Genomic DNA, 109,694 nt, shown 5'->3' on the forward strand with positions numbered 1-109,694 from the left:
TGGCCTACCTTGACGATGAAGCCGATCGCGACATTGCATATGACCCGGAGCCGATAGGACGATACAACGTGGCGCCCGGTACCAAAGTGCTGTTGCTGAATGAACGCGACGAGCAGCTGCACCTAGATCCGGTTTTCTGGGGCTACGCACCTAGATGGTGGGACAAATCGCCATTGATTAACGCGCGTGTAGAAACCGCAGCCACCAGCAGAATGTTCAAGCCTCTATGGCAGCATGGCCGGGCGATCTGTTTTGCGGATGGGTGGTTCGAATGGAAGAAGGAAGGTGACAAAAAACAGCCCTACTTCATCCACCGTGCTGACGGTCAACCGATATTCATGGCAGCCATTGGCAGCACGCCCTTCGAACGTGGCGATGATGCAGAAGGTTTCCTGTTAGTGACGTCTGCGGCCGACAAAGGTCTGGTCGACATTCACGACCGCCGGCCATTGGTTTTGTCACCGGAAGCCGCCCGGGAGTGGATGCGCCAGGATATAGGCGGGAAGGAAGCGGCAGAGATAGCAGCCGACGGCGCTGTTCCAGCCGACAAATTTATCTGGCACGCTGTGACGCGCGCCGTGGGCAACGTGAAAAATCAGGGACCGGAGCTAATCAAGGCGACACAATAAAAGGTAAGAGGCCAGGCACGTCCTAAATGAGCGAGGAGCGGACATTTTATTAGGCATCTATACGCTCTCTGCCTCAGGTGTTCCCTGATGGAATACCAACTTCCATTGCCCGTTCTCAGAGAGAACCCAGCATGAAGAACGTAGGGATGCACGATTACCATCCGGATTAATAGTTCTGTAGTGCAATATTGCGAAATTATCTTCAACGCTGATAAGCCGAAAATCACTACTAAGGATAGCCGGAACACTATCTTCACCCGAAAGCGCTTCAATAGTCTGTGCACGATCAACTAATACGCCTGAGCGTGTTATTTCGCTGAATCCTTCATGGAGTACCTGTTCAAGCCATTTTCGATCTTTCCGCCGGCTGCCATGAAGAGAACATTCGAGTCTTTTTAACGTATCCAGGAGCATCGTGTTTGTCCTCATCACACTCGAACATCGACACTTAAAGCAATAATCGATGGAATGCAATGTCCGCTTCTGGCACACAGCAGATGCCTATTTTGACGCGAATGCTTTGCCCTTACCTCGCCAACAACCTAATTGTTTGCTCCGCAACTATGGTTTTTATTAGAATTCTCGCCTCTAAATAAATTGTAATATATTGATTTTATTAGATGTTTGTCAGATTCTATATGTTCAGCTCGATTTACGTACTCTAATGTTTCCAATGCCAAGGAATTTGCGGCTTCAGCAAACATCCCAGGCCACCCCGTACTCAGCATGGCCAGTCCTTTGAGGACTCTTATCTGAATCTCCCTCATACTGGCACCATCGCGCGCGACTGGAGAGAAAAAGTCCTCTAGCAGATCGATATTCTGAAGTGGTGAAACATGTACCGAAGGATATTTCACCTCTATTTCATCAGATTTATTCTGCGCGTAAGCGGAAAGTATACGAACACCTCTCCCAATGACATCAATTGCGGTTCCAGGATCATTCACTGCCGGTGAAAGGGCCCGGCAGGCTATTTCGGCCATGACGCTAAGGCAAAATCGCGGATCCTGAGCGAATGAACGTACATCCGAGACAATAATCGTCTCAAGTAAATCGGTGCTGATTGATGAGTCCTGGCACTGACTCAGGTACAAAACTGGCATGGACGGATGTATGAAACTGCCTGGCTGCGCCACAAGGTATACATGACGAGGATCATTGGTCAGTAGCTTGCTCAGTTTCACCATATCAATATATTCAACATAGCCAATCTTCTTCGGATAAACTGCAATCGTTCCTTTCGGCTGTTCATGGCTCTCAAGCCATGGATATCCGCCGAGAAAGGGATTTCTTGCTCTCGCAATAAATGTTTCGATGGCCGCCTGTTCTACTTTTGCCGTTGTCTCACCTACCCTCCCAAGAGAGGTCAAATGTTGTATCCAGCGAAGCAATGTTATGAGGATTAGGGCAATGACAATCAATGTGACAATGAATAAAATGACCCTCCCCCTTTCTCCATAGGCTCCCATATTGAGGGCAATAATCCCTACCAGACTGAAGAGAAAAGAACCGATGAAGGTGGCCAATACATTTTGTGTGGTTACGTCTTCAACAACTAAACGCGTTGCTCTGGGAGTCACATTAGTAGTTGCTGAACCGTAGGCTGTGACCATGATACTCAGCGAAAATGTTGTCACTGCTAGCATACTTGATGCCAGTATGTTCAGAATGTTATCGACTGCTTCAGCACCAACCTTCACTGAAACCGACTCAGGGATCAATGATTTGAAAAGAATAGATACTAGGGCCGTTATTATCGCTACAATTGCGAATAATGTTGCCCTGAACCATAGTTTTTTGAATGTCTGCTTCAGAACCCATTGCCAGCGAGATATCATTCTGTATTCCCTCGTATTGCGGCCGGGATAAATAATTGCCGCCCCCAGGACGGCATATTGCTATTAACGAACCAAGTGCAGGAAGTGCAGGTGTTTTTCGTACTGGTCCAGTATGTCATTAATTAACTGTTCCTGATTCCAGCCCATCACATCATAATTTTGGCCGCCTTCTTTGAGATAAACCTCAGCGCGATAATATCGATGTTGCTCTGCCTGCTGCTCATCATTGTCCATCGCAGCCAGAGCGAAGGTCGGCGAGTTATACCCGCGAAGCCTTACTTCGTAAATAAAATTCAGCTCATTGCCCAAATCGACTTCAAGGCGAATACGATCGTCGGCAGCGTCATTGATGTGACTAATCGTTCCCTGCTTGTTCAGTTCTTCCTGAACCAGCGTCATGGCTGGCTGGATAACGTCGTCCATAAAGCGTTTCACGAGAGAACGTTTCGGCAGATAAGCAATATTACGTAACCTTCTCTGCCAGGGAATGGGGTTACGTGCAGCCGTAGGAGCAATAGTCGCCATGCTCAGGCTTTCACGCTTGGTCAAATCCCGACGCAGTGCTTTTAACAGTCCGTATATGGATATTAATAAGATCACTGAGAAGGGCAATGCACTCGCTATTGTCACCGTTTGCAGCGCGCTTAGCCCACCCGCAATCAGAAGTGCGATTGCAACAATCCCCATGAGTGAGGCCCAGAAGATTCGCTGCCAGACGGGTGTGTTAGCTACCCCACCAGATGCCAGGGTATCCACAACCATTGCCCCGGAATCAGCAGACGTTACAAAGAAGACGATGACCATCGCCATTGCAATGAATGACAGAACGGAAGAGAACGGGAAATGCTCCAGGAAATTAAACAGTGCCAGCGCGACATCCTGCTGAACGGTATTTGCGAGATCGGTCGCCCCCTGATTCATAATGAGATAGATTGCGCTGTTACCAAACACCGTCATCCACATGAGCGTAAAGCCGGCGGGAACAAACAGCACGCCGGTGACAAATTCACGAATGGTTCGGCCACGCGAGACCCGTGCGATGAACATCCCCACAAACGGCGACCATGAAAGCCACCATCCCCAATACAATAATGTCCAGCCCCCCAGCCAGTTGCTCGACTTAGGTTCATACGCGTAAAGGTTGAAGGTTTTACTCACCAGTTCCGAAAGATAACCGCCCGTATTTTCCACGAATGACTTCAGCAGAAGCACGGTTGGTCCCAGACACAGGACCAGCGCCAGCAGCAACACCGCCAGGCCCAGGTTGAGTTCTGAAAGAATACGTATTCCCTTGTCCAGGCCGGACACCACCGAAATCGTCGCTAATCCCGTGATGACCACGATCAGAATAACCTGCACCGTTTCATTAATGGGCACCCCGAAGAGATGGTTTAAACCGGCATTCACCTGCAAAACCCCGTACCCCAGCGATGTCGCAACGCCAAAGACCGTGCCGATAACGGCGAAAATATCAACCGCATGGCCTATAGGACCATAGATTCTATCTCCAATAATAGGATAGAGTGCAGAACGCAGCGTTAAAGGCAGACCGTGACGATAACTGAAAAAGGCTAAGATCAGCGCCACAATGGCATAGATTGCCCATGCATGCAGACCCCAGTGAAAGAAGGTCAGACGCATTGCTTCCTTCGCTGCCGCAACAGTCTCTGGGGTGCCGACGGGAGGCGAAAGATAATGCATCACAGGTTCGGCAACGCCAAAGAACATCAGACCGATCCCCATCCCTGCCGAAAAAAGCATCGCAAACCAAGAATGGTAGCTGAAATCAGGTTGCGCATGGTCCGGACCCAGCTTGATATCACCGTAGCGTGAGAGTCCCAGGAAGGTGACGCTCAGTAAAATGAGTGCCACCGCAAGGATGTAGAACCAGCTGGCATTCGTGAATATTTGTTGCTGAAGTAATTTAAAATTTTTGTCGGCTACATCCGGGAATACAGCGGCAAAGGCGACAAGAAGGAAAATTAACAAAGCAGATGTAAAGAATACCGCTTTGTTAATCTGGCTTTTAGACTTCTTTGGGATAGTATCATTTTCACTCATATTTATTCATTCCATTAACTTAGATCCGCTTAAGATGATAGGCATTGCCTCTCATAGAGTAGCAAAAACCCGCAGTAAATGGAGCATATAATCAGAAGTTACGTCGTGGTAATATTCTCATAGGCTTTCTCCGATTTTGTATGCGGTAATACTCTCTCATCACAATTATTGAATGTCCCATGGCTAAGGCTCCTGTAATGGTTTAAATCAGCTTAGATACAGGAAATTTTTTATAAAGCGTGCACACCGCTACGTCGTAAATAATCGCCACCTGCTTTCTGTCCACGCCGTTTGAAATCAACCTGCCAGCCTGCGCCCATTGCTCCGGTGTTAGCTTTGGTCGTCTGCCGCCTATGCGCCCTTTCTCCCGGGCTGCCGCCAGTCCTGCCCGGGTGCGTTCCACGATTAACTCCCTCTCCATCTCTGCCAGGGCTGACATGATGTGGAATATGAAACGCCCCATTGGGCTGGAGGTGTCTATGCTGTCCGTAAGGCTTTTGAAGTGGATGCCGCGCTGCCGGAGTTCGTCCACCAACAGTACCAGGTTCCGCATGCTTCGCCCGAGGCGATCCAGCTTCCACACCACCAGCGTATCGCCCTCATTCAGCGTTCGCAGAAGCTTTTTAAGCGCTGGCCGGTTCGCTACCGTTCCGCTCATTTTTTCCTCAAAAACCTGTTCACATCCTGCGCGTTCGAGAGCTTGTCGCTGAAGATCTGTGTTTTGGTCATTTGTTGACACCCTTACGTAGCCAATTTGCATGTTTTTCACCCAATATTTTCTGCAAAAAAATCAGGTGAAGTTATCGGCATGGCTACCACAGGGCAATCTATAAAACCTCGGTTTAGGAAGTAGTGCGACTAAGAACGTTGGAACGTCAGTGGGAAATGTAATGGAGGTGGGCGCGTTTGGGTTCGGAGGCAAAGGAAACTCATTCAACGCAGATACAGTTGCTGAAGTATGGGCAAACCTCATGGATAAAGGTTCTCGTGTATTTCGTAACAACAAAACTGTTAACTCACAAACATCTTATGCTGCATCGCTATATTTTGCAGCTGAAGATACGCATGCGATCATCAGCGTTGCTTACGGAACTGGGGTGGTGGGGGTCTTGGCAAGAAACACCTCAGGAACCTCCGCAACCTCAACCTTTAACATGCTTTACGGCACAGCCAACACGACCCGCGCCAGCGACGGTACACTGAAAGCTGCATCGCCAGTGGTGGCGATATTCTCGGATGGCTCATACCGGACGAATGACGAATCGGAGGGCTGCACTGTAACCCGACTGGCAACCGGCCAATATCTGGTGGAAGGGTGTCAGGGGCTGAACTCAGACGCAGCATGGGGCGGCATCGATGGAGGTTTTGACATCCCAACCGATCGCAACAAGCAACCGCTTATCTGGCTGGATTATGAGGTTAACGCCAATGGCTCTTTACTGGTGAAAACCTATCACCGTACTCACCCTGATGCGCCAGCTTTCGGCAGGAACGAAATAGACGGCGTAAGTGATGGTGATCCTGTGGACATTCCCGGCGACCAGTTCGTGTCTGTGCGTGTCGAAATGCCAGCCGATTCTTTATACAACCAAAAAGTCAGTGCGGCAGAGCTGGCCATGACTGCTGATGCGGGTGAATAAAGGTCGGTTTGGGAAACAGCGCTACACGAGACGTTGAAAGTCAGTTTTCCCCAGGTTCCGCGTATCTGAACGGAGCTGCTGTCATGGCCCAGGTTCATCGAGATTTCCGGCAACTCGCCTCGTATGATTTGATTGCTCAATACCCACTGGGTATGTCCTTTGGCATTCAGTATGGAGGGAATGGGTGGGGTGGTAATGGCAGCACAGATACTTACACCGGCATGTTAACCTTGCGCGGATGGCATGACTCATCTGGTGGTGGCTATGTTTCCTGGCAGTTAGCCTCAACGTCGCAGGGGCTGAAATACCGCCAGGGAAACGGGACTGTTACTGGGCTAGCTAACGTTGGTTTTTCAACCACGCATACCATTTACTCAACGCAGAACACCACGAAAGCCAGTGACGGAACGCTTAAGGCTGCCTCCCCAGTTGCCCGTATTGTGAAAAGTCAGGAGGAATGTCAGCGCACTGATATCGATGAACCAGGCTTTGTCTGGTGCGGATGTGGTACGGCGAACGCCGAGGCGGAGGGAATAACCCTTTCCCGCCTCGATGTTGGTGTTTACGTGCTCACCGGTTCAGCAGGACTGGCGTCTGAGGGATGGCAGTTACTGCCACCAATGGACCCTGGCGGCATGGGGGAGCTGGGTGTAGTTGAGGCAGAGCAAACCGAAAACGGCGGACTGACTATCCGCCTGTTTAAACGAAAATACCTGCTGGGCGATGAGGGGGAGATCGTCAAAACGAAAGGGAAACCGATGGACGTGCCGGTGAACAGCTGGATCGATGTTCGCCTGGATATGCCTGATGATTCTGCCTTTAATCAGATGATGAATCAGAAACTTCAGCCATAGCTGCACGCTGATTCCAGATACTGTTTTGCGGCATCTCTACACGGACACTGACAAACTGATCGGCCGGAATATCGGCCGGTTCGCCATCCACAAAACCTTCCCGTGAGTTCCTCGCAAATATCGGTGCTGACGGGTATTCCCGGTGGAATGTTTTCACCAGCACTGACCCGTCGGCATTTACCTCATAGTCAAGCCAGATTAGGGCCTGCCCATTACGATCTTTAGGGATATCGAACCCGCCATCAATCCCACCCCACGCCGCATCTGAATTCATACCCATGCAGCCCTCGATCAGATACTCTCCGGCTTTCATGCGAGTTACAGTACAACCTTCTGATTCGCCATTAGTCTCAAACGAACCGTCTGCAAACAGCTTAACTACCGGGGAAGCTGCTTTTAAGGTGCCGTCACTAGCTCTGGTGGTGTTACCAGTGTCATAAACTCGTAACCATGGAAGGAATGAGGCGCTTTCTCTTGCCCTCCACCACATACCCTGGTTTCCTCGCCCCCCAAGCTGAAAGCAGTAGGATGAATCGGAACTATGAGCGCAGTTTATCCCCATAAACACAGCAGTAGCTGAGGGGCCGTCATAAGGGCTACTTAAAAATCGGCCATCGACAGCTATATCCCAGCCAGCATTACTATTACCCGGCCCGCCCAAGCCAAAATCTCCCCGGGATAACATCTGTCCTGTCGAGCTGTAAGCATTCCGTGTAGCACTGCTTCCCAAACCGAGGTTTGTGCGAGAGTCTTCTGCCGTTGTTGCCCCGGTCCCACCCTGACTAATTGGGATAGCTCCATTACTTCCTTTCTGCGCCAGTTTACCGATCGCCGGAATGGTTATACGAGTGCCGTTGATGGTAACGGTGATGTTCTGGTTTGCTGAGGTGGTGGCAAATGTCTCCCAGGCGCCGATGTTCTCGTCATACTCGTTGATGAGCTGAGACATACTCTGCGCCAGGCCATCGACCGAGAGACTATCAGTAACAAGAATGCCGTACTTCTGGCCGCTCAGCGCTGGAGACGCCGCGGGTGTAATCGTCAATGACGTCGCACTGTTGATGGCCGTGATCTGAAACATCTGTACCGGGTTAGAAAGAACAAACAACGTCTGGCCAACCCGAATCTGGCTGGCCGGTGCCGTCCAGTTCGTGCCGGTGCCGGTGGCGGTATTTCCGTTAATGGCGATGGTGCCAGTGTTATAAAGCATATTTTCTCCAGGCAATAAAAAACCCCGCCGGAGCGGGGTTTGTTCAAAACTGAATGGGTTAGTGGCAGGTGGTGCTGGTGAACGTGTTGGCGCTCACCCATGACCAGTTAAAGGGATAACCGGCGCGGTACTGCGTCTGATTGTTTTGTTTACGGACTCCGTAGATCTGGACGCTGCTTTCCTGCCCGCCGACCAGGGCTATTCCGGTGCATACGGGCTGCTGCTTCTCAATAACGCCAGCGCAACCGGAGAGCAATACCGCTACCGCCAGGCAAAGAATCATATTTTTCATAGTGGTTATATCCCAGGGCATTCATGAAGCTACACAATAACAATATGAATCAACGGGATATAATTGATTTGGTAGATCAATTATTCAAAATTGATCGTTCAAAACGATCAATCATAGTTGGCGCAGTTGATGGCCATAATCACGTTCCTCAGATTTGAATACGCGACGTTTTGAAGGTTGCCGCCAGGGGTTGTCTGCGGCCTGGCGAATAAAGCCGCTACCATCGCAGCAGTCACATCTGCGAACGCTTGCCGCACTACGGGCGTAATCCTGGAATGCAAAAGCACACATAATTTCGAGAACGCGCTGCCGGACTTTTTCATCGAGTTCTTTAACTGATTTAAAGCGTCGGCATAGGTCCAGAGATGATCCATAAAGTGCCTCCATTGCCCGGTCAGGGCTACTGATACCAATTTTTGCAAGGTATAAATCGAACCCAAACCCACACTTGGCGTTAACCAGTCCAAGCGCGGCCATAACATCAGTTCCGGTCAGATTGTCGGTGGCAGTCGCCCTCGAAGAGTCACTGAACATCGGTGATTTTGGCGAGAAATATTTAGCGATTGATTCGAGGTTCATATTGCAGCTCCTGCCAACTGGTTAATGCGAATAAAATTACGAAGGATGCGGTAGTCCACCAGCACCGATCCCGGGCGGCGGTAAATCCGAAGGCGCTGCCAGCGCGCGCGGAGTATCTCAAGCGTTTCTGGCTTCATCTGGCCTCCTCGATGATGATTTGCCCGGTTTCTCCCCAGATTTTGGTAACCCGTCCGTCCCAGACATGGCTATCCTCGTCAAACACTGCATCAAGCAGAGCTTTTTCCAGATTGTCTTTGTCCGGCTTTTGTTGATGAGGACGGCCGACATATTGCGCCCGCTTCGTCTTACTCCAGCTCTTTGGCATGGGGATGACGAACGTGACGTGATACCCGGACTCTGGCAGGCGGATGCCCAGCAACCGGACATGTTCTTTGTATGCCCAGTACGCTGCTGTTGCTGGCCGTTTATGCCATTGGTCGCGCTGAGTCATTCGGGGTTTGCCAATCGGCGTAATTTCGTAAATTTTCATGCGGGCACCACCAGCCCACGGCGGGCAACTTCAATCACTGTCAGAACAATCGCGCGGTCCATAAGCTGCCGACGCTCCTCCCTGTTCAGCTTATTCCCGTTATCAATGCTGTCATGACAGTAAACGCAGAGTGCAGCTGTCGCACAGTCATCGGTTTTTAATCCCATGCCTTTTGACTCATTTCGGTGCGCAACTTGGGTTCCCCAGGCACCACACAAAACACAGCATTCAATCTGCCCGACGGCGGCAAGCCACTTTTTATTACGATAAGTTTTTTGCTTAAGCATCATGCACCCCATACTTAAACGAATAGCCATGGCTGCTACGGTATTTACCGTTGCAACAACGAGGAATGGAACCAGATGGAATGTTTAGCGTGCGCCCAGCCTCAGCCGCGCTACCAAAATGCAAGGTTTCGCCATCACTCAATCGTGTGGCAATAACGGACCTGGAAGAATGATGTTTTGCGCCGGTCTTATTTTTATGTCCTCCTGATGGTTTCTTATACAGGACATCAAACGAGTGACGTATATTTTGCTGACACGTGACCCATTCCAGATTGACGACTCTGTTATCATCTCGAATCCCATTGATGTGATTGACCTGATCACCGTTTCCTCTAGTTGTAGAAAGAAAAACTGAAGCAATAAGTCTGTGCAATTTGGTGCGAGTACTTTCACCATTTTTCACCAAGCTAACTGCGACATAGCCTTTATTACCGTCACGATATGGTTTCAACACCCTCCCCATCACCGTACGCCCACGACAATCAACACGGTCAAGAGAACGAACCCGCCCTAAATCACTAACCTCATAAATGCCTTCATATCCGGGAATGCTTTCCCAATTTTCTTCAATAGCCATGATCACCCCCACATCCGTTGACGAAGTGATCGCGGCGTATGTTCCAGGCGAGCACAAACCGGCAACCGGGCACTGACCGTCCAGGTCAGGAAATCAGGATTGAGGCTTTTTTCGGTTCTGATACCGCGAGCCCGATAAACTGCAATCAGGCTGTCGGCCTGTTCACTGGTGCATTCCGTATGGTGAAAATATGAATACTTCATTCCCGTCACCCCGCGAAGCTCATGAGTTGCGCAGCGGCGTTCTCCGCCTCGCGCTGGTCCCTGAATGCTTTGGATAATATCCAGCGCCAGAGGACATCAAGCGCGGCCTTGTACAGCTGCTGGAACTCAATTTCGTCCATGTTCGCGAATGAGATGCTGCGAGGATGTTTCTGAAGGGTGCCATCCGGAAGCTTTATGGCGTCGTAATGCCCGGCCTGAATCGTCACCCAGGCGCGGTATGCATCGAAGGATTTACAGAGGCTGATCCCGTTCGTGACGCGGCGACTCGCAACCTGCTCAAGATAGTGCTCAGCGGCATCCAGTAGTGCGCCTTCGTTGCCGCCGTAGGTAGCCAGGAATTTAGCGTAGCCGGTTACCAGCTTGCGCTCATTGGAGGATATCGCGCCGCCGGTTGGCTCCCAGTATTCGAAGCCCAGATTCAGCAGAGCGAAAAAGCGTCGGTGAAACGCTGGATTGCGCACCTGTTTAAAGTCGGCCACCAGCACAGCGCCGAGCTTAATTTTTGATTGCAGTAAATGGCTGGTCTCCGGCGTAGCCGGGATCAGGATCCCTGAGGACTGCTTAATGAGTTGTAACTGCGCCATGGTGTTCACTCCGTGGCGCATCAATGTCAGGTTGCTGGTTGTTCAGGCCAGCTCAAGAATTATGATTGTGTACGTAGTGACAAGTCAATTTTTAGAAGCCATTTCCCTTACAACTTCCATTATAGTTTCCTTCGACCAGTATCGATCGTCACTGCTTAGTTTTCTATGAGTTATGGAACTGTCGTTGCTGGAAATTATATACCTCTCTTCCGCCCTCATACTGAATGTCAGCAGCTCTTTTCCTTTCCCATCGGTTATGGTCACTCGTAGATCTGACTGAGCTACACCCTCCACGAAATCCCCCTGAGCGACATACAGACGCGATTAGAAATTGTCGGCAGCAGCATCAAAGGGATTCGCAAATTGCGGTATTCTGAAAATGCGCGCTACCCCTGTATGCAATCTTAATAAAACCAGTCGTCAGCACTTTCCCAGGTTTCCTGAAGGATCCCCTCGACCGTCTTCTTTGCGTCCTTCTCACCGCCATAAACACTTAACCCATCAGTACCTGCGCGTCGGATAACCAGGCTGCAATTATCAAACCGGTTATGTAGTCGTTTCAGCAATTCTTTCTCAAGCGACGGCACAGCTCCATCTGGAAGTTTCTTAGTTCGATCAATGGTTAATTCAACTTTCATAGTAGCCTCCTTTGCAAATACTGTATTTTTATACAGTAAACCCGCAGAGCAAAATGATCAACGCCTTATGAGCACAAATTGTTAAGAATCAACTTTTAGGAATTTGACGACAATGAAATATATGATTCATAAATCAATAACATACAGCTTTGGCGGGGTGAGTATGACTTAAGTCTGTGTAAATAAACACTTCCTTATGGAACGCATATTGATTAAAATCCGCGCGCTATACAGGGCCTTCAGACATGAATTTGTGATTTGAAGTAAAAAATCAAGCTAAAGTTGATGGCTTTTCCTCCGATAAAGATATAAAAATTAATTTACATTTATCGTAGTGATGACCAATCAAAGAGTTTGGCATCTAAACTGAAGTTCAGGGAAAACTAAATCAGCTACTTAGCTGCATTTGATATTAGGAACTGTATGTTTGCACAGCGAAAACAACTTTACACGCAGTTAGAAGAAATGCGTGGCTCAAAAGTAATTACCTATGTTACGGGTGATAGACAAGGCTTAGGGTCGCAGATTTCATCCGATGCTTTTGATCTCTTCGCTAACCATTTAGATGAAATCGGTGACACACAAAAAATCACTCTTTTTATCTATACTTGTGGTGGCGACATTTTAGCAGCCTGGAGTATTGTGAACCTGCTTCGCCAGTTCTGTAAGGAACTCGAAGTTGTTATACCGGCAAAATGTTTAAGCGCTGGCACGCTAATGTCACTTGGCGCCAATAACATCGTTATGACTAAGCAAGCCACTATCGGTCCGATCGATCCAAGTGTTAACGGGCCTCTGAACCCACAAGTAAATTTCAATGGTCAGATACAACCGTGGGCAGTCAGCGTTGAAGAAATCAAGGGTTATATTGCTGTAGCAAAAGAAGAATTCGGAATTACGGATGATGCAGGTCTAGCTAAGATTTTGCACGCTCTTAGCGAGAAAATTCATCCATTAGTACTTGGACGTGTCTACAGAACTAAAGCGCAGATACAAATGTTAGCCAGAAAATTACTTGTTAATCAGATGGATAACGCTGAAAACGTGGATAAGATAATCAGTTTCCTTTGTAGTGAATCTGGAAGCCATGATTACACCATTAATAGACTAGAAGCGATGGAGCTCGGGTTGAAAATTGAGAAACCCGATCAAGAACTCTACCGCATTATTAAAGATATTTATGATGATATCAAGGAAGAGCTCCAACTTGGACAACCCTTTGATGCGAATGCAGTTTTAGGTGTCTCTAACGCTCAAAAATATGATGCTGTGAGATGCTTAGTGGAAGCACCAGATACGTTTTCATATCAGTTTAGGACTGAAATACAGTTAAATCGCAACGCAGTTGTTGTTCCTAATGGTACTCAACAACTAACCGTCAATAGCACTATTTTGAAAGAAGGGTGGAATAAATATGACCAATAATGGAAGCACTGCTACACAGTACTTGGCGTACAATCAAGGCGCTACAACTACTAACCAGTATGCTGGCTTTCGTACCTCTACTCCCAACTCAGCGGGCTCACAGTCAGTTAATGGTCAACAAACAACTCAGTATGTAACTACAACGACCAAAACCCTTGGTTGATTTTCGTAGTAATGAGAGATAAAAGCCTGCTAAGCAGGCTTTTATCGTTTTAAGCTACTCTCTCAAAAGCACGACACATTTCAGGTAAATTTGCTTTTACTAACGCCTCAGCAAATGGTGGCGGTACCGCGTTACCGCAGCGGGCCACCTGCTTATCCTTCGCGTACTTCACGCCGCGGAAATCCCTGTCGATGATGTACCACTCCGGGAAGCCCTGCGCCCGGTATAGATCATGCGGTGGTTGCAGCATGCACATGCCAATATCGACTATGCGATATACCAGGACTTTGATAAGCAGTTAGAGTCGCAGTGTTTGCGCAGAAATTCTTAGTCCTGCTGTGGACGCTGCTCGTTGTCCCCATACATAGCCGACAATGATTTCCCTTCACCGTCTTGCGCCCCGCCTGCGGTACAATCGGCATTCGCTGGAAGATGCACTGCCCTTACCGGCAGGTCAAAAGTAGTTTCTCCAGATGAGATGTGATCGATGCGTGGCGATTGTTGAATGACATTCTTTTGGCTAATTATCAACGGACTTTCATAGAGAATGAAAACTTTGAATTACACGACTCAAAGATCTTGGAAAAGGGGGTTAACGGTTAAGGATGTTAACTATATGTTACACGCAACTTAAAAATAAACACCAGTAGTTGACGATTCTTACGCAGATTGCGCGATATCATGTTGCGCAATTCTGACCTTTCATTGAAGAAATCATCACTCGATCAAATTTTGAATTTTTTTTCTTAATTATTGACATGTCTTCCAGGCCTTACGGTACGAGGACTTAGCCTTTTTTACTCTTTTACAACCTCAATTTAACGTCAAAATCAACCCTTGTGCTGAAAAGATTCCTTACTAGAATACTCATCATATAGCGCAATTATTTTTTGCAAGCCCTATATATAGTATTTAAACATTTAAATTTTTACGGCCTGCCGGAAATGAAAAAACCCGGCTGATTAGACCGGGTTCTTCAATCGGTAACTGGAGGTGAGAACTCCACTTACCGTGCCAAATGTATCTGGCGACTGAAGTTAGCTTAAACAAATGAACTGAATTCTTCAAGCGAGGGGACGGAACAAGAACGCTTCCGGACACTTTAGATAACCTTGAAGATTGATATGCAAGTAAAATTTTTTGCCAGGGTTTTTGGTGATTCTTGAACCCCACCCAACCCAAAATCGTGCTGAATGTATCTGGCGACTACTGATACAGCAACTGCAAAGGCAAGCCCAGGGGTATTTGCGGCGAGGCGCGATGAACAAAGAGGAAGCTGCATAGCATTGCTCCTGTTGATCTTAAAACTCGCGCCCCCGGTGACGGCCATCATTACGGCCCTGCGGGGATACTTCAAAGACCGCTAACCCTAAGCCTAGGAGGCTATTATGGTTGCATTGCTGTTGAAAATCGTACCGCCGATGTTCGTGATCATTAACGCGATCATTGAGTACGTAAACCAGCGTCCTTAAGCCTGGTTTTGAAAAGGCCCGGAGTAGTGGGCCTTATTAACTTCGTTACAGCAGCTCATCTGGGATTGGTTTCACACCTGAGCTTTCAATGAACTGGATTATCTCCTGCCCAGTTGTGCTACGACCAATGGCTACCGCGTAGACGTGCCCGTTATGCTGAATATGGTCAACCTCAAAGGTTTTGAGGGGAGTGCCATTGTTTACACAACCAGCAGCCTGAACGGTAACTTCTCCTACAAGCAACTTTTGTTTGGGATAATCGTCCATCTTGATCTTCCCATCGAGACCGCGACCAATCAATAGATATTCAACTTTCACCTAGCATCCTCCTGCTTCTGATAACCGGTTCGTTGCCTTTCGGCAAAATGATAGAACGTTCCCGATAATATCTTAGACACTCAATAAAATACTCTCGGTACTGCTCAGGTTGTTCTCAGGCCATCTGCTCCGCGATGACGGGTATATTCAAACACTCTTTGTAAACAACGCTGAGGCGGAAAGATCAACGTTAACCTTATCGCGATCTTCCTGCGGCTTTGCAGCAATATTCCATTCAGACATCAGTCAGCAGTCCTCCCTCTCTTCTTTCTGGTCTCATAAGGAGATCTAAAACCATCAACAGATTCAACCTCTCCAGCATCAAACCGTTTCGCATTTGCAATTTGTGATTTCCTCCAGAACTTTTTATGTCTTTTCATTGAAGCTTTATATTTTTCTGCTGGAGTCATTTCTTCGTTAGACATAAAACCCCCTCGGTTATTTGAGGGGATTATAGATCACTTCTGCTGCGGTGATGCCGCTATCATCCGGCGATACACATCGTAAGTTCCGAATTGTTCATCACCAGCCTCAAGAATTTCATGGGTGGGTTCTTCTGGCACCATCACCCAACCATCCGGAATCACCGGAGAGTTGCCGCTCACAGCCTCCTGAAAGCGTCCAAGCTCCACGTACTCCTGACATGACCAACCGCCATCAATGAAATCGCGAGCTTCAACAGCGTCGAATGTGAATGATGTTTCGCTGCCGGTTGGCGAGGTTAAGCCGTACAGGTCTGCTACCGGCTTAAACTGCGTGACCAGAATATTTTCCGTAATATTTTGTTGTGAGTTTTGTTGTCGATTGGCAGCTCGCTCAGCCTTCAACGACAGAGCAAGATACTGCTCCATCGACGTTTTGGCTCCGGCAATAATCTCGTCCAGCACATCATCAGTCAGGTCTTTATCTGTCATCATCGCAGTATATCCTCCACGCCAATCAACCCCTTCCTGCTCAAGTAGTCCATTGCATCGCTTTGTAACTTACTATCAGGATTGGCCTTTCTGAGTGAATGGGCTAAACGCTTAACCCACATGACCAACTCGCCCACGCTTTTGGTATCCTCATTAGTGAGGGCACCATCGGCACCCTGAAGAATGGCGGTGACAGCGTTGATAGCCTCAACTTGAGGCATCTCCATCATGCGATGATCGCTCGTTACTATGAATGGCGCAGAGTGCTTAAGCATGGCGGCGCGGTGGGCTTTCCAGCCGCCACGGAAAGTGTCGTCAAAGTCGTCATCTTCCATGAACCGACGCTTATACTCTTCTCGTGTCAGCTCGTCCGGCACAAATACTGGCACTGGCTGAGCGGTGTAAACAGGCATAACGTCGCTTTGCCCTTTATTGCTCTCGTCAGTCAAAGACCAGAACAGCCTGCCTGCCGGATGCTTGAAGATGTACGCCACCGGCTCCGCTTCGAGCGTTGACAGCGCTAGCTTCATCGCAGCAAGCGCCATCGCCGCATCTTCGTTTACTGCGCCGGGCACAGCATCGCGCTCTTCTTCAAGCTCTGCGATAGTCTGATTTAGCCATTCTTTTAGGGGAGTATTCATCATTTCAAACCCTCCAACATTGGCAGCCGGTACGCAGCTACCGCTTTGTATTCTTCTCCCGGTGATTCTGCCATTTCGTTGAGGGCGCTAATTTCTGAGACTAAGGCGTCCTCGCCATAAGCAACGCAGAACTCATCTAAATGCGCCTCACCTTCAGAATCAGCTATGGCATACAGGAATGGCTCGGCCTTCAACACTGCCTGCGCGATTTTAGCCAAGCATTTATCCATCTGCGCCAGCTTGCTCTCAGGGAATCCGGCAACCATAGCGAGTCGCATTTCTGTGCGCGCAATCAACTGCTCTTTGGTGAATTCTTTGGTAATTGTGCTCATGCAGCCGCCTTGTTGTGTGAAAAACGTTTCAGGTCAAAGTCGATAGTTGCCCGCTGGTCACGGAAAATTCCGCAGCGCCCGTGGCGAACTAGACCACCCTGCTCTACCGCTACGCGGAGATATTTCTCCGCCGTGGTCCGGTGCAGGCCGAACATCGCAACGACGTCATTCGTGGTGATGCGCCCCTGCTCCTTCACCAGTTCGATAATTCGGTTGATGATCAGAGCGCGTTCTTTGTCGGTTTTCTTTCTGGCCATCGGTTATTCCCTCCCTGTCAGCTGATGCACGAGATTTCTGTGGCGACCAATAACACGAACCGCGTCACGCAGTTTGGTCAGTTGCTCCAGCTTGTTTCTGGTGCGGCGGATTTCGCGAGAAATGTCCCTCACCGCTGGTACAGCTTCGACTGCGGCGCGCCCTTCGGTGAACGAGGGGATTTCACTCACGATCTGTTCGACTGGTTTTGCTTCTTCCGGCGCGGCAGGTGCCTCCGGTACCGGTTCTTGCTTAACGGGTTCTGTAACAACAGCAAGGGACCAGGTAACGCCTTTACCCTTCCCGTTCTTCACCACAACGCCCTGGCGCTCCAGCGCGCGAAGAACAGAGACCATTCCGCGGGCATTGCGATTGACGGCCGCAGCCAGCGAAACTGTCGTCATTGCCCCCTGCTCACGCAGCTGCTGTCGGACGACATTAGGATCAACGGGTTCCGGCTCCTCACCTTTCAGACGCGGGGCCTGATGAACAGGTGCCTTTGGCGTTGACTGCTGAGACTGACCTTTCACAGTACCGAGGAACCAGCCGCCGTCTCCAAAATCGCATAACCCCTGATCACGCTGCTCACGTAACATGGTGAGCGCATCAACCGGGTCGATTTCAAGACGGTCAGCAACTTCGCGGTATGTCGCCCGCCCCATTTTTTCCAGTACCTGAATTACGGTTTCCATGTGATTTCCTCTCAAATCAGTCCAGCGTCTTTCCGCTGTTTGTATTTCGCCATCAGCATCTGCGCCGGAGTCGGGCCTCGATCCTGATCTGGTGCGGTTAGTGCCCGGCGTACTGGTGGAACAGGTTTCCCATCGAGAACACGCATTTCCCAGTCGTGGAGTAGATCGCCAGCAACGCGAACAAGTTCTTTCTCGCTGAGCTGACCGTAAGTACCGCGTCTGCGCAGTTCAAGGCAAATGTGATAGAGCACGGGCTGGCTCCACGGGTATTGCTCACTGGTCGGGTAGCGAAAAACCAGCTTTCGCCAGCGCCAGTATTCGGACATGACATCGTCAACCGTGATACCGAGAGCGCCATGACCTTCCCGACACCATGCGATGAACTGACCAGGCGACGGCAGGAACGGGCGTTCCTGGCGACGTGCAATGCGCAGCCCGGCGTTTACCTGTTCCATGGTGGTGATCCCATTTTCACGAAATGCCTGAGCCCACTGGCGGCGCAGTTCGTCAAACTCAGACTGGTCGCTGAAGCTATGCACGCTGGCCGGGAATGTTGCACGCAAGGCGCTAAACAGCGCGTTGAAGATTTCAGCGGTCTGCTCGGCGGGCGTGTCCTGCGCATCCGGCAATTCAGGCATGCCGCGTGCTATGCGCGCAAAATTTTCACGGTCTATGCTGACCATCTGCTCAGAAAGACTTTTCATCGAACACCCCGTTAATCCAGTCTGTGTTGTTGAAATCGACCTTGCCCTTCGCAGTGGTCTTCGTTGGCTGTCCACCGCTGCGCAGGCGCTTGGTAGTTAGGTCGTCCCACTTCCTGCGCAGGCTTGACGGGCTCAGGATGTTGTCTTTCCAGAAATCATCCTTGTTGGCCCACTTGAACAGATCGCAAATCTCGAAGTGCGTACGTTTGTCCTGGACGCGCATCAGGCGGATTGTGTTAGCCCATTCGACCCATTTCGGTTCGCTCAGGCTGGCATTGACCGTCAGGCGCAGGGAGTGTATCCAGCGAGCGGCTTTGAGATCGTCAGCAGTACCCCATGATTTTCCTGCCGGGGTGTAGATTCCGTCGGCAGCTTCAGGGTGACGAGAGAGGAATTTTTGAGTCGCCTCGTTTCGGGATTCTTCAGAATTCCGAGACGAAGAGATCTTATTATTTATATTGTTGTTATTATATTGTTGTTCATGATGCGCGGGGAATTGCGCGGTCTTATGCGCGGGTAAATGCGCGGCATGACCCTCGCAAGCCGCGCCACTACTGGCTTCGTCATGCGCGGTGATATGCTCGCCGTTATGCGCGGGGAATTGCGCGGGTAAATAGTCTATTTTTTGAGCATATTGCTCATAATTTGTGATGGTTATCACAGTGCCTTTTCGCTTCTCTCCAGAACGAGAAATCATTCCTTCGCGTTCGAAAACATCAAGCATCCTGTCCACGGCGTGACGACTACTCGGCTTCCCTTCCCGGTCGCATAATTTCAGCCCCAAATCGGCCGTTGTGGTTACCAGTTGTCCGGTTTGTAAGGGCCATTGACGGCCTTTAAAGTTCGCCGTGTAGGGCTGACGTGCAGCACCCAAAAGAAGGTTCTCCCACAACGTGCGCAGGAACACATCTTTCGCCCAGGGCTTCTTCAGTACGCTCCGGTACAACGGGATGAATCCGGTCTTCTGGTTCTCCATCCGGTTGCTCCTGATGGCACTACGTGCCGCAAAATCGGCATAAGCGACATTTGACATGCTATGCCCCTTTAGCCTGGTGTTTAGTACATGCGTTTGTCATAATGACCTCGCAATTACGTCCCGTTTTTGCACCCGAAAGCCGTTGGTGCCCCCTCACCGCGGCTTTCACCCTTTTAGAACAGCCCCTGCTGCTTACCGCGCTTGATGCGCTTCGACTCAAACCGATTGGCGGCACTGTCTGTTTTTCTGCCCATAACTTCGCGTGACGCAAAACATCATCGAAAATTCTCCCCTTACGACTTGCCTGAGACATTCGCTTGTACATATCGACGGCCTGAAATGCCCCCCCCTGCGCCACAGCTGCGGTGAAGCCCTGCCGGATAAGTTCTTCGCGAACGTGCTTTTCAATAAATTTGACATGATTCACTGCACACCTCACATGACGCCCGGGCCCATGACTGCGAGACCACTCAGAACCTGAACAACAGCCTCCCCAGGCAGAAGCGCCAGCAGGTGTTCAATGCCCTCCCTCACCTCTTTCACCAGCTGGTGCTGCGGCGCCCTCAGAATCACCGCGCGTTTCGCTTCGCCGATCTCCTTCTCCATCGCTGCATAGCGCGTCATAAAGCAGTCCTGAGGTACCAGGCGGCCACGGAACTCAAGCGGTAGAACGGCGATGATCGCGGGCGACAGCTGGCTGATGTTTTTGCGCGCATACTCCGTATCACCATCGAGCCAGCGGAAGAGTTTCTGACGCTTACGGCTCAGGTCTTCGGGAAATTCCAGCCCGGCGCCGCCCTGTCGTTCCCACTCCTCAACGATGATCCCGGCAACGACATCCTGGTTATCCAGTGACGCAGCCCAGGCACGAACGGCGTCGCGGATCTGTTCGTGCTTATCTGCCGCGCCTGGCTGATTGCGATTTATCATCGCCCCCGGATGTAATCCGGTATTTTGTTGATATGAAATGGAGTGCATGGTCAGGACTCCTGATGTGGAAGGCCGTCAGTAGGGTTTGGATATGCCACAGGGTCGATTTCATGAGGTGTAACCTGCCACTCAAGAATCCGACAGAGTGGCAAAATACGACCGTGAGGTATCTTTCCTTTCCGAAGCCACTTACCGACGGCCTGTGAAGAAATGCCAAAGCATTCTCCAATGCCTACTTGCGTCATATGGCTACTGATTTTGTTTTTAAGTTGGTTATCCATTTGTTGACCTGTGTGTTCGTTTATGGTGGCAGGAGAATAACATTTAAAACTTTTGGTTCCAACAAAAATCAAACCAATAGTTCTGATGAACTATAAAACCATTGGTTGTAAAATGAAAATATGAATAAAACTCCTCACCCTGTGTTTGCCAAAAGAATCCATCAAGTGATGGAGGAAAACGGCTGGAGCATGGCTGATTTAGCCAGGCGCGTGATGCTTTCACATACCTCAGTGCGTAAATGGGCGAATGGTGCAGCAGCTGCAAGCGGCGATCGCCTTAAAAGGCTGTCAGCCGTAACTGGTAGGCCTGAGTACTGGTTCTTTATGGAACCGGGAACAGAAGGGGAGAATGGAGAAGAGCTTCCGACATTACCTCGCGTTCTTGATGAACAGGAACAAACCCTGTTATCTCTCTTTAATCAGTTGCCTGAAGCTGAAAAGCTCCGTTTGATCATCCACACCAGGGGTGTGGTGAAAGAAATGGACTTACTCAAGAATGATGTTTACGACATCATGAACGATCTCAAGAAATAGCCCCATTCCCGCCTAGTACAAAAACATGACACCTCTACGGTGTCTTTTTTTACCCTCAAATAGAACTTTGAGTTCCATTTTGGCTTTACTTATCGAACCTTTGGTTGTAATCTTCAGTTCATCGACAACAAGCGCATCGTTGTCAGGTGATAAACGTTCCGCTGGCCGGCGACAAGGCAAAGAGGATGAAATGATTGATTTTGCACGCAAACCAGCACAGCAGCAGGCCGTTCGCCTCAACTGGATTACAGTCAGAATCCGCCAGCTTTGTTACTTACTGGCTCAAAAGGGTACTCCGTAATGAACACTTTATTCGCACTGGTTCTGACTGTTATCTCCCTTAACGGTGAATCGCAGGATGTCGTTATCGATGTCTATGACAACCAGCAACAATGCCAGGCAGCTGCTGTTGAGCAAAACGTGAATTGTGAGTGCTGGCCTGTCGAGGGAATTATTCGTAACGGCGAGATCCCGGCAAGCCTGTAAGGAGCGGAAATGAAGAAAGAATGCGGATACTGCCGCAAGCCTTTTGAAGCGGTGAAAGAAGTTAAACGCACCTTGCTTTATTTTTGTGGCAATAATCTTGCCCGTAAAGAAAAAGAGTATTGCTCAAAACAGTGTGCTGAAAAAGACCAGATGGCACACGAAGCGTAATTAGCAGCCCTGTAATTTGAAAATAAAAATTCGCCATTTATTTGGCGTGGTTTCTTACACCCTGAATAAACCAAAAGGAACATTTTATGGAAATCGTAAAAGTCGAATTAAATCTGAAAGCAATTAACAAAAGCATCGCTTTATTCAACTGCGACAAGAAAGTATCTGGCCTGATTCATACCACTGAAAACGGCGAAACCACCGTCGTACTTGATGGGGGTTATGTTCTTGACTCGTTCAACTGTCCGCACTGCGCTATCGAGGCTATCAGCTTGCTGGCCGTGAAAATTAAAGATGGTGAAAAGAGCGGGCACGGCAGCTATCGCCAGCACAAGCGCAACTTCATGGAGCGTGCATTTATCACTGTCCATTAAAAAGCCCACCGAAGTGGGCCTGCCTGTCCGGTCTCACCGACCAAAGCGAACCGGACATCCCCAGGTAAATACGAGGTGTCTTTCAGGCACCTCCAGTCTACACGATAAGAGGATTATGTGTCATGACTAACACGAACCCTGTATTTCTTGTTCGAAGAGCAAAAAAACATTCTGGTCAGCCTGATGCAGTTTTATGGTGCAGCGAGAACTTTGAAACCGCTAATGCCACCCTGGATTATTTACTGCTTAAGTCCGGTCGCAAATTTAAAGACTATTACAAAGCGGTCGCAACTAATTTCCCTGTTGTAAACGAACTTCCACCGGAAGGCGAAATCAGTTTTACCTTCTGTGATTATTATCAGCTCGATAAAGGCAAAATGAACTGGGAGCAGATCCCTGGGGTTTCTCTGCCCGAGCATCCTGCAACACAAAAAGCGGAAATGGCCGAAGCCACGGTCGTTAATGGCGTTGACACGTCTACTGGTGAAATCGTCGACGAACAGGCTTTTAACGAGGCTGATGCAGTTCCTCCGACCAATTCTGATCTGAAGATTGACGAAGGCGACGACGAAAACACGCGCTACCCTATCGTGCAGATGTCGTTCCGTAAGCAGCTGCTGTCGCAGCTTACGTCGGATGAACTTCGCTACCACCTCACGCAGGCGGAGTATCAGGAAATAAGCACGCTGGAAATGGACACTGATAACGGGTACGTCCAGAACCTGCTGCTGGCCGCCACCAGCGTAGAAAAAATCCAGACTCTGGATATGCCATTCCTGTGGAAATACACCAGAGCCGTCAGAGACGTTTTTGATATGGAGAAACGTCACGAACTCTCTCTGATTTTGAAGTTTACGCAAGTATGGACTGAAACGTCCCACCTGGATCGCGGCCTGCTGGTTAAAGAGTGGTGCAAAGGTAATCGTGTATCAGCTATTCAGCGTACTGAAAGCGGCGCGAACGCTGGAGGCGGTAATAAAACCGATCGTAACGAGTCACTCAAGCACGATATGGACTCTCTGGATATTGAGATCGCACTTGCCACCCTGCCAATGGACTTCAACATCTATGAATTACCCGGCAGCGTTTATCGTCGCGCAAAAGAAATCGTCAAGAAAAAAGAAAGTCCATTCAAAGAATGGTCCGCAGCACTTCGCGCAACACCGGGTATTCTGGACTATTCCCGTGCCGCTATTTTTGCGCTTATCCGTGAAGCTGGTGAGCATTTAGCGCATTTTCCTGACCGTTTGCGCGGCTATATCAACTCCAATCTGACAGAAAGCGATCACGCAAACCCGACAGCAGAAACCCTAACCGCTGCACGCCACATACCAGAAAAAGATGCTGTTGAAGAAATTAACCGCCAGCTTGCAGCAGAGCGCGGCGAATATGTCAAAGGCATCAGTGACCCAACCGATCCGAGATGGGTAAACACCCGGACTCAGCCAGAAGTTGAAAATCTCGGTGGAGGTATTTACTCCATTGATGGCCTACTCAACCAAAACACCTCAAATGAAGTTGAAAAACCGGAAGTGGGGACCACCAGCAATGTGCAGGTTCAAAACAATATCGGTAATGAAGAACAGGCTGGTGATGCGATGCCGTCGGGCAAAGAAGCTGTGCAGCCAGACGAAAGCGGTGCTGGCGCTTGTGAAGAACCAGCTACCGTAGAGCCGTCTGCCGATGAGATTCTGGCCACCAGCGCGCCGAGTCTCGCCAGCCAGGATCGGGATGATGCAACCCAAATTCCTGATTCAGTAGACCAGAACGAGTCAGGATCGGCACAAAACGACCCAGAAGTGCATCAGGAAGAACCAGCTGTTGAATATCCTGCTTATTTCGAGCCTGGTCGTTATGAAGGTTTACCAAATAACGTTTATCACGCAGCGAACGGGATCAGCAGCACGCAGGTAAAAGACGCCCGCGTCAGCCTGATGTACTTCAATGCGCGCCACGTTGAAAAAACCATCGTCAAAGAGCGCTCCGCAGTTCTGGACATGGGCAACTTAGTGCATGCGCTGGCGTTGCAGCCTGAACAGCTGGATGCAGAGTTCAGCATTGAACCGGTTATCCCTGAAAGCGCATTCACCACCACGGCGACACTGCGCACCTTTATCGATGAGTACAACGCCAGCCTGCCGGCGCTGCTGTCTGCCGACGACATCAAGGTGTTACTGGAAGAGTACAACGCCACCCTGCCCGCTCAGGTGCCGCTGGGCGCTAGCCTGGAAGAAACAGCGCAGAACTATATGACGCTGCCAGCTGACTTCCAGCGTATCGATGCAGACCAGAAGCAGACGGCAACGGCAATGAAGGTATGCATCAAAGAGTACAACGCCACCCTGCCGCCGCAGGTGAAAACCAGCGGTAGCCGCGACGCGCTTCTCGAACAACTGGCGATTATCAATCCTGACCTTGTCGCTCAGGAAGCGCAGAAGCCACAACCGCTGAAAGTCTCTGGCACGAAGGCTGATCTGATTCAGGCCGTGAAGACAGTAAAACCAGATGCCGTGTTTGCCGACGAGCTGTTGGATGCCTGGCGCGATAACCCGGAGGGGAAAGTGCTGGTCACCCGTCAGCAGCTGAGCACCGCATTGAATATTCAAAAAGCGCTTCTGGCTCACCCGACCGCCAGCATGCTGCTGACCCACCCGAGCCGCGCCGTCGAGGTGAGTTACTTCGGCTTTGACGAGGAGACGGGCCTGGAAGTTCGTGTGCGCCCGGACCTCGAGATCGACCTGGACGGTGTACGTATCGGCGCAGACCTGAAAACTATCAGCATGTGGAACGTAAAGCAGGAAAGCCTGCGCGCCAGACTGCACCGGGAAATCATTGACCGCGACTATCACCTGAGCGCGGCCATGTATTGCGAAACCGCGGCGCTGGACCAGTTCTTTTGGATATTCGTCAACAAAGACGAGAACTACCACTGGATCGCCATCATCGAGGCATCCGCAGACCTGCTGGAACTGGGCATGCTCGAGTACCGCAAAATGATGCGCGCTATCGCTACCGGCTTCGACACTGGGGAATGGCCAGCTCCGATCATCGATGATTACACCGACGAACTTAACGATTTCGACCTGCGCCGCCTCGAAGCGCTGCGTACTCAGGCATAAGGGGGATATATGCAAAATACCATCGTTACCGTTGCTGATCAGAACACCGTTATCAATTCCAACGTGGCACTGTTCGATTCTCAATACCTGAACGCCATCAGCACTTTTGCGCAGATTATGGCTCAGGGCACCGCGACAGTTCCTAAGCATCTTCAGGGCAATCAGGCCGATTGCATGGCCGTAGCGATGCAGGCCGCACAATGGCAGATGAATCCCTTTGCTGTGGCACAGAAGACGCACCTGATTAATGGTGTGCTCGGGTACGAAGCGCAGCTGGTCAATGCCGTCATATCGCGTAGCGGCGTGCTTGCCAGCCGCTTTGAATATGAGTGGTACGGGCCATGGGAAAAAGTTGTTGGAAAATTCCATATTCGTAAAGGCGAAAAAGGCGAGTACCGGGTCCCGGGCTGGACCCTGGCTGACGAAACCGGGATCGGCATTATTATTCGCGCAACCCTGAAGGGTGAAGATCAGCCGAGAGAACTCGATTTACTGCTGGCCCAGGCACGCACCCGTAACTCAACGCTCTGGGCTGACGACCCGCGCCAGCAGCTTGCATATCTCGCAGTGAAGCGCTGGGCCCGCCTGTTCTGCCCGGATGTAATTCTGGGCGTTTATACCCCGGACGAGCTGGATGATCGGCGTGAAGAACGGGAGGTAAATCCTGCCCCTGCGCAGCACATAAGTTTGACTGAAATTGCTGATGACAACGTATCTACCACACAGAACGCGCAACAGTCCTCAGTGAAAATCGACACTTTGGCTGATGAATACCGTAAACGGATTGATTCTGCTGAAACTCTGGACGATGCCACTACCGTCGGAAACGACATCAATGCTTCTAAATCCGTACTGGGTGCAGCATTGCACACTGAACTGAAAAACAAAGCTACGCGCCGGTACCACTTTGTGAATGCGAAAAACAAAGTTGATACAGCTATCAACGCTCTTCCACAACCGGGAGTGGAAGGTGCGGGAGAACGCTTCGAGGAAGTTGAGAAGATGCTCCTGGCGGCTAAACGGCACTTGGGTGATGAATTGCACGATAAGTACCGCATCACCCTCGATGATATGAAACCGGAATATGTTGGCTAAGGGAGGCGGGAGGGTTAGCCCTCCCGGTAACGATATGCAACTGATTAACCGAAGCAAACAATCGCCACTTGCACGCCGGGCATGTGAAGCAGCACTGGCGAAGCATGTGGAAATTTACGGGGAATTCGGAAGGCAGAAGACCAAGACCACCTACACCGTAGTGGTGGATGGAATAAAGATAACCGTGGAAGTTGTTAACCGCCGGGCCAGCTACGTCGCGACAGCCATGAACAGTGCGCGCCGGCTGCGCAATCTTCCCGGGCAGGTTGCCTGATATCGATTTATCAACGTCATCACACCGGCACATTTATACTCGTGCCGGTTACCTGAGGTGAACTATGGCACAGGTAATTTTTAATGAAGAGTGGATGGTTGAGGCTAAACTCATCGAAAAAACAGGACTCTCCAGCGGGCAGATAAAAAGCTACCGCCTTAAGTCCTGGGTGAACGGCGTCCATTTTAAATACGTTACCGCAGATGGCAGAACTGAATCTGAAAAAGGGCTTGCCTGGTACAACTACCCCAAAATTAACCATTTCATTAAGGATGCGTAATGGCAGGCTTACCTACCGGCGTGGAAATTCATAACGGTAAACTGAGGATATCATTCAAATACAAAAACGTTCGCTGTAGAGAGGTTTTGCGTGGGTGGATAGTTAATAGTTCCAACATCAAAAAAGCGGGAAATTTGAGAGCATTGATATGTGCTGAAATACAGTTGGGCACATTCAAATATGAAGAGCGTTTTCCGGAGAGCAAGGCACTTAAAAAGTTTTCGCAACCTACAAAAAGTGTTCTAACTTTCGGTGAACTGTGCGACGCATATCACGCGGTTAAAGAAGTTGAGATTTCATCGGCAACCATGATGATAACGCGTTCGGTAAGCGCTCTTTTTACGAAAATAATTGGTGAGCATACTGCCATTGAAGACATACAACTTAATGACATGCTCCTCTATCGTAAACAGTTGCTTGAGGGGGCGTTTAAAGCCAGATCCGAAGGGCAACGTACAGTCAGAACTGTTAACGCCTTCATGGGGCAATTATGCAGAATGCTCAGCTTCGCTCACCAGAGCAACTATATACAGCATAAACCTTTTGAGAACATAAAAAGCCTGAAGACCTCAGAGCTTGATCCAGACCCATTGCTGAAAGAAGAATTCCAGGAGTTATCAAAGCACTGGCGCGGTCAGCATCTGAACCTCTGGACATTTGCAGTGTATACGGGTTTACGCCATGGTGAATTGACAGGTTTAGCATGGGAGGATGTCGATCTCGTCAGTGGTGAGATACATGTTAAACGCACAATGACGCTAACTAAAAAATTTGGGCCACCCAAGACAAAGGCTGGGTTAAGAACGGTCAAACTGTTAAAACCGGCACTGGAGGCTTTAAAAAGGCAATTCGAGCTTACGGGACATAAAGAGCCTACCGAAATTGAATTTTACCACCGCGAGCGCGGAAAGGTTGAAAAGCAGAACCTGAGATTCTGTTTTGTACCTAATTATAATGAAGGGACAGTGAGCCGACATTATTCTCAGAGCACGATTAACCTTACATGGCCTGGGGCGGTACAAAAGTCTGGTATAAGGTATCGTTCTCCATATCACACAAGGCACACATATGCGTGCTGGATGCTCTCAGCTGGCGCGAACCCGTCTTTCATAGCCAGTCAGATGGGGCATAAAAACGCACGCATGGTTTATACCGTATATTCCAAATGGATCGTGCGTATGAACGATGACCAAATAGATATGTTGAACAGAAAGATTTAGTGAAATGCCCCCAGCATGCCCCCAAGACAATAGTGAATTGAATTTTTAGCAATACTATCAGTAGGTTCAGCGATTAGCCTTTAATAGTAGCCAGATAAAGACCGGTGCGCCCAGCGTTGCGGTCACCACGCCTATGGGCAACTCAGCGGCCGTCAGGGCGAGCCGGGCGATGATATCGGCAACCAGCAGCGTTGCCGCCCCGGCAACCGCCGAGGCCGGGAGCAGGGTTCGGTGGTCCGTAATGCCGCACAGGCGCAGCATATGCGGGATCACCAGCCCAATAAAGCCAATCGCCCCCGCCAGCGCCACGCTTACGCCTACCATCCAGCCAATGGCGATAACCAGCACGTTGCGCCAGAATCCAATCGGCATCCCGAGCTGGCGAGCAGACGTTTCGCCCAGCGCGAGAATATTAAGAGGCTGCGCCTGGAACGCCGTCCACAGGATGACCGGGATCAGGAGCACCATCAGCCACCCCTGACGCCAGTCAACACCCCCAAATCCCCCCATCATCCAGTACATTAACTGGCGCAGATCGAAGGAGGTAGAAAAGTAGACGGCCCAGGTCATCAGCGCACTACAGATGATCCCCAACGCTACCCCGGCAAGCAGCAGCCGACTGGTGGATAAGTGGCGGCGGGCAAAGCGCAGAAGGATAAGGGTTATCAACAGCGCGCCAAGGATGGCGCTGAGGCTAATCCCCCAGCCGGAGAGCTCGCCTCCCCCCAGCATCACGGCGGCGATAAGCCCGACGCCTGCGCCATTTGACACCCCGAGAAGCCCGGGTTCCGCCAGAGGGTTTTCAAATAATGCCTGCATGATCGTGCCGCACAGCGCCAGCGCAGCGCCAACTAAAAGGACAGCCAACGTCCGCGGCAGGCGGATCTGCCAGACAAAGAGCTGTCCTTCAGGCGTAAACCAGCTTTCCGGCCCCAGCCACCGATCGCCCGCACACAGGCTGACGGTGGTGGCGACAATCAACAGCACCCCGAGCAGACACAGGCGGCGAAGATCGGAGCGGTGCTGGCGGCGGGCAAGATCAAGCATAGACGATAGGTTATCCGGTTGAGATATCATTGATTTTACGGCGGGTTTAGCAAATAGCGCAAAGAAAAAAGGCCGCGTGAGCGGCCTTTTTAGTTAGTTCATATTACTCTGCTTTGGGCGTTGCGTTTTCGACACGGCTTTTTAACTTCTGTCCGGGTCTGAAGGTCACCACGCGGCGGGCTGTAATGGGAATATCTTCCCCCGTCTTCGGGTTACGGCCCGGACGTTGGTTTTTGTCTCGCAAATCAAAATTGCCAAAACCGGAGAGTTTAACCTGCTCACCATTTTCCAGAGCACGACGGATCTCTTCGAAAAACAGCTCTACCAGCTCTTTGGCATCCCGTTTGCTAAGCCCAAGCTTATCAAACAGATATTCTGACATTTCAGCTTTTGTAAGCGCCATAGGTTCAATCCCTCAATGATGCCTGGAATCGCTCTTTTAATGCCTCTACACATTTGGCGACGGTAGCGGCAATCTCCTCTTCTTCGAGTGTACGGCTGGTATCCTGAAGGATAAGGCTAATAGCGAGGCTCTTGAAACCTTCTGCTACGCCCTTGCCGCGGTACACGTCAAATAAGTTTACGCCAACTACCTGATTTACGCCAACTTTCTTACATTCGGCCAAAATATCTGCTGCGGGCACATTTTCAGCGACCACAACCGCGATATCACGGCGGTTTGCCGGGAAGCGGGAGACGTCCTGCGCCTGAGGAATGACGCGGTCTGCAACCGGGTTCCACTCCAGTTCGAATACGATGGTACGGCCATTCAGATCCAGCTTACGTTCCAGTTCCGGGTGAACAACCCCAATGAAACCAACACGTTTGCCGTCTAAATAGATCGCCGCACTCTGACCCGGATGCAGGGCTGGAATCGCTTCTGCGCGGAATTCAATTTCGGATAATTTACCGGTCAGATCGAGAATCGCTTCCAGATCGCCCTTCATATCGTAGAAATCAACCGTCCCTTTTGCCAGGTCCCAGTGCTCTTCAAAGCGGTTACCGCTGATGGCGCCGGCCAGCATGAGATCCTGACGGATGCCTAAATTCGCCTGAGTATCCGGTACAAAGCGCAAACCGCTTTCGAAAATACGCACGCGGTTTTGCTGACGGTTCTGGTTATAAACGATAGTACCCAGCAGTCCCGTCCACAGGGACAGACGCATCGCTGACATCTCGCTGGAAATCGGGCTTGGCAGGATCAGCGCTTCCTGACCCGGGTGGATCAGCTGTTGCAGCTTAGGATCAACGAAGCTGTAGGTGATCACTTCCTGGTAGCCTTTGTCGTTCAGCATGGTTTTCACACGCTTCAGAGACAGATCGGCCTCGCGATGGCTGCCCATCACCAGACCCGCCTGCACCGGCTCGTCAGGGATGTTGTTGTAGCCGTAAACGCGGGCCACTTCTTCCACCAGATCTTCCTCGATCTCCATGTCAAAACGCCAGGACGGCGCAACGGCTTTCCACTCGTCCTGACCCTCAGTAACTTCGCAGCCCAGACGCGTCAGAATGTCGGTCACCTGCGCATCGGCAACGTGGTGACCAATCAGACGATCCAGTTTGCTGCGGCGCAGGGTAATGGTCGCACGCTTCGGCAGCGTCGCTTCGTTGGTCACATCAATAACCGGACCCGCTTCGCCGCCGCAGATGTCGATCAGCAGGCGAGTCGCACGCTCCATCGCTTTGTATTGCAGCGCAGGATCCACGCCACGCTCGTAGCGGTGAGAAGCATCAGTGTGCAGACCGTGACGGCGTGCGCGGCCGGTGATGGAGAGCGGGCTGAAGAACGCGCATTCCAGCAGGACGTTTTGCGTCTCGTCGTTGACGCCAGAGTGCTCGCCGCCGAAGATCCCGCCCATCGCCAGCGCTTTGTTGTGATCGGCAATCACCAGGGTGTCAGCGTTCAGTTTCGCTTCGCTGCCGTCCAGCAGAACCAGGGTTTCTCCCTCTTTCGCCATGCGCACGACGATCCCACCTTCGATACGATCTTTATCAAAGGCGTGCATTGGCTGGCCCAGCTCCAGCAGAACATAGTTGGTGACGTCGACGACTGCATCGATAGAACGGATACCGCAGCGACGCAGTTTCTCTTTCATCCACAGCGGGGTTGGCGCTTTAACGTTAATACCTTTCACCACACGACCGAGGTAGCGTGGGCAGGCCTCAGGCGCGTCTACCTGTATCGGCAGCACGTCACTGATGGTTGCCTCAACCGGAGCGATCTCCGGCACGTTCAGTTCAGTCTGGTTCAGCACGGCCACGTCGCGGGCCACACCGATGATGCCTAAACAGTCAGCACGGTTTGGCGTTACGCTGATTTCGATGGTGTTGTCATCAAGCTTCAGGTATTCGCGGATATCAGTACCAACTGGCGCATCCTGCGGCAGTTCAATAATGCCAGAGTGATCGTCGGAAATACCCAGTTCGGAGAAGGAGCACAGCATGCCTTCAGACGGCTCACCGCGCAGCTTAGCCGCTTTGATTTTGAAATCGCCCGGCAGCACCGCACCGACGGTCGCCACGGCCACTTTCAGGCCCTGACGGCAGTTTGGCGCACCGCAGACGATATCCAGCAGACGGTCACCGCCCACATTGACTTTTGTTACGCGCAGTTTGTCAGCGTTAGGGTGCTGACCGCACTCAACCACTTCACCCACGACCACGCCGGTGAAGGCGCCAGAAACCGGCTCTACACCGTCAACTTCCAGACCCGCCATGGTGATCTGGTTGGAAAGCGCGTCGCTGTCCAGCGTGGTGTTCACCCATTCGCGTAACCACAGTTCACTGAATTTCATTGTTCTGTCCTGCCCTTATTTAAACTGTTTGAGGAAACGCAGATCGTTTTCGAAGAACGCACGTAAGTCGGTTACGCCGTAGCGCAGCATGGTCAGACGCTCCATACCCATACCGAACGCAAAGCCGGAATACACTTCCGGATCGATACCCACGTTGCGCAGCACGTTTGGATGCACCATGCCGCAGCCCAGCACTTCCAGCCATTTGCCGTTTTTACCCATCACGTCAACTTCCGCAGACGGTTCGGTGAACGGGAAGTAGGACGGGCGGAAGCGAACCTGCAAATCTTCCTCAAAGAAGTTGTTCAGGAAATCGTGCAGCGTGCCTTTCAGGTTGGTAAAGCTGATGTTTTTATCAACAATCAGACCTTCCATCTGGTGGAACATTGGGGTGTGGGTCTGATCGTAGTCGTTACGGTATACGCGACCCGGCGCGATGATGCGGATTGGCGGCTCCTGCTCCTTCATGGTACGGATCTGAACGCCGGAAGTCTGAGTACGCAGCAGACGGGTAGCGTCAAACCAGAAAGTGTCGTGGTCAGCACGTGCCGGATGATGGCCAGGAATGTTCAGGGCATCGAAGTTGTGGTAGTCATCTTCAATTTCCGGGCCAGTCGCCACGGTAAAGCCGAGCTCACCGAAGAAACTTTCAATACGATCGATAGTACGAGTCACCGGATGCAGACCGCCGTTTTCAATACGACGACCCGGCAGAGAAACGTCAATCGTTTCTGCCGCCAGACGCGCATTCAGTACTGCGCTTTCCAGCTCGGCTTTACGCGCGTTCAGCGCCTGCTGTACCTGCTCTTTGGCTTCGTTAATCACTGCACCGGCTGCCGGGCGCTCCTCTGCTGGCAGTTCACGCAGGGTAGTCATCTGAAGGGTCAAATGCCCTTTCTTGCCCAGATATTCGACGCGGACATTGTCTAACGCGGCAACATCTGAGGCCTGGTTAATGGCGGCCGTTGCACTGGCAACCAGCTCTGCGAGATGTGACATGGTTTTCCTCATTATGTCGGTGCAGACACCGAATTGTTGGACGTATTCTCTTAACTTCAGGCACAAAAAAAGCCTCCATCGGGAGGCTTATCTGGCGCTGTTTTTCGTTTCATCTTTCACGCGCTAGCCTCCTGAAGTCAGGTGCTAAAGTAAAAGAAGAAGCGGAAAATAGCAGCATTCATGCTTGCGTTACCTTGTAGGGTAAAAACCGTTAGACCTTATTGAAAAGCCTGCACGGATAAATGTCAATCTTCTGATGGTGTTAAATGAAAAGAGGAGGCAAAGCCCCCTCTCTCAACTGGCTTATGCCAGTGCTGCTTTCGCTTTTTCGACCAGAGCGGTGAACGCTACTTTGTCGAATACTGCGATGTCAGCCAGGATCTTACGGTCGATTTCAACAGAGGCTTTTTTCAGGCCGTTGATGAATTTGCTGTAAGAAATACCGTTCTGACGTGCTGCTGCGTTGATACGCGCAATCCACAGTTGACGGAACTGACGCTTACGCTGACGACGGTCACGGTAAGCGTACTGACCTGCTTTGATAACAGCCTGGAAGGCAACGCGGTATACGCGTGAACGCGCACCGTAGTAGCCTTTAGCTTGTTTCAAAATTTTCTTGTGACGTGCACGTGCAATTACACCACGTTTTACGCGAGCCATGTGTGCTCTCCTGTATCTATTCTAAGTTAAAAAAGTTAAACGTTAACGACTTATGCGTACGGCAGGCACGCGATGACCAGGCCCAGATCGCCTTTAGAAACCATGGCTTTTGGACGCAGGTGACGTTTACGCTTGGTAGCTTTCTTAGTCAGAATGTGACGCAGGTTAGCGTGCTTGTGCTTAAAACCACCTTTACCGGTTTTTTTGAAGCGCTTAGCAGCACCGCGTACGGTCTTAATTTTTGGCATTTTAATAACTTCCACTTCGCATTGTTAAATAAACGAAACATAGGCGAACAAAACCTATGGGGCCCGAAGGCTCCACAGATTTTGCTGCTTGAAGGCCTTACTGTTTCTTCTTAGGAGCGAGCACCATGATCATCTGGCGGCCTTCGATCTTCGTAGGGAAGGATTCGACTACTGCCAGTTCACTCAGATCGTCACGGACACGGTTAAGCACTTCCATACCAATCTGTTGGTGGGCCATCTCACGACCGCGGAAACGCAGCGTGATCTTGGCCTTATCGCCATCTTCCAGAAAGCGAATCAGGCTGCGGAGTTTTACCTGATAATCGCCATCGTCGGTACCAGGACGGAATTTAATTTCCTTAACCTGGATAACTTTTTGCTTCTTCTTCTGTTCCTTAGAAGACTTACTCTTTTCATAAAGGAACTTGCCGTAGTCCATGATACGACAAACTGGCGGTTCGGCGTTAGGGCTGATTTCAACTAAATCTACTCCAGCTTCTTCAGCCTTTTCGATCGCTTCTCTCAGACTCACAATCCCCAGCTGCTCGCCTTCCAGACCTGTTAAGCGAACTTCCTGGGCGCGAATCTCGCCATTGATACGATTCGGACGTGCCGTTTGAACTCGTTTTCCGCCTTTAATACCTTATTCCTCCAGTTGTTGAAGACTGCGGCTGCGAATCTCTTGTTGCAGCTTCTCAATCACTTCACTTACGTCCAGGCTCCCCAGGTCTTTACCACGGCGGGTGCGAACGGCAACTTTGCCTGCTTCCACCTCTTTATCACCACAGACCAACATATACGGGACACGACGTAAAGTGTGCTCGCGGATTTTAAAGCCAATCTTCTCATTTCTCAAGTCTGCTTTTACGCGAATGCCCGCATTTTGTAGTTTCTGCGTCAATTCTTTAACGTAATCCGCCTGAGAATCGGTAATGTTCATCACCACTACCTGCACTGGCGCAAGCCAGGTTGGGAAGAAGCCCGCGAACTCTTCGGTCAGGATGCCGATGAAGCGCTCCAGTGAACCGAGAATCGCACGGTGAATCATAACCGGCACCTGACGCTCGTTGTCTTCGCCAACATAAGAGGCGCTTAAACGCTGCGGCAGGGAGAAGTCCAGCTGTACCGTTCCGCACTGCCATGCGCGATCGAGGCAGTCATACAGGGTAAATTCAATTTTCGGACCGTAGAATGCGCCCTCGCCCAGCTGGTATTCGAACGGAATACCGTTCTCTTCCAGCGCGACGGCGAGATCCGCCTCTGCGCGATCCCATGTCTCATCGCTGCCGATACGTTTTTCCGGACGCGTTGAGAGTTTGACCACGATCTTCTCGAAGCCAAAGGTGCTGTACATATCGTAGACCATACGAATACAGGCGTTAACTTCTTCACGGACCTGATCTTCAGTACAGAAGATATGCGCATCATCCTGAGTAAAGCCACGAACACGCATCAGACCGTGCAGCGCACCTGATGGCTCGTTACGGTGGCAGCTACCGAACTCCGCCATACGCAGCGGCAGATCGCGGTAGGATTTCAGACCCTGGTTGAAGATCTGAACGTGGCCCGGACAGTTCATTGGCTTGATGCAGTATTCTCGGTTCTCAGACGAAGTGGTGAACATTGCATCTTTGTAGTTGTCCCAGTGGCCGGTCTTTTCCCACAGCACACGGTCCATCATGAACGGGCCTTTCACTTCCTGATACTGGTACTCTTTCAGCTTGGAGCGCACGAACGTTTCCAGTTCACGGAAGATAGTCCAGCCGTCGTTATGCCAGAACACCATCCCCGGCGCTTCTTCCTGCATATGATACAGGTCAAGCTGCTTACCGATTTTACGGTGGTCACGCTTAGCCGCCTCTTCCAGGCGTTGCAGGTACGCGTTCAGGGCCTTCTTATCGGCCCACGCGGTACCATAAATACGCTGCAACATTTTGTTGTTGCTGTCGCCACGCCAGTAAGCGCCTGCGATTTTCATCAGTTTGAAGTGATGACAGAAGCGCATGTTCGGCACGTGCGGTCCACGGCACATGTCGACGTATTCCTGGTGATGGTACAAGCCAGGCTTGTCATCATGAGCGATGTTTTCATCAAGAATCGAGACTTTGTAGCTCTCGCCGCGCTTCACGAAGGTTTCACGCGCTTCGTGCCAGCTGACTTTCTTCTTAATGACGTCATAGTTGGTTTCGGCGAGCTCGTGCATTCGTTTCTCGAGCGCGTCGATATCTTCCTGAGTCAGGGTGTGGTCAAGGTCAACGTCGTAGTAGAAACCGTTGTCGATAACCGGGCCGATTGCCATTTTGGTGTTTGGCCACAGCTGCTTGATAGCATGGCCTAACAGGTGCGCACAGGAGTGACGAATGATCTCCAGACCTTCTTCGTCTTTCGCGGTGATGATCGCAAGCGTTGCATCGCTTTCAATCAGATCGGACGCGTCTACCAGCTCGCCGTTTACGCGACCTGCGATGGTTGCTTTTGCGAGTCCAGGACCGATATCCAGGGCAACATCCATTGGGCTAACAGCATGGTCGAAATGGCGTTGGCTGCCATCAGGAAGAGTAATTACAGGCATTTTATATCCTTATTTGCAGTGATGCCCCACACATAAGAGCATATACAAAGAAAATAATCGTGATTAAATAGTAGATTACGAAACCATCTGACCAACAATCGTCAAATTGGTTCGTCATCATGCACCTGCCGATTCAGATAAATGCGAATTTACGGCAAGCAGGGTAATGGTAACACTATTGAAAGGGCGAATGCACCTTCTGCGACCGTTTGAACCGTTCATCCTTTTGTCTGCGTTCATGAACTTTTGCTGACGGAGGCTCGCAATCCGAAAGTGCTGAGCTATTCTTGACTTGGTCCTTAAACATCGAAGGGGTATCACATGAATGTATCCAGCAGAACCGTTGTGATATTGAATCTACTTTCCGCTGCTTGCCTGGTATTGATTCTGGCTGACAGATTCCATTGGTTTTAAGCCGAACCGGTGTTCCGGCATAACCTGTTGTCCAGGGTTGAGCGCTTTCTGGCGCAGATTTTGGTAGACTAAGGGTATCAACTGACAAGGATTAGGTTATGCCAACAAAAAGATTTGCCGTGAAGCACTGGAAAATGGTCGTGGTGTTAATTGCTATTTGCGGCGCGATGTTGCTGCTGCGCTGGGCCGCAATGATCTGGGGCTAATATTTTGTCAGCGAAAACGTGCCGTGAATTTACTGAATAAATCTTAACTATCTTTACGATAATTTATGGTCCAAAACCGGTACGTCATAATCCGGTTTTCGACAGGCTGTGACAGCGTATATATTCCGTCACACGTGGCAGTTGAAATATCAGGACCACTCACCCGCCACCAGCTTGTGTACATCAAATGCATCATTCATTGACTGGCCGGTAGACTGAGAGCCAGGGGCAATGTTGGAGCCTGCTTCTACATCCGAGGCTTTAGCGATCCCGATTGGGCTGTTAACGTCACTGGCTGGTTGCGTCATATTATCAGCAGCAAATACGCCAAATGAAAGTGCGGAAAGCACCATCGCTGCTGTAGCGGTTTTGATTTTTTTCATAATTTTATTCTCATACTTATTTAATGCGATATGCCTGAGGCGAGTTTTTCGCCTGTGCCGTAAGTGTAGATCTGGATCACATTCTTGCCTAGTCAAATTATTTATCAATTCGTGTCAAATAAACTGAATAAGCCCTGGTCGGCTAATTATGGAGAAATTATGAAGATGAAACCAGACCCATTATTTTAAAACGCCGTTTAATATAAATAAGCACAGTTTCATAAAATAAAAAACGGGCCGAGAATAATCCCGGCCCGACGATATTACATTTTATAACCTAAAGAAATCGTGGTTCGGCGATCGGTATGTTCCGGTGCAGAATCAGGTGGTGATGAGTTCCAGGTTACGTTGTACGCCACCTTGAGTCCAAAGTGTTCGTTGATGGCCACGTTCAACGCACTTTCTGAGTTCAGCGTTGTATCTTCAGCACCAAACACCGACACACCCTGGGTGAATTTTGCGTTGTCCGTCATCTGCCATGCATAGGTGCCCGATGCATAACCCAGCGGCTGGGTTTCATCTTCGCCGTTGGTGTACTCGTCGTAACGGACACCCGGACCGAATTCGAAACGCAGGCTGTGCACCGGCCCATTGAGGAACTGACGACCATAACCCGCAGTCACGACATCACGCTGGCGATAGCCGTTGTAGCGGTCAGTCAGCCAACTCGCCTGCCCGAACAGGTAGTCATAATCGGTCATGTTGTATCGGCTACGTCCGCCTACCGCGTATTTCTCCGATGAGCGTTGATCGTTAGCAGAGGTGTTGCTGGCATTTCCCCACAGCGACCAGGCCGTGGTGTTGCCGTACCAGGTCAGGGTGCTGTCTGCGGTCAGGGAGGAGCTTTTCGTATTACCGGATTGCGCCAGATACCCGGCATTCACGTTACCTTCAAAGGGTTTTTTGGCAGTGGAGGGATCGTCCATGACAGTAAAAACGGTATCATCGGCGGTTGCATTCAGTGACGCAAATACGCCACCCGCCAGCATCAGTGCTGCGGGTACTGTCTTCAAAAGCTTCATTTTATTTAAGGAGTCCGTACAACATAAAAAGAGACCGTCACGGTCTCGGAAACTTTCTTGCGGATCAATGACAAGGCGACCATAGAAAGGTAACAAATTATAAAAAGCCGCAAATAACATAGCAATATTTTCTTCTTTCATTTTTTGAATAAGAACGATCCCAAAACGTGTTTTATTTTATATGCCCGGCGCAGGTTATTTGTCAGCATTCATATTTAAAATCATACTGTTATTTACGTTGCCTTCCTGCCAAACGGTGCCAGGCTTAAAAGAACCCATGATAAAAGGAGGTCATGATGGCTTCGATTTATACGCTGACACTCTCCCCTTCCCTCGACTCCGCGACCATGACGCCGCAAATCTACCCGGAAGGTAAGCTGCGCTGTAGCGCGCCGGTGTTTGAGCCGGGCGGCGGCGGCATCAACGTGGCGCGCGCTATTACCCATCTCGGCGGAAAAGCCACCGCCATCTTCCCCGCTGGCGGCGCCACGGGAGAACATCTGGTTGCGTTGCTGGCAGATGAACAGGTGGCCGTAGACACCGTCGATGCTAAAGACTGGACCCGGCAGAACCTGCATGTCCATGTTGAATCCAGCGGCGAGCAATATCGTTTTGTGATGCCGGGGGCGAAATTAAGCGATGATGAGTTTCGTCAACTGGAAGAGAAAGTGCTGACCATTGAAAGCGGCTCATTACTGGTGATCAGCGGTAGCCTGCCGCCGGGCGTCAAAACAGAAAAACTGACGGCGCTGGTTCAGGCGGCGCTCCAGCGCGGCATCCGCTGCATTGTCGATAGCTCGGGCGAAGCCCTGAAGGCGGCGTTAGAACCCGGACAACTTGAACTCGTTAAACCTAACCAGAAAGAGCTCAGTGCGCTGGTTAATCGAGAACTCAGCCAGCCTGATGACGTTCGTACTGCCGCAGAAGAGCTGGTACGTACGGGCAAAGCGCATCGCGTTGTGGTCTCTCTCGGTCCTCAGGGTGCGCTGGCCGTCGACAAGACGGGCTTTGTACAGGTTGTGCCACCGCCGATGAAAAGCCAGAGCACCGTGGGCGCCGGTGACAGTATGGTTAGCGCGATGGTGCTGAAGCTGGCGCAGGGCGCTTCGCTTCTGGAGATGGCACGCTATGGCGTCGCGGCAGGGAGTGCAGCCACCATAAACCAGGGAACGCGTCTGTGTTCGCTTGCGGATACCCAGAAAATTGTCGATTACCTGGAGAGAAGCTGAACCTGCTTCCCCTTCCCATGGAGGGGGAAGTCGCTAAACAGGGCATATCGACTATGCTAAGAAAACTTTCAGGATAACAACGAGGTGAATTATGAGCAGTGGTGATATCACCCGCTACGTCGTAACCGTGAATATTCATGAGGCGTCGCTGACCGAACTGAATGAACTCAACAACGCGTTCACGCGCGCCAATTTTCTGCTCACGCTGACGGACGATGAGGGCAATATTCACGATCTCGGCTCACTGGCATTTGGCCTGATAAGCCCGCTGAGTCAGGAAGAGGTGAAGGCGCTGGCCAGTAGTCTGGTGGAAAGCGTGACTGACAAAGCCACGGAAATTGATGTTGATAGCTGGGAAAACTGGCATAAAAAAGAACAATAAGTGCCCTGTACAAAATTAAACCGCTCAGTTGTGCGTTAGTTCCTGTTTTTTTATAGCCGTTTTGCGCTAACTTTATGATCTGGCAGACAACATGGGAGAGACATCATGTGGCAGGCTATCAGTCATCTTTTAAGTGAGCAGCTGGGTGAAGGTGAAATTGAACTGCGTAACGAACTGCCAGGCGGAGAGATCCATGCCGCATGGCATTTACGTTACGCCGGGCGCGATCTTTTCGTTAAATGTGATGAGCGTGAATTGCTCCCCATTTTTACTGCCGAAGCCGATCAGCTTGAGCTGTTATCGCGCAGTAAAACAGTCACCGTTCCGCAGGTTTTAGCCGTCGGTAGCGATCGTGACTATAGCTTTCTGGTGATGAACTATCTTCCCGCGCGCCCTCTGGATGCGCACAACGCCTTTATTCTCGGGCAACAGATCGCCCGTTTGCACCAGTGGAGCGATCAACCTCAGTTCGGGCTCGATTTTGATAACGACCTCTCCACTACCCCACAGCCAAACGCATGGCAGCGCCGCTGGTCGACCTTTTTCGCCGAGCAGCGCATCGGCTGGCAGCTGGAGCTGGCCGCTGAAAAGGGATTAGCGTTCGGCAACATCGACGCGATTGTTGAACACATTCAGCAGCGTCTGGCTTCGCATCAGCCTCAGGCTTCCCTTCTGCACGGAGATTTATGGTCAAACAACTGTGCACTTGGGCCTGATGGTCCCTATATATTTGACCCGGCCTGCTACTGGGGCGACAGAGAATGTGACCTCGCAATGCTGCCGTTGCACCCTGAACAGCCGCCGCAAATTTATGATGGCTATCAGTCTGTCTCGCCGTTACCTGCGGGTTTCCTTGATCGTCAACCGGTTTATCAGCTGTACACCTTGATAAACCGGGCTATTTTGTTTGGCGGGAGTCATCTGGTGAATGCCCAGCGGGCGCTGGACCGCATTCTGGCGGCATAGCGGGAGGGGGCGGCTTCACGCCCCTTCCCTTAGGATTTACAGGAAGCCAAGCAGCGTAAAGAAGAAATACCCGGCCACAATGATAATGACCGGCAGGATGTAGAGCGGGAAAAACTGCACAAAAATGGTATGACGCGGAACGACAATGCGCGATTCGATCTGCTCGCGGCTCATCCCGTCAGGGCCTTTCGCCTTCTCAAGTATCAGCTGGTCTTCCACCCCTTCGCGCAAAAAGCGGGTCTGGCGACTCATGCGCGCGCCGGAGGCCTGCAACGCCATCGCGATAAATATCAACGCATAGATTATCCAGAAACCGACATTCAGCTGGTGGTGAAAATCCGGCGTGGGCGAGTTGAACCAGAAGACGTTCAGGAACGGGGTGTTAAACCGCATCATCTCAATCATGACGTGCGCAAAATCAAGCATGACGGCATTGATGCCCGGCTGTTTTTCGCTGTGATCGTACATAAATTTGAGTACGGAGATCAGCGTTGAAATCAGGGCGGGAATGAAAATAACCCAACCAGCAATACGTTTGAAGACCGCGATGCGTCCAGCTTGTTGATACGTCATTAGTTCCTCTTCATAAAGACGCGTTATTTGTGCCTAAGTCTACCTGCTGTCGGTCATTTTCGCCCGCTCTTTGAATGCAATATGCTAAATTGCTTGTGCTTAGCACCGTTTGTCTTACCCCCAAGATAAGGAGATGTTGTAATGTCGACCCCGCGCCAGATACTTGCCGCTATTTTTGACATGGATGGATTGCTGATTGATTCCGAACCCCTGTGGGATCGGGCTGAACTGGACGTGATGGCCAGCCTCGGCGTCGATATCAGTCGTCGTAACGAGCTTCCCGATACCCTGGGGCTGCGCATCGATATGGTGGTTGACCTCTGGTATGCCCACCAGCCATGGGTTGGCCCGGATCGCGACGAAGTAACGGCGCGCATTATCAACCGCGCTATCTCCCTCGTAGAAGAGTATAAGCCGCTGTTACCGGGCGTACGCGACGCTATCGCCCTGTGCAAGGCGCAAGGGCTGAAAGTGGGGCTGGCCTCCGCCTCACCGCTGCATATGCTGGAAAAAGTGCTGACGATGTTCGGGCTGCGCGACAGCTTCGACGCGCTGGCCTCGGCCGAAAAGCTTCCTTACAGCAAGCCACATCCGCAGGTATATATGGACTGCGCCGCGAAACTGGGGCTGGATCCACTTACCTGTGTGGCGCTGGAAGATTCGGTTAACGGCATGGTGGCGTCCAAAGCCGCACGTATGCGCTCCATCGTTGTGCCGGCTGAAGAAGGCCGACACGATCCCCGTTTTGCCCTCGCGGACGTCAGGCTGACGTCTCTTGAAGAATTGACTGCCTGCCATCTGCGCGGGGAGTAACGCTCTTTCAGGCAGCTTCGGCTGCCTGTCTCGCCAAATCAAAACAACGTTTTACTTTATTTGCTTTTCTCATTCCAGACTCCTATTCTTACGTGCAGAATGACAATAACCTGACTTCTGAGGCGCGTATGATACTGGATGCTTTTACTCTGGCAGGAAAAGTGGCGATGGTGACCGGGTGCGATACCGGTCTGGGGCAAGGTATGGCCATTGCCCTCGCCCAGGCAGGATGCGATATCGTGGGGGTTAACCGCAAGGTTCCTGACGAAACGGCAGCGCGCGTTACGGCGCTGGGTCGACGCTTTATCGCGATTCGCGCCGATCTTGGCAAGCAGGAGAGTATTCAGAGCGTGGTGGATACCGCAGTCGCTGAGATGGGCCGCATCGATATTCTGGTTAACAATGCCGGCACCATCCGCCGTGCCGATGCGCTGGAATTTAGCGAGAAGGACTGGGACGAGGTCATCGATCTCAATCTGAAATCGGTCTTTTTCCTCTCTCAGGCAGTGGCGAAACAGTTTATCGCGCAGGGTCAGGGCGGCAAGATTATTAACATTGCCTCCATGCTCTCCTTCCAGGGCGGCATCCGGGTGCCCTCCTATACGGCGTCCAAAAGCGGCGTGCTGGGCCTCACCCGCCTGCTGGCGAACGAATGGGCAACGCTGGGCATTAATGTGAATGCTATTGCGCCGGGTTATATGGCGACCAATAACACCCGGCAGCTTCGCGATGATGAGCAGCGCAGCCAGGCGATCCTCGACCGTATTCCGGCGGGTCGCTGGGGTCTGCCGGAGGATCTACAGGGTCCGGTGGTGTTCCTGGCCTCGTCGGCCTCTGATTACGTTAACGGCCATACCCTCGCCGTAGACGGTGGCTGGCTGGCGCGCTAACCGTGCGTTTGTGACAAAGAGTTACACCGTCACCTCTTTCACACACTGTATAAAAACCCTATACTGTATGAATCGACAGTTTACCGGGTTTTATCATGACGGCGGAAGGCCACCTGCTTTTTTCACTTGCCTGTGCAGTGTTTGCCAAAAACGCTGAACTGACCCCTGTGCTGGCACAGGGGGACTGGTGGCATATTGTCCCTTCCGCCGTGCTGACCTGCCTGCTGCCGGACATAGATCATCCAAAGTCATTCCTTGGCCAGCGGCTGAAGTGGATTTCAAAACCCATCGCCAGAGCCTTTGGTCATCGCGGGTTTACCCACAGCCTGCTGGCCGTATTTGGCCTGCTTACACTCTTCTATTTGAAGGTTCCGGAGAGCTGGATCGTCCCGGCGGATGCCATTCAGGGCATGGTGCTCGGCTACTTAAGCCATATCCTCGCCGATATGCTGACGCCAGCAGGTGTACCGCTGCTCTGGCCCTGCCGCTGGCGTTTCCGTCTGCCAATCCTCGTGCCGCAAAAAGGCAACCAGCTGGAGCGCGTTCTGTGTATGGCGCTGTTTGCGTATGCCGTGTGGATGCCGCAGACATTGCCCGAAAATGGTGCAGTGCGCTGGTCATCGCAAATGATCAACTCGCTACAATTTCAGTTCAATCGTTTTATTAATCACCAGATTGAACATTAAACCGACAATATAATCACTTTTGTCATAAACCATTCCATATGGATATAAGCGCGACATCACACTTCTGATAACCTTGCGCCAACAGGTTCGGTAAAAACCGACCGTATAATAAATCAGGAGAACGGGGATGAATTTTCCACTCATCGCGAACATTGTTGTGTTCGGCGTATTGCTATTGCTTCTCGCCCAGGCTCGCCACAAACAGTGGAGCCTGGCGAAAAAGGTACTGGTCGGTCTGGTCATGGGCGTGGTGTTTGGCCTGGCCTTACACGCCATTTACGGCTCCGATAGCCCGGTACTGAAAGATTCTATTCAGTGGTTCAACATTGTCGGTAACGGCTATGTACAGCTGCTGCAAATGATCGTTATGCCGCTGGTATTCGCCTCTATTCTGAGCGCCGTAGCCCGCCTGCATAATGCCTCTCAACTGGGTAAAATCAGTTTCCTGACCATTGGTACCCTGCTCTTCACCACGCTGATTGCGGCGCTGGTGGGTGTGCTGGTAACCAATCTGTTTGGCCTGACTGCTGAAGGTCTGGTGCAGGGTAGCGCTGAAACCGCGCGTCTGACGGCGATTGAGACCAACTACGTGGGTAAAGTGGCCGATCTGACCGTTCCGCAGATGGTGCTCTCCTTCATTCCGAAGAACCCGTTCGCTGACCTGACCGGTGCAAGCCCAACCTCCATTATCAGCGTGGTGATCTTCGCGGCATTCCTGGGCGTGGCTGCGCTCAAGCTGCTGAAGGACGATGCGCCGAAAGGCGAGCGCGTTCTGACAGCCATCGATACCCTGCAAAGCTGGGTGATGAAGCTGGTGCGTCTGGTCATGCAGCTGACGCCGTACGGTGTCCTGGCGCTGATGACCAAAGTCGTGGCAGGCTCTAACCTGCAAGACATCATCAAGCTTGGCAGCTTTGTGATCGCCTCTTATCTGGGGCTGGGCATTATGTTTGTGGTGCACGGTATCCTGCTGGGCGTGAACGGCGTTAGCCCGCTGAAATATTTCCGCAAAGTCTGGCCGGTGCTGACCTTCGCCTTCACCAGCCGTTCCAGCGCGGCATCTATCCCGCTGAACGTGGAAGCACAGACCCGTCGTCTGGGCGTACCGGAGTCTATCGCCAGCTTCTCGGCCTCCTTTGGCGCCACCATCGGGCAGAACGGCTGTGCGGGTCTCTACCCGGCGATGCTGGCCGTGATGGTTGCCCCAACCGTGGGGATTAACCCGCTGGATCCGGTCTGGATTGCGACGCTGGTGGGTATCGTGACCATTAGCTCCGCCGGTGTTGCGGGCGTGGGCGGCGGCGCGACCTTCGCTGCGCTGATCGTTCTGCCTGCGCTGGGACTGCCGGTGACGCTGGTTGCCCTGCTGATCTCTGTTGAACCGCTGATCGATATGGGGCGTACCGCCCTGAACGTGAGTGGCTCAATGACCGCCGGTACCCTGACCAGCCAGTGGCTGAAGCAGACCGACAAAACGATTCTCGACAGCGAAGAAGATGCGGAACTGGCCCATCGTTAATCACGGCTGAAATAAAAAAACCGCCTGCGGGCGGTTTTTTTATGGCTGTTATTCTTCAACCTCTTCATCCTGGCGGGTCTGCACAGCCCATCGCTGCGCCGATTCCGGCACCGTAAACGCAGGGGAGCGACGGAAGTGCTCGCCAATCAGCACGAAGGCAACGTATTTACCCCGTAACATCCAGACATCGCGAAAACCATCCACTTTCAGGGCATGGTCAGGCGGCGCGGGTTCAACGCGGGGCACATAGCTAATAACCTGGCGGTTTTGTTGACGAAGAGGTTTCATAAGCGACGGGTTCACTAAAGCAAATTCTTAAAGCAGGAAATTTCTATCATAGCCGATTCTCCCCCCACCCGTCGCGCCTGACGTGAGGCAGATGGCTCCTTTCGCTAATCACTTATCTGAAAACGCTTAGTTCGCCTGCTAATTCATCACATTGTTCTATCCTTAATAGGGTTTTCAGGAACGAACAAAGGAGAATCGTGCAATGTCGAACAATGATAAACCACATCAAGCCCCTATTCATGGCACCGAAGAATCTCAACCGGGAATGGACTCACTCGCCCCTGCGGATGGCTCTCATAAACCGTCGCCGGGCCTGTCCGCGCCGGGCGAGCAACCTACTGCACCGGGAAGCGTGAAGTCGCCCGATGCGGATAACGAGAAGTTAAAATCTCTCGACCCGCACCGCAAAGGGGGTGAAGGCTATGCGCTGACCACCAATCAGGGCGTGCGTATCGCCGATGACCAGAACTCCCTGCGCGCCGGAACGCGCGGCCCGACGCTGCTGGAAGATTTCATCCTGCGGGAAAAAATCACCCATTTCGACCATGAGCGTATTCCTGAGCGTATCGTTCACGCTCGCGGCTCCGCGGCGCACGGCTATTTCCAGCCGTACAAGAGCCTGAAGGCGATCACGAAGGCGGATTTCCTTTCCGATCCGAACAAAATCACACCGGTATTTGTGCGCTTCTCTACCGTACAGGGCGGCGCGGGTTCGGCCGATACGGTGCGTGATATCCGCGGCTTCGCCACCAAATTCTATACCGAAGAGGGCATTTTCGACCTCGTCGGGAATAACACCCCGGTTTTCTTCATTCAGGATGCGCATAAATTCCCTGACTTTGTCCATGCGGTAAAACCAGAGCCACACTGGGCCATACCGCAGGGACAAAGTGCGCATGACACCTTCTGGGACTACGTCTCCCTGCAACCGGAAACCCTTCACAATGTGATGTGGGCGATGTCTGACCGGGGGATCCCACGCAGCTATCGCACCATGGAAGGGTTTGGTATTCATACCTTCCGTCTGATTAACGCTGAAGGTAAAGCGACGTTTGTGCGTTTCCACTGGAAACCGGTCGCGGGGAAAGCATCCCTGGTGTGGGATGAAGCACAGAAGCTGACCGGGCGCGATCCGGACTTCCACCGTCGCGAACTGTGGGAATCCATTGAAGCCGGTGATTTCCCGGAATACGAGCTGGGGTTACAGCTGATCCCGGAAGAGGACGAGTTCAAATTCGACTTCGACCTGCTCGACCCGACCAAGCTTATTCCTGAAGAGCTGGTGCCGGTTCAGCTGGTGGGCAAAATGGTGCTTAACCGCAACCCGGATAACTTCTTCGCGGAGAATGAGCAGGCTGCGTTCCACCCGGGGCATATTGTGCCGGGGCTGGATTTCACCAACGATCCGCTGCTACAGGGCCGTCTGTTCTCTTACACCGATACGCAGATCAGCCGTCTCGGTGGACCGAACTTCCACGAAATTCCTATCAACCGTCCGACCTGCCCGTACCATAACTTCCAGCGTGACGGGATGCATCGCCAGGATATCGATACCAACCCGGCGAACTACGAGCCAAACTCCATTAACGATAACTGGCCGCGTGAAACCCCGCCGGGGCCAAAACGTGGCGGATTTGAGTCGTATCAGGAGCGCGTGGACGGAACAAAAATTCGCGAGCGCAGCCCGTCATTCGGCGAATATTACGCTCAGCCTCGCCTGTTCTGGAACAGCCAGACCCCGATTGAACAGCAGCACATTATCGGCGGTTTCAGCTTTGAGCTGAGCAAAGTGGTGCGTACCTACATTCGCGAGCGCGTGGTCGACCATCTGGCGCATATTGATATCCAGCTTGCTCAGGGCGTGGCGAATAATCTCGGCATCACGCTGACTGACGAGCAATGCCATGCCGCACCGCCAAAAGACGTGAACGGGCTGAAGAAGGATCCGTCCCTGAGCCTGTACGCGGTACCTGGCGGGTCAATTAAAGGCCGCGTAGTGGCTATCCTGCTGAATGATAAACCGCGCGCCAGCGACGTGCTGGGGATCATGAAGGCGCTCAAAACCCAGGGCGTACATGCCAAACTGCTTTACTCCCGCATGGGTGAAGTGACAGCCGACGATGGCTCTGTCCTGCCAATTGCCGCGACCTTCGCCGGGGCACCGTCGCTGACGGTTGACGCGGTGATTATGCCGTGCGGCGACGTTGAGAGCCTGCTCGGTAACGGTGATGCCGCCTATTATCTGCTGGAAGCCTATAAGCACCTGAAGCCAATCGCCCTGGCAGGCGATGCGCGGAAGTTTAAATCTCTGCTGAAGGTACCGGATCAAGGGGAAGAAGGCATTGTCGAAGGTGATAACATTGACGATGCGTTTATGACCCGGTTGTTTGACCTGCTTGCCGCCCACCGCGTGTGGTCGCGCAGCAGTAAGATTGACCAGATACCGGCGTAAAAAACCATACCCGGTTGTGCGGTCTGAAGCCCTCTCCCTCGGGAGAGGGAGAAAACAATAAAACGGTAACCAAAAGGTTACCGTTTGCTTTTACCTCGCCACCGGGCTTTAACTCAAAGATCCCTGAACGTCCCCAGACGATACCCACGCTCGGCAATCGCGTACTTCAACGACGCCGACGTCAGCACATCCAGTTCCGCCAGACGCGGCCAGCAATAGGCGCTCTTACGTACGATGTTATCGACAAACGCCGGGTGCGCCATTACCTCAAGCGAGCGCTCCCCTTTCGCGGCGGACTCATCCAGCACCTTCAGGAACAGCGCTTCGTCGATCTCGTCGCCATAAAATGCGCTGCTGAACCCCTCCGTTGACGTCACCGCGACGTCCGGCAGCCCGCGCACCTCACGATCCACGCGCATCGCCACGCCTTTACGTTGCGCAAACTCTGCCACAAGCGGGAAAATCTCCGGGATCATATGCACATGATGATGGCTGTCAATATGGGTAGGCTCGCGGCCAAACACATCCACAAAGCGGTTAAACTGGCAATCCAGCTCGCGGGCAATCTCATCGAGCGGCAGAGCGTCCTGCTCCGCCATTTCCCAAATCCATTTCCCCAGCTGGCCGTCGCGCGTCAGGCCCGGCATTGGCGAAAGGGGCAACCCAAGCGTCAGCACAAAGTGCATGCCCACGCCCAGCTCGGGCAGCTCACGGCTTAACTGCGCCGCATGTTCCACCGCCTCACCGTTGATGAGCGCTGTTGTAGAGGTCACGACGCCCCGGCGACAGGCTTCAATAATGCCGTAGTTCTGCCCTTTTGACAGGCCAAAATCATCGGCATTGACGATCAGCAGGTTTTCCATCGCGCCTCCTCTTAACGGTGTGTGAGTTTCAGTTTCTCAACCGTTGCAGCAAAGTTTGGCAGCCATTTTTCATGCGCCAGGATCATCTCACCCGCGAGTTTTTCAGCGTCACGGTCAGAATGCACCAGCGGGCTGAGGTTCAGCGCCAGCAGCACGTCATTCAGTTCGCCGCTCAGGGCCGCATTGCTCGCCGCCACTTCAAAGCCTTTGATGGTGTGAATCAGGCCCATCACCTTATCGTCGAAGTGGGTAATGCGGGGATGTGGTTTTGCACCCTCGCGCCCAAGAATGCAGGTCATCTCAACGGCCCAGTCTGCCGGGATATTGTCGATGTGCCCGTGATGGGGAACGTTTACATAGTGCTCGGCCTGCTTGTCATTGTAAATGGCGTTAATCACTTCACACGCGGCATCCGAATAGTATGCCCCGCCGCGCTGCTCCAGCTCTTTCGGTTTGACGTTCAGGTTCGGATCTTTATACAAATCAAACAGCTGCTTCTCTACTTTCTGTACAACCTGAGCGCGTGCGCCACCTTTGTAGTATTCGCCCATCTCAATGGCCAGCATCTCTTTCTGCTTGAAGTAGTAGAGCAGATACGAGCACGGCAGCAGATTCAGGGAGCGGATCAGCCCTTCGCTGAACGGCAGATCGAAAATGTTTTTCACCGAGGCCGCGGTCAGGCGACCAGAGGCGACGCCGTCGAGCAGTTCCGCAAAGCGCGATTGCCCGTTCACTATCACATCTTTGATAAAGACCATGTGATTCAGGCCGAACAGATCAATGGAGAGATCATCGTTATCGGTCAGTTCCAGTACATCGCGGATGAACATCTTCATGCCAATCGGAATATTGCAGACGCCGATAAAGCGTTTGAAACCGGTGTGGCGATAGACTGCCTCGGTGACCATCCCGGCCGGGTTGGTAAAGTTGATCACCCAGGCGTTCGGGCAGATCTCCTCCACGTCTTTAATGATGTCAAAAATGACCGGAATAGTACGCAGGCCTTTAAACAGGCCACCTGCCCCGTTGGTTTCCTGGCCCAGATAACCGTGGCTCAGCGGAATGCGCTCGTCCAGCTCACGCGCCTTCAGCTGGCCGACGCGCAGCTGCGTGGTCACGAAGTCAGCATCTTTCAGTGCCAGGCGGCGATCCAGCGTTTTATGCACGGTTAAGGGCACGCCCGCTTTTTCAACCATGCGTTTGCACAGTTCAAAAATAATATTCAGCTTCTCCTGACCTTCTTCAACATCCACCAGCCATAATTCGCTGACCGGTAATTCATGATACCGTTTCAGGAAACCTTCAAGTAATTCCGGGGTATAGCTGCTGCCGCCACCAATGGTTACGACTTTTAATTTCTGTTGCATAATATCTCCCTTAGCGTATCAGGTTAATCGCCTGCAAGGTATAGCGTACTCTTCCCGCTATTTGGGCAAGCCATTACGTCACGGTTCCTGGCGGATAAACCGCCGAAAGTTAATTAATTACCGTTAAATTTTTGCGGTAACTGTTCGGTGTGAATGAAGTCAATTTTTTAAAGGTTTTAATAAACAGGCTGGGGCTGCTGTAACCCGATTCGTAAGCGATATCGGTGACAGAGTAGTTAGTAATTTCCAGCTGTTTTTTGGCAAAGTTAATGCGGATTTCATTAATGATTTGCACAGGCGTTTTACGGTAATAACGCTGCGTGGCGCGCGTCAAATATTCCTGCGATTTACCCGACAGCGCCACCATATTCTCCAGGGCGTTATCGCTGAACTGTCCTTTATCGTGCATCAGCTCCACGGTACTGCGCAGCCACTGAGGAATATCATCCACCACCTGCTGTTCTTCACGGTGATGGCGGAGGCGATTCATGACGTAGAACGTCACGGTTTCAATAAATTCATCAAATTCATTGTCGCGGAAATTCAGCGAGGCGATAACCGTTTCAATCCAGGTCATAAACTCATTTTTAACGCGATACACCTGTGACGCCACAAAGCAGAACGGCACCAGCGGCAGATAGTGCTTCTCGAAGAAACGCCTGCTCACCCCTACGTTCAGAATGCGTGTCGCACCAAACTCATAAAAGCTCTGGTGATAAGATCCCATTGGCAGGAAGACGAAATCGCCACGCTCAAGCAGGACGCGCTTACCGTTGATCTCCTGATAGTAGCGGCCGGTCAGAACAATCGTGAACTCGTAGTAGTCATGCTGGTGCAGACCGCTGGCGCTCTCCGTTTTGTTGTAAATCACCACGTGAAAATTTTTGCCATTAAACAGCTGTTGCTCATGTGCGGTTTTGATTTCCATCGTGCTGACCTCCTGCTACTTCAACTGACTTATTGCATCTTCTCGTGAAGCTCGATGAGCTCCGCGACCAGCTCGCGTGCCAGCATGGAGGTCATCAGATGATCCTGCGCATGTACCAGCACCAGACTCACTTTCATCTTCCCTTCGCCCTGGTCGCTTTCGATGAGCTTCGTCTGCACCAGATGCGCTTCGTTTAACGCTGTACGGGACTGCTCCATCATGGTTTTCGCGGCAACGAAGTCGCCCTGCTTAGCCTGCTTAAGCGCCGCATACGCCAGGCTGCGTGCCTGCCCGGAGTTGATGATGAGGCCCATCACCACCTCTTCCAGATCGTTCTCTGCGGTTTCTTCGGCAACGATACTCTCTAAATCTAACATCTTTAAGCTCCTTTCCGCTGGCGCGAGTTGCCCCGCGCCGTGCAATTTTAGAATTTCAGTGCGAGGGCGATATCCTCTTCGCTCTCTTCTTCATCGATAACCGTTGCGGCCTTGTTCGCAATCGCCACGAACGGCATGTAGAGCAGGGTTGCAATCCCGAGGTTGAATATCGCCAGCAGGAAGGCCGCCACGCTACCGTTGGTGTTGAAGAACGCGCCCAGACCAGCCGGCATCGTCCACGGCGCAATGTTGGTCACCGGCGGGATAATGCCCAGGTAGTACGCCGTCAGCGTAATCGCGGCCAGCAGCGGCTGAACCAGGATGAAGGGAATGAACATCACCGGGTTCATGATAATTGGCAGACCAAACAGGATCGGCTCGTTAATCTGGAAGATGCCTGACGGCAGGGCCAGCTTCGCAACCTGACGATGGTCGGCGCGGCGAGAGACAATAAAGACCGCGATGATCAGACCCAACGTCGCCCCGGTACCGCCCAGGAAGATATAGGAGTCAAGCATCGGCTTCGCCCACACATGGAAGGTTTTACCGGCCGCCAGCGCCGCATCGACGGAGCCGTACTGCTGGTAAAGCGCGACGTTTTCCAGTGCCCATGGGGTCATAATACCGCTGTCCAGCGCCGCCAGTGCCAGTGAACCATGCACGCCGAAGAACCACAGCAGGGAGGTAAAGATGACATACGCCCAACCGACCACGCTACCCATCGACGCCAGCGGCGTTGAGATAGAGTCCATAATGATCTGGTGGAAGTTTGTGCCCCAGTGAGAGAGCGCCCAGGCAATAATCCCCATGATGGAGAGAATAATGAAGCCCGGAATCAACGCGGAAAATGAACGAGAAACGGAGGCCGGAACGCTATCCGGCAAGCGGATAACCCAGTTACGGCGAATAATGAAGGTGAACATTTCGGCCACCACCAGCCCGATAATAATACCGGAAATGATGTTTGCCCCACCCAGCCAGTTGGCGCCAACGGCGTAAGCGTCACCCACGCTGTACGGTGTGACGGTCATGAACGCGGCAATGGACAGTAAGCCTGCCGCCAGCGGATCCACTTTACGCTCTTCCGCCAGCGCCATTCCGATAAAGAAAGGCGCCATTAGCGACATAATACCCAACGTACCGTTGTATACGTTGCCGCCAATGGCTTTTAAACCATTAAGGGTTTCAATAGTTGAAGCATCTAACCTAATTCCTAATGAATAAAAAAAGGAACCTTCTCCAAAGCTCAGAAAAACGTTGTTAATTAAAACGAACATTGCCCCGGCTAATGTCAACGGCATTAATTTAATAAAGCCGTTCTTAATGGCATTAACGTGAGGCTGCTTTCCTATTTTAACAGCAAAAGGAAGGAGTACCTTTTCAAGTGAAGCGATGACTTTACTCATAGGAAAATACCCTTAAATGCCGCAACGACCGTTACGGCGTATTGTGTGTGAAATAACTCTTTGACGGGAAAAATAAAAAATTAATTAGCAGCTTTTTTAATCGCCGCAACGGCAGCTTTTAATACACCTAAACCATCAATCTTGCCGTATAAAACGGAATCGATCACTTCGACCGGCTTATTGGGTAGCAGACGCTGAATTTCTGGCAGCATATAAGCGATTTGCGGCCCGAGTAAAATAACGTCTGCTGTCTGGCCCTTCTCGCCCGCCAGCGTTTCCGGAAACGCCTCAATCACCACAGGGACTTCATATTTTTCGGCCTGCGCGCGCATTTTGGAAACCAGCAGCGAAGTGGACATGCCCGCAGAGCAAAACAGATAGATATGTTTCTTTTCCATGATAACTTCCCTCTTGTTTGGCTACCCGCCGTCTCGCTATCACTCGACTCGCTATCCTGGCTGACGGGCAGTGTGCTGAACATTGTTTGTCGTTGAAGTGAGTATACGCAATGGTACAGGGAGGGGATAATTCTGGATAGACTGAAATTGTCTCTCATTGACCTGGCTTGTTGACTACCTTCACATTTCAGGCAAATAATTCGCGCCAAGAAATAAGATTCACGTATGCATAAAAAAACCGGCCTTCCGGCCGGTTTGTTAACGCTCTCAGGCAAGCAGGCTTACTGTGCCTTAGGTGCCTGTGGGTCGGTGTCGTATTCGGCACAGGTCTGGTAACCAGAATTGATCACGTGACCCGTATCATCCAGGGCGACAAAATAGGTCTCTGCCTTACCATCACGTTGACCCAGAATATAGGTCTGGCAGGTACCACGCGCGTGGATCATAGTGACTTCTGAAGAAGGTTTACCGGCAATGGCTGCAACCTGGGAACGCGTCATGCCTTTTTTGACGTCTTTTACCACTGGCTGTGTGAACTGATCTTTAGTGCGATCGTAAGCTGTACACCCTGCCAGCATAGTCAGTACCGCCGCTGCGCTTAAAATTCCTGCTACGTTCTTGTTCATATTCCGTCCTCTTGTTTATCAGCGTGTTAACTAAGCATGGGATAAAAATTACTATTGTTCAACTTTGCGAGTTACGCCAGACGAATTTCGGAAAATTCTAATAAAACAACGGTAAGCTGCTAAATCGCTGTAAAACAGTACACTCAAAACTGTGATCCTTGTCGTTTCCCCGACAAAGGGTTAGTTTTAACAGATCACACTTTCTGTTTGGTTCTGCATAGGGAGGGCGTAATGGCTCTGCAACAAGAAATTATTCAGGCGCTGGGCGCGAAACCTGCGATTGATGCCAATGAAGAGATCCGTCGTAGCGTTGATTTTTTGAAAGCTTACCTGTCTGCACACCCTTTCCTGAAGACGCTGGTGCTGGGCATCAGCGGCGGTCAGGATTCCACTCTGGCCGGTAAGCTGAGCCAGATGGCCATCTCCGAGCTGCGTGACGAGACCGGTGACACCGCGCTGCAATTTATTGCCGTACGTCTGCCGTATGGCGTGCAGGCCGACGAGCAGGACTGTCAGGATGCGATTGCGTTTATTCAGCCGGACCGTGTTCTTACCGTAAATATTAAAGGTTCGGTACTGGCCAGCGAGCAGGCCCTGCGTGAAGCCGGTATTGAACTGAGCGATTTTGTCCGCGGCAATGAGAAAGCCCGTGAGCGCATGAAAGCGCAGTACAGTATCGCAGGGATGACCAAAGGGGTCGTCGTCGGCACTGACCACGCCGCGGAAGCCATCACCGGCTTCTTCACCAAATACGGCGATGGCGGCACGGATATCAACCCCCTCTTCCGTCTGAACAAGCGTCAGGGCAAGCAATTGCTGGCGGCGTTGGGCTGCCCGGAGCACCTGTATAAGAAGGCACCAACGGCGGACCTGGAGGACGATCGCCCTTCCCTGCCGGATGAAGCCGCGCTGGGTGTCACGTATGACAACATCGATGATTATCTGGAAGGCAAAACGCTCGACGAAGGTACCGCTAAAATTATCGAAGGCTGGTATCTGAAAACCGAGCACAAGCGTCGTCCGCCCATTACGGTGTTTGATGATTTCTGGAAAAAGTAAAAGCAAAACGGTAACTCAGTTTTGCAGGCCGGGTAAGGCGTAGCCGCCACCCGGCTCTTTTTTAACCACCGAACACCTGCTACACTGTATGCCTGAACAGTATATGGAGCAGTATGTGAGCAGGCGTCAATCCGCCCCGCGTCTTGAGTTTGAAGCGGCGGCTATCTACGAATATCCCGAGCATCTTCGCCCCTGGCTTGAGGCACTGCCTAAACAGCCTGGCGTCTATTTCTTCCACGGCGACAGCGACACCATGCCGCTCTATATCGGCAAAAGCGTGAATATCCGCAGCCGGGTGATGTCGCACCTGCGTACGCCGGACGAAGCATCGATGCTCAGGCAGTCCCGGCGGATCACCTGGATCGAGACGGCAGGCGAACTGGGCGCGCTTCTGCTCGAAGCCCGGCTCATCAAGGAGCAGCAGCCGCTGTTTAACAAACGCCTGCGCCGCAACCGCCAGCTGTGTTCGTTGCAGATTAACGCTGGAAAACCGCAGGTCGTTTATGCCCGGGAAGTGGATTTTTCGCATGAACCCAATCTTTACGGTCTGTTTGCCAACAAACGAGCCGCACTGCAAACCCTGCAATCCCTGGCTGATGAATTACAGCTTTGTTACGGCCTGTTAGGGCTGGAAGCCACCACCCGTGGTCGCGCCTGTTTCCGCTCCGCGCTGAAACGCTGCGCCGGGGCGTGCTGTGGAAAAGAGAGCGTTGAAGAACATCATGCCCGGTTTATGGCTGGCCTGGCCTCTATCAGCGTTAACTGCTGGCCGTGGGAAGGCGCGGTGGCGCTGAAAGAAACCCGTGATGCGATGACGCACTATCACATCATCCGCAACTGGCTCTGGCTTGGCGCCGTTGAAAGTCTGGATGACGCTACCGCTCTGCTGCGCACCCCTGCCGGTTTCGATCAGGATGGTTACAAAATTCTCTGCAAGCCACTGTTAACCGGAAAATATGAGATCATCGTCCTCAATGACCCGGCAGCCAGGTAATTTCACTGAACAGCAGCGACCCCTTCGTTTCCAGTAAACGGAGGGTATGACTGCCCGCTTCCCAGCTGGCGCCCTGATCGGCGGTCAGTAATTTGTCGCCCAGTTGCCAGGCGCCGCTTAATACGAATGCCACCCCACCGCGTGATGCGAAGGTAGTGAACGTCCGGGTAGCAACGCGCACCTTTGCCTGGCAGCAATCCCGTCGGGTCATGATGTTGAAGTCCATCGACATTTGCCCCTCTGTGAGCACGGCTTTCACCGCCAGATCGCCCGCAAATCGGTAAGGCTGATGATGCTTCAGGGTATGACAAAACGCCCTGCCTGCATCCAGGGTCACCTCGCCGCCCTCCAGCAGCGTAATCACCCGGTCGACGCCCGGGAACGCGGAAAATTCGCCGTTACTGGCGATGGAGGCAATACTGGCCCGCCAGAAAAAATCCCGCGTCGCGGGAGGAAAACAGCAAATCTCACGCGTCTCACCCGCACCATTACGCCAGAGACTGACCGGCATTTTACGGATATCAAAGAATTCCATGACCACTCCTGAAGGACGCACCGTGCGCCAGGGCATTTTCACAGACGTATTATCGGCAGCAGTCAGGCCAGACCTTAGGCATGGGATAAAAGAAAAACCGCCGGTCCTGTCCACAGCGTTTTCGCTTTTGTAGACAGGAGCCCGGCGGTCTTAAGAGAGTGAACCGATTATTCGGTTGGTGCAGGCATTTTACCTTCCGGCGCTGCACGTTCTGTCAGACGCTTCTCAAAATTGGCATTAAATTGCTTTTTCTGTTCCGGCGTCAGAATGTTGTAAATCTTGTTCTGGGTTTCCATGTGGGCCAGCATGCGCGCTTTATGCTGCTCGGCCATTTTGTCGATCTGCGCTTCCGCTTTTGCTTTATCGAAGCTGTCGCTGGCAATGATGTCATGCATTGCGCGGCGCTCTTCCAGCGGAGGACGTTTCATCTGGTCACGCTGGCTTTTCATGATGTCGCGGATCTGCTGCTTCTGCGCATCGGTGAGGTTCAGATCTTTAAACATCATCATCTCATGGTGCATACCCGGCTTGCCTTTATGATGTATCATCATTTTGCCTTCCGTCGGCGCGGCGGTAGTGGTCGCGGTATCGGCGGCGAACGCCATGCTGGTAGCGCCCAGAGCCAGGGTAGAGGCAACAAACAGTGCAGTTAATTTACGCATAATGTCTTTCCTTACTTTCAGTTATTCTTCGGCGCTATGCCGTGTTGACGAGATTAACTTTACGGGGTTTATCGTCAATTAGTCAGAGCAACGGTAAAACAATGAAAGTGTAAAAAACAACTTTTCGCCAATTGTGGAGAAATTAAGGAAAAAGCGTGGAGAGATGAAACAAAAATATTCAACAGGATGATTTTAAAGAGATTATGGAGAAGTATAGCGAAGTGCCGTTTAATAATAAAGCAATTCTCCAGGAATATTCCGCAAACAATACCAGAGCGCTTTTAACGCTAAGAAATTTATTCTTCATTTCCCCTCCGGTCTGCGCGAGGGGAGACGATCAGGGCATTTTTTCCAGCATCAGGCCTGCTCGCAAACCAAACGCGACCGACGGATTAGGAAATAAAACATATTCCGTGGATTTCTGTACCGCATAGCGCGTCTCACCATCTTCCGCCAGCAGGACGCCCTGGCGAAACGGCGTAAAGTTCAGCGTATGGGGCGCCATATGTAGCTGGAAAGCCTCGCTTTGACGCGTGAGCTGCTGCACGACCCGATAGCGCACAACGGGTTCCCGGGAGGGTTCCGGCGCAACCCCGGCGAGCAACGCCCGAAGCGCCTGATGCGTAGGGGCAAAACGCGTCAGGTCGTTTTGCCCGAACGGCAGCGCTTTTCCCAGCTCCAGGGTGCAGGATAACGCGCCAACATTCTCGCAGGTGAAGTGGGTAAACGTGCCGCCTGGCGTCTGGTGGAAAACCAGCGCCTCCAGCCCCGCGTCGCCAAGCCAGGTCAGAAACGCCTCATCCCACGGCTGATGACGCTGCGGTAACACGCCAAAACGCACGTGGTACGAGGCGCGAATGGCCGTATGCAGATCGAGGTGCCAGCGTGTTTCCCCCGCCCCGGCAAAAAACGCCGTGACCACCTTCTCCAGCCATTGCGCGCGTGTCGTCTCATCACTCTGTGGAAACTGCGCCCAGCGACCACCAAACATGCGGTTGATGTCGCTCACGAGATACCGTTTATTTTGCGCCAGCGCAGGCGGATTTCCCAGCACCACCAGCAGACGGCAGTGCAGCGTGATCTCTGCGCGAAACAGCGCGCGCAGCAAAAGATCGACAATCTCCACGGGCGCGGTTTCGTTTCCGTGAATGCCGGTCGAAAGCAGCAGCGACAGGTCATATTCCCCCATCGGCGTCATTTCAAGCACGCCCTGCCCCAGCCATCGCCAGTGGAACGAGGGGCCTTCCCCCTCTTGCCGCTCCGGTGTCTCTTCGGCCAGCGTCAGCGCCAGTAAGTTTTCCATATCATCTCCTTAGCGCTGGAACGGATAAACCGATCCCAGTTGCAGGATGGTCGATAATGCATCCAGCGCCTCGCGGCCTTCGCGCAGCAGCTGCGGATCAACCAGATCGGCCTGAACCAGATGGTCGCGATAATAGCGGTCCACCCAGTCATTGAGGGTATTGAACAGCGTGTCGTTCATCATCACCGCCGGATTCACGGCCTGCATCTCCTCCGGCGTTAACACCACGCGCAGTCGCAGGCACGCCGGTCCCCCGCCATTGGCCATACTTTCCCGCAGATCAAACACGCGCAGTTCATCAATCGGGTTATCCGCCTGCACCAGTTCGCTGAGATAGCGCCAGACGCCCTGATGGTTGCGGGACTCCTGCGGCAGCACCAGCATCATGCTGCCATCATCCCGGCTCAGCAGCTGGCTGTTGAACAGATACGTTTCGACCGCATCCTGTACGCTTACCGCCTGCGTGGGCACCTGAATCGGCATAAATCCCGGCACGCGTTCGCGCAGCGTGGCCAGCAACTTTTCCTGATGGGCAAACGCCTGCTCGTGGCAGAACAGCACCTGACGGTTGGAAACGGCAATGACGTCGTTATGAAACACGCCCTGGTCGATCACCTGCGGATTTTGCTGGGCAAAAATCACCTGAGAAGGATTAACCTGGTTCAGCCGCGCAACCGCCTGGCTTGCGGCTAAAGTTTGTCTCGCCGGATAACGAACCGGCGCGGCGTGGCCGCCCTCTTCCCGTCCATAGATAAACAGCTGCAAACCCGGCTCGCCATAGTCGCCGCCCAGACGGTTGTGGTTTGCCGCCCCTTCATCGCCAAACATCGCGACCTGCGGCAGCGCCGAATGTACCTCGAAATGCGCTTCATGATTAAAAATGGCGCGCAGCACGCGCCCGGTGGTCTCCGCTTCGCTGGCGCGGTGGAATTTGTTGTTCAGGTTAGCAACGGTCAGATGCACTTTGCCGTCCAGCGTATCCGCCGACGGCGCAACGGTGGCGGCATTCGCCACCCACATCGAGGAGGCTGAACTGGCCGCCGAAAGCAGGTGTGGCGTCTGCGTGCCTGCTTTTTCCACCACCTGTTCATCCGTACCGCTGAACCCCAGCTGGCGCAGCACGGCCACGTTTGGTCGCTCCTGAGGCGGGATCACCGCCTGCGGGAAACCGGCATCGGACAGCGCCTTCATTTTCAACAGACCCTGCTTCGCCGCCAGCTTCGGGTTCGAGACCTGGAAACGGTGCTTCGTCGAGGCTTCATTGCCGAACGATAGCCCGGCATAGTGGTGCGTCAGCCCCACGAGGCCGTCAAAGTTAACCTCACGCGCTTTCATGGGCGTCACCCTCTGTAAAATCCAGCCCCGGATTCAGCGTCTCCGGCAGCGTCAGCGCCGGGGTTTCCAGGCTTGCCATCGGCCACGCGCAGTAATCGGCGGCATACCAGGCGCTGGCGCGATGGTTGCCCGACGCCCCTACGCCACCAAACGGCGCGGTGCTCGCCGCACCGGTCAGCGGTTTGTTCCAGTTCACGATCCCGGCGCGCACTTCAAGCAGCAGTTGTTCGAATTTCTCGCGATGCGGCGATATCAGGCCGCTCGACAGGCCGTAGCGGGTGTTGTTGGCCATCTCGATCGCCGACTCAAAATCGTCATAGCGCCAGACGCACAGCAGCGGGCCAAAGACCTCTTCATCCGGCACGTTGCTCGTCGCACTCATCTCAATAATCCCCGGCGTCAGCAGCGACGTGCCCGGCATTACCTGTTTCGGCTCCAGCAGGGTTTTCGCCCCACGCGCCACGTGCTCCTGCCACGCTTTCAGCACGTTCAGCGCCGCCTGCGCGGAGATCAGCCCGCCGATAAACGGCTGCGGCTCGGCATCCCATTTCGCGGGAACCAGACGCGCGCTCACCTCCACCAGACGCTTCAGGAACGCATCCCCCTGCGCGCCGCGCTTAACCAGCAGGCGGCGGGCGCAGGTGCAGCGCTGTCCGGCGGTAATGAACGCCGACTGAATGGTCAGATGGACCGCGGCATCGATATCATCCGGATCTTCCACAATCAGCGGGTTGTTGCCGCCCATCTCCAGCGCCAGAATTTTTTCCGGCTGCCCCGCCAGCTGACGATGCAGCTGATACCCCGTTCCGGCACTGCCGGTGAACAGCAAACCGTCAATGTCGCTCAGCGCACTCAGCGCCTGACCTGTTTCACGCCCGCCCTGCACCAGATTCAGCACCCCCGGCGGCAGCCCCGCCTGCTCCCAGAGTTTTATGACTGCTTCTCCGGTTAAGGGGGTTAACTCACTCGGCTTGAAGATGACGGTATTCCCCGCCAGCAGCGCAGGCACAATGTGCCCGTTCGGCAGATGTCCGGGGAAGTTATACGGGCCAAATACCGCCAGCACCCCGTGCGGACGGTGGCGCAGCGTGGCGGCGCCGTCTGGCATCTCGGTATGCTGCTCGCCGGTGCGGGTATGGTACGCCTTCACCGATATCGCGATTTTGTTGATCATCGCCGTGACTTCGGTTGTTGCCTCCCTGCGCGGCTTGCTGGTTTCGCAGGCAATGATGCGGGTCAGCTCGGCTTTATTGGCCTCCAGCAGCGCAGCAAATTTCTCAACCAGCGCCTGGCGCTCGGAGAATGGCCGTTTCGCCCATGCCGGAAACGCGCGGCGTGCAGCCTGGCAGGCCTGCTCAACCTGCCCGGCGCTGGCGTCGTTCCCCGACCAGAGCACCTCCTGACCGACCGGGTTAGTTTTTGTCCGCGCGTCACCTTCGCCCGTTACCCAGTCACCGTTAATCCATAGAGTCATGCTGTTTTCTCCTCAGGGCAGAGCCGCACCAGGCGAACCGTGTCGCCAGCGTTACATTTCAGGGCATCCAGTTGCGCAGCCGTCAGTACCAGACGCTCGCATGTTGGGTTGGTTCGCACCAGCATGGCGCGGAAGTTGGTGTAATTCTCGTTCGAGACCAGGCAGGCTGGCCACTCGCCCGGCGCGGGCTGGCCTTCTGAAACCTCAACCAGGCGGCTTTTACGGATGGCGCGAACGCGGTCAATGTCGCATTCCAGCGTCGGGCCGCCGTCGAAGATGTCGACGTAGTTACGGTAGCGAAATCCCTCTTTCTCCAGCACTGCGCGGGCCGGGGCGGTTTGCGGGTGAACTTCGCCGATCACCGCCTGCGCTTCAGGCGTTAAGAAATGGGTATAAATAGGATGCTTCGGCATCAGCTCGGCGATAAACGCCTTCTGACCGGTACCGCACAGGTAATCCGCCCGGCTAAATTCCATGGAGAAGAAGCGTTCGCCCAGACTCTCCCAGAACGGCGAATAGCCCGTCTCATCAATCACGCCGCGCATCTCCGCGACCACTTTTTCGTTGAAGCGGTCGCGAAAGGCGGCCATAAACATAAAGCGCGATTTGGAGAGCAGATAACCGTTGCCCTCTTTGCGCCAGTCCGGATCGAGAAACAGGGTGCAGAGTTCGCTGGCGCCGGTATGGTCATTACAGAGGAAGAGCGTCGGCAGCGCGTTGTAAACGTTCAGCTCTTTCGAGGCGTGGACCATCGTGCCGACCCGGTAGTTGTACCACGGATCGTTAAGCCCGACGGCCACCTCGATGGCGCAAATCCCCGCCACGGTTCCCGTGTCGGTATCTTCCAGCACGAACACATAGCCCTGTTCGCTTTTTGGCAACGTCCCCTGCCAGGTTTGCAGGGCGCGCTCAATGCGCGCCGACAGCGTTTTTTCATCGGCAGGCAGCGAGGTTAGCCCGCCCCCTGTCTTACCGGCAAGCTGCATAAGCCCGGCGAGATCGCCGTGCGCAACGGGACGGATGACCATCATGATGACACCCCGGACTTCACCTGTTCGCAGGCCAGCGCAAAACGATCCAACCCGGTTCTGACCTCTTCCTCGCTGACGATCAGCGCAGGGGCAAACCGCACCACGTTAGCACCGGCAATTAGCACCATTACGCCCTGCTTTGCCGCTTCCTGTGAAATCAGCTTCGCTTTGCCGGCAAACTCAGGGGCAAGCTCACAGCCTATTAACAGCCCCAGACCGCGGATCTCTTTGAACAAGCCGGTCTGGTTATTGATGGCAGTAAGGCGCTCAACAAACCACTGGTGACGCTGCTTCACGCCGTTCAGCACCTCAGGGGTGTTGATGATATCCAGCACCTGTCCGGCGACAGCGGTTGCCAGCGGGTTGCCGCCGTATGTGGTGCCATGGGTGCCCACGGTCATCACGCTGGCGAATTTATCGGTGGTCAGCATCGCCCCCACCGGGAAACCGCCGCCGAGCGCTTTGGCTGTTGAGAGCACATCCGGGGTCACGCCATAGTGCATGTAGGCGTACAGCTCACCCGTGCGGCCCACGCCGGTCTGGACTTCGTCAAAAATCAGGACCGCGTTATGCCGATCGCACAGCTCGCGCAGCCCTTGCAGGAACGCTTTCTGGGCGGGCATGACGCCGCCTTCCCCCTGCATGGGCTCGACAATCACCGCACAGGTGGTGTCGTCAATCAGCTCGCTGGCAGAGTGTAAATCGTTATACGCCGCATGCCGGATATCCGGCGGCAGCGGCGCAAAATCCTGAGAATATGAGGGCTGACCACCCGCGCTGACGGTAAACAGCGTGCGGCCATGGAAGGCATTTTTAAAGGCTACGATGCCGCTCTTGTGCGCGCCGAATTTATCGTGCGCATATTTGCGCGCCAGCTTCAGCGCCGCTTCGTTCGCTTCCGCGCCGGAGTTACAGAAAAAGACTTTTTCTGCGAAAGTGGCGTCGATCAGCTTCTTCGCCAGACGCAATGCCGGTTCGTTGGTATAACCGTTGCCGGTATGCCAGAATTTCGCCGCCTGGTCATTCAGCGCCTGCCGCAGCGCCGGGTTTGCATGCCCCAGCGCATTCACCGCAATCCCACCCGCAAAGTCGATATACTCTTTGCCCTGCTGATCCCACAGGCGAGAGCCTTCCCCACGTACCGGAATAAAAGCCGCCGGAGCGTATACCGGCATCATCCATTCATCGAAATTTTCACGCGTAACTGACAGAGACATAGCGACCTCATCCGGTAAATAAAAGGTTGTTTAAATGTTAAATAATTGAGTGTTTGCACTGTGAATGTAGATTGCAGCGTTCGTGCCAGCCAGCGATAAAAATGCATAAACGGGTTGGGGTAACAGAATATCAATGAGTTACAATATGGAGTTATTCACTGTTAATGCATAAATAGTGAATATTATTACGACAAGCGGCGCTTTACCGCATGAAAACAAGAAAGAGTATGCAGAGGCCAAATATAATTCTGGAATTGTGATCGCTCGCGAAATTTATCGGCCCTTTACGCCCTGTTCGAGGGCAAAACGCGCCGAAATGGTGCAAATATTGCACCGTCGGCATTATCTGTCGCAGTAATTGGGCGAAGCGGATAACAGACGACGTAAATTCTGCTACCATCCTTGCACTATTCACCTTGCATTGGCAGCGACTATGAAATTTGTCTCTTTTAATATCAACGGCCTGCGTGCCCGCCCTCACCAGCTTGAAGCGATTGTTGAGCAACATCAGCCAGATGTGATCGGCTTGCAGGAGACAAAAGTTCACGACGATATGTTCCCGCTCGAAGAGGTAGCGAAGCTGGGCTATAACGTTTTTTACCACGGTCAGAAAGGCCACTACGGCGTTGCGCTGCTGACCAAAGATACGCCGGTGTCGGTGCGTCGTGGCTTCCCGGGTGACGATGAAGAGGCGCAACGCCGCATCATCATGGCGGAAATTCCTTCCGCGCTCGGCAATGTGACCGTCATCAACGGCTATTTCCCGCAGGGTGAAAGCCGCGATCATGAAACCAAATTCCCGGCCAAAGCGAAGTTTTATCAGGATCTGCAAAACTACCTGACAACCGAACTCAAAAAAGAAAACCCGGTGCTGATCATGGGCGACATGAATATCAGCCCGACGGATCTGGATATCGGTATTGGCGAAGAGAACCGTAAGCGCTGGCTGCGCACCGGCAAATGCTCTTTCCTGCCGGAGGAGCGCGAGTGGATGGAGCGCCTGCTGGGTTGGGGGCTGGTGGATACTTTCCGCACGGCTAACCCGGCGACGCAGGATCGCTTCTCGTGGTTTGACTATCGCTCTAAAGGCTTCGATGACAACCGGGGCCTGCGTATTGATCTGCTGCTGGCGAGCGCCCCCCTGGCCGAACGCTGCATCGAAACCGGTATCGACTATGACATCCGCAGCATGGAAAAACCGTCCGACCATGCGCCGGTATGGGCAACGTTCAAGCTGTAAACTTCAGTGAATATTAAAAAAATCAGTCTCCTGTGCGCCCTTTTGGGCGCATTTGTTTTGACCGTTGTTTTGCTTCCTCCAGGCATGCTCTCCCTCGACACGCTAAAAATGCACCAGCAAACGTTGATCGATCGTGTGGAGCAGGCGCCTCTTCAGAGCGCGCTGATCTATTTTGCGGTTTACGTTCTGCTCTCCGCGCTGTCGATCCCCGGAGCCGCGCTTCTGACGCTGCTCGGCGGGGCGCTTTTCAGCCTGTGGGAGGCGACGCTGTTGGTGTCATTTGCCTCGACGCTCGGCGCCACGCTTGCCATGCTCGTCAGCCGTTATCTGCTGCGCGACTGGGTGCAACGGCGCTTTGCCGCACAGATGAGCACGATAGATGCGGGGATGGATCGCGACGGCGCACGCTACCTTTTTGCCCTGCGCCTGATGCCGTTGTTCCCGTTCTTTCTGGTCAATTTGCTGATGGGGCTAACCCGTCTCAGGGTGCGTCACTACTGGTGGGTCAGCCAGCTTGCAATGCTACCTGCCACCGTCATTTATCTGAACGCCGGACGCGAGCTGGGGAAACTCACCTCGCTGCGCGATATTCTGTCGCCGGGACTGCTGTTCGCCTTTACACTATTAGGGTTATTACCGCTGGTCACTCGCTGGCTGTTTTCCCGTTACATCCCTTCGATTAAAAAGTGAGGCATTATGCGCCGGGTGCGTTTTTGCGCGTTTCTGACGAGTCTGCTGCTGGCAACCTCTGCCTTCGCCGCAGAGAGCTGGCAATCCATTCAGCAACAGGCCACCGGGCAGACCGTCTGGTTTAACGCCTGGGGCGGTGACGAGGCCGTTAACCGCTACCTCGACTGGGTAAGCGGCGAGATGAAAACGCACTACGCCATCAACCTGAAGATCGTTCATCTGGCCGATGCCGCCGACGCGGTGAAGCGGATCCAGACGGAACATGCCGCAGGACGCAGCAGTAACGGGTCGGTGGATCTGCTCTGGGTAAACGGGGAAAACTTCCGCAACCTGAAAGCGGCAAACCTGCTGCTCACCGGCTGGGCGCAAACCCTGCCCAACTGGCGCTACGTCGATACCCGTAAACCGGTAACGGAAGATTTTGCCATCCCGACCGATGGGGCAGAATCCCCGTGGGGCGGCGCGCAATTAACCTTTATCGCCCGTAAAGCGAGTACGCCGACACCACCGGCAGATCCCCACGCGCTGCTGGTATACGCCCGACAGCACCCTGGCAAGGTGAGCTATCCGCGACCGCCGGATTTTACCGGCACGGCGTTTCTTGAGCAGCTACTGCTGGCGCTGACCGCCCATCCGGAGGCGCTAAAAAACGCGCCAGACAGTACCTTTGCGCAGGTCACCGCGCCGCTGTGGGATTACCTTGATACGCTGCACCCCCTGCTGTGGCGCGAAGGGAACGATTTTCCTCCGTCGCCTGCGCGCATGGATACGCTGCTGGCCAGCGGCAGCCTGAACCTGTCGCTCACCTTTAACCCCGCCCATGCGATGCAAAAGGTGGCGAGCGGTGAACTGCCTGCCGACAGCTACAGTTTCGGCTTTCTCAAAGGCATGATCGGCAACGTCCATTTTGTCGCTATCCCGGCAAACGCCAGCGCGAGCGCAGGCGCGAAGGTGGTGGCGAATTTCCTGCTGTCACCGCAGGCGCAGATCCGCAAAGCTAATCCTGCCGTCTGGGGTGACCCGAGCGTGCTGGATGGCGAAAAACTGCCTGCGAAAGCGGCAAAACAGCTTCGCGCCTTTACCCCCTCAGGCACGCCTGATGTACTTCCCGAACCTCACGCCGCCTGGGTTAACGCCCTGGAGCAGGAATGGCTTCGCCGCTACGGAACCCGCTAAGCGGGCTGGTCTGGGCGGCAATGGCGGTCATCTATCTGCCACTGCTTCCCGCCAGCGGCATGCTGCTGGCCCCGGCGTTTTCTCCCGGCAACTGGGCGACGCTGTTTGCCGACCCGCAGCTGCCGCAGGCGCTGGCCGCCACGCTGGTTTCCACGCTTATCGCGACGCTGGGCTCACTGTTTATCGCCCTGACCCTGCTTGCGCTTCTCTGGCCGGGTGAAGGCTGGCAGCGCCTGAGCACCCGTCTGCCGTGGCTGTTAGCCGTGCCGCACGTCGCCTTCGCCACCAGCGCGCTGCTGCTGTTTGCGGAAGGGGGGCAGTTTTACCGGATCTGTACGGTCTGTTCGCCGCAGCTTGACCGCTACGGTATCGGGCTTGGCCTGACGCTTGCGGTCAAAGAGAGCGCGTTCGTTCTGTGGGCAATCTACGCCGCGCTGCCTGAAAAGCGTCTCGCACAGCAGAAAATCGTCCTGCATACCTTCGGCTACGGACGAATGCAGGCGCTCAACTGGCTCGTCCTCCCGGCAATCGCCCCCGCGCTGGGCGCAGTCATGCTGGCGGTGCTGGCCTGGTCGCTTTCCGTGGTGGATGTGGCGATCGTGCTCGGGCCAGGCAACCCGCCTACGCTGGCGGTACTGGCCTGGCAGTGGCTCGCCCAGGGCGATGCACAACAGCAAACAAAGGGAACGCTGCTGTGTCTGGTGTTGCTCCTGCTGCTGGCGGCGCTTGCCGCGGTGGGATACGGCTTCTGGACGGCATGGCGGCGCGCCCAGCGTGACCCCTCCGGAATTCGTCACGCTTCGCATACTGCGCTGCCCGCACGGACGCTGGGCGGGTTACTGCCGCTGTGCGGCGTCCTCTGTGCGCTGGTTCTGCTGATGCTGGCACGCCGGGACGACATCGGCCCCGTCAGCGACAGCCTTTCACTGGGACTGCTGTCCAGCCTGACAGCGCTGGCCATCCTCATGCTCTGGCTTGAGTGGGGACCCCAGCGCGGCGCGGTGTGGGTCTGGCTGCCGCTCGCCCTCCCGGCGCTGCCCCTCGTGTCCGGGCAATATGCCGTGGCGCTGTGGCTGGGCATCGACGGCCAGTACGCTGCGGTGCTCTGGAGCCATATGCTCTGGGTTCTCCCGTGGATGCTCCTGGTGCTGCAACCGGCCTGGCGCAGGCTCGATCCCCGGCTTATCCTCACCGCCAGAACGCTGGGCTGGCGACAGGCGAAAATTTTCTGGTTGGTGAAATGCCCCCTGATGGTTCGTCCGGCCCTGCTGGCCTTTGCCACCGGCTTTTCCGTGAGCATGGCCCAGTACATGCCGACCCTCTGGCTGGGAGCGGGACGTTTCACCACCCTGACGACGGAGGCGGTCGCCCTCAGCAGCGGCGGCAGCATTCCGATCCTCGCCAGCCGGGCGCTGGGTCTGTTGCTGTTGACCAGCAGCGTATTTGCCCTTGCCGCGCTGCTCTCCCGGCTCGTGGGCCGTCACAGACAAGGATTACGTTAATGCTGTACGTGAAAAATCTCACCATTGCGCCACTCTTCCGTGAGGTCAACTTCCGCGTCCCGGCGGGGGAGATTGTCACGCTGATGGGGCCCTCCGGGAGCGGAAAATCGACCCTTTTCGCCTGGATGGTGGGGGCGTTATCCGCTGATTTTAAGGCGCACGGCGAGCTATGGCTGAACGATCGCCGCTGCGATATGCTCCCCGTGGAAACGCGCGGGATCGGCATTCTGTTTCAGGATGCCCTGCTGTTTGACGCCTTCAGCGTGGGGCAAAACCTGATGCTGGCGCTGCCGGCGCACATCGTCGGGCGCGCCCGCCGCAACGCGGTAGAACAGGCCCTGGACACTGCCGGGCTGGCAAACCACTACGCCAGCGATCCGGCGACCCTTTCCGGCGGCGAGCGCGCCCGGGTCAGCCTGTTGCGCGCTCTTCTCGCCCAGCCGCAGGCATTGCTGCTCGACGAGCCGTTCAGTCGACTGGATAAAACGCTGCGCGCCTCATTCCGGGCGTGGGTATTCGAGGTTACTCGCCAGCGCAGGATCCCGGTGGTGCTGGTCACGCATGATGAGGACGATATTCCGCCCGGCGGCGAGGTGATTGAGATTTCTCGCTGGCAATAATGTGCTAACGCAATGTTTTTGGCTTCAGGAGAGACGACAATGCCCCCCTCTTTTAATGACGTCAGGTTTTTCGATGAAACGTGTTTCTCAACTGACCGCGCTGGCCCTGATCTGCGGCCTCGCCTCACTCTCCTCCACGGCGGCTGATATGCCCCACTCCCTCACGCTGGACCAGCTCCAGGCGCAAAACGGCGCGGTAATTGATACGCGCGTCAGTGCGTTCTATAACGGCTGGCCGCAGACCCTGAGCGGAACGTCCGGGCATGAACCCGCCGCGCTTAATCTCTCTGCCAACTGGCTTGGGGCAATGAGCGATGAACAGCTCAGCGGCTGGGCAAAACAACATCGGCTTACGCCAGACATGCCGGTTGCGCTCTATGGCAACGATGATGACAACCAGACCGTCAAAGCGCGGCTGGAGAAAGCGGGCTTTACCCACGTCTCCACCCTGAGCGATGCCCTGCAACAATCCGACCGTCTGCAACGTCTGGCGCATTTCGAACAGCTGGTTTATCCGCAGTGGATCCGCCAGTTGCAGCAGGGCAAACCCGTTACCGCCGCACCAGCCGGAGAATGGAAGGTGATCGAGGCTGGCTGGGGTGCGCCGAAGCTTTATCTCCTGAGCCACATTCCCGGTGCGGGCTATATCGACACCAATGAAGTGGAAAGCGAACCGCTGTGGAATAAGGTCTCTGACGAAAAGCTGAAAGCGATGCTGGCGAAGCACGGGATCCGTCACGATACCACCGTCATTCTGTACGGTCGCGACGTGTATGCCGCCGCGCGCGTGGCGCAGATCATGCTCTACGCGGGCGTGAAGGATGTGCGAATTCTGGATGGCGGCTGGAAGGCGTGGTCCGACGCCAGCCTGCCCGTTGAGCGCGGAACGCCTGCAAAGGTGAAGCCAGCCCCTGATTTTGGCGCGCCGATCCCGGGCCAGCCCCGGCTGATGGTGGATATGGAGCAGGCCCGGGGAATGCTGCACCGTCAGGATGCCTCGCTGGTGAGCATTCGTTCCTGGCCAGAGTTTATCGGTTTAACCAGCGGCTACAGCTATATCAAGCCAAAAGGTGAAATTGCCGGTGCGCGCTGGGGCCATGCGGGCAGCGACGCGACCCACATGGAAGATTTCCACAATCCGGATGGCACCATGCGTAGCGCCGATGATATTGCCGCCATGTGGAAAACGTGGAATATCCTGCCGGAGCAGCACGTTGCGTTTTACTGTGGTACCGGCTGGCGCGCGTCTGAAGCCTTTATGTACGCCCGCGCGATGGGCTGGCAGAACGTTGCCGTCTACGACGGCGGCTGGTACGAATGGAGCAGCCATCCGCAGAACCCGGTCTCCACCGGGGAGCGCGGACCGGAGAGCGCACGCTAGCGGGGAAGTGATTTCAGCGTGATATAACCGCTCCAGATGCGCGTTGTGGTGGTCAGCCAGCACAACGCGCCAAACGTCCAGGCAAACAGCGCGAAATGCGCCGGAAACAGGCAGCACAGCGCAAACAGCGCGATGGTCTCCGTTCCTTCCGTTAATCCCCCAATGTAATAAAGCGACTTGTGCGCATAGCCGGGGTTGTCGATATCATGCTTCCCCGCCAGCGCGGCAAAGGCCAGAAAACTGCTGCCCGTCCCCATAAAAGCGAACAGCAGCCAGGCGGCGGCGATCGCGTTATCAGCCGGAGCGGCCAGCGCAAAGCCAAACGGCACCAGGGCGTAGAACAGGAAGTCGAGGGCGATATCAAGAAATCCTCCCGCGTCCGTCAGGCCACGGCGACGCGCCAGCGCGCCGTCCAGACCATCCAGCAGCCGGTTCAGCACAATGGCGATCAGCGCCGCCGGATACCAGCCCAGCGCCAGAAACGGTAACGCCAGCACGCCAATCGCAAACCCGGCGAGCGTTAAGCCATCAGGCGTGATAAACGGTCTATCCAGCGCGGCGGCCAGCTGATTTAACCCGGGTTTCAGTCGGGGGTGCAGATGTTTATCCAGCATGCGGTTTACCTTTAAACGTGGCGCACAGCCCCTGAGCCGGGATATCCAGCGCGGCGTTAAAGCGGGCGGAAAGATTCTGAAAGGCAATCAGAGCCGTCATTTCGGTGATGGTCTCTTCCGTAAAGTGGCGCTTCAGCAGACTTTTGATATTTTCATCCACCTGAGGTGGCGTGGCGGTGACCGCTTCCGCATAGGCCAGCGCCGCGCGCTCCTCTTCGCTGAACAGGGTGGAATTTTGCCAGTCGCTGACGGCCTGCACTTTATCCAGCGCCCCGCTCCGCTCGGCCAGACGCAGGCTGTTGGCATCAATACAAAATGCGCAGTGGCAGATCTGCGAGATCCGCGTCATTAGTAGCGATCGCAGAACCGGCGTCAAACGCGCCTTGCGCCGCTCCAGATAGCCGACAAATAGCGCCACCAGCCAGAAAAGACGCGGCATACGCCCCCACCAGCGCGTGGGGTTCAGCACCGCGCCGAAGTGTTTTTTCTGCATGGCGGCGATGGGGCTGAGGCTGACGGGAAGGGTTTCCATGGGCGCAACCCAGGCGGATGTCTCTTTCACCTGATTCTCCTGATGACTGGACTCTTTGGAAGGGCACGATAATATGTCGTTTTTCGCTATTAATTATTGACGAACATGCTGAAAACACTCGATGTGGTTGCGGCCATCCTCGAAAAAGAGGGCAAGATTTTGCTGGCGCAGCGTCCCGAACATGCCGATCAGCCAGGAATGTGGGAATTTGCAGGCGGGAAGGTTGAAGCCGGTGAGACCCAGCCGGAAGCGCTGATCCGCGAACTGCGCGAAGAGCTCGGCATTGAGGCCGTGCCCGCGCGGTATGTGGCAAGCCACCAGCGGGAGGTGTCGCAGCGGCTGATTCACCTCCACGCCTGGCATGTGCCTGAATTTAGCGGTCAGCTGAAGGCGCATTATCACTCGGCGCTGGTATGGTGCACGCCAGAAGACGCGTTCACGTATGCTTTAGCCCCGGCGGATATACCGCTGCTGGAGGCGTTTATTCTTTTACGCGACGCCAGACCAGCGGGTTTGTACTGAGGGTGCGTTCATCACGCTGGCACTGCAACAGCACGCCATCTGCCCTGACCACTGCGCCTTCGGAATAGTTTTGATCCTGATAGATACAGCACTGATTACACGGCTGCGCACGCTGGCCGCCAGCGCTAAAGACCTCTGGCGGCACGTTGACCTCGACATCCGGGCGAATGCGGTCAGCCTGTGCCCCGGCGGACACCATCAAACATAACGCGGCCATTGCGTAACGGTTCATAGACTTTATTTCCTTTGCATCGTTTATATCTATAACGGTCGATCCGGACGGGATCTTTAATTTATCTCGTCATCGCTTTTGGTTATGACGCGCGCCCTGTCATTAATTTCCCTTGCGGCATAAATTTCTGCTTGCCTCTCAAAGCGGTGCGGGTGGTATAGTCAAAAAAACGACACAAAACATCTACGCCACACGCATAAATTATTATAAGAGGTTCTTATATCTATGGATCAGACACGCTCTCTGGAAAGCTTTCTTGCCCATGTTCAGCAGCGCGACCCGCACCAAAGCGAGTTTGCCCAGGCCGTTCGTGAAGTCATGACCACCCTGTGGCCCTTCCTTGAGGAAAATCCGCGTTACCGTCAGATGGCGCTGCTTGAACGTCTGGTAGAGCCGGAGCGCGTCATCCAGTTCCGCGTGGCGTGGGTGGACGACCGCAATCAGGTGCAGGTCAACCGCGCGTGGCGCGTGCAGTTTAACTCCGCCATTGGGCCGTTTAAGGGCGGGATGCGCTTCCACCCCTCGGTGAACCTGTCGATTCTGAAATTCCTCGGCTTCGAGCAGACCTTTAAAAATGCGCTCACTACCCTGCCGATGGGCGGCGGTAAAGGCGGGAGTGATTTCGATCCGAAAGGCAAGAGCGAAGGCGAAGTGATGCGCTTCTGCCAGGCGCTGGTCACTGAGCTCTATCGCCACCTTGGGCCGGATACCGACGTTCCTGCCGGGGATATCGGCGTGGGGGGGCGTGAAGTGGGCTTTATGGCCGGGATGATGAAAAAGCTCTCCAACAACAGCGCCTGCGTCTTTACCGGCAAAGGTCTGTCGTTTGGCGGTAGCCTGATTCGCCCGGAAGCGACGGGTTATGGTCTGGTCTATTTCACCGAAGCGATGCTTAAGCGTCACGGGCTGAGCTTCGAGGGGATGCGCGTGGCGGTCTCCGGCTCCGGCAACGTGGCGCAGTACGCTATCGAGAAAGCGATGGCGTTTGGCGCGCGCGTGGTGACCGCCTCCGACTCCAGCGGTACCGTGGTGGATGAAGCTGGCTTTACGGCAGAAAAACTGGCGCGTCTGTGCGAAATCAAAGCCAGCCGTGACGGTCGGGTAGCGGATTATGCCCGTGAATTTGGCCTGACCTATCTGGAAGGTAAACAGCCGTGGGGCGTGCCGGTGGATATCGCCCTGCCGTGCGCGACGCAAAACGAACTGGACGTGGATGCCACCCGGACGCTGATTAGCAATGGCGTGAAAGCGGTAGCGGAAGGGGCAAATATGCCCACCACTATTGAAGCGACCGACCTGTTCCTGGACGCGGGCGTGCTGTTTGCGCCAGGCAAGGCGGCGAACGCTGGCGGCGTGGCAACATCCGGTCTGGAAATGGCGCAAAACGCCGCGAGAATGGGCTGGAAGGCAGAGAAAGTGGATGCCCGTCTGCACCACATCATGCTCGATATTCATCACGCCTGCGTGGAGTACGGCGGCGAGGCCTCGCAAACTAACTACGTGCGCGGGGCGAATATCGCCGGGTTCGTGAAGGTGGCCGATGCGATGATCGGACAGGGTGTGATTTAGTTTCGCTGCATTCTCGCCCTTGTAGGCCCGGTAAGCGTTAGCGCCACCGGGCTTTTCGCCGGGTGGCGGCTTCGCCTTACCCGGCCTACGGTTTAAGCGGTTGTATTTTTGGCTGCGCTTTTCTTCTTTTTGAACGGTTTCTTCGCCCCGCCGCCCGGGGCGACCATTCCCCGGAATCGCTTCACTGGCGTACTGCGCGCCTGGTCAATCAGCTGATAAAGCGTCCCTACCAGCGGCTGCATAAAGTCCTGATAACGGCACTGCTTTTCGCTGATCTGCGTCAGCACCGACTCCCAGTGCGCGGTCATGTCCGGCCTGGCGGCCAGCTCCGGCAGCGAATGAATTAGCGCCCGGCCCGGTTCTGTTGAATGGATGTAACGTCCCTTTTTCTCCAGGAAGCCGCGCTTAAAGAGCAGTTCGATGATCCCCGCGCGGGTCGCCTCCGTCCCCAGACCGTCGGTGGCGCGCAGGATCTTCTTCAGATCTTTATCCTGCACAAAACGGGCGATGCCGGTCATGGCCGACAGCAGCGTCGCGTCGGTGAAATGGCGCGGCGGCTGGGTTTGTCGTTCAACCACTTCGCCCTTCTCGCACAGCAGTTCGTCGCCTTTGGCCACGACCGGCAGCGGCGTGCCGTCGTTCTCTTCGTCACGCTCTTTGTTGCCGAGCAGCGTGCGCCAGCCCGCTTCCGCGAGGAAACGCGCTTTGGCGATAAATTTGCCTTTGGCAATCTCCAGTTCAATAACGCACTTGCGGAACACCGCGTCCGGGCAGAACTGCATCAGATACTGACGTGCGATCAGGTTATAGACCTTTGCTTCGTTGTCGGTCAGGTTGACGTTGCTGGTGCGCGCCGTCGGGATTATCGCGTGGTGAGCATCGACTTTTTTATCGTCCCAGCAGCGGTTATGGGTATCCGGGTTTACCGCCGGTTGCGGCAACAGATCCGGCGCATGGACGCCAATGGCATTCATCACCGAGTGGCGTCCGGCGAAGTGTTCTTCCGGCAGATAGCGGCTGTCCGAACGCGGATAGGTGATCAGCTTGTGGGTTTCGTAGAGCTTCTGGCAGATATCGAGCACGTTCTGCGCGCTAAGACCAAAGCGCTTAGCCGCCTCAATCTGCAACGCCGAAAGGGAGAACGGCAGCGGTGCGGGCTCCGTTTCCCGTTTGTCGTTATAGCTGGTGACGATTGCGGGCTGGCCGGTAATGCGGTTGACCACGTGCTCCGCCAGCGGGCGATGCAGCAGCCGTCCCTCTTCGTCCTGATATGACTCACAGGCATCGCTTGGCTGCCAGACGGCGGTAAAGCGTTCGTCTTTCGGCGTGACGATATGCGCTTTGACTTCGAAGAAGTCTTTGGCGACGAAATTTTCGATCTCTTCGTCGCGACGCACCACCAGCCCCAGCACCGGTGTCTGGACACGACCGACGGAGAGTACGCCCTGATAACCCGCGTTGCGCCCGAGAATGGTGTAGGCGCGGGTCATGTTGATCCCGTACAGCCAGTCCGCACGGGCACGCGCCAGCGCGGAGACACACAGGGGAATAAATTCGCTGTTGGCGCGCAGGCGTGAAATGGCCCGCTCTACCGCCTGAGGGTTGAGGTCGTTGATCAGGCAGCGCTGCACCTGCTGGCGCTTTTCCGGCGCCAGCTCCAGGTAGTCCAGCACTTCATCGACCAGCAGTTGCCCTTCCCTGTCCGGGTCACCCGCGTGGACCACTTCCGTCGCCTCATGCAGGAAGCGCTTAATGACGTTGAGCTGTTTGGTGACGGAAGGACGCGGTTGGAGACGCCACTTTTCCGGCACAATCGGCAGATCGTTGAGATTCCAGCGGGCGTAGCGGCTGTCGTAGACATCCGGCTGCGCCTGTTCAAGCAGGTGACCGATACACCAGGTGACCACCTGCCCGTTACCGCATTCGATAAAGCCGTCTCCTTTGCGATGCGGCCTGGGCAGCACATCGGCGATGGCACGCGCCAGACTCGGCTTTTCGGCAATAAACAACCGCATCGAATTAACGGATCTCAATCATCGGGCGACCACCGCGGGCGGTCACCAGCTCACCAATGGCCGTCAGGGTGATGCCAAACTCGGCAGCCGTCGCCTGAACGTCAGCTTCAGCTTCCGGCGTCACCGCCAGCAGCAGGCCGCCGGAGGTTTGCGGATCGCACAGCAGGTTACGCCACGCTTCCGGCATTTCGCCCATTAAATGGCCGTAGCTGGCGAAGTTGCGCTGCGTCCCGCCCGGCACTGCGCCCTGAGCAATGTACTCTTCCACGCCCGGCAGCTTAGGCACATCCTGATACCAGACCTGCGCCTGCACGCCCGCGCCCTGACAGACTTCAGAGAGGTGCCCCAGCAGACCAAAACCGGTCACGTCGGTCATGGCCTTCACGCCGTCGATATTGGCGAATGCCGCACCGGCGAGGTTCATCTGGCACATCACTTCCGTTGCCAGACCGATATGCTCGGGCTTCAGCAGGGATTTCTTCTCGGCAGTGGTCAGTACGCCAATGCCCAGCGGCTTAGTGAGGAACAGCTTGCAGCCCGCCTGCGCCGTGCTGTTGCGCTTCACGCGCTCGGTCGGCACCACGCCGGTGACGGCCAGGCCGAAGATCGGCTCCGGCGCATCGATAGAGTGACCACCGGCCAGGGCAATACCCGCCTGCTGGCAGGCAAAGCGTCCGCCTTCGATCACGTCGCGGGCAATCTCCGGCGGGAGGGTGTTAATCGGCCAGCCCAAAATGGCGATCGCCATAATCGGTTTACCGCCCATCGCAAAGATATCGCTGATGGCGTTGGTGGCCGCAATGCGCCCGAAGTCGAACGGGTTGTCGACAATCGGCATAAAGAAGTCAGTAGTGCTGATAATGCTGGTGCCGTTACCCAGGTCATAAACCGCTGCATCGTCACGCGTTTCGTTACCGACAAGCAGGTTCGGGTCGACAAACTTCGCCTGCTCACTGTGCAGGATGGTCTCCAGCACTTTGGGGGAAATTTTACAACCGCAACCGGCTCCGTGGCTGTATTGCGTTAAACGAATGGTTTGCTCGCTCATGGACGTCTCCTGTCATCTCAATCGCGCTATGGTAGCGCTCATTCCATAAAGAGGTAAGTATGACTGTCTGAATTCTGCGGCGGATGCTCAGAATCCAGACAGTTTAGCGCGGGTGATTAAAAACGGCTGACGAAAGGCGTGGTGTCCGGCACGCTAATGGTGCTGGAAGCTTTAAGCTGCGGGGTGCCAAGATAGAGGAAGCCGACAATTTTATCGTGCTCACCACAGGCAAAGCCATCACGCACGACCGAACTCTCGGTCAGCGGTCCGGTGCGCCAGATGCCATTAAAGCCCTGCGCGACGGCGGCCATCTGCATTGCCATTACCGCGCAACCGGCAGACATCTCCTGCTCCCAGACCGGCACTTTATGATCGGCCTGACATTTTGCGACTACCGCGATGATCATCGGCGCACGGAACGGCGCGTTGCGGGCTTTATCAATCCCCTTCTCATCCTGGCCTGCGGCAACAGCCCCCTGCTCCAGCAGCTGGCTGAAGCGGTCGCGCCCTTCGCCTTCAATAATAAAGAAGTGCCACGGCTGCAATGTGCCATGGTCCGGCGCACGCATTCCGGCACGCAGAATGTTTTCCAGCTGCTCGCCGACGGGTGCCGGTTCGGCCAGGCGGGAAGCGCTACGACGGTTAACAAGCAGTTCAAGTGCGTCCATTGGTTAACTCCTTTCATGAAATTTACTCACAAAATTAACACGACAGCAGAATTTGTTACAGCGTGGCAGGCGATTCCTGCTGACAAGTGGCGGTTGGGTCATTACGATAACCGCACATTACCGTCCCGTGGCGACGGAAACAGTCCTTTTCTGGTTAGGGAGAATACATGCGAACCCTTTGGCGAATCTTTGCCGGTTTCTTTAAATGGACGTGGCGACTGCTCAACTTCGTCCGCAACCTGGTGATGAACATCTTCTTCATCTTCCTGGTCCTGGTATGCGCAGGTATCTGGATGCATATCAGCAACGCAAACCAGTCGCAGCATTCGACGCGCGGCGCGCTGTTACTCGATATCACCGGGGTGATTGTTGATAAGCCATCGACCAGCAACCGTCTGGGCGTGATTGGCCGCCAGCTGTTCGGCGCAACGTCAGACCGTCTTCAGGAAAACTCCCTGTTTGATATTGTCGACACCATTCGTCAGGCCAAAGACGACCGTAACATTACCGGTATCGTGCTGGACCTGAAAGATTTTGCCGGGGCCGATCAGCCGTCAATGCAGTACATCGGCAAAGCGCTGCGCGAATTCCGCGACAGCGGTAAGCCGGTTATTGCCATTGGCGACAGCTACACCCAGGGGCAATATTATCTGGCGAGCTTTGCCAATAAGATCTGGCTTTCGCCACAGGGCACGGTCGATCTGCATGGCTTCGCCACTAACGGTTTGTACTACAAATCGCTGCTCGACAAGCTGAAGGTCACCACCCACGTCTTCCGCGTCGGGACCTATAAATCCGCCGTGGAGCCGTTTATCCGCGATGATATGTCCCCTGCCGCCCGTGAAGCGGACAGCCGCTGGATTGGCGAGCTGTGGCAGAACTACCTCGGCACCATTGCCGCTAACCGTCAGATTACCGCTGAGCAAGTCTTCCCGGGCGCGCGCGGCGTGCTGGACGGCCTGCGCAAGGTGGACGGCGATACAGCGAAATACGCGCTTGATAACAAACTGGTCGATCAGCTGGGTTCCAGCGCTGAAATTGAAAAAGCGCTGACCAAACAGTTCGGCTGGAGTAAAGAGGATAAAAACTACAGCGCCATCAGCATGTATGACTACGCCGCGAAAAAGCCGGACGACAGCGGTGACAGCATCGCCGTGGTGTTTGCTAACGGGGCCATTATGGATGGCGAAGAAACGCCGGGGAACGTCGGCGGGGACACCACCGCGTCGCAGATCCGCGATGCGCGCCTGGATCCGAAAGTGAAGGCGATTGTCCTGCGGGTGAACAGCCCTGGCGGCAGCGTCAGCGCCTCTGAAGTGATCCGTGCTGAACTGGCCGCCGCGCGCGCCGCGGGCAAGCCGGTAGTGGTCTCGATGGGCGGCATGGCGGCTTCCGGGGGCTACTGGATCTCGACGCCAGCCAACTACATTGTGGCTAACCCAAGCACGCTGACCGGCTCGATTGGCATCTTCGGCGTGATCAACACCGTAGAGAACAGCCTGGATTATCTCGGCGTCCACACCGACGGCGTCTCCACCTCGCCGCTGGCGGACGTGTCCGTTACCAAATCCCTGCCGCCTGAGGTGTCTGAGATGATGCAGCTCAGCATTGAGAGTGGCTATAAACGTTTCATCACGCTTGTTGCGGACTCCCGTAAAAAGACGCCCGATCAGATTGACCAGATCGCTCAGGGCCACGTCTGGACCGGCCAGGACGCGAAGAGCAACGGCCTGGTAGACAGCCTGGGTGACTTCGACGACGCCGTGAAGAAAGCGGCGGAGCTGGCGAAGCTCAAGCAGTGGCACGTGGACTATTATCAGGACGAACCAACGTTCTTCGATATGGTCATGGACAGCATGTCCGGCTCCGTTCGTGCCATGCTGCCGGACGCGCTTCAGGCTTATCTGCCGGCGCCGGTGGCGACCGCGGCGAAAGCCATGAGAGCAGAGAGCGACAAGCTCGCAGCCTTTAATGATCCACAAAGCCGCTACGCGTTTTGCCTGACCTGTGCGAACGTGCGTTAAAAACCGTCCCCTCTTCCCGTGAAGAGGGGATTTTTTCTTTTGAAGAACAAGAACTCATTACCATGCAGAAGAAATCAATTTATGTCGCCTATACCGGCGGTACCATCGGTATGCAGCGCTCAGAAAATGGCTATATCCCGGTTTCCGGCCACTTACAGCGCCAGCTGGCGCTGATGCCTGAATTCCACCGTCCGGAAATGCCGGACTTTACCATCCACGAATATGAGCCGCTGATGGACTCCTCCGACATGACGCCGGAAGACTGGCAGCATATTGCGGACGATATTAAAGCCCATTACGACCAGTACGACGGCTTCGTGATCCTGCACGGCACCGACACCATGGCGTTCACCGCCTCGGCGCTCTCCTTCATGCTGGAGAACCTGAGCAAGCCCGTCATCGTGACCGGCTCGCAGATCCCGCTGGCGGAACTGCGTTCAGACGGGCAGATCAACCTGCTTAACTCCCTGTACGTGGCCGCTAATTACCCGATCAACGAGGTAACGCTGTTCTTCAACAACCGGCTGTACCGCGGGAACCGTACCACTAAAGCGCACGCCGATGGCTTTGACGCTTTTGCCTCACCTAACCTGCAACCGCTGCTGGAAGCGGGGATCCATATCCGTCGTCTGGGCACGCCGCCCGCGCCAAATACCGCAGGCGAACTGATCGTTCACCCGATCACCCCGCAGCCGATCGGCGTGGTGACGATTTATCCGGGTATTTCCGCCGACGTGGTGCGCAACTTCCTGCGCCAGCCGGTGAAGGCGCTGATCCTGCGCTCCTATGGTGTGGGTAACGCCCCGCAGAACGGTGAATTCCTGAAAGAGCTTCAGGAGGCGAGCGATCGCGGGATTGTGGTGGTCAACCTCACCCAGTGTATGTCCGGCAAAGTCAATATGGGCGGCTACGCCACCGGTAATGCCCTGGCGCACGCTGGCGTGATCAGTGGTTTCGATATGACCGTTGAGGCAACGCTGACTAAACTTCACTATTTACTGAGTCAGGATCTGGATATTGATTCCATTCGCCGCGCCATGATGCAAAACCTGCGCGGTGAACTGACGCCGGACGAATAAGGAGGTCCCATGAAGCAACGCGCCCTGTTACTGGTCGATTTGCAAAATGATTTCTGTGCGGGCGGTGCGCTGGCCGTTGCGGAAGGCGACAGCACCGTAGACGTCGCGAATTCGCTGATTGAGTGGTGTAAAGCTCGTGGTGAAGCGGTGGTGGCGAGTCAGGACTGGCATCCGGCAAACCACGGCAGCTTTGCCAGCCAGCACAACGTTGAGCCTTACAGCCAGGGCGAACTGGACGGGCTGGCGCAAACCTTCTGGCCCGATCACTGCGTGCAGCAGACGGAAGGCGCTGAGCTGCACCCGCTGCTGAACCAGAAGGCCATCGACGCGGTGTTCCACAAAGGTGAAAACCCAACTATCGACAGCTACAGCGCGTTCTTTGATAACGGTCACCGCCAGAAGACGGCGCTGGACGCATGGTTACGCCACCATGAGATCACCGAGCTGATTGTGCTGGGCCTGGCGACGGATTACTGCGTGAAGTTCACCGTGTTGGATGCGCTCCAGTTGGGCTATACCGTGAATGTCATCACCGACGGCTGTCGCGGGGTGAATATTCAGCCGCATGACAGCGCTCAGGCGTTTATGGATATGGCCGCAGAAGGCGCAACGCTGTATACGCTGGCTGACTGGATGGAGACGCAAGCGTAAGCTTTTTTAGCCGGGTGGCGGCTGCGCCTTACCCGGCCTACTTTCTCTGGTTATGTAGGCCGGGTAAGGCGCAGCCGCCACCCGGCATTTCTTCCCCAATCCCCATAAAGTGAACTCCCTCGCATCACAAGCGAAACGGCGATGCTATTCTCTTCAGGCTGTTTTTTCGCCACGCCTTTTCTGTGGCGTGGTTATTTTTATTCAGTCAAAGAGGAAATTATATGAAACGTTTGCCCTTGCTGGCAGCATTACCCTTGCTTTGCGCGTCACTGGCTTCCGCCGCGCCCCTGATGTCCGTGGGTTACTTCAATGGCGGTGGCGATGTTACCGCCGGACCGGGTGGCGATATTAATAAACTCGACGTCCGCCAGCTCACCCACCTCAACTACTCGTTTGGTCTGGTCTATAACAACGAGAAAGACGAAACCAACGCCGCGCTGAAAGATCCGGCAAAACTGCATCAAATCTGGTTATCACCTAAGGTGGCATCCGATCTGGCGTTACTTCCTCAGCTTCGTAAACAAAACCCGAACCTGAAAGTCCTGCTTTCCGTTGGCGGCTGGGGCGCGCGTGGTTTTTCTGGCGCAGCGGCAACCAAAGAGAGTCGCGCGGTATTTATTCGCTCCGCGCAGGAGATCGTCAGTAAATACGGCCTGGACGGGATCGACCTGGACTGGGAATATCCGGTCAACGGCGCGTGGGGACTGGTCGAGAGCACCCCTGCCGACCGGGATAATTTCACCGCGCTGTTAAAAGAGATGCGTGACGCGTTCGGTAAGAAAAAGCTGGTCACGATTGCGGTGGGCGCGAATGCGGAAAGTCCGAAAAGCTGGGTGGATGTGAAAGCCATTGCCCCCCTGCTCGATTACATCAACCTGATGACCTACGACATGGCGTACGGTACTCAGTATTTTAACGCGAATCTGTATGACTCCAGCGCCTGGCCAACGGTGGCTGCCGCAGACAAGTACAGCGTCGATTTTGTGGTGAATAACTATCTGGCCGCCGGGCTGAAGCCGCAGCAGATGAACCTCGGAATTGGTTTCTATGGGCGCGTGCCGAAGCGCGCCGTTGAACCGGGTATCGACTGGAGCAAATCGGACGCGCAGAACAATCCGGTGACGCAGCCCTACTTCGGGCCGCAGGAACTGGGCCTGTTCAAATCGCTTGGCTATGATCTGACCAAAGATACCTATGTGAAATACAACGATATCGTCCGCAAGCTGCTGAACGATCCGCAGAAACGCTTTACCGAGCACTGGGACGAACAGGCGAAGGTGCCGTGGCTGTCGGTGAAATCCGCCGACGGGAAGGCGCTGTTTGCGATTTCCTATGAGAACCCGCGCTCCGTGGCGATCAAAGCGGATTACATTAAGGAGAAAGGTCTGGCTGGCGCCATGTTCTGGGAGTACGGTGCTGACGACGAAAACCAGCTCGCGAAACAGCTGGCGGAGTCGCTTGGGATCCCGCACTAAGATGTAGTGTGCCGGGTGGCGCTAGCGCTTACCCGGCCTACATGGGAGCTTTATTTGAAGGTCGCAATCGGCTTCGGCGCGATGCCGAACTCTTCTTTCAGCTCGCGCTTGCTTTTCATGACCATCTGACCGTTAGTGTCGATGGTCATGTGCTGGGCGTCGGTATTGTGACGCGCCTGCCACAGCATCACCAGCTGCAAACTGTTCTCTTTTTGCTCAGGTGTGAGCGCCACACCGTCCGGCCATTTTCCCAGCTCAACGGCCGTTACCAGACGCTGATAAACCTCCGGGGTCATACCTGCAATCATGTCATCAATATTCATGATCTCTCCCTTTCAAAGGAATAATTTGCTGAATCGTTTTTTCAACCCTTGGTATGGTCGCCGTTTTCATCATCGGTAAAGCTCATGGAAGCCGAATTTACACAGAAACGCTCCCCCGTCGGCTGCGGGCCATCCGGGAAGACATGCCCGAGATGGGCGTCACAGTTCCCGCAGCGAATTTCGGTGCGCACCATGCCGTGCGAGGTGTCCGTCAGGTAGCGGATCGCATCATCGCTGACAGGCTCGTAAAAGCTCGGCCAGCCGCAGCCAGAATCGTACTTCGTCTGGGAGTTAAACAGCGGTGCATCACACACCAGGCAGTGGTAGACGCCTTCCCGTTTATTGTGCAGCAAACGCCCGGAAAACGGCGGTTCTGTGCCGTGATTTTGCGTCACGTAAAACTGCATCTCTGTAAGGTTTTTTTTCAAATCGTCGGGGTTACGTTGGTTCGACATATGCTTACATCTCGCTGTTGAAACAGACATCTTTTAACCCAGATTCTAACAAAACATTAACACCCGCGCGTGCACTTTTGTTCTAAACTTATGTGTCGCGAAAAGGCGGTCAGGCAATTGTGATCAATTTCACATTTTAATCCTGCGAGGCCTTTAAAATTCCGGGCGCAGCCCCCATGTGGTTGCTAGCTCAAAGGGAAAGTGAGGCGAGTCAGTCGCACAAACGTTAGTCACAGGATTGATTTGTCGCAATGATTGACACGATTCCGCTTGACGCTGCGTAAGGTTTTTGTAATTTTACAGGCAACCTTTTATTCACTAACAAATAGCTGGTGGAATATATGACTATCAAAGTAGGTATCAACGGTTTTGGCCGTATCGGCCGTATTGTTTTCCGTGCTGCTCAGAAACGTTCTGACATCGAAATCGTTGGTATCAACGATCTCCTGGACGCTGAATACATGGCGTACATGCTGAAGTACGACTCAACTCACGGTCGTTTCGACGGCACCGTTGAAGTGAAAGACGGCCACCTGGTTGTTAATGGCAAAACCATCCGCGTTACTGCTGAGAAAGACCCAGCTAACCTGAAATGGAACGAAATCGGTGTTGACGTTGTAGCTGAAGCTACCGGTATCTTCCTGACCGACGAAACTGCACGTAAACACATCACTGCGGGTGCGAAGAAAGTTGTTCTGACTGGTCCTTCCAAAGACAACACCCCAATGTTCGTTCGCGGTGCAAACTTCGAAACTTACGCTGGCCAGGACATCGTTTCCAACGCATCCTGCACCACCAACTGCCTGGCACCGCTGGCTAAAGTTATCAACGACAACTTCGGCATCATCGAAGGTCTGATGACTACCGTTCACGCAACCACCGCTACTCAGAAAACCGTTGATGGCCCGTCTCACAAAGACTGGCGCGGCGGCCGTGGCGCGGCTCAGAACATCATCCCATCTTCTACCGGTGCTGCTAAAGCAGTAGGTAAAGTACTGCCAGAACTGAATGGCAAACTGACTGGTATGGCGTTCCGCGTTCCAACTCCTAACGTATCCGTTGTTGACCTGACCGTTCGTCTGGAAAAAGCTGCTTCTTATGAAGAAATTAAGAAAGCAATCAAAGCTGCTTCCGAAGGCCCAATGAAAGGCGTTCTGGGTTACACCGAAGACGACGTTGTATCTACCGATTTCAACGGCGAAGTGTGCACTTCCGTGTTCGATGCTAAAGCAGGTATCGCACTGAACGACAACTTCGTGAAACTGGTTTCCTGGTACGACAACGAAACTGGCTACTCTAACAAAGTACTGGACCTGATCGCTCACATCTCCAAATAAGTTGAGATGAGTGCTTGATCCTAAAAGGCGACTTCGGTCGCCTTTTTTATTGTTTTTAGACAGAGGATTGCTTAATGATTAATAAAATTTTTGCACTTCCGGTAGTCGAACAACTTAACCCTGTGCTCTCCCGCCGTCAGATCGACGGTGCTGATATCATCGTTGTTGATCATCCGCGCGTTAAAGCCTCCGTAGCACTCAATGGCGCCCATCTGCTCTCCTGGAAACCAGAAGGTGAAGAAGAAGGCCTGTGGCTGAGCGAGGCCACCTCGTTCAAAAAAGGGGCGGCGATCCGCGGCGGCGTACCGATCTGCTGGCCATGGTTTGGCCCGTCAGCGCAGCAGGGTTTACCCTCACACGGTTTCGCCCGTAACCAGCAGTGGACGCTGAAAGCCCACAACGAAGATGAAAACGGTGCGGTGTTGACCTTTGAACTCCAGGCGAATGATGAAACGCGCGCCCTGTGGCCACATGAGTTCACCCTGTATGCCCGCTTCAAGCTGGGTAAAACCTGCGAAATTGAACTGGAAGCGCACGGCGAATTCGAAACAACGTCCGCCCTGCACACCTATTTCAACGTAGGCGACATTCAGGCCGTTAAGGTGAGCGGACTTGGCGATACCTTTATCGACAAAGTGGATAACGCGAAAGAAGGCAAGCTGGACGACGGCGTGCAGACTTTCCCGGATCGTACCGACCGCGTGTATCTGCACCCGGAAGCCTGTAGCGTCATCCACGACAGCGCGCTGAACCGCGGTATTGATGTGGTTCATCACCACCACAGCAACGTGGTGGGCTGGAACCCGGGCCCTGCCCTTTCCGTCAGCATGGCGGATATCCCGGATGACGGTTACAAGACCTTCGTGTGTGTGGAAACCGCGTGCGTGACCGCGCCGCAGAAAACCAGCGAAGAAAAACCGTCCCGCTTAGGCCAGACGATCAAGATTGTGAAGCGCTAATATTGTTCAGGCATCATAAAAAAACAAACGGGGCGCTAGCGCCCCGTTTTAATGCATCACGTTCTGGTCAGAACTTGTAGGTCACACCCACGGAGAAGATGCCAGACCAGGACTTGTCGACCATCGGGCTGTCTTTCACTTCATCGCTCAGACGAATGTAACGGCCAGTACCGTACACATTCCAGTCACCGAGGAAGTTATACGAGGCGGTGAGTTCCAGGTACGGGTCCCAGCCATCATCCGCGCTGTAGCTCTTCAGACCACTGCGGCGAGACTCCGCTTTAGACACGCCATAGTAGTAGTCGTTGTAATTCTCGCTGCTGTACTGCACACCGATACCCGGCGTCAGCGTCACTGCGCCGTTGGTATAGCGATAAAGCCACGCTAGATCCCAGATGAAGCCGTTGCTGTTGTCCAGGGTATCGCCCGCCAGCGCAGTGCGCAGGAAGCCATACTCGGTATTATGGACGTAAGAAAGCCCCGCCATCAGTGAGCTTCTGCGTTTGTCCAGCTGACGAAGCGCATTGCTGTCGCTGTCGCCTGGTTTAAAGTGCGTTGGATCGTAATAGGCCATGATGGAGAGCTTATCGGCCGTATCGTTCCACAGATAGTAGCCACCGCCCAACCCACGGAACCAGAAGTTATCGCCTTCATAGGTGACAACGGGGACAGGATAAACGTCGCGGTCATACTGCTTGTACGGGCTGTTAATCACGCCAGCACCCGCGCCAACAGTCCACTGGCTCTCAGCCTGTACGGTGCTCGCTGCGGTAGCGGCAAGGATGCCCAATGCCAGAAGTTTGAGTTTGGTCACAATCCATTCTTTCCTGTAGTCAAATAATCAGCGGGTGAAGTGTAACCGCCATTCCCGTACATCCCAAAATTTTTTGCGCGCTAATCCGTTTGATTAACCCGTTATTTTTCATTTTTCAGATGACATCCCGCTTTCATTTATGTGACCGATAAATGAAAAACCCACTTTTCGCTTATAACCGCAGTGGAAATTTTTGGATGAGTTATTGATATGTCATTGAAAGTAGATTTTATCCGTATGCAAGTTTTGCAATTGCCATCTACGCTTTAATTTAAGAAGAGGTTTTGCTGAACACCCTGCGGTTCATAGCCTTCGACCTGGCACACAGGTTGCTGCTCTGGCAGTGAGGTGCGAAAAATTCTCTTCCGGGAGCCTCCACTACTCATACGAACGGCTCTTATCCTGTGCTAAAAAACGAAAGGACGGCATGCCATGAATATATTCGATCACTATCGCCAGCGCTACGAAGCTGCCAAGGACGAAGAGTTCACACTGCAGGAGTTTCTTACCATTTGTCGGCAAGATCGCAGTGCCTATGCCAATGCGGCAGAACGGCTATTGATGGCTATTGGTGAGCCAAACATGGTTGATACTGCCCTGGAGCCACGGCTTTCCCGTCTCTTTTCGAATCGGGTGGTCGCCCGATACCCGGCGTTTGAAGAGTTCTATGGCATGGAAGATGCCATTGAGCAGATCGTCTCCTACCTGAAGCATGCCGCTCAGGGGCTGGAAGAGAAGAAACAGATCCTTTACCTGCTGGGTCCTGTCGGTGGGGGTAAATCCTCCCTGGCTGAACGGCTGAAAGCGCTGATGCAGCGCGTGCCGATCTATGTGCTGAGCGCCAACGGCGAACGCAGCCCGGTCAATGACCATCCGCTGTGCCTGTTTAATCCGCAAGAGGATGCGCAAATTCTGGAAAAAGAGTTTGGCATTCCGCATCGCTATCTCGGTACGATCATGTCGCCGTGGGCGGCAAAACGTCTGCACGAGTTTGGCGGGGACATCACCAAGTTCCGCGTCGTGAAAGTGTGGCCGTCTATCCTCGAGCAGATCGCCATCGCTAAAACTGAACCCGGTGACGAGAACAACCAGGATATCTCGGCGCTGGTGGGTAAAGTCGATATCCGTAAGCTGGAGCATCACGCGCAAAACGACCCGGATGCCTACGGTTATTCCGGTGCGCTGTGCCGCGCCAACCAGGGGATTATGGAATTTGTCGAGATGTTTAAAGCACCGATCAAAGTGCTGCATCCGCTACTGACCGCCACCCAGGAAGGGAACTACAACGGGACAGAAGGTATTTCCGCCCTGCCGTTTAACGGGATTATCCTTGCCCACTCTAACGAATCTGAATGGGTGACCTTCCGTAACAACAAAAACAATGAGGCGTTCCTTGACCGCGTGTACATCGTCAAAGTGCCTTATTGCCTGCGGATCTCCGAGGAGATCAAGATTTACGAAAAACTGCTCAACCACAGTGAGCTGGTTCATGCCCCTTGCGCACCGGGAACGCTGGAAACGCTGTCGCGCTTCTCGATCCTGTCGCGCCTGAAAGAGCCGGAAAATTCCAGCATCTACTCAAAAATGCGCGTGTATGACGGTGAAAGCCTGAAGGATACCGACCCGAAAGCGAAATCGTACCAGGAATACCGCGATTACGCCGGGGTCGACGAAGGGATGAACGGTTTGTCGACGCGTTTCGCGTTTAAGATCCTCTCCCGCGTCTTTAACTTCGACCACGCGGAGGTGGCCGCCAACCCGGTACATCTATTCTACGTGCTGGAACAGCAAATTGAACGTGAACAGTTCCCACAGGAGCAGGCTGAACGCTACCTGGAGTTCCTGAAAGGCTACCTGATCCCGAAATACGCCGAGTTTATCGGCAAAGAGATCCAGACCGCCTACCTGGAATCCTATTCCGAATACGGCCAGAACATCTTCGACCGGTACGTCACCTACGCTGACTTCTGGATCCAGGATCAGGAGTATCGCGACCCGGATACCGGCCAGCTGTTTGACCGTGAATCCCTGAACGCGGAACTTGAAAAAATCGAGAAACCAGCCGGGATCAGCAATCCGAAAGACTTCCGAAACGAGATTGTGAACTTCGTGCTGCGCGCCAGAGCGCATAACAACGGCCGCAATCCGAACTGGACCAGCTACGAAAAACTGCGCACGGTTATAGAGAAGAAAATGTTCTCTAACACGGAAGAGCTGTTGCCGGTCATCTCGTTCAACGCCAAAACCTCAACCGACGAGCAGAAAAAGCACGACGATTTTGTCGACCGTATGATGGAAAAAGGCTATACCCGCAAACAGGTCCGCCTGCTCTGTGAATGGTATCTGCGCGTGCGTAAATCGTCTTAAAACAAGTGCCCGGTAACGCGCTTACCGGGCCAACAAAATGTCCGGCACTTACGGACGCTGCAAGTTGGCAAATGCAGTACGGGGGATATATGACCTGGTTTATTGACCGGCGTCTTAACGGCAAAAACAAGAGCACGGTGAATCGCCAGCGCTTCTTGCGCCGTTATAAAGCGCAAATTAAACAGTCGATCTCCGAGGCCATCAACAAACGCTCGGTGACCGACGTCGACAGCGGCGAATCCGTCTCCATCCCTAACGATGACATCAGCGAACCGATGTTTCATCAGGGGCGTGGCGGCCTTCGCCATCGCGTGCACCCAGGTAATGACCACTTCGTCCAGAATGACAGAATCGAGCGGCCCCAAGGCGGAGGCGGCGGTTCTGGCAGCGGTCAGGGGCAGGCCAGCCAGGACGGTGAAGGCCAGGACGAGTTCGTCTTTCAAATTTCAAAAGACGAATATCTCGACCTGCTGTTTGAGGATCTGGCCCTGCCGAATCTGAGAAAGAATCAGCACCGTCAGCTCAACGAATACAAAACCCATCGCGCGGGTTATACCGCAAACGGGGTGCCCGCCAACATCAGCGTGGTGCGTTCACTGCAAAACTCACTGGCGCGACGCACGGCGATGACGGCAGGCAAACGGCGCGAACTGCGCGAGCTGGAAACCAGCCTGAAAGTGGTGGAAAACACGGAACCCGCACAACTGCTGGAAGAGGAGCGCCTGCGTAAAGAGATCGCCGAACTGAGGGCGAAGATCGACCGGGTGCCGTTTATCGACACGTTCGACCTGCGCTACAAGAACTACGAAAAACGGCCGGAGCCTTCCAGCCAGGCAGTAATGTTCTGCCTGATGGACGTGTCAGGTTCAATGGATCAGGCCACCAAGGATATGGCTAAGCGTTTTTATATTCTGCTCTATCTGTTCCTGAGCAGAACGTATAAGAACGTGGAGGTGGTCTACATCCGCCATCACACTCAGGCGAAAGAGGTGGATGAACATGAGTTCTTTTACTCGCAGGAGACCGGCGGCACCATCGTGTCGAGCGCCCTGAAGCTGATGGACGAGGTGGTGAAGGAGCGCTACGATCCGGCGCAGTGGAATATCTACGCCGCGCAGGCATCGGATGGCGATAACTGGGCGGATGACTCGCCGCTGTGTCATGAAATTCTGGCGAAGAAGATCCTGCCGGTGGTGCGTTACTACAGCTACATTGAAATTACCCGTCGCGCCCACCAGACGCTGTGGCGTGAGTATGAGCATCTGCAAGCGATGTTCGATAACTTTGCGATGCAGCACATTCGTGACCAGGATGACATCTACCCGGTCTTCCGGGAACTGTTCCAGAAACAGTCGTCCACCAGCAACGCATGACCCAACAGCCAGCGCACCCGCTGGCTGTTTTCTTTCAGCCCTCTCCGTCCCGTGCTAATGTAGCAAGCTACGTATTGGCAAATCACAGGTGAAATCGTTATGTCTGATGACGTGATCGGGACGACGCCCCATCAGCGGCTAATCAGCTTATTAACCGAGCAGGAGGCGCGCTTTCGCGTGGTGGCGCATGAGGCCGTTGGGAAATGCGAAGCGGTCAGTGAAATTCGCGGGACCGATCTCCGACAGGGTGCAAAAGCACTGGTCTGCAAGGTAAAAGGCAACGGTGTTAAGAAACATATTCTGGCAATCCTCGCCGCCGATCGGCAGGCCGATCTGAGCCTTCTGGCCAGTCATTTCGGTGGGCTAAAGGCCTCTCTCGCCAGTCCGGCTGAAGTGGATGCGCTTACCGGCTGCGTTTTCGGCGCCATTCCCCCCTTCAGCTTTCATCCGGATCTGACGCTGGTCGCCGATCCGCTGCTGTTTGAGCGCTTCGATGAGATCGCCTTTAACGCCGGCCTGCTGGAAAAGTCGGTGATTATGGATACCCAGGACTATCTGCGTATCGCCCGTCCTGAACTGGTGACGTTCCGTAAACAATAAATACAGCGGCTGGCTAACGGTCAGCCGTTTTCCAGCAGCAGTACGGAAGCAATCAAAATAATCGCGATAATAAAAAACGATGAGGAGATAATCAGCGTTTCGACAAACATAGGATCGTTCATGATGCCCTCTGCTTTGCCCATTTGCCTCTTTTTTACCCCCGCACAATGACAGTTAAATGACAATGACGCGTCCGTGAAATGACTATTTTTTCGCTGAAACGATTCGCTGTTGACTATCCTCCCCCGTATAAAGTCACTGTTTAAATACTTTATTTGTTACCGGTATCACGAAAAGAAATTTACGTAACCCCGATGCCAGATCTCGCAATTGTTAACCTTTTCATCATGGTTAACCCTGTTTACGGAGCACCTCAAAAATAAACCTTACACTGGCAAGGTGAATACAATGACCGAAATAATTACCCGTAAAGAAAAGATCAGTTATGGGTTAGGCGATATGGCGAGCCATATTGGGCTGGATAACGTCATTATTTTTCTGACGTTTTACTATACGGACGTGGTGGGGCTACCTGCCGCATTCGTGGGCACCATGTTTCTTCTGGCGAGAACCGCCGATGCCATAATAGACCCGGCGATGGGCTATATCGCAGACAGGACGCGCACGCGCTGGGGCAAATTCCGCCCCTGGATGCTGTGGCTGGCGCTGCCCTTTGGCGCAAGTTGTCTGCTGACCTACGCCGTGCCGGCGTCGCTCGATCTGCACGGTAAAATGATTTTCGCCACCGTCAGCTATACCCTGATGATGCTGATGTACACCGCAATCAATATTCCCTATTGCTCCATGGGCGCGGTGATCACGCCCGACAACGATGCGCGAATTTCCCTCCAGTCCTATCGTTTTTTCCTGGCCACGCTGGGTGGCGCGCTGTCGACATTCTTTATGATGCCGCTCGCAGAGTTTTTAGGCGGCGATGATAAATTACTGGGCTACCGCTGGGCGATGGCCATTATGGCGACCATCGCGGTCATCATGTTCTGGATCTGCTTCGCCAATACGCGTGAACGTATTAAGGCTCCCGCTACCCACAATAATTATCTTGCGGAACTGCGGGATTTATTACGAAACGACCAATGGCGGGTTGTCGCCGTCCTGGTATTAACCAATATTGGTTTTGGCGTTATTCGCCTTGGCGCAATGATGTATTTCGTCACTTATTATCTCGGTAGCGCAAGCTATTTTATGTGGATGCTCGGGGCGCATATTATCGGGAAAGCCGCAGGCAGTGCGCTGGCCAAACGTCTGACGCAGAACGTCAGCAAAGTACAGATGTTTGGATACTGTTCCGTACTGGCGGGGGTACTCAGCATCGCCCTGTTCTTTGCGCCTAAGTCAGTGCTTATTCTGGTGCCCATGACGTTTATCGTCTCCACCCTTTACCAGGCCACCACCACGCTGATGTGGGTAATGATGGCGGACGTCGCCGATTACGGCGAATGGAAACAGGGGAAACGCATGGACGGCGTGATCTTCTCCACCTTCCTCGCCGTACTCAAGCTGGGAATGGCGATCAGCGGCGCGATTGTTGGCTGGACGCTGGGCTTAAGCGGCTATGTCGCCAACGCCCCGGAACAGACCACCACGGCCATGTACTGCATCATCGCCCTCTTCACCGTCGTGCCTGGCATCTTGTCACTCTGCGCGTTTGCCACGCTGCGCTGGTACAAGCTCGACGACAGCACAATGCAATCCATCCATCTTGCCAAACACCCTGTTTAGAAGGACGCGTTATCCATGAGTGAGCTGATCCAACATTCCAACAGTATCGAATGGCGTTTTGAACGCCAGATCCTGCGTATTGAACCGTGGGGTGAAAACAGCCTGCGCGTCAGGGCCACCTGCTCCCCGGCTTTTGATGACGCCTTACAGGCACTGTTGCCCGCCGCCCCTTGCCAGGCTGAGATTGTCGCCGAAGCGGAAAGCCTGACGCTGCGCAACGGCAATATTACCGCGACGCTGAATCTTAAAGGTCAGCTGGCCTTCTACAATCAGCGCGGCGAACTGCTGCTGGAAGAGATGTGGCGCCAGCGTTCAACGGTGGGTATCGGTGCCAGCGAGAAGAGCCAGGATAAATATGTCAGCGCCCTGAAGCTGGATGGCCGCGAATTTAAGCCGCTAATGGGGGGGAAATATCAGCTCACCGTCCGGTTTGAATCGCGTCCGGATGAACGCATCTATGGCATGGGTCAGTATCAACAGCCGTGGCTGGATCTGAAAGGCTGTACGGTGGAACTGGCACAGCGCAACTCCCAGGCCAGCGTGCCCTTTATGCAGTCCAGCCTTGGCTATGGCCTGCTGTGGAACAACCCGGCGATTGGTGAAGCCAGCTTTGCAAAAAATCAGACGGAATGGCGCGCCCGCGTCACAGGAGAAATGGACTACTGGATCACCGCCGCCGACACGGTGGCGGATATCACCCGCCAGTATGTGAAAGCCACCGGTACTCCGCCCTCCGCCCCGGCGTTTATCAGCGGGCTGTGGCAGTGCAAATTACGCTACCGCACCCAGCAGGAGGTGCTGGAGGTTGCGCGGGAGTATCGCCGCCGTAATCTGCCGCTGTCGGTGATGGTCATCGACTTTTTCCACTGGCCGAATCAGGGCACCTGGTGCTTCGACCCCGTAGACTGGCCCGATCCTGAAGGGATGGTCGACGAGCTGCGCGAAATGGGTATTGCGCTGATGGTGTCGGTGTGGCCAACGGTAGAGGCGCGCAGCCCTCTCTACCCGCTGATGAAAGCCAAAGGCTGGCTGGTCAGCAGTGAACGTGGCGTGCAGGTCAACCTCGATTTTATGGGCAATACCACCTTCTTTGATGCGACCCATCCTGAGGCGCGGAAATTCGTCTGGGATACGGTGAAGAAAAATTACTACGACATGGGCATTAAGCTGTTCTGGCTGGACGAAGCGGAGCCGGAATACCGCGCCTATGATTTTGACAACTATCGCTACCACGCCGGTCCGGTGCTGGAAGTGGGCAATCGCTACCCGCGTGACTTTGCACAGGGCTTTTACGATGGGCTCCAGGCAAACGGCGAAACGGACATTGTTAACCTGGTACGCTGCGCCTGGGCAGGCAGCCAGCGCTTCGGCGTGCTGGCGTGGTCGGGTGATGTCCACTCCTCGTTCCATGCTTTTCGCAATCAACTCGCCGCGGGACTGAATATGGGGCTGGCGGGGATCCCATGGTGGACAACCGATATCGGTGGCTTCCAGGGAGGGAACGTTAACGACCCGGCGTTCCACGAATTGCTGATCCGTTGGTTCCAGTGGGCGGTGTTTACACCGGTTCTGCGCATGCACGGCTATCGCGAACCGCAGATCCAGCCCCCGGAGCGCTACCGTGACGGCATTCCTCAGTGTAACAGCGGTTCGCCTAATGAGCTGTGGAGTTACGGAGAAGAGAATTACGCCATCATGCAGCACTGGCTTACCGTGCGCGAAACCCTGCGCCCGTATATTGACGCGTTGTACCAGCAGGCTCATCTGCACGGAGACCCGCTCATGCGTCCGCTGTTCTGGCACTATCCGCAGGATAAGCAGAGCTGGACGTGTGAAGATCAGTATCTGTTTGGCGAAGATCTTCTGGTGGCGCCGGTTATGCAGGCCGGTCAGCGTGAGCGCGATGTCTGGCTGCCGACGGGCAATAGCTGGGTCGCTCTCAACGGTGAGCGCTACGCCGGTGGGGAGCATATCCGGGTGCCTGCGGCGCTGGAAACCATCCCGGTGTTTATCCGCGAAGGAAGTCCGCTTATCCAGCAGTTGGTGGACTGACGTCAGGCAAGTGCCCAAAAATAGACAATTTTTTCAGTAAAGCCTGCCTGCCGTCGCGTTTGCGCGTAAAGTAAGCAGGCTTACTATTTTTGGCAAGGATCCCGTCATGTTCGACCCTACACTGCTCATACTTCTGGCCCTGGCTGCTCTGGGTTTTGTCAGCCACAACACCACCGTCGCGATTTCCATTCTGGTCCTGATCATTGTTCGCGTCACACCATTGAATACCTTCTTCCCGTGGATAGAAAAACAGGGGCTTACCATCGGGATCATTATTTTGACCATCGGCGTGATGGCCCCGATTGCCAGCGGAACGCTACCGGCCTCAACGCTGCTGCACTCCTTTGTAAACTGGAAATCGCTGGTGGCGATTGCGGTGGGCGTTTTTGTCTCATGGCTTGGCGGGCGCGGCGTGACGCTGATGAGCAGCCAGCCTTCACTGGTGGCCGGGCTGCTGGTGGGCACCGTGTTAGGCGTGGCGCTGTTTCGTGGCGTGCCGGTTGGCCCGCTGATTGCTGCCGGACTGGTTTCGCTGTTTATCGGGAAGTCGTAGTCAGGCTGGCAATATAGCGGGCGGGCGTCTGTCCCAGTCCTTTCTTAAACATGGTGATGAAGGCGGTGGTGGAGTCATACCCCAGCGCCTGCGCCGCCTGCTGAACCGACTTTCCGCCGATCAAAAACTGCAATGCGACAATCAGCTGGAGCTGGTGCCGCCAGCGGCGAAAGCTTAAGCCAGTCTCTTTCTCCACCAGCCGCGCCAGATTGCGTTCGCTCATGGCAAAGTGGCTGGCCCACTGCGCCAGCGTCTGCCAGGCGGCAGGTTCGTTTGCCATGGTCTCACTCATCAGGCGAATTTTTGGATGCGGAGATACCGGCAGCTGTAGATGCTCCTGCGGTTGCAGGGGCAGTTCATCAAACAGGACGTCAACCAGCCTTCCGGTAGCGGGAAGAGGCAGTTCCTCCCGTGACCTGTCCGCAAGCGCCAGCACCAGCTCCCGCACCAGGGGCGATATTTTCAGCGTACAGGTACGCGTCGGCAATTCGAGCGCACCGGGTTCAATAAACAGCAGACAGAGCTGCGCGCCGGGCGTCGCCTTGTTGCTGTGCGGCGTTTGTCCCGGGATCCACACCGCATACTGGGGCGGCACCATCAGCATCGCGTTCTCCACTTCACAGGTGATCGCTCCCCCCAGCGCCATAATCAGCTGCCCTTTGCGGTGCTGATGCAGCGGAATATATTGTTCCTGTGCCACCACGCGGATGCGAAAGGCCACCGCCGCGTCGTGCTGGCTATCGGGATCGTAGCCATCGAGCCCCAGTCCGTACATAAAGTTGTCCGATATTAGCGATAAACTGTCATTTTAGCCTGATTTCAACCACGACTTAAATCGGTATGGTATGCGCTCGCCTGAACGTAAGAGACAATAATGACTACTGCTATTCAACCTTCCGGGAAACAGGGTGCGCTGCTGATTGCAGGCATCCTGATGATTGCCACGACGCTGCGCGTCACCTTTACCGGTGTCGCCCCCCTGCTCGATACCATCCGACAGGACTATGGCTTAAGCACGGCGCAAACCGGCCTGCTCACGACGCTGCCTCTGCTGGCCTTCGCCTTTATCTCTCCCCTTGCCGCAGGCGTCGCCCGGCGCCTGGGCATGGAGCGCAGCCTTTTTATCGCTCTGCTGCTGATTTGCATCGGGATTGGCGTACGTTCGCTGCCGTCGGCCTCGCTGCTGTTTATCGGTACGGCGATCGTGGGCTGTGGGATTGCGCTGGGCAATGTCCTGCTACCTGGCTTAATCAAACGTGATTTTCCGGGCCAGGTCGCAAAACTGACGGGGGCTTATTCGCTGACGATGGGAGCCGCTGCTGCCGCAGGGTCGGCGCTGATCGTCCCGCTGTCGCTGGGGAGTGGTGGCTGGCACGGGGCGCTGTTGATGCTGATGTTCTTCCCGCTGGTGGCGCTGCTGCTGTGGTTACCGCAATGGCGCCAGAAGCCGGCCGCCACCCTGACCGGAGCGGGCGCGCTGCACAATCGGGCTATCTGGCGCTCGGCGCTCGCCTGGCAGGTGACGCTTTTTCTGGGCATTAACTCGCTGATTTACTACGTCATTATCGGCTGGTTACCCGCGATTTTGCTTAGCCATGGCTACAGCGAAACGCAGGCTGGCTCCATGCACGGGCTTCTCCAGCTGGCAACCGCGGTTCCCGGTCTCGCCATTCCGCTGATCCTGCACCGACTTAACGATCAGCGTGGCATTGCCGGGCTAGTCGCCCTGATGTGCGCCGTCAGCGCGGCCGGGTTCTGGTTCGCGCCGGGGCTGGCCGTCGTCTGGACGCTGGTGTTTGGCTTTGGATCCGGCGCCACCATGATCCTCGGCCTGACGTTTATCGGGCTGCGCGCCAGCTCGGCCCATCAGGCCGCGGCGCTCTCCGGCATGGCACAGTCGATTGGCTATCTTCTGGCGGCCTGTGGCCCACCGCTGATGGGGAAAATTCACGATACCGCCGGAGACTGGCGCATTCCGCTGCTCGCCTGCGCGCTGGCCGCGGTGGTGATGGCATTATGCGGTATGCTTGCCGGGCGTGACCGGGAGATCACACCCCGCTGACATTCAAGGCAGACCCGGAGGTCTGCTTTTTTTATCCCTGCGCCGCCCGCAGCATGGCCTGTACCAGCACGACCGGGCGCCCTTGCAGCGCGGCCCGCTCATGCTGGAACAGCGTGAGGACAAAGAAAGGATGGGTTACCAGCTCTGCCGCGCGGATCTCGCCCTGCTCGTCCCAGCCCGTTACGCGCATGTCGCCCCGCTCAAGCTGGTCGGCAAACTCAGGTGAGACGCCGTAATTGCAGTGATACCCCTCCTGAATTTCCGGCTTGCCATACGCTTTAGCAATCAACGTGTTATTCCGCAGCTCGATCGCGTCGGTTTTTTCCACCAGCGAGCAGGTCAGCGGCGCAATTACCATCCTTCCCTCGGTGTCGGTTTCGGCATGGCCTGCATCGTGCCAGCCCAGTACATTACGCGCATACTCAATCAGCGCATGCTGGAACCCGCCGCAGGTGCCGAGAAAGGGGATGCTGTTCTCACGCGCGTAACGGGCCGCAATAAACGCCGCCTCGGTGTTTTTATACGGGCTTGCCGGTACCAGCCAGATGGCATCGTACCCGACCAGGTCTTCGGCGCTGGTCAGCTCAGGCGTGGCGAGCCAGTCATAATCAGCGGTGAGATCCAGAACCGCAGCGGCGTCGTCAATCGCCAGCGGGATCGCCTGGTGCGCAATAACATCGGGATTGTAATCACCAACCAGCGCAATGCGCAGCGTCGTTTTAACCGGGGAGAGTTCCATCAGAGATTCCTTATGCCGGAGGATTTTCAGATAACATAAGGAACCTCAGACTACCGATCTTTTGCAATTATCACAATACCTTAAATTGGGTGGATAAAAGCCGGGTGCTATAGTGTTCTTGCAGAACGTCGTAAGGAAATGAGGAGGACCCATGATTCAATGTAAACGCGTGTATGAGCAGGCGACCTCAAAAGACGGTTACCGGATCCTGGTCGACAGACTCTGGCCGCGAGGGATAAAAAAGACCGACCTCGTCTGTGATGAGTGGTGTAAAGCGCTAACGCCGTCCAGCGAACTGCGAAAAGCTTTTCACAGTGAAACGATAGATTTCACCGCGTTCAGTGAAGCCTATCGTAAAGAGCTGGCGCAGCATCCGGATGAAGGCAAACGCCTGGCGGCTCTCGCCAAACAGCAGACCGTGACGCTACTCTATGGGGCGAAAAATACGGAGCAGAATCACGCGCAGGTACTGGCGGACTGGCTGCGTAAACTGTGATTAACCGATCGCCAGCTCATCCACGTTGTGTGGCATCTCGTCGGGAGTAAGCGGCATCAGATGTTCCGGGCGAACAAACGCAAAGCCGTGCTGATTATCAAAGGCGTAAACATCACCGGTGACCAGCCACAGCGCACGCGCTGACGTGGCGGGTAATTGCGTCATGACGCCGTTAACCGGGTTCACAAAACGCTGGCCCGGCTGACAAAGTCCAAACAGCTCGACGGATTTACCGATATTTCGACGGCCTGCCGCCGTACGCGCACCCACGATCATCGCCATGCTGCCCGGTTTTAACTGAAACATACTTCTTCTCGCAAACGTACTGCCAGAAACTGGCTAAGAATAATCCTAAAAAGAAGTGTATCGCAGTTTTATTGCCGTTGTCATCTGGTCGGTTGCGGGTGATCGCGGCGGTAGAGATCCCATTCATCGATCACTTCCCCGCCTGGCAATTTGCACTCGGTACGTACGCCCTGCGGGCTTTGAACAGGGATTTGCTCTCCCCCTTTCTCCAGACAGTACACTGACGCCGGGTTTGCCATACCAATAGCGTGCGGCGGTTGAGGCGCATCAGGAGGGGTTGTCTTTGTTGAGCAGGCGGCCAGCGGTAAAACCAGCGCCAGGAGAAGATATTTCATTATCATGATCCTTCAGGGTGTAAAAACGTCAGAGTAACGGGTCATCGCCGTTTTCTCCATGATTTCTCCATTAAACCTGCACGATTCCCCCTTATAGTGATGCCTGTTCTCACACTGACCAGAGAACATCATTCCGTAATCAAGATGTTTTGCCCCGATCTCAACATCGGGGCTTTTTTTAGTCTTCCCCTCATCTGCCTTCAGAAGAATCTATAAAATTAATCCTGTTCATGTTTTACTATGACCGGAGTCTATATTTTCAGCATAACATGCAGATACAGAGGTCTTCTGCATGGGAGTCATCCTGCCTCATGTCAGATATCATTCTTGCCCGTGTTTCAGAAACCCTCTCCACTGAGCAATCTCTCGACAGTCTGGTGCGTCAGCTACTGGAAATGCTGGAAATTGTGACGGATATGGAATCAACCTACCTGACGAAAGTCGATATCAATGCGCGTTTGCAGCACATTTTATATGCCCGTAACAGCAAGCAAATGCAGATCCCTGAAGGGTTCAGCGTGCCCTGGGACGAAACACTGTGTAAGCGCGCCATCGACAGCGACACGTTGTTCAGTAACGAGGTGCCCGACCGCTGGCCGGAGTGTGAAGCGGCCAAAGCACTGGGCATTACAACCTATATGAGCGTGCCGGTTCACCTGGCTGACGGTTCTCTATATGGCACGCTTTGCGCGGCCAGCACCGCACAGAAACAGTTCAGCGAGCGTGGCGAGCAGGTAATCAGACTCTTTGCCGGTTTAATTGGTCAGTACATTCAGAAAGAGTCGCTTGTGCTTCAGCTTCGCGAAGCAAATGCGGCGCTCATTGCTCACTCTTACACCGACGCCCTCACCGGCCTGCCGAATCGTCGCGCCATTTTTGAAAACCTTACCACCCTGTTCTCACTGGCGCGCCATCTTAACCGCAACGTCATGATGGCTTTTATTGACCTCGATGATTTCAAGCGAATCAATGACCAGTACGGGCATGAGGCGGGCGATCGCTTCCTCGTACAGGTCGGCAAGCGGCTGACTCACGAGCAAACGCAGGATGAGATTATTGGCCGGCTCGGCGGCGATGAATTTCTGGTTGCCAGCCTGAGTCACAGCGATGATGGCGACGCCAGTACAGAGGTCAACGCAATCAAAACCCGCCTCAATGGTCTTATTGCGGGCGAATACGGATTAGGCAATGCCACTATTCTTTATCCCGGCGCAAGCCTTGGCGTCGTTATTGTTGATCCTCACAGCACGGATGAAGATAGCGCCCTGCGCACCGCAGACCTCGCGATGTATCAGGATAAAAAAGGAAAAAGCAAAACAGGCTTTGTCGCGTTAGATTAAAACCGTACACTCTACGGCCTTATACAAACTCAAACAGGTGATGGCATGAGAATAGGGATCCTCTTTCCGGTGGTTATTTTTATCACAGCGGTGGTGTTTTTAGGCTGGTTTTTCCTTGGCGGTTACGCCGCGCCGGGGGCTTAAATGAGAAAAACGACCATCATCATGTTGATTGTCGCCATCGTGGCCGTCGCCGGTACGCAGTTAGGCTGGTGGTAACGCCCAAAGTAAAAAGGCCGCCGTCAGGCAGCCTTTTTTAACACAGGTCAGATTTAGCTTTTGATTTTTCTGTAGATAAACAGAACAACCAGCGCGCCAATCACCGCGACGACAAAGCTGCCGAAGTTGAAGCCATCAACTCTGCCAAAGCCGAACAGGGTACTGATCCAGCCACCGACGACTGCACCCACAATCCCCAGAATGATCGTGACGATGAAACCGCCGCCATCTTTGCCCGGCATAATCCACTTCGCCAGGATCCCCGCAATCAGCCCAAAGATAATCCAGGATAAAATTCCCATAGCTTTCCTCTCTGTATGGTTTTTGTCATTAAATCAACGACACAGAAAAGGATAGCACAGGATCTGAGAAAGGAAATTTGTGATAAGAATCACACGGTTCGTTTGATTAAAATATGAGCAGTAAAAAAATGCCGTTCCACACTCATCGTGGGGTTGCATCTTTTACTGAGAAAGATTATCTTTCTCATTACTGAATAGTTGAGCAAATCACTCAGGTATTCAGTACGACATTGCTCACATTGCTTCCAGTATTTCTTGCCCACTCTTGAGTGGGCTTTTTTTTGCCCGAACCCACCAAAATCTGGCGTTTCTTCAGTGGAGATGAAACGCTATTCTCTGTGGCTACTGAACAACAAAAACGTTGATAACATGAACGTATCAAGCAAGTTTGTCATCTGCCTTAATCTTGTTTCTGCCAGTACGTTACTGCTACTGCTCTCAACACGGTTTGAATGGTTCTGAGATGAAAGGAGCCTGGCATGGTGGCTTTCCTTTCGATTCCGTGCAGCCTCAACTCTCATACTTGTAGCTTTTATGACCTGTGTTAAGATCCCTGCACCTCAGGACGTGGTGGGACAACAGGAAAATGAAGAAGGCCATTGCCGTTGCTATCATCTCAACCTTTATGGTCGTCCTGTCGCTGTATGCGGTTAACGCCATTATCGCTGAGCAGCAAAAGAACCGGCAGAGGGAGATCTCCCACACGCTCTTAAGCTATTCTGAAGAGTTAACGCAAAATATCGCCAGTACGCTTAAAAATACCTCCGCGCAGGGATGCGATAGCGCCAGTCTGAACGTCTACCGAAAATTAAAGATGCGAAGTCTCTATTTCGCCGATGTGGGGTTTATTGAAAAGGGGAAAATCACCTGCACCGCGTTTTGGGGCAAGCTGGCAAATCCCATCGCCCTTCCCTCTGAGCTGCATAATACCCAGAACGGATTCAGCCTGGCGCAGTTTTCGCAGAAAGATTTCTTTGTCGGCAATGCAACAATCTATAACCACCTTATTATCTTCACCTCCCGTTCAGCCTACGATAAATTTGCCCCCGTTACCGCCAACTATTCGCTTCGTTCTTCCACTAAAGATTTCGGCCGCACCTTTTTCACCGTTACGCCGCCATCAGAAAACTTCAGCCGCTTACAGTCTCTGTTATTTACGCTGGCTGTGACAGAGTGCAGTACACGCTGGGATTTGTGCGTTACCGTCACACACCATGATGCCGGACTGGCTTCGCTCTCCCACGTAGTGATGGTGCTTCTGTGCTTGTTTTTATACTTTATCTGGGTATCCCTGACGCTGTTTTCTCTTCGACTTTATGAAGACCGACGTTCTCTGGAACGAACGCTGGTCAAAGCGGTAAAAGCGAATACCATCAGCGTTCATTTTCAGCCTGTTATTCGGGTTGCTGATAAGAAAATCGTCGGGGTTGAAGTGTTATCAAGATGGCAGGATAACAATCACAAAGAGGTTTCTCCTGAGCTGTTTATCCCGTTAATTAAAAAAATTGGCCTGTATAACGTTTATTATCAGAACATGATAAAGAAATCCCTGGCGGAAATTGCCGCGCTGGCCGCTGAACATCAGTTAATGATTTCACTGAACGTTGGCCGGACGGAAATTGAAGACGGCAAATTCCTGGCGGTATTACGTCATGAATGCTCAGAGAACGCGATTCCCTTATCGTTAATCAAAGTTGAGTTATCCGAGAATGGCGTTTCCACCGCGGCCATCCTTGAAGAGTTTTGTGAGGAGCTTAAATCGGCAGGCGTCAAAATTTCAATAGACGACTTTGGCGTGCAAAACTCTAATCTTGCCAGGCTCTCAAATCTCAAATATGACGAAATCAAGGTGGATAAGTCGTTAGTGGACGGCATCAGCGAGCACTATAAACAGGATATCCTGGTGATCTTTAGCGACGCGCTCGCTAAACTGCACAAAACCCTGGTTTTTGAAGGGGTTGAAAGCGAAACGCAATATCAGTTCATCGCGCAGAGATACCCGGATGCCCTCGTACAAGGCTGGTACTTTTCAAAGTCGCTAACCCGGCACGACCTCGCCAGGCTGCTGGCAGACTCAGCGCGATGACGCGTTATTCATTGCCCCACTGATTCAGGAAGTTCGCAATATCGTCAATGCGCGCTTCGTCTATCTCCGCCTGGACAGCCATCTCCCGCTGCGCCTCTTCACTGATTTCCTCATTGTTGTATAAGCGAGTGAGCAGCAGCTGGAAATAGTGTGCCAGCGGCGTACGCTCTGCCTCTTCTACCGGTTTCGCCGTTTCAGTCGCATACTCGTCGACGATGTCATAATACTTGAGCGGGATATCATGGGTCATAGCGTTGTTTCCGTCTTGTGTGCATAAAAAACGGGAACCCTCAGGCTCCCGTTGTCATTTAACCCAGCGAGTGGATTACATGTTCGCGATAATCGCGTCGCCAAACTCTGAGCATTTCAGCAGTTTAGCGCCTTCCATCAGACGTTCAAAGTCATAGGTGACGGTTTTCGCGTTAATCGCGCCTTCCATACCCTTAACGATCAGGTCTGCGGCTTCGAACCATTCCATATGACGCAGCATCATCTCTGCGGACAGAATGATAGAGCCTGGGTTGACTTTGTCCTGGCCTGCGTATTTAGGTGCAGTACCGTGAGTTGCTTCGAACAGGGCGCACTCGTCACCGATGTTCGCGCCCGGGGCGATACCGATACCACCCACCTGTGCGGCCAGCGCATCGGAGATGTAGTCACCATTCAGGTTCATACAGGCGATCACGTCATACTCAGCAGGTCGCAGCAGGATCTGTTGCAGGAACGCATCGGCAATCACATCTTTAATGATGATCTCTTTACCGGTGTTCGGGTTCTTAATTTTCTGCCATGGGCCGCCGTCGATCAGTTCACCGCCGAACTCTTCGGTCGCCAGCTGGTAGCCCCAGTCTTTGAACGCGCCTTCGGTGAACTTCATGATGTTGCCTTTGTGAACCAGGGTCACAGAGTCACGATCGTTGGTGATAGCGTATTCGATGGCGGCACGCACCAGACGCTTGGTCCCTTCTTCGGAGCATGGCTTGATGCCGATGCCGCAATGCTCAGGGAAGCGAATTTTCTTCACGCCCATCTCTTCGCGCAGGAATTTAATCACTTTTTCTGCATCAGCAGAGTCCGCTTTCCATTCGATACCGGCGTAGATGTCTTCTGAGTTTTCACGGAAGATAACCATGTCGGTCAGTTCCGGGTGCTTAACCGGGCTTGGGGTGCCCTGGTAGTAACGCACCGGACGCAGACACACATACAGATCCAGTTCCTGACGCAGCGCCACGTTCAGGGAGCGAATGCCACCGCCAACTGGTGTGGTCAGAGGGCCTTTGATAGCAACGCGATAGTCGCGGATCAGGTCCAGCGTTTCGGCTGGCAGCCAGACGTCCTGGCCATAAACTTGAGTCGATTTTTCACCGGTGTAAATTTCCATCCAGGAAATTTTACGCTCGCCTTTGTAGGCTTTCTCAACAGCGGCATCAACCACTTTCAGCATTGCCGGGGTAACGTCTACGCCGATACCGTCGCCTTCAATGAACGGGATAATCGGGTTGTGAGGAACGTTAATCTTGCCGTTTTGCAGGGTGATCTTTTTACCTTCCGCCGGAACAACTACTTTGCTTTCCATTAACCTCTCCTTCGAGCGCTTCTGGTTGTTACTGATCTTATGTTAATAAATTGTAATGAGCCTTCCGATAGTACCTGATTGTCCGACGCCATGAAAGGTCTTCGTTATTAGGCTATAATGCGGCAATTGATAACGCCTGAAAATACCATGACGAAAACTTCTTTTAGAAAACACCGGGTTGAGCGATTCAGCTCACGACAAGCCACCAGAAGAACGCCAGAACCCCAGCCAACGCGGGTCATACTGTTCAATAAACCCTACGATGTATTGCCGCAGTTTACCGACGAGGCCGGGCGCAGCACGCTGAAGGACTTTATTCCCGTTCAGGGAGTGTACGCGGCGGGACGTCTGGATCGTGACAGCGAAGGGTTGCTGGTGCTCACCAATGACGGCGTGCTCCAGGCCAGGCTCACTCAGCCGGGCAAGCGTACCGGGAAAATTTACTTTGTGCAGGTTGAAGGCGAGCCGGACGACGCGTCGCTGGCAAAACTGCGTAACGGCGTAACGCTGAACGACGGTCCCACCCTGCCGGCTGGTATTGAGCGCGTGAATGAACCCGAGTGGTTGTGGCCGCGCAACCCGCCGATTCGTGAGCGGAAATCCATTCCCACCAGCTGGCTTAAAATAACCCTTTATGAAGGCCGCAACCGACAGGTCAGGCGCATGACTGCGCATGTGGGCTTCCCTACCCTGCGACTCATTCGCTATGCCATGGGCAGCTACACGCTGGACTCGCTGGCAAACGGGGAATGGCGGGATGTTACCCCTAAGGAGAACTGATGTTTAAACCTCATGTTACGGTCGCCTGCGTGGTCCACGCGCAGGGGAAATTCCTGGTGGTGGAAGAGACCATCAACGGCAAAGCGCTGTGGAACCAGCCTGCCGGGCATCTTGAAGCCAATGAAACCTTACGCCAGGCGGCAGCCCGTGAGCTGTGGGAGGAGACGGGTATCCGCGCCGAACCGCAGCATTTTATCCGTATGCATCAGTGGATAGCGCCTGACCAGACGCCTTTCCTGCGCTTCTTATTCGCCGTTGAGCTTAACGAAACGTGCGCCACTGAACCGCACGACGACGATATCGATCGCTGCCTGTGGGTGACTGCCGAGGAGATCCTGAACGCGCCAAACCTGCGTTCGCCGCTGGTGGCGGAAAGCATCCGCTGCTGGCAGTCTGCGGCGCGCCTGCCGCTGGATGTCATTGCAGAATTTAACTGGCCGTTTACAGAGGGTGTCAATGGTGGGGGGGCGTGATAGAATACGCCGCCTTGAAGTTCAATGTCGTGAGTATTCCATGTCAGATAACAGCCAGAAAAAAGTAATCGTCGGCATGTCCGGCGGTGTCGATTCCTCCGTTTCCGCCTACCTGTTGCAGCAACAGGGCTATAAGGTGGAGGGCCTGTTCATGAAGAACTGGGAGGAAGACGATGGCGAGGAATACTGCACTGCCGCTGCGGATCTCGCCGATGCGCAGGCCGTGTGCGATAAGCTCGGCATCGAACTGCACACCGTTAACTTTGCCGCAGAATACTGGGACAACGTTTTTGAACTCTTCCTCGAAGAGTACAAAGCGGGCCGCACGCCAAACCCGGATATCCTGTGCAACAAAGAGATCAAATTCAAAGCCTTCCTGGAATTCGCCGCGGAAGACCTGGGCGCAGACTACATTGCGACCGGCCACTACGTGCGTCGCGCGGATGTGAATGGCAAAAGCCAGCTGCTGCGCGGCCTGGACGGCAACAAAGATCAGAGCTACTTCCTCTATACGCTGAGCCACGAACAGATTGCCCAAAGTTTGTTCCCGGTCGGCGAGCTGGAAAAGCCGGAAGTGCGTAAGATTGCTGAGGATCTGGATCTGATCACCGCGAAGAAAAAAGACTCCACCGGTATCTGTTTTATCGGCGAGCGTAAATTCCGCGAGTTCCTGGGGCGCTACCTGCCTGCACAGCCGGGCAAAATCGTCACCGTTGACGGCGATGAGATTGGTCAGCACCAGGGGCTGATGTACCACACTCTCGGCCAGCGTAAAGGTCTGGGTATCGGCGGCACCAAAGAGGGCAGCGAAGATCCGTGGTACGTGGTCGACAAAGACGTCGAAAACAATATTCTGGTTGTGGCTCAGGGTCACGACCACCCGCGCCTGATGTCCGTTGGACTGATCGCGCAACAGCTGCACTGGGTCGATCGCGAGCCGCTGAAAGGCACGCTACGCTGCACAGTGAAAACGCGCTACCGCCAGACGGACATCCCTTGCACCGTAACCGCACTGGATGACGATCGCATTGACGTGCGTTTCGACGAGCCGGTTTCCGCCGTTACCCCTGGCCAGTCTGCTGTTTTCTACAGCGGCGAAATTTGCCTCGGCGGTGGGATCATTGAACAGCGCCTGCCGCTGCCTGCTGTTTAAACCGTTTGCACACATAAAGGAGACCGTGTGGCGAAGAACTATTATGACATCACCCTGGCGCTGGCGGGAATTTGCCAGTCAGCCCGTCTGGTGCAACAGCTGGCGCATCAGGGTCATTGCGACGCTGATGCCCTGCACGTTTCACTCAACAGCGTTATCGATCTTAACCCAGGCTCCACGCTGGGCGTCTTTGGCGGCAGTGAAACCAATCTTCGTCTCGGTCTTGAAACTCTGCTCGGCGTGCTCAACGCCAGCAACCGTCAGGGGTTGAACGCGGAACTGACCCGCTACACCTTAAGCCTGATGGTGCTGGAACGTAAGCTTAATGCGGCAAAAGGCGCAATGAATACCCTGGGCGACCGCATCGCCGGGCTACAGCGCCAGCTCGACCACTTTGACCTCCAGTCTGAGACCCTGCTCAGCGCGATGGCCGGTATCTACGTTGACGTGATTAGCCCGCTCGGCCCGCGTATTCAGGTCACCGGTTCGCCTGCCGTATTGCAAAGCCCACAGGTACAGGCGAAGGTACGCGCTTCGCTGCTGGCAGGCATCCGTGCCGCCGTGCTGTGGCAACAGGTCGGCGGTGGCCGCCTACAGTTAATGTTTTCTCGTCATCGCCTGACGACTCAGGCAAAACAAATTCTTGCTCATTGTTAACCTCCCGGAGTTGCGAATTATGGAATTATCCTCACTGACCGCCGTATCCCCTGTCGATGGACGCTACGGCGATAAAGTCAGCGCGCTGCGCGGGATCTTCAGCGAATATGGCCTGCTGAAGTTCCGTGTTCAGGTTGAAGTACGCTGGCTGCAAAAGCTGGCCGCCCAGACAGCAATCAAGGAAGTTCCTGCTTTTGACGCAAAGGCAAACGATTACCTTGATAAAATAGTTGCTGAGTTCAGCGAAGAAGATGCCGCGCGCATTAAAACCATCGAACGCACCACCAACCACGACGTGAAAGCGGTTGAATACTTCCTGAAAGAGAAAGTGGCAAGCGTCCCTGCCCTGCACGCGGTATCTGAATTTATTCACTTCGCCTGTACGTCTGAAGATATTAACAACCTGTCTCACGCGCTGATGCTCTCTACCGCGCGGAAAGAGGTAGTACTCCCTTACTGGCGTAAAATCATTGATGCGGTGAAAGCGCTGTCCGTGGAATACCGCGACATTCCGCTGCTGTCCCGTACTCACGGCCAGCCAGCAACCCCATCCACCATGGGTAAAGAGATGGCGAACGTGGCGTACCGCATGGAACGCCAGTATCGTCAGCTGGAGCAGGTTGAGATCCTCGGCAAAATCAACGGCGCGGTGGGTAACTATAACGCCCACATCGCCGCGTACCCGGAAGTGGACTGGCACCAGTTCAGCGAAGAGTTTGTGACCTCTCTGGGGATCCAGTGGAACCCGTACACCACCCAGATTGAGCCGCACGACTACATCGCCGAGCTGTTTGACTGCATTGCGCGCTTCAACACCATCCTGATCGACTTCGATCGTGACGTATGGGGTTACATCGCCCTGAACCACTTCAAGCAGAAGACCATCGCCGGGGAAATCGGTTCGTCCACCATGCCGCACAAAGTGAACCCAATCGACTTTGAAAACTCCGAAGGTAACCTGGGTCTGGCGAATGCCGTGTTGCAGCATATGGCGAGCAAGCTGCCGGTATCTCGCTGGCAGCGTGATCTGACTGACTCCACGGTGCTGCGTAACCTGGGCGTAGGTATTGGCTACGCGCTGATCGCCTACCAGTCCACCCTGAAAGGTGTGAGCAAACTGGAAGTTAACCGCGACCGTCTGCTGGACGAGCTGGATCACAACTGGGAAGTGCTGGCGGAGCCGATTCAGACCGTGATGCGTCGTTACGGCATCGAAAAACCGTACGAGAAACTCAAAGAGCTGACCCGCGGTAAACGCGTTGATGCTGAAGGTATGAAACAGTT

Annotated in this window: 126 protein-coding genes, 2 pseudogenes and 1 other annotated feature (1 of these 129 running past the window's edge); of the genes and pseudogenes, 56 read left to right on the forward strand and 72 right to left on the reverse strand. The window is 53.9% G+C overall.

The window, feature by feature from the left end:
• On the forward strand, positions 1-629 hold a 629-nt coding region (locus IMQ56_RS18300), incomplete at its 5' end, for an SOS response-associated peptidase (RefSeq protein WP_196065237.1).
• 57 nt (positions 630-686) lie between these two features.
• Here the strand turns inward: IMQ56_RS18300 and IMQ56_RS18305 are convergent.
• The 4 genes from IMQ56_RS18305 to IMQ56_RS18320 all read right to left on the reverse strand — a co-directional run bounded on the left by IMQ56_RS18305 (position 687) and on the right by IMQ56_RS18320 (position 5,288).
• On the reverse strand, positions 687-1,058 hold the full coding sequence (locus tag IMQ56_RS18305) for a nuclear transport factor 2 family protein (protein ID WP_314296224.1): 372 nt from the start codon (positions 1,056-1,058) through the stop codon (positions 687-689).
• 113 nt (positions 1,059-1,171) lie between these two features.
• A complete protein-coding gene (locus IMQ56_RS18310; RefSeq protein ID WP_058662284.1) occupies positions 1,172-2,467 on the reverse strand; it encodes a DUF2254 domain-containing protein in 1,296 nt (431 codons plus the stop codon).
• A gap of 63 nt (positions 2,468-2,530) precedes the next feature.
• Complete coding sequence (gene betT / locus IMQ56_RS18315; RefSeq protein ID WP_058662283.1) at positions 2,531-4,528, reverse strand: choline BCCT transporter BetT; 1,998 nt, start codon at positions 4,526-4,528, stop codon at positions 2,531-2,533.
• A gap of 202 nt (positions 4,529-4,730) precedes the next feature.
• The gene (locus tag IMQ56_RS18320; RefSeq protein WP_058662286.1) at positions 4,731-5,288 is read right to left on the reverse strand and encodes a recombinase family protein; all 558 of its coding nucleotides are present in this window, start codon (positions 5,286-5,288) and stop codon (positions 4,731-4,733) included.
• Positions 5,289-5,418: 130 nt separating this feature from the next.
• On the opposite strand from IMQ56_RS18320, the gene IMQ56_RS18325 reads away from it, so the two are divergent.
• Positions 5,419-6,168, forward strand: coding sequence for a hypothetical protein (locus tag IMQ56_RS18325; protein WP_058662470.1), 750 nt, complete (start codon positions 5,419-5,421; stop codon positions 6,166-6,168).
• 83 nt (positions 6,169-6,251) lie between these two features.
• On the forward strand, positions 6,252-7,022 hold the full coding sequence (locus IMQ56_RS23045; protein WP_230326205.1) for a hypothetical protein: 771 nt from the start codon (positions 6,252-6,254) through the stop codon (positions 7,020-7,022).
• Here IMQ56_RS23045 and IMQ56_RS18335 read toward each other — a convergent pair.
• The 10 genes from IMQ56_RS18335 to IMQ56_RS18375 form a co-directional block, all read right to left on the reverse strand.
• Positions 6,988-8,232 carry a phage tail protein gene (locus IMQ56_RS18335; RefSeq protein WP_196065239.1) on the reverse strand — a complete coding sequence of 415 codons (1,245 nt, stop codon included), beginning with the start codon at positions 8,230-8,232 and terminating at the stop codon, positions 6,988-6,990. The two genes, IMQ56_RS23045 and IMQ56_RS18335, sit on opposite strands and share 35 nt — an antisense overlap.
• 58 nt (positions 8,233-8,290) lie before the next feature.
• A complete protein-coding gene (locus tag IMQ56_RS18340) occupies positions 8,291-8,524 on the reverse strand; it encodes a hypothetical protein (protein WP_058662431.1) in 234 nt (77 codons plus the stop codon).
• A gap of 111 nt (positions 8,525-8,635) precedes the next feature.
• Positions 8,636-9,103: an antitermination protein gene (locus IMQ56_RS18345; RefSeq protein WP_230326206.1), complete on the reverse strand. Its 468-nt coding sequence runs from the start codon at positions 9,101-9,103 to the stop codon at positions 8,636-8,638.
• Positions 9,100-9,240 (reverse strand): YlcG family protein, encoded by a 141-nt coding sequence (locus IMQ56_RS18350; RefSeq protein WP_023295205.1) that lies wholly within the window; start codon positions 9,238-9,240, stop codon positions 9,100-9,102. Before IMQ56_RS18350 ends, IMQ56_RS18345 begins: the two co-directional genes overlap by 4 nt.
• Entirely contained in the window at positions 9,237-9,593 is a 357-nt protein-coding gene (locus IMQ56_RS18355) for a RusA family crossover junction endodeoxyribonuclease (RefSeq protein WP_045629605.1), read from the reverse strand. The genes IMQ56_RS18350 and IMQ56_RS18355 overlap by 4 nt, the downstream gene beginning before the upstream one ends.
• Entirely contained in the window at positions 9,590-9,880 is a 291-nt protein-coding gene (locus IMQ56_RS18360) for a hypothetical protein (protein WP_045629606.1), read from the reverse strand. The genes IMQ56_RS18355 and IMQ56_RS18360 overlap by 4 nt, the downstream gene beginning before the upstream one ends.
• Entirely contained in the window at positions 9,873-10,457 is a 585-nt protein-coding gene (locus tag IMQ56_RS18365; RefSeq protein ID WP_045629607.1) for an NUMOD4 domain-containing protein, read from the reverse strand. Before IMQ56_RS18365 ends, IMQ56_RS18360 begins: the two co-directional genes overlap by 8 nt.
• A 2-nt stretch (positions 10,458-10,459) precedes the next feature.
• Positions 10,460-10,660, reverse strand: coding sequence for a hypothetical protein (locus tag IMQ56_RS23050; RefSeq protein ID WP_072047913.1), 201 nt, complete (start codon positions 10,658-10,660; stop codon positions 10,460-10,462).
• A 5-nt stretch (positions 10,661-10,665) separates the two neighbouring features.
• Positions 10,666-11,265, reverse strand: coding sequence for a DUF1367 family protein (locus IMQ56_RS18370; protein ID WP_096946573.1), 600 nt, complete (start codon positions 11,263-11,265; stop codon positions 10,666-10,668).
• Positions 11,266-11,669: 404 nt separating this feature from the next.
• A complete protein-coding gene (locus IMQ56_RS18375; RefSeq protein WP_045629610.1) occupies positions 11,670-11,903 on the reverse strand; it encodes a DinI family protein in 234 nt (77 codons plus the stop codon).
• Positions 11,904-12,326: 423 nt separating this feature from the next.
• Here IMQ56_RS18375 and IMQ56_RS18380 point away from each other — a divergent pair, with 423 nt between their 5' ends.
• Positions 12,327-13,328, forward strand: a complete 1,002-nt coding sequence (locus tag IMQ56_RS18380; RefSeq protein ID WP_045629611.1) for a serine protease — start codon at positions 12,327-12,329, stop codon at positions 13,326-13,328.
• A gap of 212 nt (positions 13,329-13,540) precedes the next feature.
• Here the strand turns inward: IMQ56_RS18380 and IMQ56_RS23055 are convergent.
• The 14 genes and pseudogenes from IMQ56_RS23055 to IMQ56_RS23070 form a co-directional block, all read right to left on the reverse strand.
• Positions 13,541-13,991, reverse strand: a pseudogene (locus IMQ56_RS23055) (DNA cytosine methyltransferase); the annotation flags it as partial.
• 602 nt (positions 13,992-14,593) lie between these two features.
• Complete coding sequence (locus IMQ56_RS18385; RefSeq protein ID WP_223862071.1) at positions 14,594-14,773, reverse strand: hypothetical protein; 180 nt, start codon at positions 14,771-14,773, stop codon at positions 14,594-14,596.
• A gap of 235 nt (positions 14,774-15,008) precedes the next feature.
• On the reverse strand, positions 15,009-15,281 hold the full coding sequence (locus IMQ56_RS18390; protein ID WP_045629613.1) for a hypothetical protein: 273 nt from the start codon (positions 15,279-15,281) through the stop codon (positions 15,009-15,011).
• Positions 15,271-15,524, reverse strand: a pseudogene (locus IMQ56_RS23060) (DNA polymerase III subunit theta). Before IMQ56_RS23060 ends, IMQ56_RS18390 begins: the two are co-directional and overlap by 11 nt.
• On the reverse strand, positions 15,524-15,706 hold the full coding sequence (locus tag IMQ56_RS18395) for a hypothetical protein (RefSeq protein ID WP_006808975.1): 183 nt from the start codon (positions 15,704-15,706) through the stop codon (positions 15,524-15,526). The pseudogene IMQ56_RS23060 and the gene IMQ56_RS18395 overlap by 1 nt, the downstream one beginning before the upstream one ends.
• A 33-nt stretch (positions 15,707-15,739) precedes the next feature.
• Positions 15,740-16,198: a hypothetical protein gene (locus IMQ56_RS18400; protein WP_052954178.1), complete on the reverse strand. Its 459-nt coding sequence runs from the start codon at positions 16,196-16,198 to the stop codon at positions 15,740-15,742.
• A complete protein-coding gene (locus IMQ56_RS23065; protein ID WP_052954179.1) occupies positions 16,195-16,839 on the reverse strand; it encodes a hypothetical protein in 645 nt (214 codons plus the stop codon). The genes IMQ56_RS18400 and IMQ56_RS23065 overlap by 4 nt, the downstream gene beginning before the upstream one ends.
• A complete protein-coding gene (locus tag IMQ56_RS18415) occupies positions 16,836-17,168 on the reverse strand; it encodes a hypothetical protein (protein ID WP_045629614.1) in 333 nt (110 codons plus the stop codon). The genes IMQ56_RS23065 and IMQ56_RS18415 overlap by 4 nt, the downstream gene beginning before the upstream one ends.
• Positions 17,165-17,425 carry a DUF977 family protein gene (locus IMQ56_RS18420; RefSeq protein ID WP_045629615.1) on the reverse strand — a complete coding sequence of 87 codons (261 nt, stop codon included), beginning with the start codon at positions 17,423-17,425 and terminating at the stop codon, positions 17,165-17,167. The genes IMQ56_RS18415 and IMQ56_RS18420 overlap by 4 nt, the downstream gene beginning before the upstream one ends.
• A 3-nt stretch (positions 17,426-17,428) precedes the next feature.
• Positions 17,429-18,115 (reverse strand): DUF1627 domain-containing protein, encoded by a 687-nt coding sequence (locus IMQ56_RS18425; protein WP_045629616.1) that lies wholly within the window; start codon positions 18,113-18,115, stop codon positions 17,429-17,431.
• An 11-nt stretch (positions 18,116-18,126) separates the two neighbouring features.
• Positions 18,127-18,819, reverse strand: coding sequence for a replication protein P (locus IMQ56_RS18430; protein WP_196063633.1), 693 nt, complete (start codon positions 18,817-18,819; stop codon positions 18,127-18,129).
• The gene (locus IMQ56_RS18435) at positions 18,803-19,795 is read right to left on the reverse strand and encodes a replication protein (RefSeq protein WP_100397258.1); all 993 of its coding nucleotides are present in this window, start codon (positions 19,793-19,795) and stop codon (positions 18,803-18,805) included. Before IMQ56_RS18435 ends, IMQ56_RS18430 begins: the two co-directional genes overlap by 17 nt.
• Positions 19,796-20,230: 435 nt before the next feature.
• Positions 20,231-20,773, reverse strand: coding sequence for a toxin YdaT domain-containing protein (locus IMQ56_RS18440; RefSeq protein ID WP_048219611.1), 543 nt, complete (start codon positions 20,771-20,773; stop codon positions 20,231-20,233).
• 2 nt (positions 20,774-20,775) lie between these two features.
• Positions 20,776-21,006 carry a hypothetical protein gene (locus tag IMQ56_RS23070; protein WP_017693528.1) on the reverse strand — a complete coding sequence of 77 codons (231 nt, stop codon included), beginning with the start codon at positions 21,004-21,006 and terminating at the stop codon, positions 20,776-20,778.
• 120 nt (positions 21,007-21,126) lie between these two features.
• Here IMQ56_RS23070 and IMQ56_RS18445 point away from each other — a divergent pair, with 120 nt between their 5' ends.
• From IMQ56_RS18445 to IMQ56_RS18485, 9 genes are all read left to right on the forward strand, one after another.
• Positions 21,127-21,540: a helix-turn-helix domain-containing protein gene (locus IMQ56_RS18445; protein WP_017693529.1), complete on the forward strand. Its 414-nt coding sequence runs from the start codon at positions 21,127-21,129 to the stop codon at positions 21,538-21,540.
• Positions 21,541-21,840: 300 nt separating this feature from the next.
• Positions 21,841-22,026, forward strand: coding sequence for a DUF1482 family protein (locus IMQ56_RS18450; RefSeq protein ID WP_100397158.1), 186 nt, complete (start codon positions 21,841-21,843; stop codon positions 22,024-22,026).
• A gap of 9 nt (positions 22,027-22,035) precedes the next feature.
• Positions 22,036-22,194: a YdaE family protein gene (locus tag IMQ56_RS18455; RefSeq protein WP_165777824.1), complete on the forward strand. Its 159-nt coding sequence runs from the start codon at positions 22,036-22,038 to the stop codon at positions 22,192-22,194.
• 86 nt (positions 22,195-22,280) lie between these two features.
• The gene (locus IMQ56_RS18460; RefSeq protein ID WP_100397159.1) at positions 22,281-22,568 is read left to right on the forward strand and encodes a DNA breaking-rejoining protein; all 288 of its coding nucleotides are present in this window, start codon (positions 22,281-22,283) and stop codon (positions 22,566-22,568) included.
• A 122-nt stretch (positions 22,569-22,690) separates the two neighbouring features.
• Complete coding sequence (locus IMQ56_RS18465; protein WP_196063634.1) at positions 22,691-25,687, forward strand: RecE family exodeoxyribonuclease; 2,997 nt, start codon at positions 22,691-22,693, stop codon at positions 25,685-25,687.
• Positions 25,688-25,696: 9 nt separating this feature from the next.
• Positions 25,697-26,782, forward strand: a complete 1,086-nt coding sequence (locus IMQ56_RS18470) for a RecT family recombinase (protein ID WP_196063635.1) — start codon at positions 25,697-25,699, stop codon at positions 26,780-26,782.
• A 34-nt stretch (positions 26,783-26,816) separates the two neighbouring features.
• On the forward strand, positions 26,817-27,056 hold the full coding sequence (locus tag IMQ56_RS18475) for a DUF4060 family protein (RefSeq protein WP_045335171.1): 240 nt from the start codon (positions 26,817-26,819) through the stop codon (positions 27,054-27,056).
• A 64-nt stretch (positions 27,057-27,120) separates the two neighbouring features.
• Positions 27,121-27,336: an excisionase family protein gene (gene xisR, locus IMQ56_RS18480; RefSeq protein WP_039271032.1), complete on the forward strand. Its 216-nt coding sequence runs from the start codon at positions 27,121-27,123 to the stop codon at positions 27,334-27,336.
• Positions 27,336-28,556 carry a site-specific integrase gene (locus IMQ56_RS18485; RefSeq protein ID WP_045629624.1) on the forward strand — a complete coding sequence of 407 codons (1,221 nt, stop codon included), beginning with the start codon at positions 27,336-27,338 and terminating at the stop codon, positions 28,554-28,556. The genes xisR and IMQ56_RS18485 overlap by 1 nt, the downstream gene beginning before the upstream one ends.
• Before the next feature lie 66 nt (positions 28,557-28,622).
• Here IMQ56_RS18485 and btuC read toward each other — a convergent pair whose 3' ends face one another.
• From btuC to thrS, 9 genes are all read right to left on the reverse strand, one after another.
• Positions 28,623-29,603 (reverse strand): vitamin B12 ABC transporter permease BtuC, encoded by a 981-nt coding sequence (gene btuC / locus IMQ56_RS18490; RefSeq protein ID WP_196063636.1) that lies wholly within the window; start codon positions 29,601-29,603, stop codon positions 28,623-28,625.
• A 103-nt stretch (positions 29,604-29,706) separates the two neighbouring features.
• Positions 29,707-30,006, reverse strand: a complete 300-nt coding sequence (ihfA, locus tag IMQ56_RS18495) for an integration host factor subunit alpha (protein WP_003857805.1) — start codon at positions 30,004-30,006, stop codon at positions 29,707-29,709.
• Positions 30,007-30,010: 4 nt separating this feature from the next.
• Positions 30,011-32,398: a phenylalanine--tRNA ligase subunit beta gene (pheT, locus tag IMQ56_RS18500; RefSeq protein WP_015570734.1), complete on the reverse strand. Its 2,388-nt coding sequence runs from the start codon at positions 32,396-32,398 to the stop codon at positions 30,011-30,013.
• A gap of 15 nt (positions 32,399-32,413) precedes the next feature.
• Positions 32,414-33,397 carry a phenylalanine--tRNA ligase subunit alpha gene (gene pheS / locus IMQ56_RS18505; protein ID WP_003857809.1) on the reverse strand — a complete coding sequence of 328 codons (984 nt, stop codon included), beginning with the start codon at positions 33,395-33,397 and terminating at the stop codon, positions 32,414-32,416.
• 62 nt (positions 33,398-33,459) lie between these two features.
• Positions 33,460-33,584 (reverse strand) — a sequence feature (Phe leader region).
• Positions 33,535-33,579: a pheST operon leader peptide PheM gene (pheM, locus tag IMQ56_RS18510; RefSeq protein ID WP_001386830.1), complete on the reverse strand. Its 45-nt coding sequence runs from the start codon at positions 33,577-33,579 to the stop codon at positions 33,535-33,537. Its footprint overlaps the feature before it by 45 nt.
• A gap of 116 nt (positions 33,585-33,700) precedes the next feature.
• A complete protein-coding gene (rplT, locus tag IMQ56_RS18515) occupies positions 33,701-34,057 on the reverse strand; it encodes a 50S ribosomal protein L20 (RefSeq protein WP_000124850.1) in 357 nt (118 codons plus the stop codon).
• 50 nt (positions 34,058-34,107) lie between these two features.
• The gene (rpmI, locus tag IMQ56_RS18520; RefSeq protein ID WP_001124225.1) at positions 34,108-34,305 is read right to left on the reverse strand and encodes a 50S ribosomal protein L35; all 198 of its coding nucleotides are present in this window, start codon (positions 34,303-34,305) and stop codon (positions 34,108-34,110) included.
• A gap of 97 nt (positions 34,306-34,402) precedes the next feature.
• A complete protein-coding gene (infC, locus tag IMQ56_RS18525; protein WP_023616141.1) occupies positions 34,403-34,945 on the reverse strand; it encodes a translation initiation factor IF-3 in 543 nt (180 codons plus the stop codon).
• A 3-nt stretch (positions 34,946-34,948) separates the two neighbouring features.
• The gene (gene thrS / locus IMQ56_RS18530; protein ID WP_003857814.1) at positions 34,949-36,877 is read right to left on the reverse strand and encodes a threonine--tRNA ligase; all 1,929 of its coding nucleotides are present in this window, start codon (positions 36,875-36,877) and stop codon (positions 34,949-34,951) included.
• A 321-nt stretch (positions 36,878-37,198) separates the two neighbouring features.
• Here thrS and yncL (IMQ56_RS18535) point away from each other — a divergent pair, with 321 nt between their 5' ends.
• Positions 37,199-37,291, forward strand: coding sequence for a stress response membrane protein YncL (yncL, locus tag IMQ56_RS18535; protein ID WP_071842885.1), 93 nt, complete (start codon positions 37,199-37,201; stop codon positions 37,289-37,291).
• A 98-nt stretch (positions 37,292-37,389) separates the two neighbouring features.
• Positions 37,390-37,497 carry a small membrane protein YniD gene (gene yniD / locus IMQ56_RS18540; protein ID WP_003857815.1) on the forward strand — a complete coding sequence of 36 codons (108 nt, stop codon included), beginning with the start codon at positions 37,390-37,392 and terminating at the stop codon, positions 37,495-37,497.
• Between the two features lie 149 nt (positions 37,498-37,646).
• Here yniD and IMQ56_RS18545 read toward each other — a convergent pair whose 3' ends face one another.
• Positions 37,647-37,880: a hypothetical protein gene (locus IMQ56_RS18545; protein WP_015570736.1), complete on the reverse strand. Its 234-nt coding sequence runs from the start codon at positions 37,878-37,880 to the stop codon at positions 37,647-37,649.
• 263 nt (positions 37,881-38,143) lie between these two features.
• The gene (locus tag IMQ56_RS18550; RefSeq protein ID WP_026080717.1) at positions 38,144-38,902 is read right to left on the reverse strand and encodes a YdiY family protein; all 759 of its coding nucleotides are present in this window, start codon (positions 38,900-38,902) and stop codon (positions 38,144-38,146) included.
• Between the two features lie 296 nt (positions 38,903-39,198).
• Here IMQ56_RS18550 and pfkB point away from each other — a divergent pair, with 296 nt between their 5' ends.
• The 3 genes from pfkB (at position 39,199) to IMQ56_RS18565 (ending at position 41,479) form a co-directional block, all read left to right on the forward strand.
• Complete coding sequence (pfkB, locus tag IMQ56_RS18555) at positions 39,199-40,131, forward strand: 6-phosphofructokinase II (protein ID WP_196063637.1); 933 nt, start codon at positions 39,199-39,201, stop codon at positions 40,129-40,131.
• 91 nt (positions 40,132-40,222) lie between these two features.
• Positions 40,223-40,513 carry a type V toxin-antitoxin system endoribonuclease antitoxin GhoS gene (gene ghoS / locus IMQ56_RS18560; protein ID WP_003857822.1) on the forward strand — a complete coding sequence of 97 codons (291 nt, stop codon included), beginning with the start codon at positions 40,223-40,225 and terminating at the stop codon, positions 40,511-40,513.
• Positions 40,514-40,618: 105 nt separating this feature from the next.
• Positions 40,619-41,479 (forward strand): fructosamine kinase family protein, encoded by an 861-nt coding sequence (locus IMQ56_RS18565; protein WP_015570740.1) that lies wholly within the window; start codon positions 40,619-40,621, stop codon positions 41,477-41,479.
• Positions 41,480-41,515: 36 nt separating this feature from the next.
• Here the strand turns inward: IMQ56_RS18565 and IMQ56_RS18570 are convergent, their stop codons facing one another.
• Positions 41,516-42,052, reverse strand: coding sequence for a YniB family protein (locus IMQ56_RS18570; RefSeq protein WP_196063638.1), 537 nt, complete (start codon positions 42,050-42,052; stop codon positions 41,516-41,518).
• Positions 42,053-42,193: 141 nt separating this feature from the next.
• Here IMQ56_RS18570 and hxpB point away from each other — a divergent pair, with 141 nt between their 5' ends.
• From hxpB to tcyP, 4 genes are all read left to right on the forward strand, one after another.
• Positions 42,194-42,865 carry a hexitol phosphatase HxpB gene (gene hxpB, locus IMQ56_RS18575; RefSeq protein WP_063138738.1) on the forward strand — a complete coding sequence of 224 codons (672 nt, stop codon included), beginning with the start codon at positions 42,194-42,196 and terminating at the stop codon, positions 42,863-42,865.
• A gap of 128 nt (positions 42,866-42,993) precedes the next feature.
• Positions 42,994-43,755 carry a 2-dehydro-3-deoxy-D-gluconate 5-dehydrogenase KduD gene (kduD, locus tag IMQ56_RS18580; RefSeq protein ID WP_017384658.1) on the forward strand — a complete coding sequence of 254 codons (762 nt, stop codon included), beginning with the start codon at positions 42,994-42,996 and terminating at the stop codon, positions 43,753-43,755.
• Positions 43,756-43,850: 95 nt separating this feature from the next.
• Positions 43,851-44,441: a metal-dependent hydrolase gene (locus tag IMQ56_RS18585; protein WP_015570742.1), complete on the forward strand. Its 591-nt coding sequence runs from the start codon at positions 43,851-43,853 to the stop codon at positions 44,439-44,441.
• 127 nt (positions 44,442-44,568) lie between these two features.
• A complete protein-coding gene (gene tcyP / locus IMQ56_RS18590; protein ID WP_047637417.1) occupies positions 44,569-45,960 on the forward strand; it encodes a cystine/sulfocysteine:cation symporter in 1,392 nt (463 codons plus the stop codon).
• Between the two features lie 48 nt (positions 45,961-46,008).
• On the opposite strand, the gene cedA is transcribed toward tcyP, so the two are convergent.
• A complete protein-coding gene (gene cedA, locus IMQ56_RS18595) occupies positions 46,009-46,263 on the reverse strand; it encodes a cell division activator CedA (RefSeq protein WP_071524159.1) in 255 nt (84 codons plus the stop codon).
• Between the two features lie 187 nt (positions 46,264-46,450).
• Between cedA and katE the strand changes: the two genes are divergently transcribed.
• Positions 46,451-48,700, forward strand: a complete 2,250-nt coding sequence (katE, locus tag IMQ56_RS18600; RefSeq protein WP_017384660.1) for a catalase HPII — start codon at positions 46,451-46,453, stop codon at positions 48,698-48,700.
• Positions 48,701-48,813: 113 nt separating this feature from the next.
• Here the strand turns inward: katE and chbG are convergent, their stop codons facing one another.
• The 7 genes from chbG to osmE all read right to left on the reverse strand — a co-directional run bounded on the left by chbG (position 48,814) and on the right by osmE (position 54,665).
• Complete coding sequence (gene chbG / locus IMQ56_RS18605; protein ID WP_047745633.1) at positions 48,814-49,563, reverse strand: chitin disaccharide deacetylase; 750 nt, start codon at positions 49,561-49,563, stop codon at positions 48,814-48,816.
• Positions 49,564-49,574: 11 nt separating this feature from the next.
• Positions 49,575-50,930, reverse strand: coding sequence for a 6-phospho-beta-glucosidase (locus tag IMQ56_RS18610; RefSeq protein ID WP_017384662.1), 1,356 nt, complete (start codon positions 50,928-50,930; stop codon positions 49,575-49,577).
• 109 nt (positions 50,931-51,039) lie between these two features.
• Entirely contained in the window at positions 51,040-51,858 is an 819-nt protein-coding gene (gene chbR / locus IMQ56_RS18615) for a transcriptional regulator ChbR (RefSeq protein WP_017384663.1), read from the reverse strand.
• Between the two features lie 29 nt (positions 51,859-51,887).
• Positions 51,888-52,235 (reverse strand): PTS N,N'-diacetylchitobiose transporter subunit IIA, encoded by a 348-nt coding sequence (chbA, locus tag IMQ56_RS18620; protein ID WP_003857835.1) that lies wholly within the window; start codon positions 52,233-52,235, stop codon positions 51,888-51,890.
• A 47-nt stretch (positions 52,236-52,282) separates the two neighbouring features.
• Positions 52,283-53,641 carry a PTS N,N'-diacetylchitobiose transporter subunit IIC gene (gene chbC / locus IMQ56_RS18625; RefSeq protein WP_017384664.1) on the reverse strand — a complete coding sequence of 453 codons (1,359 nt, stop codon included), beginning with the start codon at positions 53,639-53,641 and terminating at the stop codon, positions 52,283-52,285.
• An 80-nt stretch (positions 53,642-53,721) separates the two neighbouring features.
• Entirely contained in the window at positions 53,722-54,039 is a 318-nt protein-coding gene (gene chbB / locus IMQ56_RS18630; protein ID WP_015570750.1) for a PTS N,N'-diacetylchitobiose transporter subunit IIB, read from the reverse strand.
• A 281-nt stretch (positions 54,040-54,320) separates the two neighbouring features.
• Positions 54,321-54,665 carry an osmotically-inducible lipoprotein OsmE gene (gene osmE, locus IMQ56_RS18635; protein WP_003857836.1) on the reverse strand — a complete coding sequence of 115 codons (345 nt, stop codon included), beginning with the start codon at positions 54,663-54,665 and terminating at the stop codon, positions 54,321-54,323.
• A 231-nt stretch (positions 54,666-54,896) separates the two neighbouring features.
• Here osmE and nadE point away from each other — a divergent pair, with 231 nt between their 5' ends.
• Entirely contained in the window at positions 54,897-55,724 is an 828-nt protein-coding gene (gene nadE, locus IMQ56_RS18640; RefSeq protein ID WP_003857837.1) for an ammonia-dependent NAD(+) synthetase, read from the forward strand.
• Between the two features lie 115 nt (positions 55,725-55,839).
• Positions 55,840-56,718 (forward strand): excinuclease Cho, encoded by an 879-nt coding sequence (gene cho, locus IMQ56_RS18645; protein ID WP_196063639.1) that lies wholly within the window; start codon positions 55,840-55,842, stop codon positions 56,716-56,718.
• On the opposite strand, the gene ves is transcribed toward cho, so the two are convergent.
• From ves to IMQ56_RS18680, 7 genes are all read right to left on the reverse strand, one after another.
• On the reverse strand, positions 56,696-57,253 hold the full coding sequence (gene ves, locus IMQ56_RS18650; RefSeq protein ID WP_017384666.1) for an environmental stress-induced protein Ves: 558 nt from the start codon (positions 57,251-57,253) through the stop codon (positions 56,696-56,698). The genes cho and ves overlap by 23 nt on opposite strands.
• Before the next feature lie 167 nt (positions 57,254-57,420).
• The gene (spy, locus tag IMQ56_RS18655; protein WP_196063640.1) at positions 57,421-57,915 is read right to left on the reverse strand and encodes an ATP-independent periplasmic protein-refolding chaperone Spy; all 495 of its coding nucleotides are present in this window, start codon (positions 57,913-57,915) and stop codon (positions 57,421-57,423) included.
• 337 nt (positions 57,916-58,252) lie between these two features.
• Positions 58,253-59,218: a succinylglutamate desuccinylase gene (gene astE / locus IMQ56_RS18660; protein WP_196063641.1), complete on the reverse strand. Its 966-nt coding sequence runs from the start codon at positions 59,216-59,218 to the stop codon at positions 58,253-58,255.
• A gap of 9 nt (positions 59,219-59,227) precedes the next feature.
• Positions 59,228-60,553, reverse strand: coding sequence for an N-succinylarginine dihydrolase (astB, locus tag IMQ56_RS18665; protein WP_196063642.1), 1,326 nt, complete (start codon positions 60,551-60,553; stop codon positions 59,228-59,230).
• Positions 60,540-62,027 (reverse strand): succinylglutamate-semialdehyde dehydrogenase, encoded by a 1,488-nt coding sequence (astD, locus tag IMQ56_RS18670; RefSeq protein WP_196063643.1) that lies wholly within the window; start codon positions 62,025-62,027, stop codon positions 60,540-60,542. The genes astB and astD overlap by 14 nt, the downstream gene beginning before the upstream one ends.
• The gene (gene astA, locus IMQ56_RS18675) at positions 62,024-63,058 is read right to left on the reverse strand and encodes an arginine N-succinyltransferase (protein ID WP_015570755.1); all 1,035 of its coding nucleotides are present in this window, start codon (positions 63,056-63,058) and stop codon (positions 62,024-62,026) included. Before astA ends, astD begins: the two co-directional genes overlap by 4 nt.
• Complete coding sequence (locus tag IMQ56_RS18680; RefSeq protein WP_032104258.1) at positions 63,055-64,275, reverse strand: aspartate aminotransferase family protein; 1,221 nt, start codon at positions 64,273-64,275, stop codon at positions 63,055-63,057. Before IMQ56_RS18680 ends, astA begins: the two co-directional genes overlap by 4 nt.
• A gap of 433 nt (positions 64,276-64,708) precedes the next feature.
• Between IMQ56_RS18680 and xthA the strand changes: the two genes are divergently transcribed.
• From xthA to IMQ56_RS18710, 6 genes are all read left to right on the forward strand, one after another.
• Positions 64,709-65,515: an exodeoxyribonuclease III gene (gene xthA / locus IMQ56_RS18685; protein ID WP_015570756.1), complete on the forward strand. Its 807-nt coding sequence runs from the start codon at positions 64,709-64,711 to the stop codon at positions 65,513-65,515.
• Between the two features lie 6 nt (positions 65,516-65,521).
• Positions 65,522-66,205: a TVP38/TMEM64 family protein gene (locus IMQ56_RS18690; protein ID WP_039271056.1), complete on the forward strand. Its 684-nt coding sequence runs from the start codon at positions 65,522-65,524 to the stop codon at positions 66,203-66,205.
• A 15-nt stretch (positions 66,206-66,220) separates the two neighbouring features.
• Positions 66,221-67,381: an ABC transporter substrate-binding protein gene (locus IMQ56_RS18695; protein WP_032671512.1), complete on the forward strand. Its 1,161-nt coding sequence runs from the start codon at positions 66,221-66,223 to the stop codon at positions 67,379-67,381.
• Entirely contained in the window at positions 67,354-68,883 is a 1,530-nt protein-coding gene (locus tag IMQ56_RS18700; protein ID WP_047719384.1) for a thiamine ABC transporter permease, read from the forward strand. Before IMQ56_RS18695 ends, IMQ56_RS18700 begins: the two co-directional genes overlap by 28 nt.
• Positions 68,883-69,503, forward strand: a complete 621-nt coding sequence (locus IMQ56_RS18705) for an ATP-binding cassette domain-containing protein (protein WP_045141484.1) — start codon at positions 68,883-68,885, stop codon at positions 69,501-69,503. The genes IMQ56_RS18700 and IMQ56_RS18705 overlap by 1 nt, the downstream gene beginning before the upstream one ends.
• Positions 69,504-69,576: 73 nt before the next feature.
• A complete protein-coding gene (locus IMQ56_RS18710) occupies positions 69,577-70,884 on the forward strand; it encodes a sulfurtransferase (RefSeq protein ID WP_196063644.1) in 1,308 nt (435 codons plus the stop codon).
• Here the strand turns inward: IMQ56_RS18710 and IMQ56_RS18715 are convergent.
• Together IMQ56_RS18715 and IMQ56_RS18720 are read right to left on the reverse strand one after the other, a co-directional pair.
• Positions 70,881-71,498, reverse strand: coding sequence for a CDP-alcohol phosphatidyltransferase family protein (locus IMQ56_RS18715; RefSeq protein WP_045141483.1), 618 nt, complete (start codon positions 71,496-71,498; stop codon positions 70,881-70,883). The two genes, IMQ56_RS18710 and IMQ56_RS18715, sit on opposite strands and share 4 nt — an antisense overlap.
• Entirely contained in the window at positions 71,488-72,060 is a 573-nt protein-coding gene (locus tag IMQ56_RS18720; RefSeq protein ID WP_032670967.1) for a carboxymuconolactone decarboxylase family protein, read from the reverse strand. Before IMQ56_RS18720 ends, IMQ56_RS18715 begins: the two co-directional genes overlap by 11 nt.
• 75 nt (positions 72,061-72,135) lie before the next feature.
• Here IMQ56_RS18720 and IMQ56_RS18725 point away from each other — a divergent pair, with 75 nt between their 5' ends.
• Complete coding sequence (locus IMQ56_RS18725; RefSeq protein ID WP_017693607.1) at positions 72,136-72,552, forward strand: pyrimidine (deoxy)nucleoside triphosphate diphosphatase; 417 nt, start codon at positions 72,136-72,138, stop codon at positions 72,550-72,552.
• Here the strand turns inward: IMQ56_RS18725 and IMQ56_RS18730 are convergent.
• A complete protein-coding gene (locus IMQ56_RS18730) occupies positions 72,512-72,784 on the reverse strand; it encodes a YnjH family protein (RefSeq protein ID WP_003857857.1) in 273 nt (90 codons plus the stop codon). The genes IMQ56_RS18725 and IMQ56_RS18730 overlap by 41 nt on opposite strands.
• Before the next feature lie 225 nt (positions 72,785-73,009).
• Here IMQ56_RS18730 and gdhA point away from each other — a divergent pair, with 225 nt between their 5' ends.
• Positions 73,010-74,353: an NADP-specific glutamate dehydrogenase gene (gdhA, locus tag IMQ56_RS18735; protein ID WP_196063645.1), complete on the forward strand. Its 1,344-nt coding sequence runs from the start codon at positions 73,010-73,012 to the stop codon at positions 74,351-74,353.
• A gap of 92 nt (positions 74,354-74,445) precedes the next feature.
• Here the strand turns inward: gdhA and IMQ56_RS18740 are convergent, their stop codons facing one another.
• From IMQ56_RS18740 to IMQ56_RS18750, 3 genes are all read right to left on the reverse strand, one after another.
• Positions 74,446-76,368 (reverse strand): DNA topoisomerase III, encoded by a 1,923-nt coding sequence (locus tag IMQ56_RS18740; protein WP_017384681.1) that lies wholly within the window; start codon positions 76,366-76,368, stop codon positions 74,446-74,448.
• A 4-nt stretch (positions 76,369-76,372) separates the two neighbouring features.
• Positions 76,373-77,416 (reverse strand): selenide, water dikinase SelD, encoded by a 1,044-nt coding sequence (gene selD / locus IMQ56_RS18745; protein WP_017384682.1) that lies wholly within the window; start codon positions 77,414-77,416, stop codon positions 76,373-76,375.
• 116 nt (positions 77,417-77,532) lie between these two features.
• Positions 77,533-78,084, reverse strand: coding sequence for an NAD(P)H nitroreductase (locus IMQ56_RS18750; protein ID WP_058652891.1), 552 nt, complete (start codon positions 78,082-78,084; stop codon positions 77,533-77,535).
• 167 nt (positions 78,085-78,251) lie between these two features.
• Here IMQ56_RS18750 and sppA point away from each other — a divergent pair, with 167 nt between their 5' ends.
• From sppA to IMQ56_RS18770, 4 genes are all read left to right on the forward strand, one after another.
• On the forward strand, positions 78,252-80,108 hold the full coding sequence (gene sppA / locus IMQ56_RS18755) for a signal peptide peptidase SppA (RefSeq protein WP_045141479.1): 1,857 nt from the start codon (positions 78,252-78,254) through the stop codon (positions 80,106-80,108).
• A 62-nt stretch (positions 80,109-80,170) separates the two neighbouring features.
• Positions 80,171-81,187, forward strand: coding sequence for an asparaginase (gene ansA / locus IMQ56_RS18760; protein WP_023303507.1), 1,017 nt, complete (start codon positions 80,171-80,173; stop codon positions 81,185-81,187).
• 9 nt (positions 81,188-81,196) lie between these two features.
• A complete protein-coding gene (gene pncA, locus IMQ56_RS18765; protein WP_017384686.1) occupies positions 81,197-81,838 on the forward strand; it encodes a bifunctional nicotinamidase/pyrazinamidase in 642 nt (213 codons plus the stop codon).
• A 221-nt stretch (positions 81,839-82,059) separates the two neighbouring features.
• Positions 82,060-83,313, forward strand: coding sequence for a glycoside hydrolase family 18 protein (locus tag IMQ56_RS18770; protein WP_196063646.1), 1,254 nt, complete (start codon positions 82,060-82,062; stop codon positions 83,311-83,313).
• A 50-nt stretch (positions 83,314-83,363) separates the two neighbouring features.
• On the opposite strand, the gene IMQ56_RS18775 is transcribed toward IMQ56_RS18770, so the two are convergent.
• Both IMQ56_RS18775 and msrB read right to left on the reverse strand, forming a co-directional pair.
• Positions 83,364-83,636, reverse strand: a complete 273-nt coding sequence (locus tag IMQ56_RS18775) for a YeaC family protein (RefSeq protein WP_017384688.1) — start codon at positions 83,634-83,636, stop codon at positions 83,364-83,366.
• A gap of 41 nt (positions 83,637-83,677) precedes the next feature.
• Entirely contained in the window at positions 83,678-84,091 is a 414-nt protein-coding gene (gene msrB, locus IMQ56_RS18780; protein ID WP_017384689.1) for a peptide-methionine (R)-S-oxide reductase MsrB, read from the reverse strand.
• Between the two features lie 341 nt (positions 84,092-84,432).
• Between msrB and gapA the strand changes: the two genes are divergently transcribed.
• Both gapA and IMQ56_RS18790 read left to right on the forward strand, forming a co-directional pair.
• A complete protein-coding gene (gapA, locus tag IMQ56_RS18785) occupies positions 84,433-85,428 on the forward strand; it encodes a glyceraldehyde-3-phosphate dehydrogenase (protein ID WP_006809136.1) in 996 nt (331 codons plus the stop codon).
• A gap of 74 nt (positions 85,429-85,502) precedes the next feature.
• The gene (locus tag IMQ56_RS18790) at positions 85,503-86,387 is read left to right on the forward strand and encodes a D-hexose-6-phosphate mutarotase (RefSeq protein WP_110292881.1); all 885 of its coding nucleotides are present in this window, start codon (positions 85,503-85,505) and stop codon (positions 86,385-86,387) included.
• Positions 86,388-86,454: 67 nt separating this feature from the next.
• On the opposite strand, the gene IMQ56_RS18795 is transcribed toward IMQ56_RS18790, so the two are convergent.
• The gene (locus tag IMQ56_RS18795) at positions 86,455-87,201 is read right to left on the reverse strand and encodes a MipA/OmpV family protein (protein ID WP_017384691.1); all 747 of its coding nucleotides are present in this window, start codon (positions 87,199-87,201) and stop codon (positions 86,455-86,457) included.
• 432 nt (positions 87,202-87,633) lie between these two features.
• Between IMQ56_RS18795 and yeaG the strand changes: the two genes are divergently transcribed.
• The 3 genes from yeaG to IMQ56_RS18810 all read left to right on the forward strand — a co-directional run bounded on the left by yeaG (position 87,634) and on the right by IMQ56_RS18810 (position 91,541).
• Entirely contained in the window at positions 87,634-89,568 is a 1,935-nt protein-coding gene (gene yeaG, locus IMQ56_RS18800) for a protein kinase YeaG (protein WP_006809140.1), read from the forward strand.
• Positions 89,569-89,657: 89 nt separating this feature from the next.
• Entirely contained in the window at positions 89,658-90,941 is a 1,284-nt protein-coding gene (locus IMQ56_RS18805; RefSeq protein ID WP_017384692.1) for a YeaH/YhbH family protein, read from the forward strand.
• Between the two features lie 99 nt (positions 90,942-91,040).
• Positions 91,041-91,541, forward strand: coding sequence for a YbaK/prolyl-tRNA synthetase associated domain-containing protein (locus IMQ56_RS18810; protein WP_023303492.1), 501 nt, complete (start codon positions 91,041-91,043; stop codon positions 91,539-91,541).
• A gap of 20 nt (positions 91,542-91,561) precedes the next feature.
• Here IMQ56_RS18810 and yoaI read toward each other — a convergent pair whose 3' ends face one another.
• Positions 91,562-91,663 carry a small membrane protein YoaI gene (gene yoaI / locus IMQ56_RS23075; RefSeq protein ID WP_017384693.1) on the reverse strand — a complete coding sequence of 34 codons (102 nt, stop codon included), beginning with the start codon at positions 91,661-91,663 and terminating at the stop codon, positions 91,562-91,564.
• Positions 91,664-91,949: 286 nt separating this feature from the next.
• Here yoaI and IMQ56_RS18815 point away from each other — a divergent pair, with 286 nt between their 5' ends.
• The 3 genes from IMQ56_RS18815 (at position 91,950) to IMQ56_RS18825 (ending at position 95,886) form a co-directional block, all read left to right on the forward strand.
• Entirely contained in the window at positions 91,950-93,281 is a 1,332-nt protein-coding gene (locus IMQ56_RS18815) for a glycoside-pentoside-hexuronide (GPH):cation symporter (protein ID WP_196063647.1), read from the forward strand.
• Between the two features lie 15 nt (positions 93,282-93,296).
• The gene (locus IMQ56_RS18820) at positions 93,297-95,333 is read left to right on the forward strand and encodes a glycoside hydrolase family 31 protein (RefSeq protein WP_196063648.1); all 2,037 of its coding nucleotides are present in this window, start codon (positions 93,297-93,299) and stop codon (positions 95,331-95,333) included.
• A 106-nt stretch (positions 95,334-95,439) separates the two neighbouring features.
• Positions 95,440-95,886: a DUF441 domain-containing protein gene (locus IMQ56_RS18825; RefSeq protein ID WP_003857881.1), complete on the forward strand. Its 447-nt coding sequence runs from the start codon at positions 95,440-95,442 to the stop codon at positions 95,884-95,886.
• On the opposite strand, the gene IMQ56_RS18830 is transcribed toward IMQ56_RS18825, so the two are convergent.
• The gene (locus tag IMQ56_RS18830) at positions 95,870-96,661 is read right to left on the reverse strand and encodes a helix-turn-helix transcriptional regulator (RefSeq protein ID WP_196063649.1); all 792 of its coding nucleotides are present in this window, start codon (positions 96,659-96,661) and stop codon (positions 95,870-95,872) included. The two genes, IMQ56_RS18825 and IMQ56_RS18830, sit on opposite strands and share 17 nt — an antisense overlap.
• Positions 96,662-96,760: 99 nt before the next feature.
• Here IMQ56_RS18830 and IMQ56_RS18835 point away from each other — a divergent pair, with 99 nt between their 5' ends.
• On the forward strand, positions 96,761-97,948 hold the full coding sequence (locus tag IMQ56_RS18835; protein WP_017384696.1) for a CynX/NimT family MFS transporter: 1,188 nt from the start codon (positions 96,761-96,763) through the stop codon (positions 97,946-97,948).
• A 31-nt stretch (positions 97,949-97,979) separates the two neighbouring features.
• On the opposite strand, the gene IMQ56_RS18840 is transcribed toward IMQ56_RS18835, so the two are convergent.
• Entirely contained in the window at positions 97,980-98,687 is a 708-nt protein-coding gene (locus IMQ56_RS18840; RefSeq protein ID WP_017384697.1) for a CTP synthase, read from the reverse strand.
• A gap of 151 nt (positions 98,688-98,838) precedes the next feature.
• Here IMQ56_RS18840 and IMQ56_RS18845 point away from each other — a divergent pair, with 151 nt between their 5' ends.
• Positions 98,839-99,183, forward strand: coding sequence for a DUF488 domain-containing protein (locus tag IMQ56_RS18845; RefSeq protein WP_032653239.1), 345 nt, complete (start codon positions 98,839-98,841; stop codon positions 99,181-99,183).
• Here the strand turns inward: IMQ56_RS18845 and IMQ56_RS18850 are convergent, their stop codons facing one another.
• The gene (locus tag IMQ56_RS18850; RefSeq protein WP_015570790.1) at positions 99,184-99,489 is read right to left on the reverse strand and encodes a hypothetical protein; all 306 of its coding nucleotides are present in this window, start codon (positions 99,487-99,489) and stop codon (positions 99,184-99,186) included. It lies immediately after the preceding gene.
• A gap of 80 nt (positions 99,490-99,569) precedes the next feature.
• Positions 99,570-99,824 carry a DUF333 domain-containing protein gene (locus IMQ56_RS18855; protein WP_015570791.1) on the reverse strand — a complete coding sequence of 85 codons (255 nt, stop codon included), beginning with the start codon at positions 99,822-99,824 and terminating at the stop codon, positions 99,570-99,572.
• Between the two features lie 311 nt (positions 99,825-100,135).
• On the opposite strand from IMQ56_RS18855, the gene IMQ56_RS18860 reads away from it, so the two are divergent.
• Both IMQ56_RS18860 and IMQ56_RS18865 read left to right on the forward strand, forming a co-directional pair.
• Positions 100,136-101,164: a sensor domain-containing diguanylate cyclase gene (locus tag IMQ56_RS18860; RefSeq protein ID WP_045344202.1), complete on the forward strand. Its 1,029-nt coding sequence runs from the start codon at positions 100,136-100,138 to the stop codon at positions 101,162-101,164.
• A 45-nt stretch (positions 101,165-101,209) separates the two neighbouring features.
• Entirely contained in the window at positions 101,210-101,308 is a 99-nt protein-coding gene (locus IMQ56_RS18865) for a YoaK family small membrane protein (protein ID WP_015570793.1), read from the forward strand.
• Between the two features lie 128 nt (positions 101,309-101,436).
• Here IMQ56_RS18865 and IMQ56_RS18875 read toward each other — a convergent pair whose 3' ends face one another.
• On the reverse strand, positions 101,437-101,685 hold the full coding sequence (locus IMQ56_RS18875) for a GlsB/YeaQ/YmgE family stress response membrane protein (RefSeq protein WP_003857896.1): 249 nt from the start codon (positions 101,683-101,685) through the stop codon (positions 101,437-101,439).
• A 369-nt stretch (positions 101,686-102,054) separates the two neighbouring features.
• Here IMQ56_RS18875 and yncL (IMQ56_RS18880) point away from each other — a divergent pair, with 369 nt between their 5' ends.
• Together yncL (IMQ56_RS18880) and IMQ56_RS18885 are read left to right on the forward strand one after the other, a co-directional pair.
• The gene (yncL, locus tag IMQ56_RS18880; protein WP_071524166.1) at positions 102,055-102,147 is read left to right on the forward strand and encodes a stress response membrane protein YncL; all 93 of its coding nucleotides are present in this window, start codon (positions 102,055-102,057) and stop codon (positions 102,145-102,147) included.
• A 124-nt stretch (positions 102,148-102,271) separates the two neighbouring features.
• Positions 102,272-103,771 (forward strand): cyclic diguanylate phosphodiesterase, encoded by a 1,500-nt coding sequence (locus tag IMQ56_RS18885; protein WP_023296321.1) that lies wholly within the window; start codon positions 102,272-102,274, stop codon positions 103,769-103,771.
• A gap of 4 nt (positions 103,772-103,775) precedes the next feature.
• Here the strand turns inward: IMQ56_RS18885 and IMQ56_RS18890 are convergent, their stop codons facing one another.
• Both IMQ56_RS18890 and icd read right to left on the reverse strand, forming a co-directional pair.
• Complete coding sequence (locus IMQ56_RS18890) at positions 103,776-104,021, reverse strand: YmjA family protein (RefSeq protein ID WP_022650806.1); 246 nt, start codon at positions 104,019-104,021, stop codon at positions 103,776-103,778.
• A gap of 75 nt (positions 104,022-104,096) precedes the next feature.
• On the reverse strand, positions 104,097-105,347 hold the full coding sequence (gene icd, locus IMQ56_RS18895; protein ID WP_003857898.1) for an NADP-dependent isocitrate dehydrogenase: 1,251 nt from the start codon (positions 105,345-105,347) through the stop codon (positions 104,097-104,099).
• Between the two features lie 117 nt (positions 105,348-105,464).
• Here icd and rluE point away from each other — a divergent pair, with 117 nt between their 5' ends.
• The 5 genes in view from rluE to purB are tightly spaced (at most 40 nt apart) and all read left to right on the forward strand, a layout consistent with a single transcriptional unit that may run on beyond the window.
• Positions 105,465-106,127: a 23S rRNA pseudouridine(2457) synthase RluE gene (rluE, locus tag IMQ56_RS18900; RefSeq protein WP_017693618.1), complete on the forward strand. Its 663-nt coding sequence runs from the start codon at positions 105,465-105,467 to the stop codon at positions 106,125-106,127.
• On the forward strand, positions 106,127-106,600 hold the full coding sequence (locus IMQ56_RS18905) for an NUDIX hydrolase (RefSeq protein WP_032619915.1): 474 nt from the start codon (positions 106,127-106,129) through the stop codon (positions 106,598-106,600). The genes rluE and IMQ56_RS18905 overlap by 1 nt, the downstream gene beginning before the upstream one ends.
• A gap of 40 nt (positions 106,601-106,640) precedes the next feature.
• Positions 106,641-107,753, forward strand: coding sequence for a tRNA 2-thiouridine(34) synthase MnmA (gene mnmA / locus IMQ56_RS18910; protein ID WP_032103856.1), 1,113 nt, complete (start codon positions 106,641-106,643; stop codon positions 107,751-107,753).
• Positions 107,754-107,780: 27 nt separating this feature from the next.
• Positions 107,781-108,410, forward strand: a complete 630-nt coding sequence (gene hflD / locus IMQ56_RS18915; RefSeq protein ID WP_006809213.1) for a high frequency lysogenization protein HflD — start codon at positions 107,781-107,783, stop codon at positions 108,408-108,410.
• 19 nt (positions 108,411-108,429) lie between these two features.
• Positions 108,430-109,694 carry the 5' portion of an adenylosuccinate lyase gene (gene purB / locus IMQ56_RS18920; protein ID WP_017693620.1) on the forward strand. The gene runs 106 nt beyond the window's last position, so the window shows 1,265 of its 1,371 coding nt (coding positions 1-1,265); it begins with the start codon at positions 108,430-108,432; its stop codon lies off the right edge, out of view.

It is taken from the genome of Enterobacter sp. Res13-Sevr-PEC09-46 (assembly GCF_015672585.1).
GTDB classification, from domain to species: Bacteria; Pseudomonadota; Gammaproteobacteria; order Enterobacterales; family Enterobacteriaceae; genus Enterobacter; species Enterobacter hormaechei_C.

Excerpts from the sequence above, each read along its gene's own strand:
- IMQ56_RS18305 (WP_314296224.1), bottom strand. The coding sequence starts at position 1,058 with ATGAGGACAAACACGATGCTCCTGGATACGTTAAAAAGACTCGAATGT.
- IMQ56_RS18310 (WP_058662284.1), bottom strand. The coding sequence starts at position 2,467 with ATGATATCTCGCTGGCAATGGGTTCTGAAGCAGACATTCAAAAAACTA.
- betT (WP_058662283.1), bottom strand. The coding sequence starts at position 4,528 with ATGAGTGAAAATGATACTATCCCAAAGAAGTCTAAAAGCCAGATTAAC.
- IMQ56_RS18320 (WP_058662286.1), bottom strand. The coding sequence starts at position 5,288 with ATGCAAATTGGCTACGTAAGGGTGTCAACAAATGACCAAAACACAGAT.
- IMQ56_RS18325 (WP_058662470.1), top strand. The coding sequence starts at position 5,419 with ATGGAGGTGGGCGCGTTTGGGTTCGGAGGCAAAGGAAACTCATTCAAC.
- IMQ56_RS23045 (WP_230326205.1), top strand. The coding sequence starts at position 6,252 with ATGGCCCAGGTTCATCGAGATTTCCGGCAACTCGCCTCGTATGATTTG.
- IMQ56_RS18335 (WP_196065239.1), bottom strand. The coding sequence starts at position 8,232 with ATGCTTTATAACACTGGCACCATCGCCATTAACGGAAATACCGCCACC.
- IMQ56_RS18340 (WP_058662431.1), bottom strand. The coding sequence starts at position 8,524 with ATGAAAAATATGATTCTTTGCCTGGCGGTAGCGGTATTGCTCTCCGGT.
- IMQ56_RS18345 (WP_230326206.1), bottom strand. The coding sequence starts at position 9,103 with ATGAACCTCGAATCAATCGCTAAATATTTCTCGCCAAAATCACCGATG.
- IMQ56_RS18350 (WP_023295205.1), bottom strand. The coding sequence starts at position 9,240 with ATGAAGCCAGAAACGCTTGAGATACTCCGCGCGCGCTGGCAGCGCCTT.
- IMQ56_RS18355 (WP_045629605.1), bottom strand. The coding sequence starts at position 9,593 with ATGAAAATTTACGAAATTACGCCGATTGGCAAACCCCGAATGACTCAG.
- IMQ56_RS18360 (WP_045629606.1), bottom strand. The coding sequence starts at position 9,880 with ATGCTTAAGCAAAAAACTTATCGTAATAAAAAGTGGCTTGCCGCCGTC.
- IMQ56_RS18365 (WP_045629607.1), bottom strand. The coding sequence starts at position 10,457 with ATGGCTATTGAAGAAAATTGGGAAAGCATTCCCGGATATGAAGGCATT.
- IMQ56_RS23050 (WP_072047913.1), bottom strand. The coding sequence starts at position 10,660 with ATGAAGTATTCATATTTTCACCATACGGAATGCACCAGTGAACAGGCC.
- IMQ56_RS18370 (WP_096946573.1), bottom strand. The coding sequence starts at position 11,265 with ATGGCGCAGTTACAACTCATTAAGCAGTCCTCAGGGATCCTGATCCCG.
- IMQ56_RS18375 (WP_045629610.1), bottom strand. The coding sequence starts at position 11,903 with ATGAAAGTTGAATTAACCATTGATCGAACTAAGAAACTTCCAGATGGA.
- IMQ56_RS18380 (WP_045629611.1), top strand. The coding sequence starts at position 12,327 with ATGTTTGCACAGCGAAAACAACTTTACACGCAGTTAGAAGAAATGCGT.
- IMQ56_RS18385 (WP_223862071.1), bottom strand. The coding sequence starts at position 14,773 with ATGCAGCTTCCTCTTTGTTCATCGCGCCTCGCCGCAAATACCCCTGGG.
- IMQ56_RS18395 (WP_006808975.1), bottom strand. The coding sequence starts at position 15,706 with ATGTCTAACGAAGAAATGACTCCAGCAGAAAAATATAAAGCTTCAATG.
- IMQ56_RS18400 (WP_052954178.1), bottom strand. The coding sequence starts at position 16,198 with ATGATGACAGATAAAGACCTGACTGATGATGTGCTGGACGAGATTATT.
- IMQ56_RS23065 (WP_052954179.1), bottom strand. The coding sequence starts at position 16,839 with ATGATGAATACTCCCCTAAAAGAATGGCTAAATCAGACTATCGCAGAG.
- IMQ56_RS18415 (WP_045629614.1), bottom strand. The coding sequence starts at position 17,168 with ATGAGCACAATTACCAAAGAATTCACCAAAGAGCAGTTGATTGCGCGC.
- IMQ56_RS18420 (WP_045629615.1), bottom strand. The coding sequence starts at position 17,425 with ATGGCCAGAAAGAAAACCGACAAAGAACGCGCTCTGATCATCAACCGA.
- IMQ56_RS18425 (WP_045629616.1), bottom strand. The coding sequence starts at position 18,115 with ATGGAAACCGTAATTCAGGTACTGGAAAAAATGGGGCGGGCGACATAC.
- IMQ56_RS18430 (WP_196063633.1), bottom strand. The coding sequence starts at position 18,819 with ATGAAAAGTCTTTCTGAGCAGATGGTCAGCATAGACCGTGAAAATTTT.
- IMQ56_RS18435 (WP_100397258.1), bottom strand. The coding sequence starts at position 19,795 with ATGGAGAACCAGAAGACCGGATTCATCCCGTTGTACCGGAGCGTACTG.
- IMQ56_RS18440 (WP_048219611.1), bottom strand. The coding sequence starts at position 20,773 with ATGCACTCCATTTCATATCAACAAAATACCGGATTACATCCGGGGGCG.
- IMQ56_RS23070 (WP_017693528.1), bottom strand. The coding sequence starts at position 21,006 with ATGGATAACCAACTTAAAAACAAAATCAGTAGCCATATGACGCAAGTA.
- IMQ56_RS18445 (WP_017693529.1), top strand. The coding sequence starts at position 21,127 with ATGAATAAAACTCCTCACCCTGTGTTTGCCAAAAGAATCCATCAAGTG.
- IMQ56_RS18450 (WP_100397158.1), top strand. The coding sequence starts at position 21,841 with ATGAACACTTTATTCGCACTGGTTCTGACTGTTATCTCCCTTAACGGT.
- IMQ56_RS18455 (WP_165777824.1), top strand. The coding sequence starts at position 22,036 with ATGAAGAAAGAATGCGGATACTGCCGCAAGCCTTTTGAAGCGGTGAAA.
- IMQ56_RS18460 (WP_100397159.1), top strand. The coding sequence starts at position 22,281 with ATGGAAATCGTAAAAGTCGAATTAAATCTGAAAGCAATTAACAAAAGC.
- IMQ56_RS18465 (WP_196063634.1), top strand. The coding sequence starts at position 22,691 with ATGACTAACACGAACCCTGTATTTCTTGTTCGAAGAGCAAAAAAACAT.
- IMQ56_RS18470 (WP_196063635.1), top strand. The coding sequence starts at position 25,697 with ATGCAAAATACCATCGTTACCGTTGCTGATCAGAACACCGTTATCAAT.
- IMQ56_RS18475 (WP_045335171.1), top strand. The coding sequence starts at position 26,817 with ATGCAACTGATTAACCGAAGCAAACAATCGCCACTTGCACGCCGGGCA.
- xisR (WP_039271032.1), top strand. The coding sequence starts at position 27,121 with ATGGCACAGGTAATTTTTAATGAAGAGTGGATGGTTGAGGCTAAACTC.
- IMQ56_RS18485 (WP_045629624.1), top strand. The coding sequence starts at position 27,336 with ATGGCAGGCTTACCTACCGGCGTGGAAATTCATAACGGTAAACTGAGG.
- btuC (WP_196063636.1), bottom strand. The coding sequence starts at position 29,603 with ATGCTTGATCTTGCCCGCCGCCAGCACCGCTCCGATCTTCGCCGCCTG.
- ihfA (WP_003857805.1), bottom strand. The coding sequence starts at position 30,006 with ATGGCGCTTACAAAAGCTGAAATGTCAGAATATCTGTTTGATAAGCTT.
- pheT (WP_015570734.1), bottom strand. The coding sequence starts at position 32,398 with ATGAAATTCAGTGAACTGTGGTTACGCGAATGGGTGAACACCACGCTG.
- pheS (WP_003857809.1), bottom strand. The coding sequence starts at position 33,397 with ATGTCACATCTCGCAGAGCTGGTTGCCAGTGCAACGGCCGCCATTAAC.
- rplT (WP_000124850.1), bottom strand. The coding sequence starts at position 34,057 with ATGGCTCGCGTAAAACGTGGTGTAATTGCACGTGCACGTCACAAGAAA.
- rpmI (WP_001124225.1), bottom strand. The coding sequence starts at position 34,305 with ATGCCAAAAATTAAGACCGTACGCGGTGCTGCTAAGCGCTTCAAAAAA.
- thrS (WP_003857814.1), bottom strand. The coding sequence starts at position 36,877 with ATGCCTGTAATTACTCTTCCTGATGGCAGCCAACGCCATTTCGACCAT.
- yncL (WP_071842885.1), top strand. The coding sequence starts at position 37,199 with ATGAATGTATCCAGCAGAACCGTTGTGATATTGAATCTACTTTCCGCT.
- yniD (WP_003857815.1), top strand. The coding sequence starts at position 37,390 with ATGCCAACAAAAAGATTTGCCGTGAAGCACTGGAAAATGGTCGTGGTG.
- IMQ56_RS18545 (WP_015570736.1), bottom strand. The coding sequence starts at position 37,880 with ATGAAAAAAATCAAAACCGCTACAGCAGCGATGGTGCTTTCCGCACTT.
- IMQ56_RS18550 (WP_026080717.1), bottom strand. The coding sequence starts at position 38,902 with ATGAAGCTTTTGAAGACAGTACCCGCAGCACTGATGCTGGCGGGTGGC.
- pfkB (WP_196063637.1), top strand. The coding sequence starts at position 39,199 with ATGGCTTCGATTTATACGCTGACACTCTCCCCTTCCCTCGACTCCGCG.
- ghoS (WP_003857822.1), top strand. The coding sequence starts at position 40,223 with ATGAGCAGTGGTGATATCACCCGCTACGTCGTAACCGTGAATATTCAT.
- IMQ56_RS18565 (WP_015570740.1), top strand. The coding sequence starts at position 40,619 with ATGTGGCAGGCTATCAGTCATCTTTTAAGTGAGCAGCTGGGTGAAGGT.
- IMQ56_RS18570 (WP_196063638.1), bottom strand. The coding sequence starts at position 42,052 with ATGACGTATCAACAAGCTGGACGCATCGCGGTCTTCAAACGTATTGCT.
- hxpB (WP_063138738.1), top strand. The coding sequence starts at position 42,194 with ATGTCGACCCCGCGCCAGATACTTGCCGCTATTTTTGACATGGATGGA.
- kduD (WP_017384658.1), top strand. The coding sequence starts at position 42,994 with ATGATACTGGATGCTTTTACTCTGGCAGGAAAAGTGGCGATGGTGACC.
- IMQ56_RS18585 (WP_015570742.1), top strand. The coding sequence starts at position 43,851 with ATGACGGCGGAAGGCCACCTGCTTTTTTCACTTGCCTGTGCAGTGTTT.
- tcyP (WP_047637417.1), top strand. The coding sequence starts at position 44,569 with ATGAATTTTCCACTCATCGCGAACATTGTTGTGTTCGGCGTATTGCTA.
- katE (WP_017384660.1), top strand. The coding sequence starts at position 46,451 with ATGTCGAACAATGATAAACCACATCAAGCCCCTATTCATGGCACCGAA.
- chbG (WP_047745633.1), bottom strand. The coding sequence starts at position 49,563 with ATGGAAAACCTGCTGATCGTCAATGCCGATGATTTTGGCCTGTCAAAA.
- IMQ56_RS18610 (WP_017384662.1), bottom strand. The coding sequence starts at position 50,930 with ATGCAACAGAAATTAAAAGTCGTAACCATTGGTGGCGGCAGCAGCTAT.
- chbR (WP_017384663.1), bottom strand. The coding sequence starts at position 51,858 with ATGGAAATCAAAACCGCACATGAGCAACAGCTGTTTAATGGCAAAAAT.
- chbA (WP_003857835.1), bottom strand. The coding sequence starts at position 52,235 with ATGTTAGATTTAGAGAGTATCGTTGCCGAAGAAACCGCAGAGAACGAT.
- chbC (WP_017384664.1), bottom strand. The coding sequence starts at position 53,641 with ATGAGTAAAGTCATCGCTTCACTTGAAAAGGTACTCCTTCCTTTTGCT.
- chbB (WP_015570750.1), bottom strand. The coding sequence starts at position 54,039 with ATGGAAAAGAAACATATCTATCTGTTTTGCTCTGCGGGCATGTCCACT.
- osmE (WP_003857836.1), bottom strand. The coding sequence starts at position 54,665 with ATGAACAAGAACGTAGCAGGAATTTTAAGCGCAGCGGCGGTACTGACT.
- nadE (WP_003857837.1), top strand. The coding sequence starts at position 54,897 with ATGGCTCTGCAACAAGAAATTATTCAGGCGCTGGGCGCGAAACCTGCG.
- ves (WP_017384666.1), bottom strand. The coding sequence starts at position 57,253 with ATGGAATTCTTTGATATCCGTAAAATGCCGGTCAGTCTCTGGCGTAAT.
- spy (WP_196063640.1), bottom strand. The coding sequence starts at position 57,915 with ATGCGTAAATTAACTGCACTGTTTGTTGCCTCTACCCTGGCTCTGGGC.
- astE (WP_196063641.1), bottom strand. The coding sequence starts at position 59,218 with ATGGAAAACTTACTGGCGCTGACGCTGGCCGAAGAGACACCGGAGCGG.
- astB (WP_196063642.1), bottom strand. The coding sequence starts at position 60,553 with ATGAAAGCGCGTGAGGTTAACTTTGACGGCCTCGTGGGGCTGACGCAC.
- astD (WP_196063643.1), bottom strand. The coding sequence starts at position 62,027 with ATGACTCTATGGATTAACGGTGACTGGGTAACGGGCGAAGGTGACGCG.
- astA (WP_015570755.1), bottom strand. The coding sequence starts at position 63,058 with ATGATGGTCATCCGTCCCGTTGCGCACGGCGATCTCGCCGGGCTTATG.
- IMQ56_RS18680 (WP_032104258.1), bottom strand. The coding sequence starts at position 64,275 with ATGTCTCTGTCAGTTACGCGTGAAAATTTCGATGAATGGATGATGCCG.
- xthA (WP_015570756.1), top strand. The coding sequence starts at position 64,709 with ATGAAATTTGTCTCTTTTAATATCAACGGCCTGCGTGCCCGCCCTCAC.
- IMQ56_RS18700 (WP_047719384.1), top strand. The coding sequence starts at position 67,354 with ATGGCTTCGCCGCTACGGAACCCGCTAAGCGGGCTGGTCTGGGCGGCA.
- IMQ56_RS18705 (WP_045141484.1), top strand. The coding sequence starts at position 68,883 with ATGCTGTACGTGAAAAATCTCACCATTGCGCCACTCTTCCGTGAGGTC.
- IMQ56_RS18710 (WP_196063644.1), top strand. The coding sequence starts at position 69,577 with ATGAAACGTGTTTCTCAACTGACCGCGCTGGCCCTGATCTGCGGCCTC.
- IMQ56_RS18715 (WP_045141483.1), bottom strand. The coding sequence starts at position 71,498 with ATGCTGGATAAACATCTGCACCCCCGACTGAAACCCGGGTTAAATCAG.
- IMQ56_RS18725 (WP_017693607.1), top strand. The coding sequence starts at position 72,136 with ATGCTGAAAACACTCGATGTGGTTGCGGCCATCCTCGAAAAAGAGGGC.
- IMQ56_RS18730 (WP_003857857.1), bottom strand. The coding sequence starts at position 72,784 with ATGAACCGTTACGCAATGGCCGCGTTATGTTTGATGGTGTCCGCCGGG.
- gdhA (WP_196063645.1), top strand. The coding sequence starts at position 73,010 with ATGGATCAGACACGCTCTCTGGAAAGCTTTCTTGCCCATGTTCAGCAG.
- IMQ56_RS18740 (WP_017384681.1), bottom strand. The coding sequence starts at position 76,368 with ATGCGGTTGTTTATTGCCGAAAAGCCGAGTCTGGCGCGTGCCATCGCC.
- selD (WP_017384682.1), bottom strand. The coding sequence starts at position 77,416 with ATGAGCGAGCAAACCATTCGTTTAACGCAATACAGCCACGGAGCCGGT.
- IMQ56_RS18750 (WP_058652891.1), bottom strand. The coding sequence starts at position 78,084 with ATGGACGCACTTGAACTGCTTGTTAACCGTCGTAGCGCTTCCCGCCTG.
- sppA (WP_045141479.1), top strand. The coding sequence starts at position 78,252 with ATGCGAACCCTTTGGCGAATCTTTGCCGGTTTCTTTAAATGGACGTGG.
- ansA (WP_023303507.1), top strand. The coding sequence starts at position 80,171 with ATGCAGAAGAAATCAATTTATGTCGCCTATACCGGCGGTACCATCGGT.
- pncA (WP_017384686.1), top strand. The coding sequence starts at position 81,197 with ATGAAGCAACGCGCCCTGTTACTGGTCGATTTGCAAAATGATTTCTGT.
- IMQ56_RS18770 (WP_196063646.1), top strand. The coding sequence starts at position 82,060 with ATGAAACGTTTGCCCTTGCTGGCAGCATTACCCTTGCTTTGCGCGTCA.
- IMQ56_RS18775 (WP_017384688.1), bottom strand. The coding sequence starts at position 83,636 with ATGAATATTGATGACATGATTGCAGGTATGACCCCGGAGGTTTATCAG.
- msrB (WP_017384689.1), bottom strand. The coding sequence starts at position 84,091 with ATGTCGAACCAACGTAACCCCGACGATTTGAAAAAAAACCTTACAGAG.
- gapA (WP_006809136.1), top strand. The coding sequence starts at position 84,433 with ATGACTATCAAAGTAGGTATCAACGGTTTTGGCCGTATCGGCCGTATT.
- IMQ56_RS18790 (WP_110292881.1), top strand. The coding sequence starts at position 85,503 with ATGATTAATAAAATTTTTGCACTTCCGGTAGTCGAACAACTTAACCCT.
- yeaG (WP_006809140.1), top strand. The coding sequence starts at position 87,634 with ATGAATATATTCGATCACTATCGCCAGCGCTACGAAGCTGCCAAGGAC.
- IMQ56_RS18805 (WP_017384692.1), top strand. The coding sequence starts at position 89,658 with ATGACCTGGTTTATTGACCGGCGTCTTAACGGCAAAAACAAGAGCACG.
- IMQ56_RS18810 (WP_023303492.1), top strand. The coding sequence starts at position 91,041 with ATGTCTGATGACGTGATCGGGACGACGCCCCATCAGCGGCTAATCAGC.
- yoaI (WP_017384693.1), bottom strand. The coding sequence starts at position 91,663 with ATGAACGATCCTATGTTTGTCGAAACGCTGATTATCTCCTCATCGTTT.
- IMQ56_RS18815 (WP_196063647.1), top strand. The coding sequence starts at position 91,950 with ATGACCGAAATAATTACCCGTAAAGAAAAGATCAGTTATGGGTTAGGC.
- IMQ56_RS18820 (WP_196063648.1), top strand. The coding sequence starts at position 93,297 with ATGAGTGAGCTGATCCAACATTCCAACAGTATCGAATGGCGTTTTGAA.
- IMQ56_RS18825 (WP_003857881.1), top strand. The coding sequence starts at position 95,440 with ATGTTCGACCCTACACTGCTCATACTTCTGGCCCTGGCTGCTCTGGGT.
- IMQ56_RS18830 (WP_196063649.1), bottom strand. The coding sequence starts at position 96,661 with ATGTACGGACTGGGGCTCGATGGCTACGATCCCGATAGCCAGCACGAC.
- IMQ56_RS18835 (WP_017384696.1), top strand. The coding sequence starts at position 96,761 with ATGACTACTGCTATTCAACCTTCCGGGAAACAGGGTGCGCTGCTGATT.
- IMQ56_RS18840 (WP_017384697.1), bottom strand. The coding sequence starts at position 98,687 with ATGGAACTCTCCCCGGTTAAAACGACGCTGCGCATTGCGCTGGTTGGT.
- IMQ56_RS18845 (WP_032653239.1), top strand. The coding sequence starts at position 98,839 with ATGATTCAATGTAAACGCGTGTATGAGCAGGCGACCTCAAAAGACGGT.
- IMQ56_RS18850 (WP_015570790.1), bottom strand. The coding sequence starts at position 99,489 with ATGTTTCAGTTAAAACCGGGCAGCATGGCGATGATCGTGGGTGCGCGT.
- IMQ56_RS18855 (WP_015570791.1), bottom strand. The coding sequence starts at position 99,824 with ATGAAATATCTTCTCCTGGCGCTGGTTTTACCGCTGGCCGCCTGCTCA.
- IMQ56_RS18860 (WP_045344202.1), top strand. The coding sequence starts at position 100,136 with ATGTCAGATATCATTCTTGCCCGTGTTTCAGAAACCCTCTCCACTGAG.
- IMQ56_RS18865 (WP_015570793.1), top strand. The coding sequence starts at position 101,210 with ATGAGAATAGGGATCCTCTTTCCGGTGGTTATTTTTATCACAGCGGTG.
- IMQ56_RS18875 (WP_003857896.1), bottom strand. The coding sequence starts at position 101,685 with ATGGGAATTTTATCCTGGATTATCTTTGGGCTGATTGCGGGGATCCTG.
- yncL (WP_071524166.1), top strand. The coding sequence starts at position 102,055 with ATGAACGTATCAAGCAAGTTTGTCATCTGCCTTAATCTTGTTTCTGCC.
- IMQ56_RS18885 (WP_023296321.1), top strand. The coding sequence starts at position 102,272 with ATGAAGAAGGCCATTGCCGTTGCTATCATCTCAACCTTTATGGTCGTC.
- IMQ56_RS18890 (WP_022650806.1), bottom strand. The coding sequence starts at position 104,021 with ATGACCCATGATATCCCGCTCAAGTATTATGACATCGTCGACGAGTAT.
- icd (WP_003857898.1), bottom strand. The coding sequence starts at position 105,347 with ATGGAAAGCAAAGTAGTTGTTCCGGCGGAAGGTAAAAAGATCACCCTG.
- rluE (WP_017693618.1), top strand. The coding sequence starts at position 105,465 with ATGCGGCAATTGATAACGCCTGAAAATACCATGACGAAAACTTCTTTT.
- IMQ56_RS18905 (WP_032619915.1), top strand. The coding sequence starts at position 106,127 with ATGTTTAAACCTCATGTTACGGTCGCCTGCGTGGTCCACGCGCAGGGG.
- mnmA (WP_032103856.1), top strand. The coding sequence starts at position 106,641 with ATGTCAGATAACAGCCAGAAAAAAGTAATCGTCGGCATGTCCGGCGGT.